This is a genomic window from Victivallis sp. Marseille-Q1083 (assembly GCF_903645315.1).
Taxonomy (GTDB): Bacteria; Verrucomicrobiota; Lentisphaeria; order Victivallales; family Victivallaceae; genus UMGS1518.
In genome coordinates, this window is sequence record NZ_CAHJXL010000002.1 from 115,344 (window position 1) to 230,686 (window position 115,343).

Below are 115,343 nucleotides of genomic sequence, written 5' to 3' on the forward strand. Positions count from 1 at the left end.
CTCGCTGCCGCCAGTTTGAAGTTGTTGGTAATGAAGCGGTATGTTTTTCCGGTCGATTCATCCAGGAACTCAATCAGCCTCAGTTCTCCGGGATATTTTCTTGCTGATTGATATCCGGTAAACCACACGGCTTCATCCCGCAAAACCCCACGTTTTTCATTTGCCTCCCGATGCTGTCCGAGAAACTCAATTTTTGCATTGTCTTTCAGTCTCGTGACAAAATAAGCCTCGCTGTCCGCAATGTGTTGAAACCAGTTCAGATCAGAGTATCCTTTGTCAAAGGTGTAGATGCTGTCCGGAACGATGATAATGTTCTCTCGTGCCGCTCGAATATCTGCTATTTTCCCGTTGCTCAGCATCACAAAGCAGGGCAGATTTCCGGATAGATCAAGCTCGGTATGAAGTTTGATAGCACCCTTGTTTTTACGATAATGCGCCCAATCGTAAAGATTTAGGCACAGATCAATCGTCGTGCTGTCAATCGCGTACAGCGGATTGTGGAATCGGAACTTGTGCGAGGGCGCACATTTCAAAGCCCGGTCAAGAATTTCCTCAAACAACGCCTTGAATATCTCCGGATCACGTCGATTCATCGCTTCGGACAAGGTCGATTTTGGAACAACCTCCATGCCGAGGTGATACAGCCGATCATGGTTTGCAAGAAGACCGTTTTCAATTTCTCGCAAGGAGTCTTTGCCCGTAATTTGCGCGTAAAGGCACGTCAAAAACTGCCGCCATGCGGTAAAATGTTTGCAATAGCGGTCGCCGGATAAGTTTTCTACGGATTTCTCAAAACGATGTCTCGGTATGAAATTGAAAAGCTGCTGAAAGATGCTACTGTAATGCATTGTCGGGACTTTCTTGTTCAATATTATGGGTTTGAGCTCTTCTAATATAGAACAAGTCCCGATTTTAACAATCAAGTCCGGAAACTTTTACCGGACAGTAGTGACAAATTTACGATAATCTTGGCCAATTGATCCAATTTAAAACTTATCGTACTGGTACGAATTGGAATAATTCTATTTGGCCAGAAAACAATGTTTCTATTGATGTCACCCAATGGACTTACGATCCCGCTTCCGGGTTGGTAACAGCCAAAACCGATGCGGCCGGTAAATCGACTACCTATACTTATACTTCGGACGGGAAACTATTAACCCGTACCTGGGCAAGATTGAATGGCGGACAACCATTAAAGACTACCTACAGCTATGACACTTTCGGACAACTTCACAAGATTGATTATTCCGACTCCACACCGGATATCACCTATACCTACAATCGTCTTGGTCAGCCTTTGACCGTTACTGATGCAGCCGGAACTCGGACATTTACCTATAATGCGCAATTCGCCTTGCAAAAGGAGGCAATCAGTGGTATCTATACGAAAGAGCTGAATCGCATTTATACCACCAGCGGCTTAAAGGGGAGTTACAGCGGATTGAATATTGGTGCGACCAATCTGTATACTTACGGTTACGACCAGTACGGCCGCTTGAATCAAGTGACTACCGCGACCGGCGTTTTCAATTATACATTTCTTGCCAATAGCGACCTGATCGCTTCCATGACCCGGCCGAATAATGTATCGACCAACTACACTTACGAAACAGCCAGGGATCTGTTGACCAAAGTTGCCAACGGCGCCATCAGCACATTTCAGTATGCCAACGATGCGCTCGGACGCCGTACCAGCATGAACCGCAGCGGCAGCGCTTTCACCGCTGCAGATGTTTTGAGTTACACTTACAATAGCTATTCCGAACTGACCGGCGCCTCGTCGAACAACAATGCTTCGTATAGTTACAACTATACCTACGATCCAATCGGCAACCGCAAGACGGCCGGCTTGGCCGGCACTAATTGGACCTATACAGCAAACAATCTCAATCAATATTCAGCCTTAAATCAAGCAGGTACAATTCAGAATCCAACTTATGACGCCGACGGCAACATGCTGACTCGCGACGGCTGGACGCAAACCTGGAACGCCGAAAATCGGCTGATCAAAGCCGAAAAAGGTACGGCAAAATTAGAGTTCGCTTACGATTACATGGGCCGACGCATTGAAAAGAAAGTCTATAACGGCAGTACCTTAACAGCCCACATTCGATTTGTCTACGATGGCTATAAGCTGATCGAAGAACTCAATGGACTGAATAACAATGCCGTCCTGCGGCGTTATGTCTGGCAGCCGGTTATGCTTGATACGCCGTTGACGGTTTTTGATGCTGTTGCGAATAAAACATATTTCTACCATGCCGATGCTAATAAAAACGTGACTGATCTGACGGACTCTGCTGACGCGATAGTTGCGCATTATGAATACAGTCCCTTTGGGCAACTGGTGAAATCTTCCGGTGCTTATGCAAATACTAATGTCCTTACTTGGAGCAGCGAATACGCTGACAGGGAGACTAGCTTGGTTTATTATAACTTCCGAGCATATGATCCAATTCTCGGACGATGGGTTTCAAAAGATCCTCTCAAAGAGATAGGAAGTATAAATTTGTATTTTTTTATAAATAATAATCCAATAAATCAAATTGATTATCTGGGATTAAGAGATGTTACTATTCGAATGTTTTACAATGTAAGCTGGTTGAATGAAAATATGAAAATGTATGCTGAATCCATCTTTCAAAATTGTAAAAATAGATGCGACAAATGTAATGAAAATAATATTAACTTTGAATGGATTCAAGTCGATGCAGATGAAACTAATTGGTCTGAAAGAATACCGGGAGGTTTTCGTGGAGGAAATCCTCTCGGATTTAATCCAATTGAATTAAATGTTTTTTTTATGGAAACAACAAAACCCATTGCCGGATATAATCATGGTTGGATTAGTTTTATCAATTATGATAAAATTCGTGATGATATAACTCTACCAAGTTCTGAAGCTGACGCGTCACTTATAAGTTTAATTGACTATATGACTGCTGTTGCGATAATTCATGAAACAATATATCATGGACTAACAGGTTTTGGTCATAATCTTGATGATTTATTATATGTTGATTCAGCACATCCATCGGCAAGTACTGTTGGTTTTGGGTTGCAGCTTTCCGATGAAGCATGTCAATCAATTTGTGATAAGATGGATATTGACAGTAATTAAGTGAAAGGGAACGATTGAAAATGAAAAAGGCAATGCTTGTTGCTATCTTTATTATTACTGCCATTGCTGAATTAATGATTATTGTAGCTATTACATATAACCGAATATCAATTGTTTTTTTGAGTAATGAATTTCTGAATTATCAGATGTGGCGTAATGGAACAATGGTAGTGTTAAGTAAAATGTATTTATTAGTTATATATTTCCTATATATAATCAATATCATTTGTGAATTTCTTTATCTAAAAAAGAAAAATAATATTTTCATAATTCGCGGATTAATAAAATCTATAATGTATTTATTAATATCGTTTTATATTTATTATAGCATCCAAAGTTTAGCAGCTATAGATTTTCATTTTTGAGCGAATAGGACAAAAAAATAAACATAGATAATAAAATGTATAAAACATATAAATCTGTAATGTATAAAGTAATACTTATCCCGGTAATTATATGTACCACTTGTCATTTGTTTGGGAGTCAAACTAATTCAAATATACTATCTGTATCATCATTACCGATAAATGTCATGCTTATCGTCGGGCTGACCGACGATAATTCTTACCTGCCTCGCGTTCAAGCCATACATGCACTGGGTAAAAATCTGCCGCAGGACCAGATTGATGCTTTTTATGATTTTCTCTTTCAAAAGCTTGAAGATCAGGAACTGCCGGATCTGGAGTTCAACGGCTTAAAAAATGAATTGACCTGGGCCCTGATCTGGCAGGAGAGAGTTCCCAAAGAGTTGGCCAAACATCTCGATACCATGTTCCGGGATAAATCCTATGATGTGACCTGGCGGGATTACTGCGTCCAATTTTTCGGCAAGTATTATCGTTATGTCGGAGAAGCCGACCGCAAAATCCTGAAAGCCGGGCTGGAAGAGACCTTGAACGAATGGCAGAACCGAATTGCCGGAACTGCCGGTTATATGCTCTGGCAGATGTCCGACTATCCCGGATTCGACAAACAGGCGATCATTGACAAGATTGTCGAAGTATTGAATCAGCCGGATTATTCCAAAATCCTATAAACTATATTGATTTTTTAGGATTAATAAGTCTTGATTCTGTTTCTGCAACTATGGAACAAGCTATTTTACAGGGAGATATTGATACAATTTTGTGGTTGCTTCAAGAAAAGGGGGGCATACCTAACTAAGGCTGCGGTAGCTGCAGCAACGGCTTATTTGGCAAATGTCGCATATTGCGAAACTCTTTGGAATTATTATAAGAATTTTGAATGTAGACGATGTAAAGGTTGTTGGTTTCGAGAAGAACTTTTCGCTATGGCAATAATCTGTCTGAACGAAGCAAGAGGGCGCCTTGATTATCTTACTCATGGATGCGATTACATACTACCTGGCAGTATTAGGGAAGGTAGCGCAGAAAAAGCAAGGAAGCATAAAATTCAGTTAATTAGTAAAATGGAGGCTGCCGGTCGTTGCTTAGAATTAGCCTCTAGGGCAATAAAATGAAAATGGAATGCATATGAAAAATAAAGAATATAGCTTTCAATATATCCAATATATTTATAATTATATAGAAAATAAAGAATTATCATTAAATGAGCTGTGCAGCCACCTCCGCAAAATATGTGATGATGATATGCATTTGACAGAAGATGAGTTATTAATACTAGTTTCTCATGGTAAATATATTGGAAAGATTTGGAATTTAAATGAAACCATTTCCGCATATTTATTGACACTTGACCTTAAAGGAATTTATCACTATACCGGAATTGAAATTAGTGGATGTATTTTTTCTTTATTTATGTTGAAAAAGATAGTTAATAAACATCATGAAAATTGGGCTGATTTGTTTGAGTCAAGCATAAGGATATTTGCCCGAATTTTACCGTATTTACGTCGCTGGGATGCTGTTGATATTTTTTTAAGTTGTTTTGATTCAGAATCTTTATATGAATTTCTAAAGGAGGAAATAGAATATGCAGATCCAAAAATAGAAGATATTTATTTACGGACAATAAGGCAAATAAAGCAAAAAAAATAAAAAAGATAACTATCTCAATTTGAGCATCAGCACTACCAATCTGTACACCTATGGTTACGACCAGTACAGTCGCTTGAATAAAGTGACTACTGCAGCCGGCGTTTTCAATTATACCTTTCTTGCCAACAGCGATTTGATCGCTTCAATGACCCGACCGAATAATGTACCAACCAACTACACTTACGAAACCGCCAGGGATCTGTTGCCCAAAGTTGCCAACGGCGCCATCAGTGCTTTCCTGTATACCAACGACGCGCTCGGACGCCGTACCAGCATGAACCGCAGCGGCAGCGCCTTCACCGCTGCTGATATTTTGAGTTACACTTACAACAGCTATTCCGAACTGACCGGCGCCTCGTCAAACAACAATGCTTCGTATAGTTACAACTATACCTACGACCCAATCGGCAACCGCAAGACGGCCGGCCTGGCCGGAACCAACTGGACCTATACCGCCAACAATCTCAATCAATATTCAGCATTGAATCAAACAGGTACAGTTCAAAATCCGACCTATGACGCCGACGGCAACATGCTGACTCGCGACGGCTGGACGCAAACCTGGAATGCCGAAAACCGGATGATCAAAGCTGAAAAAGGTACTGCAAAGCTGGAGTTTGCTTACGATTACATGGGCCGACGCATTGAAAAGAAAGTCTATAACGGCAATACTTTGACCAGCCATATCCGCTTTGTTTACGATGGATATAAGCTGATCGAAGAACTCAATGGGGTGAGCAACAATGCCGTCCTGCGACGTTATGTCTGGCAGTCGGTAATGCTTGATACGCCGTTGACGGTTTTCGATGTAGCAGCCAATAAAACCTACTTCTATCATACCGACGCCAATAAAAACGTGACTGATCTGACGGATTCTACAGGCGCGATAGTCGCGCATTATGAATACAGTCCCTTTGGGCAACTGGTGAAATCTTCCGGAACATATGCAAATACAAATGTTTTCACATGGAGTAGTGAATATGCTGATAGGGAAACCGATTTGATTTACTATAATTTCCGGGAATATGATCCAAAATTAGGACGTTGGTTAACTAGAGATACAGAAAATGAAAAAGAGCAATTAAATTTAATGTGTTTTGTTGGAAATGACCCGATAAATAATTGGGATTATTTAGGGTTAAAAAATCAGTCATTTGTCCCATCTGAAGATTTTGGGCAATTACCAGGAGTACCTAGTAAGCGACTTAGAGCCTATCCCTAAATAGAACCTAGTTTTCGAAATATTATAATGCTTGCTGCCAATTGAAGTAATGCCTCATAGGATGCATTCGTCTTTTCATATCGAACCAATAATTTACGAAATCGATTGAGCCAGGAGTGAGCGACTTCAACAATCCATCGTCTGGCTTTATAGCCTTTTTGAATTGCAACTTTCTCTTCCCCGCGAGGTCTGATGTGAGGCGTGTAGCGATATTTTTTCATGACTTCCTCTGATTTTACGCCGGAATAACCGGCGTCAGCGCAAAGGTTCTGCTTGGTACGCCCACGAGGTTTTCGGACTCGATTCTTCAAGACTTCCTCAACTTGCGTGACATCATGTCGATTCGCTCCGGTTACGACGATTGACAACAGGACTCCACGCTCGTCGACCAGAATGTGACGTTTGGTTCCATTTTTTTCCCCGATCAGTAGGATTCGGTCCTACTGTTTCTTGGGCTGTCGGAGCTTTGGTCATGGCTCCGTCGATACTTTGCCATTTCCATGCAATACCTTCCATATCATCATATTCGGCAAGACCTTTCTTCCAAAGTTTGCGAAAGAATCCTGCTTCTTCCCATTTGCGAAAATGGCGATGAACACTACTGGAGCTACCGTACTCCTTGGGCAATGCCTTCCATTGGATGCCGGTGCGGAGGACATACACAATAGCTTCAAAAATCTTGCGAGATTCCATCGGTTTGCGTCCGGCTCCACGTCGACGCTGATACTCTTTTTCCGGATCACGCCTGGATTTGGGAATCAGGGGGGCTACTTTGCTCCAAAACGCATCGGATACTTCCCAAGCTTTTAATGCCATATCCACCTCTCTGTTGCGGTTGAGTAAATATAGCATATTTTTATTGAATTTCAACTGCTATTTAGGGATAAGATCTTATGCATGGCGCTGGCGTTTTTCTAATTGTTGCCGCTGAAGGACAATGTGCTAAAGCGTATTATGATTGCCTGAATAATGCTGATCATATATTAGATATGAATCTTGCACCATGTACATCAAAATTATGTCAAGATACTGATGAATGTATTCAATTATCGATGGAAATATTTTACTTGGATGTAGCAGAATGCGCCACTAAATATTTAATATGTTCATTAGGATCCCTAGTTCCTTTTAGTTTTTTTAATTAATGGATTGGACGCTATAATGTATATTATTATTCTTGGTTTAATCGTTATTGTTTTATATCCAATTTTCATTTTTTTTACAATGAATGGATCCATAATTTTTCGATTATTAACTATAATAGCTGGAGAAAGTATATTTATAATTACATGTAATATATTTAATTTGTCAATAAATAATTATATAAAAGTTATTCCTTTGTTTTCTTTTATTGTTTTAGCCTTGTTTTATAAAATAAAAAAGAAATGCGATATTCAATAAATTATCCAATAACACGAAGGTAATAAATGACAAAAATTGGTTTTACGGAAATCGTGATTATTAACACTGTCGTTTTTGCAACGATAGTGGTGACTATTATTCTTTTAGTTATAACGATATCCATGATGCATGATATCATTGAAATCAAAGAGGAAACATTAAATAATTACAATCAAAGCAAAAATGCAATACAAATAACTCCACAATCTATTTTGTATGAATCGAAGTCAATAGTTCAAGCAAATTTTTATTCATCAATCTTTTATCTTTGTGTATTTATTTTATCAATAATATCGCTTATAATTAATGTAATTACGATTTATAGACAGAGAAAAATAATTCATAGCATCAATAAGAATAATGGATTAGAATGAATAGTGATATAAATAATAATACAATTAAATTATTATTTATATTATGACACCGACGGCAACATGCTGACTCGCGACGGCTGGACGCAAACCTGGAATGCCGAAAACCGGATGATCAAAGCCGAAAAAGGAACGGCAAAATTAGAGTTCGCTTACGATTACATGGGACGACGTATTGAAAATAAAGTCTATAACGGCAATACTTTGACCAGCCATATCCAATTAATTCGATTGATCATAATGGTTTGAGATGCTGTATAGAAGAAGAACTGAAAAAATGTAAAGATGCTGTAACAAAACTTAAGGATAATCTTTCTATTCTGGCCAGACAACTAAGAAAATATGACCCTCATGAAGATATGCTTTCCCATTGGGCAAGAACAAAAAGAGGGTTTACTATTCCCGGTGGTCATTACACTAAAATGTTCAATTTATTTCAGGGATGTGCTAAAAGTATGTTGACGATATTTCATTGTCTGGGATGCGATAATTTCCCTTCATCTCCGCAACCTGACTATAAACCATTGGAAGACTTCCGTGGCTTGCCAGTTCCAAAATATTGGAAACCGCAGCCATATTATGTGCCTATCGTTGTTCCGCCCAAACCACCGTTATTTATTCGGATATTCGATAGAGTTTTTGTATCATTTTTATACTTATTCCGACGCCAATACTTTATACACAACCTGTTTATTACGGCGAACCAGAAGATACAACAATAATGATGTAATATGTGGTGTGACTATGGAAAAATTATTAATTGATTATAGTATTATGTGCGATCTTATGAAAAAAATTTATAAAACATTTGATATTAGTGATCGTATTAATGACGGATATTATGGAAAGACAGTTAATGAAATTAATGAATTATTATGGGATATTTGTTTATGGGTAAAAATTAATAATGAAGTAGGAATTGCTTTGTACAGTCTTTTAAATTACTTTCGAAAAAAAGCCAATTATAAACGAAAGACTAAATATCATAGAGGACAAAGCCCATCTTTTTTAAGAATGGTCATTTTTGAGAAAAAATTTTTTAATCATTTTGATATATTTATTCTCGAACTTAATTCAAGTAATAAAGATTTATTTACACATGCAGAATCTCAATTAATCCTTGAAATATTAAATTATTTTAATACAATTTCATTTCTGCATATATATGTAGATGAAACAGAAATAGTTGAAACATTAGAGTTGTGGAGGGAAATTGCTAATGAAAATAAAATATAGTAAAATTAATTATATAATATTGAAAAAAATAATTGTCTCGATTTAACGCAAGTAAGAGAAAGAAATAATGAACCGTTATTTACCGTTATTACTAGGGATGTATTTAACGCCGTGAGCAAGTTTTTTCATGAGAAAATCCGCCCAAACTGTAGGATTGGATTTTCCTTAGGTTTGCCGCCTGCCGCAAAAGGTGGTTCGAGTTCCAAGCTCTGGAAACAGAAGATGCCAATGATCTCGAAAATAACGGTGAATCGCTTTGTCTTCGTCTATACCTATTGATTCGCCGACGATTTCCATGATGATTACTTCCGTATCTGATAATTTCGGATGTGGGCCACGGCTTCTCAAGGTTTTTTCGCTTTTTTTCAGCATGTCGTCTACCAAACAGTATACTTCTGTGATATAGTTTTCTGTGAGCATGTTTGGGATTCCTTTTAATTTGTTTGTTGTTATCCAAATTTAAACCCAAACATGCTTATGCTCAATTCTCATTCAAAAAAACTTGCACTCGGCGTTAAATATGTAAGACCTCATGCAGATACAAGAGGATGGCTTCCAAGGATTAAACATAAATTGGGAATTGGTTCCTTGATGGGAACAGATTATATTAGTGGATGGTACGATGAATTACCATACTTAGATGGTTCATTAACCTGGGAAAGCCCTTGGGTATATCAGTTTGTGGATGCTCCGAATGTTGTTTACTCATTAGGCACTTTTGTTCATGTGGTTACTATTTCTGCAGATGGAGCAGTTTCTATTAGCAAGGGAGGGCTTTCTGAATCCGCTGTTCTTAATGATCCGACGGATTTATTAATTCCCAATAGACCTTGAAGGAATTTTTAGTTTATTTTTTTGTGAAGTATATAAGAGGGTAAAACGATTTTGAAAATGATGAAATTTTTTATGTTAGTTGGCTTTTTTGGAATAATGATTAGTGCTGTGCTAGGTGATGGCGTGTTAGTTGAAAATGAATTTCAGGAGACTTATCTATCTATAAAGGAGAATCTTGAAATGGTAGATGCGTTTTCCTATAATTCTGTGGATGAATTATGTTTACTTTGGGAGCAGTGGGGAAGCGGTGGCATTAATGGCATTAATTTAGAATATGGCAATTATCTTTATCATGTTGGAGGAATAGATCGTTGTATTTATTTATTGGGAATGAAAATTCTTTTTCTCAAAAAGAGTTGTGAAATTGAAAGAAATACAAAATTTAAAATTGATTTTACAATTTATTTAAATGGACCAAAGCCTACAGAGGAACAATTATATAAAATAAAGTGGAATAATCAGATTTTACCCAAAATGGCTAAAGCCAAATCTGTTTCTGGTTGGGAAATGGCAACGCTGGAAGGAGATAGAGAAAATTGTGAAATTTGGTTGAAACCATTGGTTTTTTTACTCATGGAAAATGATTATCAATTGAAAGATGGTTTTGATTGGATTGAACAATGGAAAAATCAAGAAAGAATTTTAGATATTATAGACTCAAATGCAATAACCGAATTTCAGCATAAATACTTTAATTTGAAGAATCGTTTGAATGCATTAGATCCTTCAGATTCTGGTGTTGCCGCAAGCCTGAATAGCTTGAACCAAGAGTGGGAAGAATTATTTTCCCAATATCAGGCTTCCCTGAAGACTCCGACCAATAATAAGAGGAGTCGGATTTATCAACTGGGTATGCGTTTGTTGTTTCTGAAACGGACATTGGTGCTTGCCGGAGATACTGCCGAGGAAATTGCTCGGCTACGTATGATATTGGATATACTGGAACCGACTAATGAGGCTTGTGAAGAATGGGCAATTCCATTGATTTGTCTTTTAATGGACAATGAGGTACAAATTAATGCTGCAATGCAAGCAATAGGAGGTTGGAAGGCGGATCATGGTTTACAGGAAGAGGAATCAAGTACAAAATCGGCTGTTTCTGCAGGGAAAGAGTAGAAAACAGAGTAGTAATTTATTTTTTCAGTTGTCCAATAGTGATTCGATTTATTCAAAAATTGAAAGAATGTATGGTTTACTATAAATTTTTTTGCATTTTGTTGTTGTTTGCAGCAGTAACTTCTTGCTGTCTTGTCGTTGAGGCAGAGGGGGAGTTATCACAGGAGGAGATGATGGCCCTCTTGCAGAAGTTACATGACAGATTGAGTCCTGAGCAGAAAAAAATGCGTGAATACCAAAATAATAGATTATGGGCAATAAGTGGAGATTCGTCCGAAGAAATTTCAGGTCAATATTGGTTTCAACGAAAATATTTTGATTTGAAATATGAAATTGACAAGCTGAATGTTGTATCGGCGCAGGTGGAGCATTTATTCGATTTACAACGGCAAACCTCGATTTTATTTACGGAAGACGCGGTGTTGCGGGCGTTTGCTGCAAAATTTGGTGCTGAGAAAGCAACCCCTTACCGGATCAGTATCTGGTTGTTTCTTTTGAAGAAAAATGATGAATTGGTGCGGAATTTGGAAATGCGACAGCTTGCCAGGCAGGAAGATTTACCGGAATTCACTTCTCTGCAGCACGAAATTGCTGAAGCATTGGAGCAACGCAAAGAGTTGGCGAAAGCTTTGCGGGAAGCGGTTGGAACGCAGGAAAATGCTGGTAATTATTTGTTGCCGCTATGCAGTCTGATTATGTCGACTCCCGAGCAGCAGACGATGGTATTTGAGGCATTGCAGGATCGCTGGTCTGATCGTCCGGTTTCCTTTTCAGAATCGGAAGCAGCGCAGCTTGCCGATTACCGGCAAGCGTTATTGAAATTGAAAGCTGCATTGGCCGGCTTGGAACCTTCCCCGGAAGCGATTGCGGATTTACTGGTTTTACAGGAGCGTTGGAATGAACTTTTGAAACAGTATGATTCCGTATTGAGCAAACCGGAACTGAAGAATTTTACTCGCACTCATAAAATTTGGATGCTGTTGGCCTTTCAGGAAGTGAATAATGATATCTTTCGGACCACCAAAGAAGGTAAGCGGCCCAGTGTGTTAATTGGCGAACCAATTGATAAATTGCCTCCAGCCAGAAAAAATAGTGTATTATTATTCAGAAAGTTGGAGACGGAAACCCGTAATTTATTTTGCGATTTGAATGATGCGGAAGATCATTTGGTGCCGATATTCTGGATTGCAGAAAATGGAACCACGCAAGTAGCTGTAGATTATGTTTTTATTGATCGGGCCTTTGAAGAAGAATTGCTTAAAAGCCTTGAATAAGCATTGTTCAGCTCCTATGAGTTCTACTGGCGGTCCTCTGGCTGCTGGGAGCCAGCTGCCTGTTTGCCGATTGAGCTCACAAGGAAACTCTGTTGGCGATAGTACTCAGGGCTGTTGATTGTGCGTTATATCGAACAACTGCCGCTTGTCGCCTTTCGGGATGGGAATAGTGGATCGAGCCGTTAGGCGGTCGCCCGTATTCTGTGTTGCGGTATTTGGAAGAAGAAATCGGACAATTGGGCGGTCGCTCTTTCCGAAGTTCCAGCAAGATGACGATGGCAGCTCCGATCGTGATGGTCAACGTCGATTGGAACAAATAATTGTAGGTGTTGCCGAAATGCGGCGCGCCACCGCTGTTCAAATTGATCGCCAACGACAGCATGATCATGAATAACAAATAAAAAAGCACATATTCCCCGGTCCGGTAAAGGCTGTAAAAGGCGGCCCAGCCGATCAGCGGCGCCAGGTAGCTGAAGTGATAATCCTGATAGGCGAAAACCGACAGAACGATGACCGCGAACCACAGGCCGACCGGCGCCCAGAGATAACGCAGCAGCGCGGTATGGCGGACTTTGCGGCCGATGTCGCCGTTGAGGTAGGTCAAGCCGACGGTCAACAAAATCCAGAACGATTCATGCCAGCCGGTCACCTGTACCAGGTAATAGGCGATGGAGAAAGCCATCGCCCGCCGGAAGGCGCTTTCCCAACTGAGCCGTTCCGGACGGTTGAAACCGATGGTATCACGGTCTTTCAAAATTAGGAGATCCAGCAGCCAGTAACTCCAACTGGCCAGCACGGCGACCAGGGCCAGTGTCAGAAAGATATCGGCGGTCACCTGGTAAGGCGTATAATTGATGTCCAGCAAGCCGGCCACCATGATTGCCGAAGCCGACATCGCGCTGCGGTTGAGACGGTGGACGGCCAGGGCGATCAAGAAAATTGCCGGCAGTACCAGGAAGCTCTGTTGCGACAGATTGGCCCGGATGAATTGAATGACGGCCACCGACAGGATGTTGAGCAAAATGGCATTGCGGCGCAGACGCCTGGTCGGTTCGGTGGTGGCGCCGCAGGTGGCCAGCGTCGGACCGATCACCGAAATCAGTCCGGCATCCGGCAGGCGGAATACCACCCAGCCGGCCAGCGCCCACAAGGCGCTGTTCAGCATGCCGAGCGAACGCAGCAGGGCGATGCGGCGGATCAGTTCCGGGGATTCGGCGGCGACTTCCGCCTGGATGATCAGCTTCTTTACCATTGAAAGATCCGCCAGAAAATCTGTTTGATCAACTGGGCGTCGGTATCGATTTCAACATAGGCGCTGCCGGCCGGATGCAGTGGGAATTCCGGGTCGGGATCGGTGATGCGGATCTGGACCGGAAAACGCTGCGGCAGCAGAAACCATTGATTTTCCTTTTCGACGATGGCGACTCCGGTATCGGCGCTCCGGCGCCGTTCGGCCGCCCAGTTGATATTGTCGACAACGCCGTGGAAGGTTTTGCCCGGATACTGCCACAGCCAGATTTTGGCGGTCTGGCCGGGTTGAATGCGCGACAGATCGGTTTCTTCGAAATTGGCCTGTACCCACCAGCTTTCGGTGTCGACGAAGGCGCACAGCGGTTCGCCCGGATGAAAATAACCGCCCGGTGTGACGAACATATTGACGATATAGCCGTCGGAAAGCGCATAGACGACCGTTTGTTCCAGGTAAATTTGCGCCAGGGCCAGTTCGCTTTGCAGTTGGGAAATTTCCGCTCTGGTCATCTCGCACTCCTGGGTGGTGACGTCCAGTTGATATTTCTCCGCCGCCAATTCCGCTTCGCTGCCCTGCATCGCCCGGCGGCGTTCCTCCGCGTAGGCTTGCGAAATGGCCTCCTGCCGGTACATTTCATCCGCCTTTTCAGAGAGATAACGGTCGTTGGCCAGCGCGGCCTCCCTGGCGACGATGCTGGCGTTGATCACCTTCAATTTGGCTTCCAGGCTGGCCAGTTTGGCCTTGGTGGCGTCGATTTTATGCTGGAGAGTTTCGACTTTCAACGCATAAGGCGGTTGAAAGACGGTGAACAGCGGAGCGCCTTTTTTGACGAACTGGTTGTTGACGACGTGCACTTCAGTGATATAGCCTTCGACCAGGACGGAGACCGGCCAGGTGTTGGCGACGACGAAGGCATTTTGGGTGAATGGCTGCCAGTGCCGCCACAGATAATAACCGCCGATTGCCAGCATGACGGCGGTAACCGTTAGCAGCAGAACATTTTCCTTAATGAAATTCCACAGGCGTTTCATCGTTGATTTTCTCCCGGTATTGAAATTGCTCCTCCAATTTGTCCAGAACCTCGTCCAGCGGCAAGCCGGTGTTCAAGCGGCGGTCCACCGGTTCGAAACCCTCCAGTCGGCCATTGACGGCGGCGGTCAACTGGGCCGCCGCTTTCTTCAGCTCCACCTGCACGATGGCCAGGTCGCTTTCGGCGCTGATCAATTCGTATTGCGCTTCGTTCAACCGGGTGATGGTGACGTTGCCGGCCCAGTATTCGACGTTGATCAACTGCCGCTGTTCGAAAACCCAGTTCAGCGTTTCCCGGTAATATTCGGCCAGCTCCGCCTGGGTTTGCAGATTCTCGTGGGCCGCCCGCACTTCGTTGATCGCCAGCAGTGTGGCGTTGTCCAATTGGAAACCGGCCTCGGCGGCCAGGTATTCATACTGCCGGAGTGCGTTGTAGCGGGCGAAACCGGTGAACAGTTGCCAGTCGGCATTGACGCCGTAATCGACCGACGGCGTATTCCAGGCGCGGTGCTCGACGACGTAGCCGCCGTAATTGTGGGCGGTGGTGCCGTAACCGGCTTCGCCGTATAAAGTGATCACTGGAAAGAAAGCGCTGACTTTGCCGGAGCGCCGGTAATCGGCGATCTGCCGTGCTTCCCGCAGCGCTTCCAGATCGGGCCGGGCGTTCAACGCCTGTTCCAGATAGAGGTCGATGCCCAATACCAGCTTGTCCACCTGGTCGTCGATCGGCGGAAACTGAAGCGTGTTCGGCAGGGTTCCCTGCGGATATCCCATCAAGGCCGCCAGCGCGTAAACGGCCAGTTGATAGTGATTGCGGGCGATGACCAGTGAACATTGCGCCCGGTTCAGCAGGATTTTGAAATTGAGCAAATCGCTTTTGGAAATGTGGCCGGACTGATAGCGGGATTGCGCCTGTTTGAGATTGGATTGCTGAAACTCGATATCCGACCGGGCGATGCGTTCCTCTTCGATGGCCAGCAGCACGTCGTAAAAGGCGTAAGCCGTCGCCCGCATCAGCAGCCGGTAAACGTTGTCCCGCAATGCGGCGGTACGCCGATAGTCGCTGCGGGCGGCCAGCGCATTCAATTCCCGGGCCAGCCCGTCGAACAACAGCCAACTGCCGCGCAACGTGGTCTGCGTCGTGAAACGGTTGTCGCGCGGAGCGATCAATTCCGGCGGATTGCGGCGCTGGACATTTTCCGCCAGACCGTCGTTAAGGTTGAAATTGAGGCCGATTTCCGGACTGTAGGCCGCCAGCGATTGATAATAAGCCATGCGGGCGGCGTTGACCGCCTGGAACGCCGCCAGATAATCCGGGTTGTTGTTGGCGGCGATCCGCTGGGCATCCTGCAGCGTCAGCAGTTTTAAATCTTTCAACTGGGAAAAATCGCGATCGCGGCAGGCGGCCTGCCAGACCTCGGCCGGCGTCGCGGGCGGCGGCGGGGTTTGACAGCCGGTAAACAGCAGAAGCAGACCGAGTGCCGGTAAACAATATGAAACCCTGTTCTTCATAAATTCAGGTATGTCGTTGAGCCGGCCGGCAACCGCAAAATACAATCGGGCGCCGGCGGTGATTCATCACAATTTTCTCCATACCTTAACCTAGCACTGGAAAAAGGGGTGTGCAAGCACTTTCCGGAGAAATGAGCGGAAAAAACGCCGTTCCGGCCCGGCGCTGCTTCAATTGCCGATCAACCGGCGGATGACTTCGCGGTCGTCGAAAGGGTGTTTGACATGGTTGATTTCCTGGTAGTTTTCATGGCCTTTGCCGGCGACCAGGATCAAGTCTTCCGGTTCCGCCAGCCGGTAGGCGAGGGCGATCGCCTGCCGCCGGTCCGGTTCGATTTGAACGGCGGCTTCCGAAGGCATGCCGGTCCGGATGTCAGCGATGATCGCCTCCGGCGTTTCACTGCGGGGATTGTCGCTGGTGACGATGCATAAATCGGAGTGTTCCGCCGCCACCTTGCCCATCCGCGGCCGTTTGGTGCGGTCGCGGTCGCCGCCGCAGCCGAAGACGGTGATCACCCGGCGCGGGGCGATGGCTCGCAGAATGTTCAAAACATTGTACAACGCGTCGTCGGTGTGGGCGTAGTCGACGAAGAAACGGATGCCGCGCGGCGCCGCGATCGATTCCAGCCGGCCGGGAACCGGGCACGGCTGTTCGAGCGTTTCGGCGATTTGCGGCAGCGGCAGGCCGTTGGCGTGGGCGGCCAGAATGACGCCGGTCAGGTTGTAAACGTTGTGACGGCCGATCAAGGCGGTTTGAAATGGCCGCGTGCGGCCCTGGCGCGTCAGTGTGAAGCGCGTTCCCGCCGCGCTCAGTCTCTGGATGGCGAATTGTACGTCGGCTTCGGCGGTTTCACCGAAGGTCAGACGCTTGACCGGCTTGGGCAGCAGGCCGGCCAGTTTGGCGCCCCAGGGATCGTCGATGTTGATGATGGCCGTACCGGCCTGATGCAGATGTTCGGCGAACAGTTTCTGCTTGGCGGCGAAGTAATTGTCCATCGTGCGATGGTAGTCCAGATGATCTCCGGTCAGGTTGGTGAAGATGGCGCTGTGAAATTTCAGAAGGCCGAGGCGATGCTGGGCCAGCGCATGGCTGGAGACTTCCATGACGACATCGGTGACGCCGTTGTCCCGCATTTCGGCGAAATAAGCCTGCAACTCGTAAGCCGCCGGCGTCGTGCGTTCCGCCGGCAGCGTCCGGCTGCCGAGCCGGTACTCCACCGTGCTGAGCAAACCGCAATGACGTCCGCCGGTTGTCAGGAGTTGGTACAGCAAATAGGCGCTGGTGGTTTTGCCGTTGGTGCCGGTGATGCCGTGCAGCTTCAATTTCTGGGCCGGATAATCGAACCAGGCCGCCGCCAGACGGCTGTAGGCCTCGTAAGCGTCCGGCACCTGCAGGTAGATGATGTTGGGCTGTCGATCCGGACAGTCGGCGGTGTGGATGATCACTTTGGCGCCGGCGGCGATCGCCTCCGGGATGAAGGCGTTGCCGTCGGCGTCGGCGCCCCGGATGGCGCAGAACAGGTAATTGCTCTTGACGCGCCGGGAGTCATTGGTCAGACCGTTGACGACGAAGTCATATTTTACCGAATGGGTTACCCGGCTCGGCAAGGCCGCCAGCAAAGTTGAAAGCAATTGGGCCATGATAATGCGAACTCCTCACAACGTGGTTGGCATGATATTTTCCAGATGAATTCCACGGGAACCTTTTAGAAAAATAAAATCGCCCTCCCGGCGCAGTTGCCGCAGCAGCACCCGGGCGGCTTCGGCGTCCGCCGCCGTGTGGAGGAACGGTGACGCCGCCGGCAGGGCCGCCCGGAAGCGCGGACCGACCAGAATGGCACGGACCGTCGGCAGCAGCCGGGTCAGCGCGTCCAATACGGCGCGGTGTTCCCGCTCTTCATATGTCCCGAGTTCCAGCATGTCGCCCAGCACCAGGAGCCACTCCTCCGGATGAATGAACTCCGCCAGATGTTCCAGCGCGGCAATCATGCTGCCGGGATTGGCATTGTACGCGTCGTTGACATAAACATTGCCGTCGCGCCGGGAAATTTCCATGCGCATGCCCGGCAGTTCGCAGTGCCGCAAGCCGTCGGCGATTGCCGCCGGCGGGATGCCGAGTCCGGCGGCCAGCGCGGCGGCGGCCGCCGCGTTCATGGCCTGATGGCGGCCGGAAAGATGCCAGTCAACCGGCAAAATGGTACCGTCGGCGAAAGATAATTCGATCCGGCTGCCGGACAGATTGCCGCCGAGATAAGTCGCCTGAACATCGCCGCCGGGACCGAATTTGACCGTCCGGAAAGGAGCGGCGGCGGCGCGCAGAATCGTTTCGCCCGGCGACTGGGCTGGAATGACCGCCAGGCCGTCCGGCCGCAGTGCGGTGAAAATATCGGCTTTTTCGGCGGCAACGCCGTCGAGCGAATGCAGTTTTTCCAGATGACACGGCGCGATGGCGTTGACCAAGGCGGCATTGGGGGAGGCCGTCCGACTCAACGGCGCAATCTCTCCGGGCGCACTGGTCCCCATTTCGATGATTGCACAGCGGATGCCGGCGTGCAGCCGCAGCAGGTTCTGCGGGACGCCGATTTGGTTGTTGGTGTTGCCGAGGGTATAGAGCACCTGTTCCGCACCGTAAACGGCGGCAAAGATACTGCGGAGCATCTCCTTGACGCTGGTTTTGCCGACGCTGCCGGTGACGGCGGCGACGAGCAGACTGGGAAAACGGTTCCGGTGTCCGGCGGCGATCGCCTGGTAAGCCGCAAGCGTGTCGGCGGTCAGCAGCACCGGACAGGGGCAGGGCACCGGCAGTTTTCCGATCGCCGTCCGGTCGATCAGCAAAGCGGCGCAGCCGGCGGCGATTGCCGCCGGCAGGAAATCGTGGGCATCGAATCGTTCTCCGGCCAACGCCGCAAAAAGCCGGCCGCGGCAATCCCGGCGGCTGTCGGTGGCGACCCCGGAAACCGTCAGGTCGCCGGACGGCGGCAGGAAGCGCCATTCCCCGCCGGTGAAGGCGGCCAGTTCGGCAGCGGTAAATCCCGGCCCGGTCATGATTACAGCACTCCGTCGAAATAAGCGATCGTCTTTTTCAATCCTTCCTCCAGCCCGATCTGCGGCTGCCAGTGCAAGGTCTGCTGCGCCCGGCTGATGTCCGGACGCCGTTTGACCGGATCGTCGGCCGGCAGCGGTTTGAAAACTTTACGCGATTTGGAACCGGTCAGGCGAATGATCAAATCCGCCAGTTCCAGCATGGTGAATTCCGCCGGATTGCCGAGGTTGAACGGGCCGTGCACTTCCGGTCCCTGCCGCATCATCCGCAGCAACGCCTCGATCATGTCGTCAATATAGCAGAAGCTGCGGGTCTGTTGGCCGTCGCCGTAAATGGTGATGTCCTCTCCGCGCAGCGCCTGAACGATGAAATTGCTGACCACCCGGCCGTCGTTGGGCAGCATCCGCGGACCGTAGGTATTGAAAATCCGGACGACTTTGATGTCGACGCCGCATTGGCGGTGATAGTCGAAAAACAAGGTTTCGGCACAGCGCTTTCCTTCGTCGTAGCAACTGCGCGGACCGATGCAGTTGACGTTGCCCCAATATTCCTCCCGCTGCGGATGGATGGTCGGATCACCGTAGACCTCCGAGGTCGAGGACTGCAGGATCGGAATGCGCAGCCGCAGCGCCAACCCGAGCATATTGATCGCTCCGACGACACAGGTTTTGGTCGTGTGAATCGGATCGTTCTGATAGTGCACCGGCGAGGCGGGGCAGGCCAGGTTGAAGATGGCATCGACTTCGGCAACCAGCGGGAGAGTGATGTCATGGCGGATCAGTTCGAAGTCCGGATGGCTCAGCAGATGCCGGATGTTGTTTTTGGAACCGGTATAAAAGTTATCGACACAGATGACGTCATAATTCTCTTTCAGCAGCCGTTCGCACAGATGGGAGCCGATAAAACCGCCGCCGCCGGTAACCAGGATCGTCTTTTTTTTCATGTCGCCAGCCGCTCCGGATTTATTTGGAATTGACCAGCGCGGTGACTTTGTCGCCGCGGAAGATGATCCGGACGGTCTGATCCGGGCCCACCCAGTACAGCCAACTGGAATTGGCGAGCGACGGCGTCCGGCTGGCCACCGGATAACCGTAGGCCAGCAACACGTCGCGCCCGGTCATGCCCGGCTCGATCACCCCGCGCCTGATTTTGTCGACCGTCGCGGGGTCGATGCCGGCCAGCAATTTTTCCGGCGGCTGCAACGTGAAGATCTGTCGGATGTACTCTTCGATCGGCAGCATCATCGTGCCGGCGTCGTACCGGATGGTGTAACGGGTGCCGGCCGGATCGGTGAATACGATCCGGTCGGTCGACGCTTCGACGATGTCGACAGCCGTGCCGACCGGCAGGAGGCGGCCCTGTTGAATGTTCAGACAGGAGATGCGGTCCGGATCCTGCACCCACAGATTGCAGGCGGTATAGATTTTTTCATCGAGCTGCTGCTGGAGCACCTCCGGCACCAGAATGGTATGGGAGCAGCCGCAGAGCAGTATGAAATTCAAAACGGCAAACAGCAACAAACCCGCCAGGGCGATTCGATTCATCATGGGTGACATCTCCAAATATTGAAATTGAGCTTACTGGGAAATTTACACCGTTCGACCGCCTTTCACAAATGAAATTTGCGGATTTCACCGACAATATGAGGAGGAAAATAGAAAAAAGCGGCGAAAAGATTCGGTTCCTTCCGCCGCCGGGCCGCTTTGACGTATCTCCGGGTTAGCAAAACACCTTGTCTAAGTCAACGTGGGCTCGCGCTTCCAGTGAGATTAGAGTCTTGGTATGGATGATGCCGGCGATATCGCGCGTCATCTTGCCCGCCACGATTTCCGAAAGCTCGTTGTTGCTCTTGACTCGAATCATCACCACCAGATCGTATTCGCCGGCGACGGCATAGACTTCCGTGACCCCGTCGATCTTCATGAAGCTATCGATGACCTGACGCAACATCGCTCTTTCGACGTTTACCAAAACAATTCCTGTTACCATCATGTTCCCTTTCAGTAATGATTGGTTTATGACTGCGGGAGGCGCTGGGAAGCAACACCTCTTGCCGATACAATAATCATGCCGGGAACGAATGCAAATGCGATGGTACTTTTTTTCCGTTTTCCCGGCGCGGCCTCTGGGCTTTGGGGGATAAGTTTGGACAATTTTGTACGAAATTGCCGGCGGTTTCCGCGATAATATGGCAGAATCGACCATATCATGAACACGGAGGACAAGGAAAAAAGAGAATTTGAAGAGAAAAAATTTGTCTTTTCCGGTTCCGGCTGGTACATTTTCCCATCCCGCCGTCCGGATCGTGTTTTCCGGCAGCGGTCTGTGAAAGGAGATGGTATGATAAATAACTGACGTTCGCGGAATCAGCTTTCTGCGTGTAATTTATGGCGATTAACTTACACGTTTGGAAGCGGACAGGTTGCAGACTGAATGTTTCAATGAGGCGCATCAGAAACGATGACGACCCCGGAAAGGAGATTAGTCAGATCTGTAAACCAGAGCGCCACCGTAGAGAGCGACTGATTAATCGACTACTCTGTATGGGAGGATGGTGAGGCCGTGACAGCAGTTCCGCTTCGATTCGTGAAAAACGAATGGAGGCAGAGAATGATGACAAGTTTTGTTGGAGTGGATTTGCACCGGAACAATTTTACTTATTGCATCCGGGTAAATGGGGAAGAACGGAAAATCGGCAAGTGTGAGATTACCGAACTGAAGGGCTTTGCCGCAATGCTCGGTCCGAACACGGCGATGGCGGTGGAGGCGACCGGAAATACGTTCATGTTTTGCAGCTCGCTGAAAGCTCATGTCGGGCGACTGGTGGTGGTGAATCCATCACAGTTCAAAGTCATCAGCATGTCCACCAAAAAGACGGACAAACATGACGCAAAAGTGTTGGCGGAGTTCCTGGAAAAGGATATGCTTCCGGAGGTAAGAGTGAAAGACGATTTGCAGGCGAAAATTTCAAGTCTGACGCAGACCAGGGAAAAACTGGTTCAGTTGCGTACCGTATTGAAAAACAAAGTCAACAATCTGTTAGCAGCTAACTTCATCGTGCTGAAACGGGAAGAACTGTCCACGGAGAAAGGGCTTTTGAAAGCATTGAGTTATCACTTCGACCCGATCACCGACACGGAAATGCTGGTGGTTGTCGAACAGATTCGCAGTCTGAACAAAAGCATTGAAAAACTGGATAAGGCGATTGAGGATCACGGCAGCAAGATGGACGGCTTCGACAACCTGAAATCCATCAAGGGAATCGGCTCGAAAGGTGCGGCGATCCTGTTGGCAACCATCGGCAATATCGCTGATTTCCGATCGGCAAAGCAGTTGGCCGCTTATATCGGAATCGTCCCCAGAGTGAGCAATTCAAATGACACGGTTTGCCACGGAAGAATCACGAAGAGCGGCAGCAAGATCGCCAGAACCGCTTTGGTGCAATGCGCTTTGATCGCCAAACGCTACAGCCCGTATCTCAATGCCTTTCATGAATCGGTAAAAAGTCGGCGGGGAGGTGCGAAAGCCAATATCGCCTTGGCTCGCAAATTCCTCGATATCGTGTATAGAACATTAAAAAACAATTGGATGTTTGAGAATTTTACTCAATTCAAGCTCGTAAAAAATTGAGTTTTTCTCGACATCGAAGTGGAAATTTATCATGGGAGAATCATGGCGGAACAGTTTGACAACCGGCCGATCGGCGTGTTCGATTCCGGTTTGGGCGGTTTGACGGTGGTCGAGGCGATGGCGCGGCGTTTGCCGGCGGAGGATATCATTTATCTCGGCGATACCGCCCGGGTGCCGTACGGGGACAAGTCGGTGGATTCGATCAAGCGTTTTTCGCATCAGGATGTCGATTTTCTGTTGCAGCGCGGCGTCAAGATGATCGTCGTGGCCTGCAATACGGTCTCTTCGGTTGCCCTGCCGGCATTGAAGCGGCAGTTCCCGGCGGCTCATCTGCTCGGTGTCATCGATGCCGGCGTGCAGGCCGCCGTCGCCTCCGGGGCCCGCCGGATAGTCGTCATCGGCACCCGGGCGACGATCAACAGCGACGCCTACCGGCGCGGCATTCACGCCGTCGATCCGTCTTTGCTGGTGGAAAGCATTCCCTGTCCGCTGCTGGTGCCGCTGGCGGAGGAAGGCCTGGGGGATTCGCCGCTGGCCGAGGCGGTGCTGGAACTTTACCTGGGCGGAGTCAGAGCCAATCCGCCGGACGCGCTGCTGCTGGGCTGCACCCACTATCCGTTGTTCAAAGCGGCGCTGGATCGCTATTTTGCCGGGCGGGTGAACATCGTCGACAGTGCGACCGCCTGCGCGGAATATGTTGCGGAGTATTTGACGGCGAACGCTTTGGCGGCAATGCCAGGCAAAAAATCGCAGTCCAGATTTTTCGTCACCGACATGCACTCGGCATTCCCGGCGCATGCGGCTCGTTTTTTGAAGCGCACCCCGGAACGGGTGGAAAAAGTTTCACTGGAATTCCCGGAATAGCGAAGCCGGTCGCTTCGGGCCGGCCGGAGGCGCGTCCTGCGTTGCCGGCTCTATGTGCCTACAGCGATTCGATCAACAGTTGATTGATGTAAGCCAGGGTCTTTTTCTGTCCTTCGATCGAAAGCATGCGAAAATCGGTGAGCAGCTTTTTTTCCAACTGATTTTTGGCGGTCAGTTCCAGATCGGCGATCTCATAGAAAAAACCGGTCTTGTCCTCGACGAAACTGCTGGCCAGCGCGCGCTGTTCGCTGTTGGGCACGTTGTTGTGGTCCAGATAGCTGAGAATTTTCTCGATCTGGTCGCGGCTCGGCAGGCATTTGCCGCTGAGAATCTTGGAGATGTACTGCGAGGTGACGCCCAGCTCGTTGGCCAGCGAAACATTTTTCAGATTGTACTTGTTGATGACGCTCTTCAGCATCGATGGAAACTTTTTGGCCGGTTGTTCGTCTTTCATTTTTTCAGGATCCTTGGGTAATGATATTTAATTGAAACGTTGCCATAATTGGAAATAATCTTTCCATTGCCGCTCTTCCGGCCGATAATCCGTCAGTTGGCGATGGGTGGTCAAATAGCGATGCAGTTCGATCAGCAACTGACGGCGCGGATGCTGCAAGAGGTTTCCGGTATGGTAGCGGATGTTCAAAAGACAGTTGCGCCACCGGCTGCCTTCGTGCAGACAGGCGGCATTTTTCAATGCGTTCCGCTGCGCTTCCGGCGTCGGCAGTTCCCGGCCGGTGATCGCTTCCAGCGCGTTCCGGCAGGTCGAAAGCCAGAGTTCCAGCGCCTGGCGCCATAAATCCGGCAGGGCTTCCAGCTCCGGTCGGCCGGGCTGGAATTTGAATGCCATCGCTTTTTCGTACCAATCGGCCAGTTCCGCCGGGGCGGCCTGCCGCAGGGATCGGGCGCGCTCCCGGATTCCCGGGCCATACTGCCGCCGGGCGATCAGGAAGGCGTCTCCGCAGCCGAGCAGGGCTTTGAAGATATTGCGGGCGATGAAATCGATATTTTCCCCGCCCGGTTCCGGTTGCCGGAGACGATGGGCGGCCAGGGCCAGGCCGGTTCCGCGGTTGAGCAGCAACCGGTTACCTTCGGCAAATGGCAACTGTTGCCAATCGAAGGCCGGCAGGCTGGCCAGGGCATCGACCGGACCGTACAGGAGGCGATGCCCGGCTTTGAGTTCCCGGTACATCAGGGTATGGCCGACTCTATGCAGGGAGCGGACGGTGCGGCAGGGCGCGAAGTCGACGTCGACGCCGAGTTTGGCGCTCCAGGCGGAACCCAGTTCCCGCAGCACCTGGTCGACGCGCCGCCGTTCCCGGCGTTCTATGCCGTGCACCAGCACGAATAAATCCAGATCGTTGTACAATGCTTCCCGGCCGTCCGGCGCATGAAAAATGCCGCCTTCGCCCCGGCCGTAACTGCCGCCGAGGATGACGGCGAAAATCTGCCGGCAGACCGGCAACGCGGCAACGGCCGCTCCCAGTTGCTCAAGCGACTGGGACAACCATTGCTCGAACCCCGCGCTGCCGTCGACGGTATAGCGAGTCGGCGACGGAGAAGATGGAGTGTCGATGATCACGGTTCCAGCGTATCCGGCAGCGCCTGGCGCAGCGCGATGAGTTGGTTCAATACTTCGGGGGCCTGCGCCAGGTCGTGGTTGCGGCCGGCGCATTCGAGCTGATAGCTGAGCGCCCGGATTTCCTCCATGCCGATATTGGCGGAGCATCCTTTCAGCGCGTGGGCGCTATGCTGAACATCGGCCGCGATTCCGGCGGAAATTGCCCGGGTCAGTTCCGGCAGAGTGCCGTCAAAAGTTTCCAGGTAAGTTTCCCACAGCATGGCGATGGTTTCCGCATCGTCGATGCCGAGGTTTTCATTGATGTACTCCGTCACGGTTCGGATGATGTCGTCTCTTGCGCTCATTGCTCTACCTGCTGGGTTGTTAAGATGGAAAATATGGTGGTGTTTAAACCGCAGTAATGGTTGCGGCTGATGGAATTGGCGATGCTGTGAATGATTGCCATGCCGCGCCCCGACGTCGCCATCATCTGGTTCTGCATTTCCAGGAATGAGGCGCTGTCGCTGTAAGTCGGCGTATAGTTCCAGATTTTGCCGCGGTCCATGACTTTGATGAGCACCTCGTCGGACAGCAGTTCCATCCGGATGACGATGGCGCTCTGGTTGTGTTTGTGGGATTCCAGGCCGTGGATGATGATATTGTTCAGAAACTCGCTGAGCAGCAGTTCGATTTTGACCGACAGGTCGTACAAATCGAAACGCTGCCGGAGAAAATCGGCGAATTCCGCCGCGGTGGTGCTGACCAGCGCGGTATCCGGCGTGATGACCCGGTACATGACGTTGGCGGACGGGACATTTTTCTGCAGCGCCACCAGGCAGATGTCGTCGGTCGGCAAATTGTAGCCGATCTGCGAGAGGGCGTAACGCAGCCGGAACGGCAGGGTGACGACGTCGCATTCGCTGGGCAATGGCCCGACCAGCATACGAAAGTTGCTTTCCCCGGCCAGCTCGTCCGCCGCGTTGCGCAGATCGAGGATACCGTCGGTGTAGAACATGAAAATCGTATCATCGCTGAAATGGTATTCCACATTGTCCGCCGCGTCGTAGATGTAATTGCGCCGCCAGCCGATCGGAATGCCGCCGCGGCCGTTGTCTTCGATCATCCAGGATTCGTCGTGCGCCGCCGTACAGCAGATGATGCCGGGGTGGCCGGCGCTCTGGTAACGCAGCAGATTGTGCTGGAAATCGAAGATGGCGACCAGGCAGGTCATGTAGTTTTCGCCGTTGAGGTCGTTGTTGAAAAAGGAGTTGATCTGGTTGAGAATGTCGTGCGGCTCCAGCAGGTCCGGGCTGGCGGCGGCGGCCAGCAGGACTTTCAAATAGGACTGGATGGCGCTCATATAGAGCGCCGCCTGGATGCCGTGCCCGGAAATGTCGCCGATCAGGCAGAGATAGTGCTGCGGCGACAGGGCAACCATTTCGAAAATATCGCCGCTGACCTTAACGCCCGGCGCGTACAGATAACTGGAGATGATCTGGTCGTTGAGCGTTGCCCAGGTCGGCAGCATGATTTTCTGCACTTCGCCGGCCAGCGTCAGGTCCGCTTCCAGTTTATGGTAATACTGATCGGCGGCCATCTGATCCCGGTAGGCGGTGATGGCCTGGTTGATTTTTTTCAGCAGGCTTTGCTTGTCGAACGATTTATTCAGGTAATAGGTATAGGGGTCATCGGAAATTTTGACCAGCAGCGTACTGTTCAAGTCGTCCACCAGCGAAGTGAGAAAAATGATCGGGACCTGCTTGTTCAGCTCCCGGATCAGCTTGCGTACTTCGAAGCCGTCGATGCCGCGCATCATGATATCCAGCAAGACAAGATCGAAATCGTCCTTTTTGAATTCCTGCAGCGCGTCGATGGCGTCGGTACAACTGGTCAATTGGAAGTTTTCATTTTTCAGGCAGGACTTCAATAACAGCAGATTGAATTTCTCGTCATCGACTGCCAAAATCTTGTATTGTTCTTTCATAAAAATTACCGGTAACTTACTTTGTCGAATTTTTAGAGGCCGTTTGAAATACTATAGAGGGTCTTTTGGGAAAAACAACTAAAAGGTTGAGTTTTTTTTATTGAAGTTTTCAAAATTCAACGATTGCGAATTGTTCGATATGAATATAGATTAAAATTAGAGAATAATTTTTGTAACTATGAATTATCGGGAGGATTTGAAAAAAATGGAGATTACCCAACAGCCGTTGGATGATTGCATGGTGGTGGTGGTAGACGGGCAATTGACGGCGGATGCCGCCGGAGAATTTAAACGAATACTCAGTCAGATTGTCAGCGAGCACAAGCAACTGGTCCTCGACCTGGAGCGGATGAATTATATCGACAGCACCGGTTTGGGCGCGCTGATTTATCTGTTTCAACTGGCTTCCGATTGCGGCGGCAGTTTGAAGTTGGCGGCGTTGCAGGCCAAACCGCGCATCGTCTTTGAAATTACCAGGAGCTATAAGATTCTCGATATCTACGATTCGGTGGACGCGGCGCGCGCCGGACGCAGGTGATGCTGCCGCCGTCCCGATTCTTTCCGCCGGTCGCCGACGCCGATGAAGAGGGGTTCCTGGCCTGGAGCGGAGATTTGAGCGTGGCAGCGTTGGTGGATGCTTATACCCACGGCATTTTTCCCTGGCCGTGCGATCGGGCTCATATTCTCTGGTTTGCCTTGCCGGTTCGCAGCGTCCTGTTCCTGGACCGTTTGCAGTTGCCGCGCAGTTTGCGCCGGGAATTGAAGAAGGCGCCGTGGACTTTCAGCGTCAATGCCGATTTCGATGCGGTCATCCGGCAATGTGCGGCGGTGAAGCGCCGTGGAGAGCAGGGCACCTGGATTACGCCGAAGATGATCCGGGCTTACCGGGAACTGCATCGGGCGGGCGGCGCCTGGAGTTTCGAGGCCTGGGATGCCGCCGGCCGGCTGGTCGGCGGGCTGTACGGCGTGTTGCTCGGCCGTTTTTTCGCCGGTGAAAGCATGTTTCATCTGGTCGACGGCGCTTCCAAGTTTGCGTTGGTCAACGCGTTGGACTTTTTACGGCGTGAACGGCAAGTCGAATGGGTGGATACCCAGGTACCCAGTCCGCTTTTTGAACGGCTGGGCGCCTGTTGCATCGGGCGGGACGAATATCTGCAGCGGTTGGAACGGGCGCTGGGCGACTTGAAAAACGACGGAGAAGAAGATATATTACCCGCTTGATCAGTAAATGGACAATCAACGGATCGGTTCAAGCGGGATATCCCGTGGGGAACGACGGGAGAAGATATGACTTTTGAAGAACTTTCCGAGGCCGGAAAAGCGGCGCGCGCCCGCCTGGAGCATTTGGGCGAATTTTTGAAAATTGCCCGGAAACGGGAGGAGATGGCCGCCATCGAAACGAAGATGGCGGCGGCGGATTTCTGGGACCGCAAGGAAGACGCACAGAATACCGTCGCGGCGTTGAGTTCCTGCCGGAACCTGCTCGAACCGTATGACCGCCTGGCGCGCGAAGTGGAAGATTTCGAAGTGCTGCTGGAATTGCTGGCGGAGGACGAAACGCTGCTGCCGGAAGCGGAAAATGCCTGGCTTGATTTGTCCCGTGAATTGGATGAGATCGAGCTGTTGAGCTTTTTGTCCGGGAAATTCGACCGCAACAATGTCTACCTTACCATTCATGCCGGGGCCGGCGGCACCGAGTCGTGCGATTGGGCCTCGATGCTGTTGAGAATGTACCGGCGCTTCGGCGAACGGCGCGGCTGGAAAGAGTCGATCATCGACATGCAGCCGGGCGAAGAAGCCGGCATCAAGAGCGTGACGCTGGAACTGGACGGCGAGTTCGCCTATGGTTATCTGCGTTCGGAGAAGGGGGTGCACCGGCTGGTGCGCATTTCCCCGTTCGACAGCAATGCCCGGCGGCACACCTCGTTCGTTTCGGTGGATATTTTTCCGGTGCTGGACGACGACATCGACATCGAAATCGATGAAAAAGATTTGCGGATCGACACCTATCGTTCCAGCGGCGCCGGCGGGCAGCACGTCAATACCACCGACAGCGCGGTGCGCATCACCCATATTCCGACCGGGACGGTGGTCTGCTGCCAGAACGAACGCTCCCAGCACAAGAACCGGGCGACGGCGATGAACATGCTGAAAGCCAAGCTCTACCAGTTGGAAGAGGAAAAGCGGCGCAACGAAGCGGATATTCTGCGCGGCGAAAAAACCGAGATGGGCTGGGGCAACCAGATCCGGTCCTATGTGCTGCAGCCGTACCAGATGGTCAAGGATCTGCGGACCGGAGAGGAGACCGGCAACACCGCTGCGGTGCTGGACGGCGAAATCGACCGCTTCATCGAAGCATACCTCAAGGCGGTCAGCAAATAACGCTGGAGAAAATAAAGCAATGCCAAACGTCGCCGCCAGCAAGGTGACTTCCTATGTCGCGGAACTTTCCGCCGGGGAGATTGAACGGCTTGCCGCTCTGCTTCGGGAGCGCGGTTGGGAGTTCAAAGAGCAGCCTTACGCCCATTGGAAAGCGGTCGGCGAAAAGGTCAATGTCGTCGCCTACCGGAGCGGCAAGCTGACCGTGCAGGGCGGCGGAACCGCCGATTTCGTGTTGTTTACGCTGGAGCCGGAAATCCTGCATCGGGCCGGTTTCGGCTATGAGCGGAACGAGGAGGCGGCCGCGGAAGAGATTCTGCCGCACGGCGGCATTGACGAGAGCGGCAAGGGGGATTTTTTCGGGCCGCTGGTCATTGCCGGCGTCTGTGTCGACGCCGACTCCGGCGCCGAATTGTTGAAATTGGGCGTGCGCGATTCGAAAACGGTGAAAAGCGGTAAAAAGATTGCCGAGCTGGCCTCCGGCATCCGGCGGATCGTCGGGGGACGCTGGACGGTGGTGACGATTTTGCCGGAGCGTTATAATCAACTTTATCGGCAAATCGGCAATTTGAACCGTTTTCTGGCCTGGGGCCACGCCAGGGTGATTGAAAATTTACTGGAGCGGGTGCCGGAGTGTCCGCGGATGCTCTCCGATAAATTCGGCGCCGAACATTTGATCCGCAACGCGCTGATGAGCCGCGGCCGCCGGGTGGTGCTGGAGCAGCAGACCAAAGCGGAACGGGATGTCGCGGTGGCGGCGGCTTCGATTCTGGCCCGGGAGGGGTTCCTGAACGGCATGAATCAATTGGCGGCGCTGGCCGGTTGCGAACTGCCGCGCGGCGCTTCGGCGACGGTGGCGGCAACTGCGCTGGAGTTGGCGCGGGCGCGGGGCATCGAAATTTTGGACCGGTTGACCAAGACACATTTTAAAACCTATGCGGAATTAATCGACCGTTTGATGAAAGAAGGTTGCCAATGATTGAAGCGAAAGAATTCATGCGTTTAGCCGATGGGACGACGGTGACGGAATATTTCCTGACCAATGCCAACGGATTTGGCGTCAAAGTCATTGACTGGGGCGCGGCGATGACGGCATTGTATGTGCCGGACGGCCGGGAGGCGCTGCGCGACGTGGTGCTCGGCTACCGGGCGCCGGAGGATTATCTGGCCAACGGCAATTATTTCGGCTGTGTCGTCGGCCGGCTGGCCAACCGGTTGAAAGGAGGGCGGCTGACGCTCGACGGCAAACCGTATTGTTTCGAGACCAATGACCACGGCAATCTGCTGCACAGCGGGGCGAGTTCCTATTCCAGGCGGTTGTGGAGCAGTCGGATTGTCCAGATTCCGGACGGCCAGGCGTTGGAATTGACGCTGGAGAGCCCGGACGGCGATGGCGGTTTCCCGGGAAAGCTGGCGCTGCGTCTGCTCTACTGCGTGACGGCGGAAGATGTGGTGGAGCTGGAATACTCCGCCTGTTGCGAGGCGCCGACTGTGCTGAATTTGACCAACCACTGTTATTTCAACTTGAACGGCGCCGGCAGCGGCAACATCCTGTCGCATGAATTTCTGGTCAACGCCGAGCGGCGTACGGTGGTCGATTCGGAATTGATTCCGACCGGCGAACTGCGCGAGGTGGCCGGTTCCGCCTATGATTTGCGGACTTCCAGACGGTTCGGCGATTGCCTGAAGGCGCTGCCGGCCGGCTTCGATGACAATTTCGTGTTGAACGGCGAGGGGCTGCGGCTGGCGGCGGCGGCTTATGCGCCGGAGTCGGGCATCGAGATGAGTTGTTTCACCACCGAACCCGGCATCCAGTTCTATACCGGTTACTTTCTGGATGGCCTGGCGGTCGGCAAACAAGATGCCCGTTACCGCCGTTTCGACGGTTTCTGCTTTGAAGCGCAGCATTTTCCGGACAGTCCCAACCATCCGGAATTTCCGAGCGTCGTCTTGCGCCCCGGCGAAACCTACCGGCAGAAAACCCAATATCGTTTTGCGATACGTTAATGCGAGGATCAATCACGATGAGAAGTGAATTTTTGCCCTTTACCAGACCGGCGATCAACGAAGAGGATATCGCCGCGGTCGGCGAGGTGATGCGTTCCGGCTGGATTACCAACGGTCCGAAGAATGTTGAATTCGAAGAGGCGGTCTGCCGGTTGACCGGCAACCGGTACGCGGTGGCGCTGACTTCGGCGACCGGCGGCATGCATGTGCTCCTGAAGGCGATGAACATCGGTCCCGGCGATGAAGTGATTACCCCGTCGCTCACCTGGGTGTCGACGATCAATATGATCGTCCAGGTCGGCGCGACGCCGGTTTTCGCCGACATTGAGCGCGATACGCTGATGGTTTCCGCCGAGACGGTCCGGTCGTTGATTACGCCGCGGACGAAACTGATTCTGCCGGTGCATTATGCCGGCGCTCCGGCCGATCTGGATGCCATTCGGGCGGTGGCCGGCGATATTCCGGTCGTCGAGGATGCCGCGCACGCGTTGGGCACTTATTACAAGGGGCGGCATGTCGGGGCGGGCGGGACGGCGATCTATTCGTTTCACGCGATCAAGAATATCACCACCGGTGAAGGCGGCATGGTGGTGACCGATGACGCCGAATTGGCCAGGGCGGTCCGGATGTGGAAATTCCACGGGATCGGCTGCGATGCGTTCGACCGCCAGAATCGCGGCCGGGCGCCGCAGGCCGAAGTACAGTTTCCCGGTTTCAAATACAATTTGACCGACATGATGGCGGCGCTCGGCATCAGCCAGTTGAAACGGTTGACCGCGATCAACGCCAGGCGCCGGGAATTGGCGCAGTATTATCGCCAGCAATTGGCCGGAGTCGACGGTGTGCTGCCGCTTGAGGCGCCGGCTTACGAACATACGCACGCCTGGCATTTGTTCATCGTCCGGGTGGTGTCGCCGCAGTGCAGCCGCGACCAGTTCATGGCGGACTTGAAGGCGGAGAATATCGGCACCGGCCTGCATTTCCGTTGCGCCCATCTGCAGAAGTATTATCGCGAAGCGATGGGATTCCAGCCGGGAATGCTGCCGAATACTGAATGGAACAGCGACCGCATCTGTTCGCTGCCGCTGTTTCCGGATATGACGGAGCGGGATGTCGACGATGTCGTCGCCGCGATCAAGAAGGTTCTGGCATGACCGGTCAGACGGACAATGGGGCGCGCCGCCTGCGGCATCCGGAGCTGCTGCTGTATCTCTTTGCCGCCGTGGCGCTGCTGGTGCTGCTTGGATATGAGGGATTGCGGGGTTCCGAGGACCGTTGGGCGGAAATCGTCCGGGAAATGCAGTTGAACGGCGACTACTGGCATCCGGCGCTGAACGGCCGGGTGTATTTCGACAAGCCGTTGCTCTCCTATTGGCTGATCGCCGCCGCGGCGTTCATTTTCCGGCAGTTGAATGAATTCATCATCCGGCTGCCCAGCGCGCTGCTGGCGCTGGCCGGCCTGGCGGCGACGGTCTATGTCGCCAGAAAGCTGTTCAACCGCCAGGTGGCGTTGACTGCCGGCTGGCTGATGGCCGGCAGTTACGGTTTCCTGTGGTTCGGCCGGCTGGCGGAGGCCGACATGGGCAATATGGCGGTGATCATGCTGGCGCTGGCCTGGTTCGTCCGTTACCGTTACCGGGGCGGATTCTGGGTTTATCTGGTGTTTTTCCTGATCTGCGCGCTGGGGGCGCATCTGAAAGGACTTCCGGCTCTGATTGTGCCTCCGGTGCTGGCGGTGCCATTGCTGTGGGAGAACAAACTTTATCTCAATCATCTGAAAATCTCCCTGCTGGCGGCTGCCGTGATTGCCGGCGGGGTGTTTTACGGCATCTATTATTTGTCCTCGGTGTTTCCGATGCCGGAGTTTTACCAACTGCCGTCGCACGGACTGGATGGTTGGGGATTGTTCATCCGGGAAAATTTTCAGCGGGCGACCGCGGCGTTCGATCATAAGGACGAGCCCTTTTTCAGTTATGCTTACAATTTGCCGCGCTTGCTGCTGCCGTGGTCGGTCTTTACGACGATCGGGCTGGGCTGGATGATTTACCGCTGGAAGTCCCTGGGGTGGAACGGCCGCGGGATGTTGATCGGTTTTGCGCTGGTTTTTGCGTTGTTTTCCGCTTCGGAATCGCGGCGCTGGTATTACATCCTGCCGCTGCTGCCGTACAGCATGATTTTCGGCGGTTATTTTCTGGCGGACGCGGTGAGCGACGCCTACCGCTGGAAACGCTACCTGATCGAGGCGTTCCGCTATCTGGCGATTTTTGCCGGCTCGCTGGCGGTGATCAGCGTGATTGTCATTCCGTTCTGGAGCAAGCTGGTCGGCTTTCATTTGCCGCTGCTGTTTCTGGTGGCCTTGCCGGTGCTCGGGGCATTGACTTTGCTGGTGATGGCGGTGGATGAACGGCGGTCGCGGACCTGGCTGGAAGCGTTGACCGGCATGCCGCGCAACTATGCCGGCATGGTGCTGGGAGTGACGATTCTTGCCGCCGGCGGTTTTTCAGTGCTGAAAGCGTCGTTCGATGATCTCCGGACGCTGCGTCCCTTCGCCAGGGAATTGAAAGCCAACTGGCCGGCGGCGGTGGAACCGGAGGACACGATCTTTTTCAGCGTCGAAGCGAACGCTTCCCTGAATTACTACGTGGCGTTTTCAGCGCCGATTGCAGTGGCCGTCGATGAAAAAGAGCGGGTCTCCGGTATGAAACTGGCGGAGTTTTTCACGGCGCGCGCCGGGCGGCCGACGGTGTTGATCGCTTATTCGAAATATCTGCCGGAGTTGGAAGCGGCGCTGCCGGCTTTACCGATCAAAATCGATGTGAAACGGCCGGATTATCAGGAAAAACGCCTGTCGTTTGAAAATGCGAAGAGCCGCAAAATGCTGGTATGGATATTGAATGCCAGGGGCGTTTCGGCGACTTTGGCCAACGATAACAATTCGACAACAACCCAACGGGGGACGGAACAATGAGGAATCGACGGGATTGTCAAATCCAATATATTTCAGTGGTGATTCCGGTCTACAATGAGATCGGCTGCCTGGCCGAATTGATCGACCGGACCATCAAGAGTTGCGAGCAGACCAGACGGAAATACGAGATTATTTTTATCGACGACGGCAGCCACGACGGCTCCACCGAAGCGTTGATCGAAGCGGCCAACGCCAACCCGGACCGGGTGGTCGCCTGTATTCTGAACCGCAATTACGGCCAGCATTCGGCGATCATGGCCGGCTTTGCCCAGGTGCGCGGCGATTTGGTGATTACTTTGGATGCCGATTTGCAGAATCCGCCGGAAGAAATTCCGAATCTGCTCAAGGCGGCCGAAGAGGGCAACGACGTTGTCGGCACCATCCGGCAGAACCGGCAGGATACCTTGTTCCGCCGCTGGGCGTCCAAGGTGGTCAATCTGGTGGCGCAGAAAGCGACCGGCGTGAACATGCACGATTACGGTTGCATGTTGCGGGCCTATCGGCGCCATATCGTCGACGCGATGCTGCAATGCCCGGAGCGGAGCACTTTCATTCCGGTGCTGGCCAACAGTTTTGCGCGGACCACCTGCGAGATTCCGGTACGGCACTGTGAACGGGCGGTCGGCGAATCGAAGTACTCGCTGATCAAGTTGATCAATCTGCAATTCAATCTGCTGACCTGCATGACGACCTTTCCGTTGCGGCTGCTGAGTTATGTCGGCGTCTTCATGGCGCTGTTCGGCGTGTTGTTCGGCGTTCTGCTGTTCGTCCTGCGGTTCTGGTACGGGGCGGAATGGGCGGCCAACGGCGTGTTTACGCTGTTTGCGCCGATGTTTCTGTTCTTCGGCTGCATGATGGTCGGCATGGGGTTGCAGGGGGAATATCTGGCCCGGGTTTACAACGATGTGCGCTCCAGGCCGCGCTATTTCATCGAAGAAGTCGTCGGACGCCGGGACGAGCAATAATTTTACCGGGAGTGCGCAGTACGGATGGGCAAGCTGTATTTGATCAGCGGGAATGATGAATTCGCGATCAAGGCGCGGGCGCGGGCGCTGGCCGTCAAATTGGCCGGCGAGGAGTTCGAAGACAATCCGGCGCTGGAAATCGTTCGCGGCGACGCCGAGGATTTGAAGGCGGAGGCGATTGTCGGCAATTTCCTTGCCGCGTTGCGGACGCCGCCGTTCCTGAATCCGGAGAAGATCGTCTGGCTGCGCAGTTTCGCATACTTCGAAGCGGCGACGGCCGGCAGCGCCTCGGAAGCGTTGCTGACGGTGATGAAGGGGGTGCAGGAGTTTTTCAAGGAGCCGTTGCCGCCGGAATTGACGGTAATCATGGACGGTCCCGGCGTCGACCAGCGCAAAGCATTTTTCAAGCTGCTCAAGACTGCCGGCGCTGAATGCGACTTCCTCCGCAAGGCTGACCTGGCCTCGCGCGATTTCGCCCAGACCCAGAACGAACGCATTCAGGCGATCGCCGCCGCCGCCGGCAAACGGCTGGAGCCGGCGGCGGTCGATTATCTGATCGCCGCGGTCGGCAGCGATTTCGGCCGGCTGCAGAGCGAGCTGGAAAAAATTTTCTGTTTCCTGGGGGAAGAAGCGGCCGTGGTCCGGGTGGAAGATTGCCGGGCGGTCTGCAGCCAGACACCGGAAGCGTTGAGCTGGGATTTCGCCGATGCGCTGGCGGAACGCAACCCGGCGGCGGCATTGCGCATCGTCAATATTCTGATGCAGCAACTGCGGTCGCAGCGCGGCGGCAATCTGGAGCTGTCGATGCTCAACAATGCGGTGCGGACTTTTCAGGATATTTTAAAAGCGAAACAGGCGGCGGCGGAGCTGCAGTTGCCGCGGCGGATCGGCAGCAACTATTTCAGCACCATTCCGGATGAACGCAAAAAAGCGTTGCCGGGCAATATGCTTCTGCAGTTGCATCCGTTCCGGGCATTCAAGCTGGTCGAGCGGGCCGGCAGCTTCGAGGATGCCGAACTGGCGCGTGATTTCGATCTGCTGCTGGAGGCCAACCGGCGGTTGGTTTCCGGCGGCGGCGAACCGAGAATTGTTCTGGAACAATTGATTTTGAAGATCACCGGCGCCAAACGCTGAAGTGCTTCGGCGCCGCTTTTCCGGCCGAAACTGGACAAACGAGGTTGCGGCGTTATATTACCGGTGAAGCGATCAACGATTGGAGAGGATGATGAGCGCAAAATTCGTGGCTTTGGACATTGGCAACGTCTGTCTGGAAATCCATCCGGAGCGTTGTCTGGAATATTTCAAACTGCCCGAAATTCCGATGGAATTGCTGGCGGTGCTCGGCGAACTGGAGTGCGGCCGGCTGGATACCGGCGGTTTGCTGCATTGTTTCCGCCAATTGCTGCCGGCCGGTTATTCGGATGAACAGTTGATGCACGGCTGGAAGCTGGCCGTCGGCGAGGAAATCGCCGGCATTGAGGCGGTGGTACGCCGGCTGACGGAGCAGGGATGCCGGGTGATTTTCTTTTCCGACACCTCGGAAATCCATCTGGAGAAGGTATTCCGGCAATTGTCCTTCACCGGTCTGATTGCCGGCGGCGTTTACAGTTTTGAGGTCGGGGCGCGCAAACCGCAGCCGCAGATGTACGAGGCGTTTGAACGGCGTTTCGGCAAGCCGGTGTTGTACGTCGATGACCGCGCCTGCAACATAGCCGCCGCCCGCGAACGCGGCTGGAATGCCTGGCAATTTTCTTCGGCGGCAGAACTGGAGCAGCAGTTGTCCGGAGGCGGATTTTGATCAGTCTGCTGCTGCTGGCGGTGCATCTGCTGGCGATTCTGCATATCCTGTGGACCAAGCACCGCGATTCGTCGAGTGCGGCGATGTGGCTGCTGGCGGTGACGCTGCTGCCGGGTATCGGGCTGTTGTTTTATCTATTTTTCGGCATCACCAGCATCGACCGGGTCCATTCGCGCCGTCAGGCGCTGCAGAGCGAGCTGTCGCAGCCGGACAACGGCATTCTGGGCGGCGGTCTGCGCCGGCAGCGCGATGCCTGGGGGCAATTTGTGCCGCCGCTGGAAGTGCTGCGCAATCCGCGGACCAAACTGTTGGATCGGCTGTTTCCGCAGCGCCCGGCGCTGGACGGCAATTCGCTGGAAATCCTCTGTGACGGGACGATGGTCTATCCGCGGATGCTGGCCGATATCGAAGCGGCGAAAATCTGTATCCGGCTGGAATCGTTCATCCTGATGGACGACCAGATCGGCCGGCAGTTGCTGGATACGCTGGAACGCAAGGCGGCCGAAGGGGTGGATGTCAAGGTGCTGTTCGACAGTTTCGGCAGCGCCAAGGCGATTTTATCGCATTATCTGCGGCACTATTTCCGCAAGAGCCCGAATTTCAAAATCCAGGCATTTTCACCGCTGAACTTGCTGACGCCGTGGAAGTTCCAGTTGCGCAACCACCGGAAGCTGTTGATCATCGATGGAATCATCGCCTACAGCGGCGGCTTGAATATTTCACAGGACAACGAACGGCTGGCCAAAGTGCCGCCCAACCGCTATATCCACGATTTGCATTGCCGGATCACCGGTCCGGCGGTTTCCCAGTTCATCCAGGTGTTTCTGCAGGATTGGGCCTATACGACCCGGCGGCATCTGGAGGAGTTCGCCCTGCCGGCTGATTTTCCGGAGTTGAAGCGCACCGGCGACGCGGTGGTCCGGGTCATCGAAAGCGGTCCGGGTGAGAATCGCAACGGTTCGCAGAACCTCTTTTTCGCCGCCGCCGCCATCGCCCAGCGCTCCCTGTACATCATGACGCCCTATCTGGTGCCCGGCAACGATTATATCAATGCTCTGTGCATGGCGGCATCGCGCGGTGTCGATGTCCGGATTATCGTGCCGGCGCACAACAACCACTGGTTTGTCGACTGGGCGGCGCGCAGCAATTATCAGCAACTGCTGGAATACGGCATCCGGATTTTCGAAAAGCAGGGTATTTTTTCCCATGCCAAGGCGCTGCTGGTCGATTCCGCCTGGGGGTTCATGGGGTCGAGCAATTGCGACAGCCGGAGTTTCCGGTTGAATTACGAATTGGACTTTTGTTTTTCCGAAGACCGCTCCGTCGATGAACTTCATCGCCAGTTCAACGACGAATTGGCCGATTCCGCCGAACTGTCGTTGCACGAGGTGGAACGGCGCAGTCCGTTCATGCAGATTCTGGAGAACTGTTGTTCGCTGCTGACGCCGATTCTGTAATCTGCCGCCAGTGCAGCAGCTTCTGCTGGAAGTTCATGCCGGCGTGGGCCGGGCTGGTGGACGGCAGCCGGGTGACCGGCAGCGTCAGGCCGGGCTGGTAGCGCCGCAGAAACTGCATCGCCGCCGTGCCGTTGCAATAAATATGGCGGATTTGCGGATGGGTTTGCAGCAAGCCGGCCAGATCGTTCGGTTCCGGTTCGAGGATGGCGGTGTCCAGGCTGCCGCGCCGCCGGCAGCCGGCCAGCACATCCCAGAGGCCGACACGGTTTTCCAATAGCTTCTGCAGCCGTTGCGGATAGGGCAGGGTAACGGCGAAACCGAACAATTCCGCCATGATCGGCCAGAAGGCGTTGCGTTTATGGGCATAATACTGCTGCGCCGCCAGCGAGGCTTCGCCGGGCATGGAACCGAGGATCAGAATCCGGGCATCCGGCCGGATGCTCGGCGGGAACGATTGTTTCCAGCTGGGCGGATCACTGGTCATCCGATACCTCCACCACGCCGCGGCCGCGGCAGCGCGGGCAGCGCAGAAATCCTTCATGGCAATAAGGACAGTTGAAGCCGACCCACCAGGCCCCCTGGCAGTAGTGACAGACGCTCCAGCCCGGATGAACCGGTTTGATGCCGGTGTTGCCGCACAGATAACAGTAAGTATGGTAGAACCGCAGCCGGCGGTCGGCCGGGCAGGGCAGGCCGGCGGTTGTGCAGCGCGGGCAGGGAATGGTGCGAAGTTCCGAGACTGGCGCCGGCGTTTCGGCCGGAGCCGCATGGGACAGGGAAATATGAAGAATCGCCGCTGCCAGCAGCAGCGCCAGCAGTAAACCGGCGGCCAGCAGCCGGTAAAAGCGCCGCCGGTTCCTCTCCGGCGGGCCGAGGACTGCGAAGGCTCCTTTGAGTACCGCTCTGGAATGGCCTGGCCGGAAATCGGCCGCCGGCAACACCCGGCCGTCGGCGGCGAGGGCCAATCGGCCGACTGCGCGGACCGGAATGACCGGCAGCCCGGCCAGTTCCGGACACTGGCGGGCCAGCAGCGCCGCCGGCCGGCACTCCGGTACCGCTTCGAGCCATTCCGCCTGGGTGATCAGAACCGCGGCGCGAAAATCCTTACGCCGCTGCCGGCATGCCTGCAGCCATTCCGCTGCGGTGTGCAGGCAAGCTTCGGCCGTGCCGTCGAACAGTGCCGAACTGTTGACCACCAGCAGCATACCGTCGGCGGCGGCGAGATGACGGTGAAGCGGTTCGGCCGGTTCCTCCGGCTGAAAAATGGTCCCGGGCAATTCCAACAGCTCGAAATCATATGTCAGCGCGCCGCTCCAGTCGGTGCGGAATCCGTGGAACTGCCAACCGCCTTCCGGCCGTCTCGCCGCCGCCGGCGGCCACTCGCCGGTTTCCAATTGCTGCAGCAACTGCCGCAGTTGACGTCCGGCATCCGGCGGCAGTTGCCAGCGCCAGCCTTGCCGGCGGTGGAAATTGCCGGTCAGTTTGGCGGCCAGAACGGTCAGAAAAACGGTTTTCCCGGCGCCGGACGGACCGATGAGCAGGATCTTTTTCATCCTTTTTCCAACTCCTTCCAGCAATCGCCGGCCGCACTTTCCGGAATTTCCCGCTCGAAAGCCATCCGGCAGTTGGCCAGCAGCAGTCTGGACAGCAGTTGCCGGCGCCGGGCGGGAAGGGCGCGCCGGAAAGCATTGAATTCTTCCAGCACTTCGAGCAGCGCCGTCGGTTCGCTCAGGGCGGCTATCTCCTGCTGAAAGAGGCGCTGCAGTTCCGACAGTCCGCTCGCGTCGTAAGCGGCCCGGTCGCCGGCCCGCAAGGCCAGAATCGCTTCCCTGGCGGAGACTGCCGCTACCCGGTCCGGCGGAAAGCCGTAAGTTCGCACGGCGTGAAGCAGCAGGTCCGCCTCTTCATAACGATCCCTGAAGTTGACGACATTGAAGGAATGCCGCCGGCTGAGTTCCCGCTGGTAGAACACCGCGTCGGAACGGGCGCCGATCTGATCGGCCCGGACGCAGAACACCGGGATGTGCACCTCATCCAGAATCGCCAGGGCGCGAGCGGTTTCCCGTTCCAGCCGGCCGTCTTCCCCGCCGCATTCGAACGCCAGTTCGGCGCCGGGCGTATCGAGCAGCATACCGCCGTCGTGCAGGAGCGCGGCATCGGGAAACGCCGAACTGATTTCGATCCATTCGGCCGAAGTTTCGCCGCGCCGCGTCCCGTACTGCTCGATCAGGGCGGTCACCGCGGCCGGTTCGTCGACGATTTGGAACGTCTGGTAACCGTCGCTGTTGTGGACGATGACTTTGAAACGATCGGTCAACGCCGGATCCCGGCAGGTCCGGATCACGCTGGAAGACAGAAAATCCCGGGCCACCGGCATCAGCTCCAGTTTGAGCAAGGCGTTGATCAAACTGGATTTGCCGCGTTTCGGCGCGCCGAGAACGCCGATCTGCCGCGGAGCGCCCTGATCGCGCACCGCCCGGATTTTGCGCAGTTGCAGCGACAACGCTTCGCCGGTTGCCATTTCACCGGCCCGCAGCGGCTCGGCGGCATCGGCGCCGCGCTGCAGGAAGTTGCGCAGCAGGAGTTGCAAGGCTTCGGCGGCGGTCCAGCGGGCCATCTAGAGAACCTCCGCATTGGCGAATGCCGCATCGAATTGCTGCAGACGGACCAGTTCCCGCTGCCAGGCTTCCACCTGTCCGGCGGTCGCGGTATGCGATAACTGTTCCAGTTCATTTTGAAGCCTGACGAGCAACGCTTCATGATCGAGCCGCGCCTGGTCGAGCAATTCCCGCCGCCAATCGTCCAACGTCGTTTGCAGGCGGTGCAGCGCCTCGCGCAGAGAATGTTCCACCAGCTCCGGAATCCGGTTTTGCTGGATTGCCTTCAAGCCGAAGCAACTGAATTTTTCGGCCAGCCAGACCGCCACCGCGGCGGCGGCGACGGTGCCGAGCGTCGCCACGGCGGAGGAAACCAGCGCCAGTTGCGCTCCGGCGGCGGCATTGGCGGTGCTGGCGGCGGCGACGGCGGTTTCCGAGCCGAACAGAAGTCCTTTGGCCGCGCCGACCAGGCCGAGATTGGCGACGCTGTTGGCGGTGGCGGCTTGGGCGGCGGAACCGGACAAGGCCAGGAAGGTCTGGTAACTGCCGCTCAAAGTCGCCAGGGCGCCGGAAACGCTGTTCCAGGAGAGAATGCCGCTGCCGGCCGTCAGCGCCACGGCGGACAGTGCGGCGGCCTGGCCGACCGGGTCGCCGCCGCCGTGGTGGCGGCCGAGGTAGAGGTCGAGTTGGTCGCGGTATTCGGTGCTCAGCGCATTGACGGCGGCATCCAGCCTTTCGGTCAATTCCAGCGCCAGCGCATCCAGTTCGGCGGTCACTTGCTTCTCGATTTTTTTCTTCAGGCGGAAACTGGTCAATACGGTCGGCAGCAATCCGCCGCGCCGGAAATGGTCGATGCACAGATCGCTGATCCGCTCGGTACGCCGCAGCACATTGCGTTCGAAGTGAACGATTTCCCGTTGCCAGCGCCGTTCGAATTCCTGCAGCGAATGCTCAAAGTCATTCCGGAAAGTTTCCCGATTTTGCCGCAGTTCCAGTTGTTTGGCCTGCAATGCCGTCCGATCGAGTTCATCCTGCCGCAACAGTTGCCGGAGATATTGTTCCCGGCCGGCGCAGTAGTGCCGCATGGAATCGATGAGTTTTTGACGCCGTCGTCCGGCAGTGACGCCACGGGCGGAACAGGAGAGCAGGAATGATTCCAAGGCCTGCTCCAGAGCTGCAACGCCGCTTTGCCGCCGCAGCGGCTCGAGATCGTCGCAGTGAAGCTTCAAAGCGTCGAAAACGGTTTTGGCACTGCATTCGAAGAGCGTTCCCGCCGGCAGCCCGGCCCGGGCAATTTCCTGGCGGATGAAATGCCGGACATCGTCGCGGTCGCGTTCGTTGTCCAGTTCGTCCCACTTGGTGACGACATAGAACAATTTTTCCGGATTGAGTTCGGCCAGTGTCTGCAGGAAGAGGTATTCGCTCTGTTCCACCGGCAAATCGGCGGAAAACAGCAAAATGACGGCATCCGCCAGCGGCAGGAACTCTTCGAGCAGCGTTTCGTGATACAGATTGATCGAACCGCGTCCCGGCGTATCGATCAGGGCCGCCTTGCCGTTCAGCAGCGGAAAATGACCGAAAACTTCCACTTTACGCACCTGTTTGCGGTTGTCCGGGTTGTTCTCCTCGGTGATGTACTCCTTCAACTCGGTCAGTTCCAGTCGTTGCGGTTCCGGGCGGCCGGCGAAGTGGACCAGCGCGAATTCTTCCGGAGCGGGGGTGTTGTCGAGATAGCGGATGAGCGACGAGGTGCATACTTTGGTCCGCACCGGCGAAATGGCGTCATCCTGCCGGCCCAGCAGTGCGTTCAGCAGCGTCGATTTGCCCCGCTTCATATTGCCGACGATGGCGATGTGGTAACATTCGCTATTCCATTCCGCCGCCTGCTGCAGCCATTGGCGCGGCAGCGTCTCTTCGCCGGCTTGCCGCGCCAGCCCGGCCAGTTCGGCAACCTGCTGCTGGAGGAAATTCAGGCGGTCGGCATATTGTTTAAACATGATGAACTTCTCCGGCTGCCGGTTCGAACTGCTGCAGGAGCGCCAGACATTTGCGGTAAGGCGCCGGGGTGTTTCGGGCGGCGGCGGCCCGGACGCTGTCCAGATGGGCGAACGTCCCGGCCAGCGGCTGGGTCAATGCTTCATTTGCGGCGGTTTCGAGCCGCTCGAAATGCTCGCCGGCTCGCGCTTTGCATTGCTGTTCGAACTGTTTCAGATTGTCGGCCAACTGCCGGTTCAACTGCTGCCTGGCTTGGCGCACGTTGCCGGAAGCCAGCAGCGATTGGATGGTCTCGCTCAGCAGTTTGCGACCGAACAGCGCCCCCAGGGCGATCCAGAGAAAATGTGCCAGACCGCAGGAAAACCAGGCGCCAGCCAGGATGGCGGGCAGCAGCAGTTTCGGCCAGACCGGCGGCGCCGGATGTTCCAGTTGGAAGGAGAACTGAAAGGATTTGATGTCACTTTGCAGTTGTTCGGCCGCCAGTTCGAGATCACCGGCCACTTCCCGATGGATGGCGGTGAAGGTTTCTTCCAGAAAAGAGCGGCAGCGGTTCCGACACCATTCGGCCAGCAGACTGGTGGACTGCAGTTCGGCCAGACTCAGGCCGGCGATCTGTTCCGAAAGCTGATTGTTCAACGTGTTGATGAAAGCGGCCAGGTCGCCTTCGAAACGCAGTTGCCGCACGCGCAATTGGCGGTGGAGACGTTCCTGCTGCCCGTCCAGGGAGTCCTGCAGGCTTCGACGGTTGGCGTCAATTTCCGCGAGCAGCCGATTTTTCTGCTGCTCGTCGACGGCGGCGGCCTGAATCGCCGCCCGGCAGGCGGCGATCACTTCGCCGGCGAGCAGATCCAACTGTTCCTGCTGTTGCCGCCATTTTGCCGATTGCGCCTCGCGTTGAAAGCAGTGTTCCAGTTGGCGGCGGAACCGTTGGAACTCCCCGGCCAGCTCGGCCCGGTCGCCGGCCGGCCGGGTGGTGAGCAGAAAAATATGCGGCGCCGGGATGCCGAACGGCAGCAGCAGGGTTTGGACGCGCTGCCGCAAATCCGGCAGTTCGCCGGCCGGCAGCTTATCGCATTTGTTGATGACGATGAATATTCTGCGCTGCCGTTCCTCCCGCAGCAGACCGGCCAGAAAATCGATTTCCCGGCGGCTTTCCAGATAGGTGCCGTCCAATAACAGGACGATCAGATTGGCTTCCGGCAGACTTTCATAAGTCAGCCGCGCCGCATTGCCTTCCGGTTCCTCCAGGCCCGGAGTGTCGGTGAGCTGCAAACCCGGCGGCAGCAGCGGCGTCAGGATGGTCAGCTTTTCCAGTTCCGGCAGTTGGCCGGCCGTTTCCGGCGTCTGGAATTCATATAATAGTTCACCGGCCGGGTTGCTGCCGGCGGCGTAAAAGGTGTCGCCGTGCAGAAGCGTCGTCAGAGCCCGGGTGGTCGGAGTCGGGCCGGACGGCAGCAGGCTGGCTTGCAGCAATGCGTTGATCAGGGAGGATTTGCCGGTGGAATAGCGGCCGGCGAAGACAATTTTGAAGGAGGGGTCCTGCCAGCGGTCCTGCAGGGAACGGCAGCAATCAAGCAGCGCCGGCTGGTTGAGTTCGGCGGCGGCGGCAGTCAGCATTTCCAGGCGTTGTTCCAGGGGGCCCGCTCCGGTTCCGGCCGGATCGGCCTCCGGCCGGTTGGCGGCAAATGCCGCAGTTGCCGGAGACGGCAGAACAATTTCCGCCTCGAGAACCGCTTCCGCTTCCTCCTCCAGCGCATCCATTCGCTTGAAAACATAACGCAACGCCATGCCGGCGATGGCGAAATCATCCAGCCAGCCGATGACCGGCAGATAATCCGGAATCAAATCCAGCGGTGAAATACAGTACAGCAGAACGCCGCCCAGTAAAATTTTTTCCCGCTTCCTGATCTCGTCGGAACAGAAGAATTGCCACAATTGGCGGCACCGCTCCTGCAAACCGGCATGATCGACCCGCCGGGTCCAGCCGGAAAATTCGCGCGCGAGCCGTTGCCGGCTTTCCGGGCTGGCGGCCTCGCGGCACCAGCGGGAATGAAAGAAATCTCTGCCGTTCATCTTGAAACCAATCCTCCGTATCGCTACAATATAGTTTCATTCCGTTCAAAGTTCAATCCGGCGTACCCGCAATGTTGCCGGGTTCGGCGGGAAAACGTTATTTCATTTTTGTATTGTCGCAAGTCGCTGTTACATTAACGGTAGCTGCGAGTCGTTCAATTAAAAAGGGAAGGAGATGATGACGATGCTTTTGCCGATCAGTTTCAGTGAATATGAAGCGCAGGTCAGCCTGCCGTGGGGGGCGCAGACCCGGTTGTGTGTCGGGGATTCGGCCGCCGGAGAGTTGTTGACGGCGGCCCGCCCGGCCGCGGACCGGGGAGAGGGCGGTCTGCGGGAAATTTGCTTTGAAGAAATTCCGCCGCAGTCGATTTCCCGGCAGTTCGGCAGTGATTCCGAGGCGTCGGAGCAATATGCGATTCTGATTGTCCGGGAGCGGATTGCCGTACAGGCGGCCAGCCGGCCGGCGATGCTGTATGCGGCGGAAACGCTGCTGCAACTGCTCGATGACAACGGCTGTTTTCCGGTCGGCCGGTTTTACGATGTGCCGCAATGTCCGGTTCGCGGGCTGAAATTGATGTTGCCGGCGGCCGACAAGATGGCGGATTTCAAGCGGCTGATCGACTTGGCGGCGGCGATGAAATACAATACCGTCATGCTGGAAATCGGCGGAGCGATGGAATACCGCAGGCATCCCGAGATCAACGAAGGCTGGCTCGAGTATTGCGCTTTCATGAACGAATATCCCGGCAAAGGACAGGAAATTCAGGAAAAAACCGCCTGGGAACGGAATTCCATCCACTCCGACAACGGCGGCGGCGGTTGCCTGACTCAGGCGCAGGTGAAGGAGCTGGCCGCCTATTGCCGCGACCGCCATTTTCAGGTTATTCCGGAAGTGCCGTTGTTGTCGCATTGCGATTATCTGCTGACCCGCCATCCGGAATTGGCCGAGCGGGCCGAGGATCCCTGGCCGGATACCTATTGTCCCTCCAATCCGGCTTCGTATGAGCTGGCGTTCGATGTGCTCGACGAAATCATCGAAGTGTTCCGGCCGGAAATCATCAACATCGGCCATGATGAATACTATACGATCGGGCTTTGCGAACGCTGCCGGAACCGTCAGGCGCCGGATATCTATGCCGAAGACATTCGCAAAATTCACGATTATCTGGCGGATCGCCGGGTGAAAACGATGCTGTGGGGCGAAAAATTGCTGCCGGCCCGGCTGAAAGACGGTTACGCAGTCGGCGGTTCGGAATGCGGCTGGCGCAGCAAAATACCGGCCACCTGGACGGCGATCGACCAGGTGCCGAAAGACTTGCTCGTTTCCCACTGGTACTGGGGCATTGACCGCAAGCTCGAACAATATTACATCGACCGCAATCTGGCTTATGTCTTCGGCAACTTCGAGCCGGCCGTTTTTCCGGACTTCAACCGGCGGGTCGCCCAGCCATCCTGCCGCGGCGGCATCATTTCCAACTGGGGGCGGACCGACCTGTTGACGATGCAGCGCAATTTGATCCTGTTCAATATGGCTTACGGTGCGTTCCGGTTCTGGCTTTACAGCTTTGAGATGTGGTCGAACGAGGAGCAACTGCAGGCGGTTTTCGCCTATCTGTATCATCTCAATCCGGCAGCGGCGGCCGGAGAGAACAAGCTGACGCTCGAACATTATACCACCCGGCTGTTCCAATGGGGATTCTTCTATGACGGCAAATACATCAAACCGGAGGAGTATTGCCTTGGCAGTTATCTGGTGACGTTCCGGGATGGCAGCCATTGCGAACTGCCGGTCTGCTACGGTCAGAATATCGGCAGCGGCGATGTTGCCTGGACCCGGCAGGAGGCCGACAATATGGACACCTGGCGGTTCGACGAAAGTCTGCCGGAATTGTCCTATTCGACCTTGCCGGTCAAGGCGGACGGGGTGACTTTTTACCGGACTGATTTCCAGTTGCCGCAACCGGCATCGGAAGTTTCCGCCGTTGAATTCCGGCCGAAGGACGACAGCATCCGGGTCGTTTTCCGGCGCCGCTGAAGAAAACTGGAACCGGCGGTTCCTTTGGGGAGGGAACTGCCGGTCGTGTAACAATAAATAAATCAGGAAAATAGGAGAGTGGGAAAGATGGAAGCCTCTTCTTCTTCGCCGGAATTGCCTTATCTTTCCCAGCTGGCCCGATTGTATGCCAGACGGGTCGCCGTGGCAGTCAATACCGGCGATTTGCCGGAGGCAATCCGGCTGTACCGGCTTGGCGGACGATTGCTCGCCACTCCGGCTGAGGATGTCTCCTCGGCCGCGGCGTTGGCGGTTGACCGGACGGAAGATTACAGTGTCGCCGGTTAGTTCCCTGGCGTTTGGCTGTCATTTCCGGGTCAATAGGCGGAGCCCGAAGTATCGATTTGAGGTGATTACTGAACCATTGCAAAAGGAATAAGCACGGAAGCGCAATATAAATATAATAAAAACAAGTCACAGAAAGGACCAGGGATAATGGCGAATACATTGGAACGACGTCAGAAGACGTATCTGGGGTGGTTGTTTTTCTTTCTGCTGTTTCCGGCGGCATTGTCGTCCGGCTTGCTGTTCTGGTATTATTGCGACCTCGAAGCGGTGATTGCCGTTTTCAGCGGGGGCAACGTGAAGGATTATCTTGTTCTCGCCGGGAGCGTGTTGGCGCTGGGGATGGTGTTCTATGTTGCCGGCAGTATTTGCTGGAGCAAATATCTGCTGGCCGTCTGGGAAGAAATCTTTCCGAAGTCGCCGAACTGGTGGCGCCGGATGGCGTACCTGAAAGTGGTACCGGTGATCGGCCAGATAATCTGGCTGTTGTTCGTATTGACTGCCGCCGGCCAGCGCGGCGCCCGATGCGTCATTGCCGTGTTGACGGTCATTGCCGGCATCGTGTTCTGCTGCATTCTGCCGCTTTGCAGATTTCCTTGGGGGGGAGGGGTTTGCGGCATCGTGATGAGCGTTGTTTTTGTCGCGTTGCTCATTGCCTATAAAACCTTGAGTCCCGGTCCGATGCCGAAGTGGAGCCGGAATCTTTCACTGTTTTTCGGTGTGGTCATGCTGGCCGCCATTGTTGCCGGCGCGGTGCAGGTCTACCGGGTCGACCGGCAGTACGACGTTCTGCGGGCCGAATTGCTGGAGCTGGGGGTGCCGGGCAGTTGGGCGGAGCTGCAGCAATGGTACGATCGCGGGGAACCGGCCAACGCGGACAGTCAAACGTTTCTGGGGCGGGCAACTGCTCCGGTGATGGTTTTGCCGGAAGAATTGCGGGGCAAGTGGTATCAGGAATATTCCGTTCAGGATCAGGAGACGCTGCAGCGACTGCTGGCTCCCCGGCAAAGCTGGTTCGACCGGGTGGATGGCGAATTGGCCGAAGGGGATTTGCTGAAATTCGAGCGTGACTATGAAGCTGACCGTTTCCTGATGCAATGGCCTGAATTGGCCTATTGGAAAGAATTGTCTTACTTTTACGAGCTTCGCACTGTCGCGGCTGTGAATGAGCGTGACGCGGCGAAAGCGTTGAGGCTTTACCGATTGGGCGACAAAATACTGTACTCGCTGACTGACGATGTTTCATTGCCGGCCGGGCTGGTCGCCGATGAAGTCGAAAACAACCGGCTGGAGGTCCTGGCTTACTGGCTGGGCAGCGGCGCTTTCGAGAAGGAAACTTTATCGGATTTGGCGGCGATGCTGGACCGGGAGGAGGAAATGTGCCGCCAAAGTCTGTTTCGCGGCATCACCGCTTCCGCGATGGAGTGGATGGCGCTGATGCAATTGGTGGTGGATGGCACCGGTCCCGACCCGCGCAGAGAGTATGAAAACGCCGACTTGAGCACTTTCAAGTATTTTCCGCAGGCGATGATGTATTATCTCGTCCGGCGGGATACGGTCAGTTTGATGCGGTATTTTGCGGCGCCCCTGCGGTATCGAACTGCATCGAATCCTTATCCGGCAATCAGCCGTATTTTTTTCCGGTCCCGCGGGAATCCGCCGTCCGGCATTTTCAATGCGATGCTGCAGTCGAATTTGGAACGGGTATTCAGTCGGAAGATCGAGATCATTGCCCGTATCCGCCTGGCGAAAGTGGCGTTGCGGATCGAGCGTTTCCGGTTGCAGCATGGCCGGTTGCCGGTGGATTTGGCTGAATTGGAGGAGCCGGATTTGCCGAGGGACCCGTTCCATGACGAAATGTTCCACTATATCGCTGGCCGGCTGCAGTTCTGCCGCGCGGACGGATGGCGCGTCGGTTGTGAAGCGGATGGCTATCGGCTTTACAGTGTTGGGGCAAATTTGGCCGATGACGGCGGCCGGAAAGGGAATTGGTCTGAGTCGGACCTTTGTTTTGAAGTGTTTGCCGATCCGCTCGTTCTTCCGGAAGAAAACCCGTCCGGTTATCCGTTCCGCGGTTTGCCGCCGGAATTGGAAGCGGAGTTGGAAAAGGAGCAACGCCTGCCGGAAGGCGGGAGGTGAGAATTGGAAAGGCGGGAACGGTAATTGCTGTATCGACCGCTTGCCGGCAATGCTGGACGAGTTGGACCCGGCAGACTTGCCGGTCGGTCCCTTTTCCGATCATTTGAGGTGATTACCGGTGAAATCGTACCGTTCGAGCATCAAGAGAATTTCACGGAGGAGTGAAGAATTACGGGAAATGGCGCGGCAAAAGTCGAAAATCAGTCGGAGGAGGGGAAAACCGGTTAAAAAAAGAGCGGAAGAAAACGTCTACTTAATATCGGGAAATGCCAAAGTACGGAAACGATAATGAATCAAGCGATTGAAAAACAACCCGGAGTTATCTCTTGATTCGGCAAAATGTACTGCAGTCGCAATTCATGATAATTGCCCGGGTGCGCATGGCGAAAATTGCGGTAGAAATAGAACTATTCCGTTTGCGTCGCGGAGAGGACGGGATACCGGCTTTACTGCATCGGGCCCAATTCAGTCGGTGATCTGGACCGGGAATGTGAAGCGCGTATCGCGGCATTGCCGTAAGAGGGTGTTCCGGTTACGCTGGCGGAATTGGATCCGTGGCGCATTGGACGACGAGCTGCTTGCGGTGATTACCGAAGTGATTGCTGCTTATCCGAGAACCAAGATCAACTGGGATGACGAATGGCCGGACGAGAATTGAGTACAAACAACAACCGGGGAGGGAATATGGATGCTTCATTGAAACATGTGCAGAAATTTTATTTGAGTTGGTTGTTGCTTATTCTGTTGTTGCCGGTGGTGGTGGTGGCGGTATGGCAAATCGCCTTCTTGCTGAATGCCGATTGGCTGCGGTATTACGCCCCGGTGATGGAAGTGCTGGGAGAGGCTGTAAGCGAAAGAGGAATATTATTTTTCTGGAATCGTTCCTTTCAATGGGATGTCGTACATGTGGTCAGCGGCATCGTCATATTACTGACGGCGATTTGTTATATTGGCGGCAGTCTCTGCTGGAGCCGTTATTTCATCGCCTTGTGGTGGGAGTTGTTTCCGGATACGGCGCAGTGGTGGGCCTGGTTGGCCTGGCTGAAAGTGATTCCGGTGCTTGGTCAACTCCTGATCTGGCCATTATTCGTTTTTCCGGCCGCCTATAAACGGAGCGGTTGGAGCCTGACGGCGGCGATCGTGGCGATGGATGGCGTGCTGATTTTGCTGGTGACATTGGTTTGGCCGGTCGAATGGCTGGTCCGTTATAACAGTTTCATCGGGGTGGCAGCGTTGATTGCTTTCGGGGTGACTTATAAGTTGCTGTCGCCGGGACGGCTGCCGCGTTGGGGCGAGGCGCTGTTGTCGGCATGTGGCGGTATCATCGCGATCAGCATCTTGTTGGGCATCGTTCAGGTTTACCGGGTCGACCGGCAATATGTCGCTTTGCAGCAGGAAATGCGGGCTGTCGGGATTCCTTCGAATCTGGCGGAGTTGGAGGAGGCTTATTGCGGCAGACAATTGCCCGAAGACTTTTCCTGGCGTTTTCTGAAGGCAGTCCGCCCTTTATCCAACATGCGAATGGAACAGTCCGAATCCCTGGGCGATTATTTTGATGAAGAAAAGCAACCGGAACGTCGGGATTTCCTGGCTTTTCAAACCTATGCGAGTGCGCAATTGGACTGGATTGCCGCCGAAAATGGAGTTCTGGAATCTGAGCGGCCTGATGACGATCTTGGCATTCCTACTGGTAGGGACTGGTATGAAAAAGATTATATATGGGTGATGGTCATGGAGTTTTATGCGCAACGCATTGTCGATGCCGCCGATAGAAATGAACCGGCGGAAGCATTGCGGCTGTATCGACTCAGCGGTAATTTATGGCAGTTGGCGGCCGATAACGATTTATTTCGGAATACCGAAAACAATGAAGCGATCCGTTTGGAGGCGTTGGCTTATTTGCTGGGGCGAAAAATTCTGGATATCGAGGCATTGGATGCTTTATTGGTCGAGTTGGAGGCGGATGAAGCTATGTTGAGTCGGATGTTTTTTGACAGGTGGCCGCGAATTGCGGCACAGTGGGTGATTGGATGGCGGGAAACCTTGACGGGACAGCAGCCGATGGACTGTTATGATGATCTATTCTTGAGTCTGCGGGTTTTTAAAAATTTTCCATTGGCGATTGGATATTATTTTTACGCTTTTAGTATCAACCGTTCGGCGACTCATATGGTTCAGGCGCTGGATGGCTGGAAGGAATGGCGTGAACGCAGACAATACAGGACGCTGGTGAATAATTTGCACGTCCTGGTCCACAATGTCCACAATACGTTGCTGGGTTATCCTTTTGGCTCGGAAGAATTCTCGTTGGCCCAAATTGCCAGGATTCGCCTGGCGAAGCTTGCTGTCGTGATTGAAAAATTCCGTTTGCAGCGGGGACGTTTACCCGATTCATTGGAAGAGTTGAAAGATGATATGCCTCCGATCAAGGATCTGGTACCGGACGGCAAATTCTATTATCATCGCACTAACTGGACCATTGTTGTTGCATCGAATCGCGGGGTATATTACGATGTTGCATCGAACCGCGAGGCATATCACGATGTGGAAGGGTATCGTTTGACTTATCAGGAGATGGGCCCGGGAAAATGGGTGAACGAACGGGGGGCTCTTATTGTATCGTTCGATGTCGTCGACACTGTGACTAAAAGCTATTCGCCGCCGGAACCGGAATGGGAAGACGAAGTTCGGCCATTCGGGTTGCCGGATGGTTTTGATGAAAGCGTCAAGGAGGAAGAAATCCAAGAAGCGATTAAGCACCCGCAATCGACAACGGAAGAAAATGAAGAAGGAAATGATTGACCGATGAATGATATGGAAAGGAAACGAAGCCAACGGAAGGTCCGGAAACTCTATTGAAATCCGTCACCGGGACAAATATATTATTTCCTTTAAAAAGAGAGTCTCCAGTCTATTAAGGTAATGTTTATGAAACTTTGTGCGATTCAAATGCCGTTTGCTTATCAATCGGAAGAAAGGGCTGAATACTCCGTTGAATTTGCGATTCAGGAACTGCAGAAATGCGATTCCTCCTGTGATTTGATTCTGACGCCGGAATATGCCAATGCTCCGGCGTCTTTTCCGGCGGGAAGATGCATTCCGTTTGCCGAGGCGCACACAGAGCGGTTATTAACCGCCGCAGAGGAATCCGCCAGACGTTGTCATTCCATTGTCGCAGTGAATCATGTCAGCGAGTTCAAGCCGGGACTGTTCCGGAATACGACGAGCGTATTTGACCGGAACGGCCATATCGTCGGACGTTACTATAAGCAACATTTGCCGCGAAGTGAACGGGAAGTGAATAGGTTGGACGATTCTTACACCCGGTCGTTCCGCTGCCCGGAAATCATTGAAGTGGACGGTCTCCGGCTCGGCTTTTTAATTTGCTACGATACTTATTTCAGTGAATATGTAGCGCATTTGGCCTACCGGCATCCGGATATCGTGCTGGTTTCCTCTTTTCAGCGCGCGGAACGTCCGGAAATTATCCGGATGCAGAATCAGCATCTTGCATTTACTTGTAACTCTTTCGTACTTCGGGCGTCAGTTTCCATGGGAAGCGACGCCCGAACCGGGGGGTGCACCCTGGCCGTATCGCCCGAGGGGAACATCATTGGCGAATTCGGCAATTCAATCGGCACGTTTTCCTGCGAAATCGGCGATCCTCACCACAAATATATGCGCTCCAACAGCTACGGCGGTGCTTTGATTCCGAATGATCAATTTATCGAACAGGGCCGTACTCCCTGGTGTTACCGCCCCTGCGGCAGTATGGTGATCGAATCGGAATCCGTTTATCCCTATCCGCGGGTATGCGCCCATCGAGGATTTTCGACTGTCGCTCCGGAAAATTCCCTGCCGGCCTTCGGCGCCGCAATTTCGCTGGGGGCACCGGAAATCGAGCTCGATATTCAATTCTCCAAAGATGGAATTCCGGTTATTTGTCATGACGATGAGCTTTCCCGGGTTTCGGATGGTGATGGCCTGATAAAAGAAAAGAATATTGCCGAACTGCGGAAAATCGATTTCGGCCAAAAATTCAACTCCCGCTTTACCGGTTTGAAAATCGCCTTGTTCGAAGAATTTCTGGCCAAATTTTCCCGGCATGCAATTATCAATCTGCATTTGAAAACCACTGAAAAAGAAGGCGAGGAATATTCCCCGGTGCAGTTCCGCAAGATTCAGGAGCTTCTGGCCCGCTATGATGCTCTCCGGCATGTTTATTTGATGGGAGATCGGGGAGTCATGGCTTGTGGTTTGCGAATGGCTCCGGAAATTCCCCGGTGCATGGGGGCGTTTCCCGATCCCTGGCATATCGTGGAGCGGGCTGTTGAGTTGAAGTGTTCCAAGGTTCAGTTGTTCGCTCCGTATTATAATCAGAAGATGATCGACAATGCACATGCTCACGGCATTCGTTGCAATTTCTTCTGCTGCGACGATCCGGTTGAAGCCAAAAAATTATTTGCACAGGGAATCGATACGATTTTATCAAACGATTACTGGACTGTCGCCAGAGCACTCCAGGAATTCCAGATTGAGAACGTCGAAAAGTAATGTAGGCTTTTTGGCAATTGAAATTGTCGCTGTAAGCATTCGCTGTCCGGGAGCGGACGAGAATGGCCGGAGAAACAGCCGAATTTGAATCCGGCAGCGGCAATCGGCCTTGGGGGGTGGAGTTACTCTTCCGGTTCCAGCATCGGATCGTTGTGGGAATGAATCAAGGCCGGGTCGCCGGACATCATGCCGCGGCTGGTCGCCTGCACGAATTCGATGAAATGTGTCACTTCCGGCGTCAGCGGTTCCTTGCGGATTTCGGCAAAGGCGTTGCTGGAGTTCAGCCCGCGGAAAAAGTAAATTTTCAAGGCGCGCCGGATTGCCGCCCGCCCGGCGCTGTCGATGCCGGCCCGGCGCAGGCCGACGGTATTGGGCCCGCAGATGTAATTGTTCTCCGCCAGCATGGCGAACGGCGCGATGTCCTGGGTGACGATGGTCCGGCCGCCGAGCATTGCCAGCCGGCCGATGCGGCAGAACTGGTGGATCAGCACGTAGCCGCTCAGCACCGCGCCGTCTTCGATGACGACGTGACCGGAAACGGCGGTCTGGTTAGCGATGGTGACGTAATTGCCGATTCTGGCGTCATGCCCGAGATGAACGAAGGCCATCAGCAGGGTATGATCGCCGACGCTGGTCAGGCCGTTTTCAAACGGCGAACGGTGGATGGTGACGTATTCGCGGATCGTCGTGTCGGCGCCGATGCTGGTGTGCGACACGACGCCGGGCTGAAAACGGTGGTCTTGCGGTTCTTCTCCGACCAGGGCGCCGAAATAAATCCGGCAGCGCGGCCCGACGGTGGTGTAGCGGCTGATCTTGACATGGGCGTCGATATGGCAGTTGTCACCGATTTCGACGTCCGGTTCGATGACCGCATACGGTCCGATTTCGACGTGATCGCCGATTCGGGCGCCGGAGGCGATGACCGCGGTCGGATGAATGGCCATAAGTAAAAACTCCCGTCAGTTGATCAGGGTGCCGGCGCTCAAATCGCCGCGCAGGACTTTCTCCAGACTGTCCGGCTCGAAGAAGTCGAAAACGATCACCGCCAGGTCATTGTCGCGGCACAGTGAAAACGCCGTCGAATCCATGACCGCCAGTTGGCGGGCCAGCGCTTCGTCGAAACTCAGCGTATCGAAGCGGACGGCATCCGGATTTTTGAATGGATCGGAGGAGTAGACTCCGTTGACTTTGGTCGCCTTGAGCACCGCTTCGCAATCGGTTTCCAGCGCGCGCAGCGCCGCCGTGGTGTCGGTGGTGAAAAAAGGGCTGCCGGTGCCGCCGGCGAAGATGACGACCTTGCCGGATTCCAGCGCTTTTACCGCCTCGGCCCGGTTGAAGCGTTTGGCCAGCGGTTCCATCGCGATGGCGCTCTGCACTTCGGCGCTGATGCCGACCGCCGTGAAGAAATCCTTCAGACACATCGCGTTCATCACCGTTGCCAGCATGCCCATGTAATCGGCATTGACCCGGTCCATGCCGCCGGCTTTGCCCATGACGCCGCGCCAGATGTTGCCGGCGCCGACCACCAGCGCCACTTCCACGCCGGCATATACCACCTGCTTGATGCGTTCGACGACGGCGCGGACGGCTTCGGAGTCATAACCGTGCTCCTGGGCGCCTTTCAACGTTTCCCCGCTCAACTTGATCAGCACCCGGCTGTACTTGTAGGTTGTTTCCATGTTGCTGTAGTTTCCCTTTTGTACGGTTGAAATTTCTTTACACCGTAAAATATAACACATTTCACCGCTTTGAACAACCGATTTCCGGATGAATTTTCTCAAAAGGGGTGTATAGTAGGACATCATAACTGTAATTCTAGTGATTGGAAGGGAAAATGCTCCATGGGTGACAATTCCAGAATTAAAGTGGGGGTGATCGGCGTCGGCGCGCTTGGCCGGCATCACGCCCGGTTATATAATTTGAGTGAAAATGCCGATGTAGTGGGCATTTACGACCTTTCGCCGGAAACCGCCAACCGGGTTGGTGAAGAGTTTGGACTGAAGGTATTCGCCGATCCGTTGGAATTGGCGAAGGAGTGCGAAGCGTTGAGTGTCGCGGTCCCGGCGACGAAACACAATGAGAGCACGATTCCATTGCTGGAGATGGGCAAGCATGTCTTGGTTGAGAAACCGTTGGCCGCTTCGGTCGAAGAGGCGGCGGCGATGGTCCGGAAGGCGCGGGAACACCAGGTGGTGTTTGCGGTCGGCCATGTCGAACGCTTCAATCCGGCGATGGATTTTCTGGAGAAATACGCGGCGAACACCCGCTTTATCGAAGCCCATCGGCTGGCCTGTTATCCGCCGCCGCGGCCCGGTAGTTACCGGCGCGGGACGGAGGTCAGCGTCGTGTTGGACCTGATGATTCACGATATTGACCTGGTGCTCCGGATGGTCGACTCCGAAGTTGAGCGTTTCGATGCGGTCGGCATCCCGGTGTTGAGCAAGACCGAGGACATCGTCAGCGTGCGGATCAAATTCAAGAACGGCAGTTGCGCCAATATGACCGCCAGCCGGGTCAGCCAGGAGCCGCAGCGCCGTTTCCGGGTTTTTCAGGAAAATTGCTATATCTCGATGGATTACGGCAAGCATTTCGGCATGGTCTTGAAGCGCAACCGGGTTGGACTGGCGCGCAAGGACATCAATCTGGACGAAAAGAATGCGCTGGCCGCCGAACTGGAAGATTTCATCGATGCGATCAAACGCACCCGCACCACCGGGGTGGTGCAGCAGCCGAAGGTGCCCGGCGAACAGGGCTTGGAGGCGCTGACGCTGGCGGTGGCCATTCAAAGTGAAATTCGTCGTTACAACGATTTTTACGGGTTCAAATTTGCCAGCCCGGGAGTTTCGGAAATCGATGGCTGAAGTGCGGTCCCTGACAGTTCCCTCCAAAATCAACCTGATCCTGAAGATTACCGGCAAACGCCCGGATCATTATCATCAATTGCAGACGCTGTTTCTGCCGCTGGCGGTTCCGGCGGACCGGGTGGAACTGCATTGGAGCGGGCCGGGCATCCGGGTGTGTTCCTCCCGGCCCGGTTTGCCGGAAGACCTCGATAATCTTGGCGGCCGGGCGGCGCAGCTTTATGCCGCCGCCGCCGGTGTGGCGCCGGAATGGATGTTCCGGATTGAAAAGAATATTCCGGTGGCGGCCGGTCTGGGCGGCGGCAGCGCCGATGCTGCCGCCGTGCTGCGGCTGTTGAACGAACACTACCGGATATTGCCGGCGGCGGCGTTGACGGCGTTGGCGTTGCAGTTGGGGGCGGATGTGCCTTTTTTTCTGACGCCGCGGCCGGCTTGGGCCGGCGGAATCGGGGAGGAATTGACCTGGCTGCCGGCAGAGCTGCCGGCGGTGCCGTTGTTGTTGATCAATCCGTGTTTTCCGGTCAGTTCGGCTTGGGCGTACCGGCATTTCGAGCCGGAGCGGATCGGAAAATTGCCGGGATTCCATGCCGATTTGCTGTTGGAGGCCTGGCGGGCGGCCGATTGGGAAGCGTTCGGCAAACTGCTGCACAACGATCTCGGGTTGGCGCTGTATGAGAAATTTCCGCTGCTGGAAATGTTGCGCCGCCGGCTGTTTCAGCTCGGCGCCTGCGGCGTCCAGATCAGCGGGAGCGGACCGACGATGTTCGCTGTTTGCCGCGATGCCGGCAGCCGGGAGGTGCTGGTTGAAGCGTTGCAACAGGAATTTTCCGATCTTCGCTGCTTTACGGCGGAGCCGTACAGACATTTCTAATCGAATCTTAATCTGGCATTGACAGTTTTCTAACAAAATCGCCGTATAGTATGATCAGATCATAACAAATAAGGTATGGCTTCATGGCGAAAGAAAAGATTTTGATCATTGAAGATGAAGAATCCATTCAGGAGCTGATTCGCTACAATCTGGAACGCGGTGGTTTCGGCGAATTGAAATCCTGCGATTGCGGGGAAAGCGGTTATGAGACGGCGCTGGAATTCCTGCCGGATTTGATTCTGCTCGATTTGATGCTGCCGGGCATGGACGGGCTGGCGGTCTGCCGGAAATTGAAAGCCAATCCGAAAACCAGTCAAATTCCGATTATCATGTTGACGGCCAAGAGTGAGGAGAGCGATATTATCGTCGGTCTGGAGCTCGGCGCCGACGATTATGTGACCAAGCCGTTCAGCCCCAAGGTCCTGATTGCCAGGATCAAAGCGGTATTGCGCCGGGCGGCGGAGAAGGAGGCGGAGGAGGCGGAAGATGAAGTGGTGCGCCGCGGGCCGTTGACGATGAACCGGCTGAGGCGGGAGGCGACGCTTCGCGGTACGTCGTTGGTCCTGACCTGCTCGGAATTCGAGATTCTCTATCTTTTGGCCAAACACGCCGGCTGGGTGTTCACCCGCAATCAGATCGTCAATGCGGTGAAAGGCGACGATTATCCGGTGACGGAGCGTTCGATTGATGTTCAAATGGTCGGTATCCGTAAAAAACTCGGTACCTGCGGCGGCATGATCGAAACGGTGCGCGGCGTTGGCTACCGCTTCAATATCGAATTATGAAATTCAATTTACTGCAATATTTTCCGGTGATCATTCTGGCGGCGGCCGCTCTGCTGCTGGCCGTCAGTTACCGGCAGTCGCAGACGCTGGAAGATATTTATCTGGATCAGGTCGAACGGGATTTGCAGATCCGCCTGGAATTGCTCGAACCGGATCTGGCGCGGAATTTGCCGGGATGGTCGCCGGAGGCGCTGCAGGAGTATTGCCGCCGGACTTCGAAGCAGATCAAAGCCCGGTTGACGGTTATCGACGCCCACGGCGTCGTACTGGCGGATTCGGAACGGATGGATTCCTGGGACAATCACGCCGGCCGCCCGGAAGTGCAGTCGGCGCTCGACGGCCGGCCGAGCCGGATCATCCGTTACAGCGATAGCCTGAATACCCGGATGATTTATCTGGCGATTCCAATGCACTGCGAATACGGCAATTACGTGCTGCGGGCCTCGATGTCGATCAACGCGATCGACAGTGTGCTGTGGAAAGCGCGGCTGCAGATGATCGAACTGGGTATTCTGGCGGCGGTTCTGACCGTTATTCTGAGCTATTATCTGGCCCGGCGCTTCAACCGGCCGCTGGAGGATTTGATCCGGCGGGCTTCGGCGATCGCCGCCGGCAATTTGAAGTTGCGTCTGCCGGTACCGAAGCGCGGGGAAGTCCGGGAGCTGGCTCTGGCGATGAGTGACATGGCTGAACAATTGAAAGCCCGGATTGCGGAGATCACCCGGGACAAGAACGAGCGTGACGCGATTTTCGCCGCGATGAGCGAGGGGGTGGTCGTACTGGATGCGGCCGGGAAAATCATGGAATGCAACCGGGCTGCCCGCCGGATGCTCAATCTGCCGCTGCCGTTGTCGGGCGCCGGAATCCAGAATGAAGAGCTGGATTTTTTTGTTGAAAGCTTGTTCCGGCATGGCCGGACGGACGAATTGGAATTGGCCCTGCCGGGCCCCGGCCGGGAGCGGCAGTTGCGGGTCTGGGGAACTTTGTTGAAATTTGCTGAAGACGAGACCGCCTCCGTTTTGCTGGTGATCTCCGATTTTACCCAGATCCGCAAGCTGGAGAATTTCCGCCGTGATTTCATTGCCGATGTTTCCCATGAGATCAAAACGCCTTTGACGGTCATTCTGGGCGCAGTGGAGACGTTGCAGGACGGGGCGCTGCAGGAGCCGGAGAGCGCCGCCCGCTTTATGGAGATCATTACTCAGCACGCCTCCCGGCTCAATGCGTTGGTTCAGGATATTCTGAGCCTGTCCAATCTGGAACAGCAGCATCTCAACCGGCAACAGGATTTTACCGTCGTCGATGCGGCGGTGACGATTGCCAATGCGGTTGAATACTGCCGGCCGCGGGCGGATGAAAAGGGCGTGGTTCTGGAGTTGAACGTTGCGGGAAAGGTCCTGGTCAAAGCCGATCCGCAGTTGTTGGAACAGGCCGTCGTCAATCTGGTGGACAATGCGGTCAAATACAGCGGCAGCGTCCGGCCGATTCAGATTTCATTGCGGCCGGATGACGGCTATTGCCGGATCGGCGTCACCGATTTCGGCATCGGCATCGCGGCCGAACATCTGGATCGGCTGTTCGAACGGTTTTACCGGGTCGACAAAGCGCGAAGCCGGAAACTGGGCGGTACCGGGTTGGGGCTGGCGATCGTCAAACATATCGTTCAATTGCATGGCGGCGAGATCGCGGTGCGCAGCGTCGTCGGCAGCGGCAGTACCTTTGTCATCAAGTTGCCGCTGGCAGCAGTCCCGGCCGGAAAGAATTGAAAGAACCGTCGCACGAAAGCGGCAGTTAGCCTCAATACTGCTTACTTAATTCTTAAAGATTATTGATTTCATGCTATATTATCTTCATAGACAACAGGAGATTCGATATGGCACGAACCCAAGCGCAGTTGGCAGATAATTTTCGCGAGAGTGACTTTTTAACCTTGGCCTCATTGCTTGGGGTTGTTCCTTTTGAAGCCCTTTGCAATGCACTGACCAAGTGCGGACTTGCGACGCAACGTTACCGCAAACTGCCACTGGAATTGATGGCTTATTATGTTATTTGCCTTTCGCTGTATTCAAGCATTTCGTTGCAAGAGGTTTTGCGCTGCATTCTTGAGGGCTTTGACTGGCTGAAGATAAAAATGCCTTGCGGCGAGATCAAAGAGCGAGGAGGAATTTCACGTGCCAGGAACCGTTTGGGGTACAAGGCAATGCAATGTTTATTCGAGGATGTTTGTAAACCCCTGGCCCAGCCGGATACCATTGGCGCCTTTTATCGGGGATGGCGTTTGATGGCAATCGACGGCACAACCTTTGATTTACCGGATGAGCAGAGGAATCATGATTTTTTTGGCCGTCCGCCATGCTCCCGCGGGAAAACCGCATTTCCGCAATTGCGCATGACAACTTTACTTGAAATCGGTACGCGTGCGATTATTGGTGCGGCCCATGGGCCTTATTCTGAAGGGGAAAATACTCAAGGCAAACGACTTTTGCCGCTCCTGCAAAAGGATATGCTGCTACTTGCTGATCGTGGCTTTGGTTGCTATCCGTTCTTTTCCGAATGCATCAAAACTGGCGCATCGTTAGTGTTTCGAATCCGCAGCAATATGAAATTTGCAAAAGAAAAAATTCTGCCGGACGGTTCTTTTTTAAGTACGTTCTATCCTGGCGCGGAACAACGCAAGAAAACCAATGGCATTCCTGTTCGAGTAATTGAATATGCCATCAAAGGCTCCAGCGAAAAATATCGCTTGATAACCAGTATTTTAAAAGAGGAAGACGCTCCGGCTTCGGAACTTGCGGCTCTCTACCACGAGCGCTGGGAGATCGAATTGGCTTATGATGAATTGAAGAATCATCTGAAGCAACCAGGAGCCGCCTTGCGAAGCAAAACCCCGGAATTGATTATACAGGAATTGTTTGGATATCTACTTGCGCACTATACGATTCGCAGCTTAATACATCAAGCCGCACGGAAAAATAAGGTCGATCCAGACCGGCTTTCCTTTATCAATGCGGTACGAATTCTGTGCAGAAAAATCACTGCTGCTCATTTTCCCCCTCAAACCACAGGAAATTGAGTATATTCGCGAAGCAATCATTCTGGAGATTGCGGCAACAACTGCCTGTTCTTCTCGCGGGATTACACGAGAACGGGCAGTAAAACGCAAAATCAAAGGATGGAACATCAAGCAGGTTTTTTCATCCAAGACTGCTCCGCATGAAGGCTTTATTGATTAAAGTAAGCAGTATTGCTGCCAACCTGAATATTGCATAAATTATTCCAGAACAAAGAGGCAAAATCTTGCTGAAAGTGTTCGACAATCCGACAACGTGAAACACTCTTTTCCGGACATGTTTCGGTAAAGAGTGTTTGCGCTGGTTGCGGGCAATGAAGATCTCAATGACCATCATGAATTACGAAACGATCCGTTGATTCAGGCCGTTGTCGGTCGTGACCGGTTACTCGCCACCCCAAGCACTTTGTGTCGATTCGAAAACGGGCTGAGACGTCAGGCCTGTATCGAATTGAGCCGGTTATTTGTCGAATTCTTCCTTGAGAGCTTCCTTGCGCCGCCTCGTGACAGGAAGGTAAGTCTTTAAAAAAGTGAAACGATGTTTGTGAATCGTACCTCGTCACCAATCTTGATGATGATGGACAATATCTTTATGAAAAAGTCTATTGCGCTCGCGGAGAGATGGAAAACCGGATCAAGGAACAGCAACTTGATCTTTTTGCCGATCGGACAAGTTGTCATGATTTTGTAACAAACCAGTTCCGGCTTCTGCTTTCAAGTTTGGCTTATATTCTCATGGAACGATTTCGGGCCTTGTTGTTGACAGGAACTCTATTTGCCGAGGCAACCTGCGGCAAGATTCGCTTATACCTGATGAAAATCGGCGCCATTATTCGGCGGAATACCAGAAAAATTTATGTTGCTCTTTCAAGTGCTTGTCCAAATCAGGAACTCCTGCGCTTGATCGCCGCAAAAATCATTGCCATGGAATAATCGGTAGGAGAGCTGTCCCTGGCTTGTTGATCAACAACAGAGATAAGGGGGAGTAGGGCAGATTTCCGGTTTTACAATTTCCTGAAAATAGAACTCAGATTACTGAAACGTTTTGCGATGGGCAAATTGCTTCCATAACCGGCAATGCTCAGATCGCGAATTATTTTGATTACGGAGTTACAGAAGACGGTCAGATATGGAAGATAACCAATATCGGCTGCTGGCAGTCCCCGTTGGACAAAGGAATATCATGATATGTTAACTCGTAAGATTAAGGTTGAGTTTTCTGGCTTCAACGACACAATCATTACAGAACAATTAGGATGGGATGGTAATAATGATGATACACTTACCATTACTTCATCAAATAGGATCATATTAACAGACATTATATTTTAAAGAAAATAATTGCTGATTTCTAATGAGCATACAGTCTATTTATGGAAATTATAGTGGCAATATTACCACAAAAACTATACAAAATAAAGTAAAAATTATTAGGTTTTTTTAATAAGATAAATACCAGAAATTTATTCGATAGATATTTACAAAAATACTTCAATACAAAATATTATAATTGATCGTGAAACAAAGAAAAAAACAGTCAATAATGTGAAATATGGATATAACCAATCTGAACAATATATACATATAAATGGTCTTTTAGTTTCTCAAAAAAATTTTTCTGATTTGATTACTACTTATAATTATGACAGATTGGAGAGAGATTTCCAAGAAAATTCCAAGAATCGGCATACAAGAAATCACATACTTTGTTAATGGTGCAGGAAAAACAGGGAAAATACATATATAAAAAAATACTGCTGGTCATACTGTAATTTGTGATTATGACACTTCTGGAAATTTGAAATATATCCAAAATTCATTGAATCAAAAAGTCTATTTTTTATATAACAATATGAAACAACTACCAAAGATATGGGGTGATTTGTTATATCCTACCGAATTTATTTATAGTAATTCCGGACAATTAATCCAACGAAAAACCTATAGAACTGGTACAAATTGGAACAACTCATCGGATGGAAAACTATTGACCCGTACATGGGCAAGAGTGAACGCTGGACAACCGTTAACAACCACTTACGGCTATGATATTTTCGGACAGCTTCACAAGATTGATTATTCCGACTCCACGCCGGATATCACCTATACCTACAATCGTCTCGGGCAACCATTGACCGTTGTCGATACCACCGGGACCAGAACATTTACTTATAATGTACAATTCGCCTTGCAAAAGGAGTTAATCAGTGGTATCTATACGAAAGAGTTGAATCGCGTTTATACCACCAGCGGCTTAAAGGGAAGTTACAGTGGATTGAACATCGGTACGGTCAATCTGTATACCTATGGTTACGACCAGTACAGCCGCTTGAATAAAGTGACTACCGCGGCCGGCGTTTTTAATTATACCTTTCTTGCCAACAGTGACTTGATCGCTTCAATGACCCGCCCGAATAATGTGCCGACCAACTACACTTACGAAACAGCCAGGGATCTGTTGACCAAAGTTGCCAACGGCGCCATCAGCACATTCCAATATAACAATGATGCGCTCGGACGTCGTACCAGCATGAACCGCAGCGGCAGCGCTTTCACCGCTGCAGATGTTTTGAGTTACACTTACAACAGCTATTCCGAACTGACCGGCGCCTCGTCGAACAACAATGCTTCCTATAGTTACAGTTATACCTACGACCCAATCGGCAACCGTAAGACTGCCGGCCTGGCCGGCACTAATTGGACCTATACCGCCAACAGTCTCAACCAATATTCAGCGTTGAATCAAGCAGGTACAGTTCAGAATCCGACCTATGACACCGACGGCAATATGCTGACCCGCGACGGCTGGACGCAAACCTGGAACGCCGAGAACCGGCTGGTCAAAGCCGAAAAAGGTACCGCAAAATTAGAGTTCGCTTACGATTACATGGGGCGACGCATTGAAAAGAAAGTCTATAACGGCAATACTTTGACCAGCCATATCCGCTTTATTTACGATGGCTATAAGCTGATCGAAGAACTCAATGGACTGAATAACAATGCCGTCCTGCGGCGTTATGTCTGGCAGCCGGTAATGCTTGATGCTCCGTTGACGGTTTTCGATGCAGCAGCCAATAAAACCTATTTCTATCATACCGATGCTAATAAGAACGTGACCGATCTGACGGACTCTGCAGGCACGATAGTCGCGCATTATGAATACAGTCCCTTTGGACAACTGGTGAAATCTTCCGGAGCTTATGCAAATACTAATGTCCTTACCTGGAGCAGCGAGTATACCGACAGGGAAACTGGTTTGGTCTATTACAATTTCAGAGAATATGACCCCGTATTAGGACGTTGGATATCAAAAGATCCAATTAATGAATATGGAGGATTAAATCTATATGCGATGTTAAAAAATAGCATTACATCTAATATTGATCTGTTAGGGTTAATCCAATGTTGTGGAGAAACTTTTATTGACCCGGTGGTGTCATGTTGTGAAAATAATCAACCCGTTGATAAAGTAATTGATGATGCTGGTCGCCAATGTTGTCCGAATGAAATAGGAACAGTAACAATTCATATTATGCCATTGGGGATTTCATTATCTGCGTGGACAGGACATGCTTGGATACAAACGCCCACTCAATTTGCTGGATTCCATCCATCCAAAGGGGGATTAGGGCAAATTCATTCTGTAGGTAAAGTTAAGGATGACAGTATTAGAACAAATAGGGATGGAAGTCTCCGATTTATTTCCTATCCAGCGAATTCATATGAATATAGAGCTTGTCCGGCAACCTATGAATTAGTCGATGAAGCAATAAATAATACAAGAACAAATCCAACTGATTTTTCCTATGATAACTCTTTTTTAGGGGGGAGAAATTGTACAGGACAAGCTTGTTATTGGATTGATTATAGTGGATTGACTGCACCATTTGATCCGGATACACGGGGGCTTTGGCCGGGAGCTCCCGGAGTTAGAGAATATGGTCCAGGAAGAGAACCTAAACCTATTTTATATTTTCGTAACCATAAATAATTATCGTTGATAAAACATAGAAAGATTTGATTATGATTTATTATGTTAAGAATAAAGAATTTATTACATTTATATCATTTATTTTTTTATTTTTTACCCTTTTAATGGTCACTGGGATAATTCATTTATGGTGTGAAACACCTCATAATCTGAATTTATCTAATGTTATTTCATTTAGCGCATTATTATCTTTTATACTACTTCCAACAATAATTGCATTTTTTGTAGTATTGTTTTTACTATGTATACAATCAAAGCACAAAGATGCTATCGCTCCATGCTTAATTTTACTGTTGAGTCCTTTAATTATGTTAGTAGAAGAATTTGTTAGGTTTTATTTCTTTAGTTCAATGAATGAAACATTTTTTTTGCAATATCAACGGCACTTCCTTGTCTAATTGCGAGCATTGTTCTTAAGAAAGTTGAATCTTTGGCCATATTTTTTGTTAATTTTTTTTATGGGAATAATTCAATTTGCAATTATTATAATGTTACCTTCACCCTAAATAAAAATTATAATCATCCTGGAAAAACATTAATTATTATGGATGCAGTTATTACTTAAAAGTCTTAATACTTGTAACTGTATATCCTCAATGTAAAATTAAAAATACAGCTTATTTTATTTCTGATCAATAGAACTATAATCTTTACTTATATACACAATTCACCTAGCAAAAAAGGGGATTTATGGATGCCGCAGGATATTGGAGTAGTAAGTTATTTATCTGATACAAATTATGCTCCATATATAATATCATCAATTTATTTTTTTGATCATTATGAATTTTGGTTATGGGGTAGGAGCTGTTATACGAGGAGATGAGGTTGGTGTTTTTGACACAAAGGACATTCTTCGTAACTTCTATGTCATGTAAAAATGATGAGGTGATAATTTCCACATCTATATCTCATAATGAAGATGATTGGTATAATAAAGCAGAAACATCATTTACAATTGAAGATGGAGAAATCATCTTTAATGGAGGTGAAGTAAATACAATATATTCATATCCTATTGGCCCATACGGGGAATTCCTGCATATTATTGGCACGATAAAAGTCAATCCAACTGGAGTTAATCGAACCAACTGGAAAAATTACTATAGAAAGAAAATAATATTATTAAAATAAAAGAAGAAAAATGAATAAATATATATTAATAAATCTGTTTTTCATTAACTGTACCATATCAATGTTATTGTTGACATCGTGTGTATCGCGCGTATGGATTGATGATTTGGAAAATAGTGATAATCCTATAAATCAATTATATGCAGCTTCATATTATTTAAAAGGAACCGTTCCTGAGGATATAAATTATGAAAAAGGCCTTATTCTGCTTGAAAAATCAGCTGCGCAAGGAGAGCCATATGCTCAAACTTGGCTTGGGATGATATATTATAGATTCGGCAATTAACATACGTGCAATATTTGCTTGATGGTGTATATTATCATCATGGAAACTCAAGATGCCCGAAAACTCGATAAGGTCGCTCTTGAAGAGCGGCGCAAGCAGGCCGTGAGATTGTATCAAAGCGGCAAATGTAATAATTGTACAGAAATCGGAAAAATCGTCGGAGCGCACCGCAACACGGTGGGCAAGTGGATAAGCAAGTGGAAAAAAAGCGGCTTGTCTGCTTTGAAAGTAAAGAAATGCGGTCGTCCAGTCGGCTTTGGACGCCGTCTGCTTCCGCATGAAGAGAGTAAGATACGGAAAGATTTGGTCGATCATTGTCCGGATCAGTTAAAATTGCCATTTGCGCTCTGGACTCGTCAGGCGGTACGGTTGCACATCAAGATTTCGTTTGGAATCGAAATACCAGTCCGAACCATGGGGGAGTACTTGAAACGCTGGGGATTTACGCCGCAAAAACCAGTTAAGAAAGCTTATCAGCGCAATGAGGCGCACGTTCAAAAATGGCTGATTGAGGAGTATCCCCGAATCAAAAAGCTGGCAAAATCAGAAGATGCGGATATCTTTTGGGGGGATGAAACAGGAATTCGCAATGACGAGGCCAAGGGCCGCAGTTATGCGCCGAAAGGCAACCCCCCGGTGCAAGCAGTCAATCCGGTACGCGAAAAAGTTAATATGATCAGCGCGATTACCAACCAGGGGAAAACTCATTTCATGTTTTACAGCGAAACGATGACAGCTCAACTCCTGATCCAATTCATGGAACGTCTGATTCGTCAAAATGAGCGGAAAGTGTATTTGATTCTGGATAACCTGCGGGTTCACCACAGCAAAACGTTGACTGGTTTTCTGCAGGAAAACGCGGCTTTCATCAGGCTATTTTACTTGCCGAGCTACAGTCCCGACCTGAACCCGGATGAATATCTCAACCGCGACTTGAAATCAAATCTGAGCAACAAGCCCTTGGGGCGCGCCAAAGGAAAAATAACCGAACATGCCAAGCAACATATGGAAATGATAGCTGAACAGCCGGAACGAATCAAGAAATTATTCCATTCCAAGACTGTTTTATATGCAAGTTAGTTAGTTGCCGGCACAATATTGTCCATCATCATCAAGATTGGTGACGAGGTACGATTCACAAACATCGTTTCACTTTTTTAAAGACTTACCTTCCTGTCACGAGGCGGCGCAAGAAAGCTCTCAAGGAAAAATTCGACAAATAATCGGCTCAATTCGATGCAGGCCTGACGTTCCACTCCGTTTTCGAATCGACACAAAGTGCTCGGAGTGGCAAGCCGGTCACGACTGACAACGGCCTGAATCAACGGATCGTTTCGTAATTCATGATGGTCATTGAGATCTTCATTGCCCGCAACCAGCGCAAACACTCTTTACCGAAACATGTCCGGAAAAGAGTGTTTCACGTTGTCGGATTGTCGAACACTTTCAGCAAAATTTTGCTTCTTTGTTCTGGAATAATTTATGCAATATTCAGGTTGGCAGCAATACTGCTTACTTTAATCAATAAAGCATTCATGCGGAGCAGTCTTGGATGAAAACTCCTGCTTGATGTTCCATCCTTTGATTTTGCGTTTTACTGCCCGTTCTCGTGTAATCCCGCGAGAAGAACAGGCAGTTGTTGCCGCAATTTCCTGAATGATTGCTTCGCGAATATACTCAATTTCCTGTGGTTTGAGGGGAAAATGAGCAGCAGTGATTTTTCTGCACAGAATTCGTACCGCATTGATAAAGGAAAGCCGGTCTGGATCGACCTTATTTTTCCGTGCGGCTTGATGTATTAAGCTGCGAATCGTATAGTGCGCAAGTAGATATCCAAACAATTCCTGTATAATCAATTCCGGGGTTTTGCTTCGCAAGGCGGCTCCTGGTTGCTTCAGATGATTCTTCAATTCATCATAAGCCAATTCGATCTCCCAGCGCTCGTGGTAGAGAGCCGCAAGTTCCGAAGCCGGAGCGTCTTCCTCTTTTAAAATACTGGTTATCAAGCGATATTTTTCGCTGGAGCCTTTGATGGCATATTCAATTACTCGAACAGGAATGCCATTGGTTTTCTTGCGTTGTTCCGCGCCAGGATAGAACGTACTTAGATCTTATCCCTAAATAGCAGTTGAAATTCAATAAAAATATGCTATATTTACTCAACCGCAACAGAGAGGTGGATATGGCATTAAAAGCTTGGGAAGTATCCGATGCGTTTTGGAGCAAAGTAGCCCCCCTGATTCCCAAATCCAGGCGTGATCCGGAAAAAGAGTATCAGCGTCGACGTGGAGCCGGACGCAAACCGATGGAATCTCGCAAGATTTTTGAAGCTATTGTGTATGTCCTCCGCACCGGCATCCAATGGAAGGCATTGCCCAAGGAGTACGGTAGCTCCAGTAGTGTTCATCGCCATTTTCGCAAATGGGAAGAAGCAGGATTCTTTCGCAAACTTTGGAAGAAAGGTCTTGCCGAATATGATGATATGGAAGGTATTGCATGGAAATGGCAAAGTATCGACGGAGCCATGACAAAAGCTCCGACAGCCCAAGAAACAGTAGGACCGAATCCTACTGATCGGGAAAAAAAATGGAACCAAACGTCACATTCTGGTCGACGAGCGTGGAGTCCTGTTGTCAATCGTCGTAACCGGAGCGAATCGACATGATGTCACGCAAGTTGAGGAAGTCTTGAAGAATCGAGTCCGAAAACCTCGTGGGCGTACCAAGCAGAACCTTTGCGCTGACGCCGGTTATTCCGGCGTAAAATCAGAGGAAGTCATGAAAAAATATCGCTACACGCCTCACATCAGACCTCGCGGGGAAGAGAAAGTTGCAATTCAAAAAGGCTATAAAGCCAGACGATGGATTGTTGAAGTCGCTCACTCCTGGCTCAATCGATTTCGTAAATTATTGGTTCGATATGAAAAGACGAATGCATCCTATGAGGCATTACTTCAATTGGCAGCAAGCATTATAATATTTCGAAAACTAGGTTCTATTTAGGGATAGGCTCTTAAAAAAGAACCGTCCGGCAGAATTTTTTCTTTTGCAAATTTCATATTGCTGCGGATTCGAAACACTAACGATGCGCCAGTTTTGATGCATTCGGAAAAGAACGGATAGCAACCAAAGCCACGATCAGCAAGTAGCAGCATATCCTTTTGCAGGAGCGGCAAAAGTCGTTTGCCTTGAGTATTTTCCCCTTCAGAATAAGGCCCATGGGCCGCACCAATAATCGCACGCGTACCGATTTCAAGTAAAGTTGTCATGCGCAATTGCGGAAATGCGGTTTTCCCGCGGGAGCATGGCGGACGGCCAAAAAAATCATGATTCCTCTGCTCATCCGGTAAATCAAAGGTTGTGCCGTCGATTGCCATCAAACGCCATCCCCGATAAAAGGCGCCAATGGTATCCGGCTGGGCCAGGGGTTTACAAACATCCTCGAATAAACATTGCATTGCCTTGTACCCCAAACGGTTCCTGGCACGTGAAATTCCTCCTCGCCCTTTGATCTCGCCGCAAGGCATTTTTATCTTCAGCCAGTCAAAGCCCTCAAGAATGCAGCGCAAAACCTCTTGCAACGAAATGCTTGAATACAGCGAAAGACAAATAACATAATAAGCCATCAATTCCAGTGGCAGTTTGCGGTAACGTTGCGTCGCAAGTCCGCACTTGGTCAGTGCATTGCAAAGGGCTTCAAAAGGAACAACCCCAAGCAATGAGGCCAAGGTTAAAAAGTCACTCTCGCGAAAATTATCTGCCAACTGCGCTTGGGTTCGTGCCATATCGAATCTCCTGTTGTCTATGAAGATAATATAGCATGAAATCAATAATCTTCAAGAATTAAGTAAGCAGTATTGAGGTTAGAGGGCCAATTTTTTCACGTAAGAAAAGCCTCTTGCCCAAGCCGGCCGGGCACTGCTTTGCCGCCGGAAGCCCGGTGAACGGGACTTCCGGACGGTGTTTTGGTTTATCCCCAATTATTTTCCCCGGTCGTCGCATGCCGCCGGAGCAGGTCACGCCGGATTTTACCGGAAAATGTTTTCGGCAGAATCTTGACGAATTCGATTTCGCGTGGATATTTGTAAGGAGCGGTCAACTGCTTGGAATGCTTTTGCAGCTCTTTGACCATCGAGTCGGTCGGTTCGAAACCCGGGTTCAACACGATGTAAGCCTTGACTTTGGCGCCGCGCAGCGGGTCGGGGACACCGATGACGCCGACCTCATTGACTGCCGGGTGCTGCATCAATACCTCTTCGACCTCCTGCGGTCCGATCCGGTAACCGGAACTTTTGATGATGTCGTCGCTGCGGCCGATGAACCAGTAGTAGCCGTCCTCGTCGATCCGGGCTTTGTCGCCGGTGTAATAGTAACCGGCGACGAAAGATTTTTCATTTTCCTCCGGATTCAGGTATTTGGTCAGCAAGCCGTAAGGCGGCTGCGGCGTCATTTTGACGGCGATCCGGCCCTCTTCGCCGGTCGCGACCGGTTTGCCGTCGTCGTCGTGCAATTCGATTTCCCAGCCGGGCGCCGCCTTGCCGATCGAACCGGGCCGGTCCGGAATGTCGACGAAATTGGCGATCATGCAGACCGTTTCGCTCTGTCCGTAACCTTCGCGCAATTCCAGACCGGTTCCTTCACGCCAGAGCCGGATGGTTTCGGTCTGCAGCGATTCGCCGGCGGCGGTGCATTGCCGGAGTTCTTTGAAATCGAAGGTGGTCAGGTCGGCCAGCACCAGCATGCGGTAGACGGTCGGCGGCGCGCAGAACGAGGTGATTTCATATTTTTCGAGCAGCGGCAGAATTTCATCCGGATGGAATTTGCCGCGGATGTCGTAGATGAACACACAGCAGCCGATCAGCCACTGGCCGAAAAAATTGCCCCATAAATTCTTGCCCCAGCCGGTATCGGTCAGGGAGAAATGCAGATCGTCCGAAGTCAGGCCGTGCCAGAGCTGCGCCGTAATCCGGTGGGCGAGGGAATAGCCGATGCTGTGCAGGACCATTTTCGGCGTCTTGCTGGTGCCGGAGGTGAAGAGAATCAACAGCGGATCTTCCCGGCGGGTTGTAATCCGGAACGGCGTTTTGACTTCATGCCGGGAAAGCCGCGACGGATTGTCGAGCATTGCCGGATAACTGATCCAGTCGGCGCGTTGACCGTCGACGACCAGACGACTCTGCAGCGAAGGACATTCTTCAAAAATTTCATCGAATTTCGGCGCATTTTCCAGGTCGGTAATCACCATTTTGAATTTACCGACCTGGATGCGTTGTTGAAGATCGGCCGGCGTCAGCAGCACGGGGGTGGGGCACAGGACGGCGCCGAGCTTGATCAGCGCCAGGGAGAAAATCCACCACTCCGGAATGCGCGGCAGCATCAGGAAGACCCGGTCGCCTTTGGTAATGCCGACTTTGAGCAGCAAATTGGCGGCCTGATTGGACAGCTTGCTGAAGTCGTTGAAGGTGTATTTGCGTTCGGCGCCCTGCTGATTGACCCAGATCATCGCCAGCTTGTTGCGATCGTGCTGCGCCCAGCGGTCGATGACATCATAGCCGAAATTGAAAATATCCGGAACTTCCACCGGAAACTGGCTGCGTAAGGTGCTGCCGGAAGCGTTCGCCTCGGCTGACTCTTCTGTTTTCATGATAAATATCCTATAAATATCCTTAAAACGCGATTTCGATCGTGCCGTGGTTCTTGGCTCGCGGCTCCCAAAGTTATTTACCCGGTTATAAAATACACTTTCCGGATTTTTTTGCAATGCCGAAAACGGAAAATCCCCGGCCGCAATGTCTTGCGCCGGGGAACGGGACGGCAATCCTCAGCCGAGCAGAATCCGTTTCAGATTTTTCTTGCCGGCCTTCAGGATCAGCGCGCCGTCCCGGAAGTCGGCCGCCTTGACCATCAGTTGAAGATCGCCGATGCGTTGATCGTTCAGATAAGCGCCGCCGCCTTGAATCAGCCGCCTGGCGTCGCTGTTGGTTTTGGCCAGTCCGCTTTCCATCAGCAGTTTGACTACCCAGAAACCGTCGCCGTCGAATGAAGCGGCCGGCAGGGTGACGGTCGGCAGTTCCGCCGTTGCGGCCGCCTGTTCATTGATTTCGGCCAGCCGGCTGGAAGTGGCGATGCGGTGTTCGGGATCGGCAAAGCCGAATTTGCCGCCGGCGGCCAGATAGGCCCGGCGCGCTTCCGCTTCGCCGTGCGCCAGGCAGGTGGCTTCATAGGCCAGGATCTCCTTGGCCCGGTTGATGGCCGGGGCTTCCAGGGCGGACAGCCGTTTGATTTCATCCACCGGCAGCGTGGTGAAATAACCGAGCAGCTTGGCGAGCTGGGAATCTTCGCAGTTGCGCCAGAACTGATAGTAGTCGAAAACGCTGGTGCGGTCGACATCCAGCCAGACGTTGGCGCCGCCGGCGGTTTTGCCGAATTTGTTGCCGTTGCCGTCCAGCAGCAGCGGGAACGTCATCGCGAAAACCTCCTGCTGGGTCATCTTGCGCACCAGCTCGACGCCGGCGACCATGTTGCCCCATTGATCCTGGCCGCCGAACTCCATCTGGCAGTTCAAATCGCGGTTGAGGATGTAGAAGTCGTAGGCCTGCATGATCGAATAGTTGAATTCCAGAAACGACAGGCCGTTTTCCAGCCGCTGTTTGACCGACTCCTGGGCCAGCATCCGGTTGACGCTGAAACGATAACCGATTTCCCGCAGAAAATCGATGTATTGAATGCTCTGGAACCAGTCCAGGTTGTTGACGAAGTGCGCCGAACCGGCATCGACGGCGATAAAGCGCGACAATTGCTTTTTCAGGCATTCGGCATTGCATGCCACTTCCTCCTTGGTCAGGACCGGCCGGGCGCTGATCCGTCCGGACGGATCGCCGATCTGGGCGGTGGCGCCGCCGACCAGGACGATCGGCGTGTGGCCGGCTTTCTGCAGCAGACGCATGGCCATGATCGGCAGCAGATGGCCGACATGCAGACTGCTGCCGGTCGGGTCGAAGCCGACATAGAAACTGATTTTTTCGGTGGCCAGTTTGCGGGCGATGGTCTCCGGCGCGGTCTCCTGGTAGATGAAACCGCGATCGCGCAATTCATCGTAAATGCTCATTTTTGAATGATCTTTCCCTTTTTCATGATTTGGTTGTCAATCATTTTTCATTTTTCTTTGAGGTGTTTGCGGCATCGTTTTTGGGGTCGGTAAAAATAAAAAAGGCGGTCCGCCGTTTTGCCGCGTCCGCCCGATTGCCGCTTGTCAAAAAGAATTATGCCGCCAGACTTCGACGCTCTCCGCAACGGAGGTAAGCGTAAGGATAAGCGTCATAATATCGTTCCAAAAGCATAACAAGATTTCCTGCATTTCTCATATAAAACTGTTTTATTATACTCACCGGTTGGATTTTTGTCAACCCTTCCTTGGAAAAAATAATCGATTTCAACCATTTGCCATTGCATTTTCGACCGGGGCCGGTTATTTTTTCTGCTGTCAACTCTGAATGGAACAATTCGAAAAGGGAATGGAACCGAGATGGAAACGGTGAAACATCAGGTCGAATTTTGTGTGGTCGGCGGCGGTCTGGCCGGAATGTGCGCGGCGATTGCCGCGGCCCGGCGCGGGGTGAAGACATTGTTGATGCACGAGCGGCCGGTCCTGGGCGGCAATGCTTCCAGTGAAATCCGCATGTGGGTGTGCGGGGCGGCCGGTTGTCCGGAGAGCGGTTTGGTCGAGGAAATTCTGCTGGAAAATCTCTACCGGAACAGCTACCCGAGCTATGCGGTCTGGGACAGCGTTCTTTATGAAAAAGTACGTTTTCAGCCGAACCTCACTCTGTTGTTGAATTGTTCCTGCCTGGCGGCGGAGATGGCCGGTTCGCGCATTCGTTCGATCAAGGGCTGGCAATGCACCACCCAGCAGTTCCATCAGGTGGAGGCGCAACTGTTCGCCGACTGTTCGGGCGACAGCATTCTGGCGCCGTTGACCGGGGCGGAGTGCCGTTTCGGCCGGGAGAGCAGGGCGGAATTCGGGGAAGATATCGAGCCGAAGGAAGCCGATCACCGGACGATGGGGATGAGCTGCCTGTTGCAGGCCCGCGAAACCGACCGTCCGCAGCCGTTCGTGGCGCCGGAATGGGCCTATGTCTATGAGACGGACGAGGCGATCGGCCGCGATCATGCCTTGGGATTTTATCAGAATTTCTGGTATCTGGAGCTCGGCGGCGACGGCGATTCGATTGCCGACACCGAGATGGTGCGGGATGAGTTGTTGAAAATCGCTTACGGCATCTGGGACCATATCAAAAATCGCGGCGACCATGAGGCGGACAATTGGGTGCTGGAGTGGGTGGGATTCCTGCCCGGCAAGCGGGAGAGCCGCCGTTACGTCGGCGATTATATCTTGACGCAGCGAGATCTGGAGCGCGGCGACGGGTTCGACGACGTGGTCGCGTTCGGCGGCTGGCCGATGGACAATCATCCGCCGGCCGGTTTTTACCATCGCGGCGAACCCAATGTCAATCATCCGGTGCATTCGCCCTACCAGATTCCGTTCCGCTCCCTGTATTCCAGAAATATCGACAATCTGCTGTTCGCCGGCCGCAACATCAGCGTCAGCCATGCCGCCTTGACCTCTACCCGGGTGATGGCCACCTGTGCCTTGCTGGGGCAGGCGGTCGGAACGGCGGCGGCGATCGCGGTTCCCGGCGGCCTGCTGCCCCGCGAAGTATATCAACGGGAGATCGGTCGCCTTCAGCAGATGCTGCTGCTTGACGACTGTTATCTGCCGGGCAGGAAACGGGAGGCGGACAAGATGACGCAACAGGCGGTGTTGACCGCATCCGCCGGCGCGCCGGAAAAATTGCGCGACGGCGAAGAGCGGGATCGCGGGCACGCCTGGTTTGCCGGGGCCGGCGACTGGGCGGAGTACACGTTTGCCGGGCCCCGGTCCGGTCGGGTTCGGGTGGTGTTCGACAGTGATCTGGCCCGCCAGCCGCGGTTGAATATGGTGGCGTCTTTTCCGCTGGATGTGCCGCATTATGCGGTGCCGGAAACGCTGGTCAAATCGTTCACGTTGTACGGTTGCCGGCCGGACGGCGTCTGGTTCGTGTTGTTCCAGGCGGCGGACAACCGCCGGCGGCTGGTGAAAATCGACCTGCCGGAACCGGTGGTCGGGGTACGTCTGGTGATCGGCGAGACGCGGCGGGAGTTGCCGGTCGGGATTTTTTCTTTCGAGGTCATTGAGGAACCGTGATTGCGATGGCGAAGTGCTGGGCCGGATGGCTGGCGGCCGGCATGATGGCGGCTTCGGGCGGATTGTCCGGCGCCGTCGTGGAATTGCCGGACAACGCCGAAGCGTTGATCAATCCGGATATGGGCTGGACGATGCATTTTTATTCCAATCAGACTTGGAATTACGGCAGCCGACTGGCGCCTGCCGATACGCTGGACTGGTTTGAAGGCTGTTCGGTGGTTTATTTGCGGATTCCGTGGGCCTTCATTGAACCGGAAGAGGGACACTTTGAGTGGTCGATTCTGGATACGCCGGCGCAGCGTTGGATTGCCGGGGGCAAACAGGTGGCGTTCCGGTTCACCACGGCGGAAAGCTGGCTGGAGTATCCGACGCCGAAGTGGGTTTTCGACGCCGGGGCGAAGTATGTCCGTTTCACGCCCGGGGAGGGGCCCCAGGCGACCGGCGAATATGTCGACCCGGTGTTCGACGATCCGATTTTTCTGGAAAAACTGGGAAATTTTCTTGCCGCCGCCGGCGCGCGCTATGACGACAATCCCAATGTGGCGTTCATCGATGTCGGCACCTTCGGGACTTGGGGGGAAGGCCACACCGGTTTCAGCCAGCGGCTTGATGACGCGGAAAATGTCCGCCTGGCCGGAATCCATCTCGATTTGCATAAAAAGTATTTTCCCCGTACCCAGTTGGTGATTTCCGATGACGTGATCGGCGCCGAACGCCCCGGCGATGATTTTCCGTTGATGCGGTATGCCCGTTCGCAAAACGTCTCATTGCGGGACGATTCGATTCTGGTGCAGGGCGGGGACCGGGCCTGGTTTCATGCCGGGCTGGCGCAGCAATTCTGGCCGACGCTGCCGGTGGTCTTGGAGCACGAGCATTTTGCCGGTTCGGTCGAACGCGGCTGCTGGGACAGTGAGCTGCTGAAAAAAGCGGTCGAGGAATATCATGCCAGTTATCTGTCGATCCACGGTTGGCCGGATGAGCTGTGGGAGAAGGAGAAGGAGGCCGTTCGGGCGATCAACCGCCGGCTGGGGTATCGTTTCAATCTGCCGAAAATCGCATACCCGGATACGGTCAGGCCGGGAGAACCGGCGGTCTGGCGTTATGATTTTGCCAACGTCGGAGTGGCGCCCTGTTATCGGGACGCATTCGTGTCATTCACGTTGAAAGATGGCGAAGGCGGCATCGCCGCCGTGCTGGTCGATGAATTCAACGGCAGGAACTTGGAGCCGGCGGAGCCCGGTAAAGCCGTCCCGGTCGAGCGTGCCGTCCGCTTCACGATCAACCAATTGGCGCCGCGCCTGGCCCCCGGCGAATATGAGGTGTTCGTTTCGGTCGGCCGGCTCGACGGAACGCCGGTTTATGCTTTGCCGTATCCGGGAAACGACGGACAACGGCGTTATCGAATCGGATGCCTGACTGTGCCCGCCGAATGATGTCGGCCGGCCGCCGGTTTTTTGATGCAAGAAGATTGCCGGGCGGTCCCGGTAACGTACCCTGCAATTAGCAGATGGCGTTCATTGTTGTAAATAAGACGCTTCCCATTTTAAGTTGATTTCCCGTCGAATGGTCGTATTGAGAAGCTGTTTTTGCTTTTTATGAATTTACATAATTGTATGTGATCTTCACAATTATTTTTATTTTATTGTTAAAAATAGTTTGACACTAAACAATATTGTGATATGATATCTCTGTGAAGAGAAAAATAAAGTATAGGTTCCGAATAAGCAAGGGATTTATTTTTGTCCGCCGGGATGAAGGCAAGCCGGTTGAAATTGAAAAGTGGCTTCTTCTTTTTTGAATGGACGAATTTTAGACATTGCCCAGAAACGGAAATCGAAAATGAAGCGACGCCGCAGGTATGGTACTGCGGCGTGGAATAAACTCGAAGGAGGAGTATTATGTCCAGAATCACAGTTGAAAATGCCGCCGTTTTGCTGATCGACCATCAGGTCGGATTGCTTTCGCTGGTGCGTGATTTCACGCCGGCGGAGTTCAAGAACAATGTTTTGGCCCTGGCCGACATCGCCAAGCATTACAAGTTGCCGACCGTGCTGACCACCAGCTTCGAAAGCGGCCCGAACGGCGTCCTGATGCCGGAAGTCAAAAATATGTTCCCGAATGCGCCGTTTATTCCGCGTCCCGGCCAGATCAACGCCTGGGACAATGAGGACTTCGTTAAAGCGGTCAAGGATACCAAACGCAAGCAGTTGATCGTCGCCGGCATCGTCACCGAAGTGTGCGTATCGTTTCCGGTGCTCAGCGCCTTGAAGGAAGGTTACGAGGTGTTCGTAGTGGTCGATGCCTCCGGCACGTTCAATGAGGTGACCCGGCATGCCGCCTGGATGCGCATGCAGCAGGCCGGCGCGCAACTGACCAGTTGGTTCGCGTTGGCATCCGAATTGCAGCGCGATTGGCGTAATGACGGTCCCGGCCTGGCCAAGATTTATTGCGACCATGTCCAGGAATACAACGCCATTACGATTGCGCATAACGCCAAGAAGTGATACATTATCTCAACGGCATTATTTTCTCCGTCGCCCGGCTGGACGGCGGAGAAAATCGGCTGAAACAAGGAGGTGTCCGATGAAAGCGGCAGTATTGACTTTGGCGGCCGTAATCGCGACGCTGGCTCTGGCCGGTTGTTGCGGCGGCGGGTGCTGAAGAAACCGCCGGCTCCCTGACGCGGAGTCGCAGATTGACCGTCCCGGTGAATTTCGGGGCGGTCAATTGTTTTTTCCGGCCGGCAAGGAACCGGCGGGTCAATCGTTGACCGGGTAAAAAGTGCCGGCCGGGGCCTCATACCAGTCGAAATTGTAACGGTCGCTCCTGGCGGCATGGCCGTCGGCCCAGAGTACGTTGGAACGGTTGTTGTGGCGGCGCCCGAGCGTGTAGTTGGCGTCGGGAAGCAGATTCCAGTAACCGAGGCATTTGTTGTCGAGCTGGTTGTCGGCCCAGTACATCCGGCTGGACGGCCGGGTGATCGCGTCGAGCTTCAGCGGCGGAAAGGCGAAGCTGGCATCGTTGACGCCGCCGCCGATGTAACCGTTGATGATATAGGCGGTGCCGTCGCGGCCTTCAAAGCCGGGGCAATCGAAAATCGTATTGCGGAAATGACCGCCGCCTGGACCGACGGCGGCCTCTGGAATGCCGAGATAAATGCCGACCGGCATGCAGGCGTATTTCCATTGATCTTCGCCGCCGAAGGTGGCGACCGGGCCGTAACCGTCGGAATCTCCGGCATACATCATGCAGCCCAGGCCGACCTGTTTGAGATTGTTGATGCATTTGATCGCCTGGGCCGCCGCCTTGGCCTTGCTCAGCGCCGGCAACAGCATGCTGGCGAGAATGGCTATGATTGCTATTGCTACAAGCAATTCTATTAGTGTGAATTTTGCATTCCTCATGTTTTCTTCCTTTCCGGTTCTGGTTTTGTTGGTTGCAGGAGAAAAGAAATCGATGGTTTGAACGTGGGACCCTCCCTGGCTGGAAACTATTGCATGGAAGCATGTTTATCGGTTCCGGCGGCATGCTGCGCCTGCTCGATCGCCGCAGCCAGCTCCCGGCGGATTGCTTCCAGTTCCGCCGGATTGCGGCTGAAGTCGGTCAGTGAGCGGATCAGCCGTTCCGCATACGGCAGCGCCGCTTGCCGTCCTCTCAAGTTCTCCAGAATGGCGAGATACTCGAAATCTTCACTGCCGTCCCGCAGATTGACCATCCGGATGCCGGGAATCGGCCCGTCGGCGCCCGGATAGATCAAATTGCCGTCGCCGCCGTTGGGTTGGAACCATGGAGAAAAAGGCTGCCATTCCTCGATTGTGGCGTTTTGCGGCCATTCGAGGTTGACATGCCAATAGAGCAGCCCGTCGCTTTCCATCAGGTAAGTCATCCAGGGCAGCAGCCGCGTTTCGATGGCCGGCAGGTCGGCGAACGCCAGGTTGGCATAGGGATAGCGCGGCCAGCAGCAGACATACCACCAGACCTCTTTGCCCTGGCTGCGCAATTGCCGCGACAATTCCGGATCGTAGGCGTGCAGCAGCGGGCAGTACCAATCGACGTAGTCTTCATAATCGGCCGGCAATTCCCGCCGCCGGTTGAACGACCGCCAGAAACAGTATTGCTGACCAAAACAGTTCCACAAAGATTTTCCTTTCTTGATTTTTCGGGGCTGGTTTTTCTTAGCGGGGCCGGCAACTGTTGCCTTCCACCAGTACGCTCGGGAAACGCAATTCCGTCGGCGGCAGCGTTTCGCCCTTGAGACGTCGCAACAACAATTTGGCCGCTTCGACGACGACGGTTCGGGTCGGCTGACGAAAATAAGTGAAATCGGCGGAAAATTGTTCCATCGATTCGTCGGTGCTGACGCAGATGAAACTGATGTCGCCGGGAACCCGTTTGCCGGCAAAAGCGGCTTTCCGGAGAAAACGGGAAAGATAGACGTTGTTGACGGCAAAAAAAGCGGTCGGACATTGCGGCGAACTCAACAGTTCGACGACATTGCTGCTGAGATCCGGATCGAAATAGTAATAGGTGATGACGTTTTTGGGGTTGAGCGACAGGCCGGCATCCTGCAACGCGGCCAGGAATCCTTTCAGCCGTTCGGACGGATTGTCCAGCAGATCGGTGTTGGCCAGAATCAGGCCGATGTCGCGGTGGCCGTGAGAAATCAGGTGGTTGGCGGCGTCGTAACAGGTTTGAAATTCCTCGTATCCGACGAATGGGGTAACGCCTTCCGCCCAGACCCGGTCGAACTGGACGACCGGTTTGCTGGCCGCCAACTCGATCAGCAAATCCCGCAGCCGGAGGGACCCGAACGTCGGCAGGTAGAGAATGCCGTCGATCCGGTTATAATCCCGCAGCCGGCGCAACTCTTCCGCCTCGGAATTTTCATTGAAATCATAGAGGGTCACCACGGTTTCCAGGCCGAAGGTCGTCAAATAACGGTGCAGTGTGTCGATGATGACGGTGAAAAAAGGTTCCTGAACTCCCGGCATCAGCAGCGAAATCCGGCCGCTGCGCTGCTGCGGTTCCTGCGGCGTCAGAAAAACCCCGCGTCTGGCTTCCCGGCGGATCAAACCGTCCTCTTCCAGCAAATCCAGCGCCGAATTCATCGTCACCAGGCTGACCTGGTAGGTGTCGCAAAGTTGTTTCAGGGACGGCAGCTTGCGGGACGTGTTGGTTTCCGTGGCAATCTTGCGTAACTTTTCGTAGACGTCCTGATATTTTACGTTGTCTCTCATCGTTGCTGATTTTATCCTGTTATTATATCTATTATTGTATCTGTTATTATTTCTGAATTTATATATGCGCTATTTTAATCATTGTGGATTAAAGTATTTCCTCTTTATAAAGTATACTGAATCTATTCAAATAAGTCAATAGCGGATGGTACGCTGGTCGTCGAAGCCGGCGGTACGGTTCGGCAGACGAATATTCTGGCGGCTGGCCAGCTCCGGGTGGAAGCCGGCGGAACCTCCACCGGATTTGTTGCGGAGCGGGCTGCGGACGTCAGTTATGATTTCGGCACGAATGTGCAGGGAACCGGTGAATACGGTTACATCATCAAGTCCGACCCGGATTCTTCCATGAATTACCGGGTTGATTCCCGACAGGAAGTCGGAGCTTGGCAGATTGCGTTCGGCGGTTTCATTTCTGCCGGTGCGGTACAGAATATCGGTGCGTATGGCGAAGCGAGTTATATGACTATTGACGCCGGCGGCGTGTAGCATGCGGAGTGCGGTTCGCGTGTCAATGTCAGTATGGTTTCCGGAGTCCTGACGCTTGCCGGCGGAGCCGTCTCGAATTATGCGGAAGTCGAAGCCGGCGGCATGGTCGAAGCGGCGGCCGGGGCAGTCCTGAACAATACCACGGTTCAGCAGGGCGGCACGCTTTCGCTGGCGGCGGGAAGCGAGTTGAATGGAATGATCTCGGTGGCCGGTTCGCTCCTGGCCGGCGGCGTAGTCGATGCTTCGGGTTGTGTGATCGATTTCGATCTGACCGGCGGCGAAGTTGCGGCGAACGCGCTGACCGGAGTGCTGGTGAACGATATCACGCGGCTCGAAGGCGCTTCCCTGGCGATCACCATCTCGTCCCGGGGACTGGAGGACGGGGAATACCGGCTGGCCGGAAATGCGGCGGGTTTTGCCGGGAGCATTTCCTGTCACTCGGAGATGTCGTTTGCTTGTTCGTATGCGGAGCTTGACCTGTATTCGGATTGCTCATTTGCCCTGAACGGCAAACTGTACACGCTGGCGGTGAATGCCGCCGAAGAGCTGGTGTTGCAGGTCCGGCCGGTCGAGCCGGGCGATGATACCGCTCCCCGGCAGATCACCGACGCCGCAGCGAATGTATACGCCGGAATGGCGGTGACGCTGTATTGGAGCGATCCGGCGGCGAATTCGGCCGTTTCGTATCTTGTCCGCTATGGGGCGGCCGGCTCCGGGTTGGAAAATGCCGAGACGGTGACGGTGAATAGCAACTGGGCTTTTCTCAGTGACCTGGAGGCCGGCGGTTATGAGTATCAGGTGCGGGCGGTGGATGCCGACGGACAGTTGGGAGAGTGGAGTGAGGTCGGTTCGTTCCGGATTTCGGAAATTGCGACGGCGGATACGAATGTTGTGCTTTCCACCGAACTGTGGGGTCATGATTACCTGCCGGAGCTCTACGGAAAACCGGCGATTCCGCAGCATAACGACGTTACCGGTTACTATTTCGCGGACGCCGAAAAGCTCAACAATGTCCAGGATGCGCTCTATTGCTGGGGTGCTGCCAGCGCGAATGTGCTGACCTGGACCGGCTGGGCGGCGAATTCTCCCTATGCCTTCGCGAATGAAGATGAGGTATTCGAGTATTTCATCAATTACTGGAAGAATGAAGGCGGCATGGAGAGCGATGCGCAGGGCTGGTTTCTGACCGGAGAAGGGCTTTCCGGCACGATGGTCGTCCCGGCCGAAGGCGGCAATCTGTTTCCGGGTCTTGAGCTGGCCGATTGTTTCGCGAGCATCGAAGTTTCGACTGAAACCTCGACCTTGCTGAATTTGCTGGCCGATTACTTTGACGCCGGCTACGGCATCTCCTATGCGATCTACTCCGACGCCGGTCTGGCGCACGCCATTACCGGCTGGGGCTACGAGGTCGATGACGCCGGTAACATTTATCTGTATTACAGCGACTCCGACAGCGATTACTGGTCCGGCAGCGATGACCGCCGAGAGGCGATCAACCGCCTTTCGCGGACGCGGGTTACCGTTCACGACGACGGCCGGCTCTTTTTCGAAGACTATTTTGTGCCGGGCGCCTACCTCGGAAGTTTTTCGGCGCTCAAACAGTTTGATAAGAACCTGATTGGCCAGTCGGAGGATTTTGCGGACGCCCGGCTGCTGGAGTGGAAGGACGGTGGCGTGCTCCGGGCCGGGAATCTCGATGGCGAAGGGGATGAAGATTACTATATGTTCACTGCCGAGGCTGACGGCGAGGTAACCGTCACGGTTTCGATGGCCTCTTCTGATTCGTTGTTATCCGGTTTGGTCATTTCGGTCTACGATTCTTTTAAAAATTTGATCGGAACAAGTGCCGCCGCCGCGCTGGAACAGGTTTTTCACTTCGGTGCGATTGCAAACAGCCTTTACTATCTGGTCGTTTCCGGCGATGAATTGAAAACCGGAGGCGCCGTGGCCCCGGCGCTGAATACCTATTACGTTGAAATCGAAGCGACTCCGACTCCGGTCCCGCACGACTGGCGTTCTTTCGGCGTTGGGGATTTCAACCGCAGCGGAATTGCGGATGTGTTCCGGCAGGACAAAAACTCCGATGCTCTGGCGGTGATTTATGATTCCGACGGTCAATTCACGGCCAGCGATACGCTGTGGAAAACCGGTGACTGGAAAGCGGCGGGCTGCGGCGATATCAACGGCGACGGTGCGGCGGATGTGCTGATAAAGCATTTCAACGCCGGCAACGACACCACCGACATTGCGGCGTTGGTGACCGATCCGGAAACGCTCGAGTGGGTTCATGCCGATGTCCGCGGCTTTGACAATTCCACCTGGGAATATCTCGGCTGTGCCGATGTCAACGGCGACGGCATCGACGATATCCTGACCATCGAAACCGAATCCGTCGCAGCCGGCCGGGACCGGAACGTCAACGCCTGGATCATGGGAGCCGACGGCCGATATGAAGCCGATCTGCGGATTTGCGGCAAAAATACCGATTGGCAGATTGCCGGCTTCGGCGACGTGACCGGTGACGGCCGGGAGAATGCGATCCTGCGCAACGCCGACGGGATGGTCGGCTATTGGGAGCACAACGGCACGGACGACGCCGTCCTGCATGAAATTTCCGGGCTGGATTCGAAGGAATGGAGCTTGTTGGGGATTGGCGATTTTGACGGTGACGGCATCAGTGACATCCTCTGGCAATGCAATGTGGACGACAGCGTCGGGATGTGGACGAAATTGACGGAGAACAACCTGGCGTATACCCGGTTGGGCCAGTTGTCCGAACTCGGCGATTATACCTTTTCCATGATCGGCGATTTTCAACGGCGACGGTAAAGACGATATTCTGTGGGCGGGTAGTGACGATTCTCTGGCCTGGAGCAGTGCGGACCCCGACAAGTTCAAGAACCTGGTCGCCATTGCGTGACGGAGGGAATTGAACGGGTTGACGCTTTCCGGCCGATGAAGAATCAACAAAGTCCTCCGGCTGTTTTCTGGCCTGGGGACTTGGAGTTTTTATGGGGCATTTGAATTCCTATTCCTACCGGATCAAACGAAAATTGGCGGAACATCTCGAACGCGATCCCAGCGGATTGTCTTTTTTAAAATATGCGTTGAAATATTGCTGGTCGAAATTCCGGCGCCGGCCGCTGCGGATGCCGAAAGCCGGCCTCGGCATGTTGTCGGCCGACCATGTCAATGTGGCGGTGAAAATTACCGGCGGGCTGGGGGATGCCGTCATTCTGGCGCGGGTGCTCCGGCAGGTTGCGGCGTTTTGTCCGAACTGTCGTTTTTATGTATTTTTCCCGTCGCTTCAACAGGCCCGCTGGGTATTCGGCAAATGCGATTATGTCGAGGATATCCAGTATCTGGAGCTGTTTGAATATTATGAGCGGGAGCTGTGCGACTGCGCATTGTATTTGAACAGTTTTGCATTTTTCAATGAGGCGGAGATTGACGTGGCAAAGATTCGGCGTCTGTCGCCGCCGCTCCTGTCTTTGCTGGCGGCGGCCAGAAAGAGCCGCCGCCAGTGGGAGCTGTTCATCGACAACCATCCGTTGCTCGACGGCGCCTTCGCCCGGCAGGCGGTGGCGATCGGCTGGAATCGCCATTCCGCCGTCTACCGGCAATTGGGCCTGGAGCCGGGCGGATTGGCGCTGGATTTGCCGGAGGATGACGGGGCGTTCGAGAGGATCCGGACGAAATTTGCTGCCTACATCACCTTCAACACCGGGTTCGATCATATGTTCATCTTGAGTACTGTGACTGCCACCAAATGTTATCCGCAGGAACATTGGACCGCGTTGATCCGGCTGTTGAAAGAACGTTTTCCGAAACTTGGCATCATTCAAGTCGGCGGCAAAAACAGCTTTCCGGTTGCCGGTGCCGACGCTAATTTCGCCGGGAAAACCACGCTGGCGGAATGCGCCGGGCTCCTGAGGCACTCGCGACTGCATATCGATATCGAAGGCGGGCTGGTGCATGTCTGCGCCAGTCTGGGGACATCGTGCGCGGTGCTGTTCGGGCCGACTTCAAAGCGTTATTTCGCCTATCCGCAGAATCTCAATTTGCGGGATGACGCCTGCGGCGATTGCTGGTGGGCGACGGAGCGCTGGATGGAGTTTTGCCCGAAGAAGCTGGCTTGCAATGAATGTATGCACCGTTTGATTCCGGAGCGGGTGCTGGCATCTGTCGCGCCGCTTCTGGAGGCGATTGGAAAGGAGCCGTAGATGGTGGGGACTGCCTATGACTCCGGCGCCTTGTTTGCGGTGCTGCTCGCCAAAGAGCTGAAGGCGAAATATAAAAACACCGTACTCGGCTATGTCTGGAGTTTGTTGATGCCGCTGTTTCAAAGTCTGGTGTTCTTCGTCGTCTTCAGCCTGTTTCTGCGTTTTCCCATTGAAGACTATTTTCTCTTTTTGTCCATCGGCTTTGTCGTCTGGCAGTTCTTTTCCAATTCGTTGACCCAGGGGGCCAATGTCCTGCTCGCCAATGCCAATCTGATCCGGAAAACCTGTGCGCCGCGGCTGATTTTTGTCGCGGCTTCGGTCGGGGCGGAAGCGGTGCACTTGTTGATTTCGTTGCCGGTGCTGCTGATATTGATGCTCTGGTGCGGAAGGGTGCCGGGGTGGCTGGCTCTGGGGCTCCTGCCGGCCGGAATCGTCTCGGTGCTGCTGATGGCATTCGGCCTGGCTTTGATCGTGGCGGTAATCAACACCTATTTTCGCGACCTGGAGCGGATTATGCAAATTCTGCTCCAGGTGTGGTTCTATGTGACGCCGATCTTTTACAGCACGGAGCAGATTCCGGCGGAATACCGGCCGCTGCTGCTGCTCAATCCGGTTTTTTTCCCGGTGGAATTGCTGCGCTGCTGTTTTTACGCTCCGCAGCCGGCATGGCTTTATTGCCTGGCGGCGCTCGCGCTTGGCGGGATGATCGCTGCGGTCGGCATGGTGATTTTCCGCCGTTTTCAAGACGACCTCGCGGAGGTGCTGTAATGGAACAGCCGGTGCTTCGGGCGACGCATTTGGGGAAAAGTTTCACCCGGATCAAATCCGATTACGGCTTGAAGGATGTTCTGCTGCACAGCCTGGTCCATTTTCGCCGCCGCCGTCACCGACGAAGGTTTATCGCGCTTGAGGATGTTTCCTTTGAGTTGTATCCGGGCGAGAGTCTGGCCATCCTGGGACCGAACGGAGCGGGCAAGAGTACGCTGTTGTCGCTTCTGGCCGGAATCATCCGGCCGACCGCGGGCGAAGTCTGCGTCAGCGGCAGAATCGGATTGATGTTGGAACTCGGTTCCGGGTTCTGCCATGACCTGAGCGGTCGCGAGAATATTTTGCTGAATGGGCTGCTGCTGGGGGCGGGGCGGGCGGAATTGGAGGCCGGGCTCGAGGAGATCATCGCGTTTTCCGGGGTGGGGGATTTTATCGATGAACCTTTGCGGACTTATTCCACTGGCATGCAGACCCGGCTGGGGTTTGCCATCGCGGTCCATCTGCGTCCGGAACTCATGTTGATCGATGAGGTGCTGGCAGTGGGAGACAGTGAATTCCGGCGCAAATGTCTGGCCAAACTCGAAGAACTGAAAGCCCGAAACGTTGCCGTGGTTCTGGTGACGCATTCCCTGGAGGACGCGCGGCAGTTCTGCGGCCGGGCCCTTTATCTGGAACAGGGCCGCTGCCGCTTTGCCGGGCCGACGGCGGCGGTGATCGAGGAAATTCAAGCGCATCGTTGCGAATATTGACGCCGGGCGGCAACCGCTTTTCGAACAATACGCCTGCCGGATGTCAACGCTTCTGCCATTCACGGATGCGCATTTTCATCTCGTCAAGACCGAGGATGCCGTAGGCGAAGCCTTTTTTGACCAGTTCCACCGGCAGGAATTCATCGTATTTTTCAAACAACGGCACTTCGCCCGGATAGATCAGTTCCATCGGGTCGAGCGGCTGTCGTTCCTGCTCGCCCAGCACTTTGAAGAAGGTTTCTTTTGACGCCTTCATCTTGAATTGGAGGAAGTACGGCCTGGAGGAATCCAGGGCGGACAAACCGAGCTGCGGCGCGCATTTGATTTTGATAAACCGCTCCAGCGCGAGAAAGGCATACGTGCCCAGCCACGGGAACAGGCACCACATTTCGCCGCCGAGACAGATCAGCGATTCGTCGGTCAGGCCGGAGTGAAGGGCCGTGTGCCTGGCTTCGGCGAGCCTCGCGACGGCGTTTTTCATAAGATACGGATAGACGACATTTTCCCGCAGCACCGCTTTCATTCGCTCCAAAACCTTGGTGTTGATGTCGCCGGGACACTGGCCGAAATAAGCCGGCACTTTGCCCTTGACCTGTTCGCAGTAAACCAGATGGCGTTTGTGGTCGATTTCTTCGACGATCCACACATGACCTGCCAGCGCGATTTTTTCGCCGATCGGCGGCGGCAGCACGATCGTTCCCAGTTCCTGGGACTGGCAGCGGACGGTATACTCCTCATTCTCTTTGAATACCGCATAGAACTTGAAGGAATTGGTTTGCCGTTCCCCGGCCAGTCCGACGATCAGGCCGCCTTCTTCGGTTTTCTGGATATGTTCCGTCGAGATGAGATGCCGCAGCAGCAATTGGTAATCTTCCCGGCCGATCCGGTGGAAATAGCTCAACGAAAGCACCCGGGACGCCAGTCCGGCCGGCGACAGTTCGCCGCCGGAAGCCAACGTGCACATCGTCTGGTGATACAGCAAGCTGAACGGCAGCCGGTCCAGTTTCGGCGGTTCCACCCAGCGTTCCTGCAGATAGAGTTGAACCAGCGCGATGCCCTGCAGCAGCGTCCAGGGAATCGTCACCGGCAGCATTGCCCTGGCTTCCGGCTGCTCCTCCCGCATGACGAACCACATTTCCGGCGGCAGGTCCCGCCGGCCGGTACGTCCCATCCGCTGCAGAAAAGAGGACACCGTGAACGGCGCGTCGATTTGGAAGGCGCGTTCCAGCCGGCCGATATCGATGCCCAACTCCAGCGTGGCGGTGGTAACGGTCGTCTGGAATTGTTCCTCGTCTTTCATCACCGCTTCCGCCGTTTCCCGATAGGAAGTGGACAGATTACCGTGGTGGATCAGGAAACGGTCCGGCTCGTGCTTCGCTTCGCAGTACTGGCGCAAAGTGGTGGTGACCGCTTCGCACTCTTCCCGGGAATTGACGAAGATCAGACACTTTTTGCCCCGGGTGTGTTCAAAGATATACCCCATTCCCGGATCGGCGCTGGCCGGCGCGGTATCGGTGGCCTGCGCCAGGACCGGAGCGGCCTCCGGAAGCTCTTTCTCCTCGGCGGCCTGGGCGCCTTGCAGATAGAAGTGCTCCATCGAAAGCCGCCATTTGACTCCCTTTGTTTCGATGCGGGGGATGACGGTATTCCGGCCGGTGCCGGACGCGAGAAACCGGCCGGTGCTTTCCAGATCGCCGATGGTGGCCGACAGACCGATCCGCCGTGGATTTACGCCGGCCAGCCTGGAGAGCCTTTCGATCAGACACAGGGTTTGGCCGCCGCGGTCGCCGCGCATCAGCGAATGCACTTCGTCGATGACGATGAAACGCAAATCCCCGAACAGACGGGCGATATAGGCGTGTTTATGCAACAGCAGCGCCTCCAGCGATTCCGGGGTGATCTGAAGGATGCCGGAAGGATTTTTCAGCAGTCTGTTTTTATGGGATTGCGCCACATCGCCGTGCCAGTGCCAGACCGGAATATTCGCTTCCCGGCACAGATCGTTGAGGCGCAGGAACTGGTCGTTGATCAACGCTTTCAGCGGACCGATATAGATGGCGCCGACCGATTGGGGCATGTTCTCGGAGAACAACGTCAGGATCGGGAAAAAGGCCGCTTCCGTCTTGCCGGACGCGGTGGAGGCGGAGAGCAGCACGTGGTCATCCGTATGGAACACCGCATCGCCGGCGGCAACCTGGATGGCGCGCAGGGCTTCCCAGTTGTTCCGGTAGATGAAGTCCTGAATAAACGGTGCGTAACGGTTGAAAATATTCATCCCGCCGCCTCAGATCTCGAACTCTTCAAACTCTTTTTCGAGAGTTTCGTCATTGACGGCCGTCTTGGCGTATTCGAAAGTTTCCGAACCCAATAGCTCGGTAACTTTGAGGCCGGGATTTTGATAGACGATATTCAGCAGTTCGATGAAGTCGCGAATGACTTCGCGCGGCGTGATATTGGTATCCGCGCCGATCCGGCCGAACTCGATTTTGATGAAGGCGATCAGGTCTTCCTGGCTCAGCGTCTGCTCGTATTCGAAAAGGCCGGCGTGGAGGTCGGCCAATTTTTCGATCAGCACCAGCATTTCTTCGTAGGTGAGCGGCGAGAGTTTGATCACCGGCGCCAGCACATCCTTGAGGTCGTCGCGGCCGAAGCGGCCGGCTTCCAGCCGGGATTTCAAGGCTTCATAGCTGAAAACCCCGCGCCTGGTATCCTCGATGCACTGCGGCGTTCCGCCCATGATGATGCCCAGGTATCCGGCTTTGCCCTGCAAGGTATCGTTGTACATGGTCAGAATTTTTTCATAATTGTACTGCCGGGTAATGCTGTTGGGTATCTTGTAAATATTGACCAGTTCATCGATCAGGAGCAGCAAACCGCCATAGCCCGCTTTTTTGAGAAACACCGCCAGCAGCTTGATATATTCGTACCAGTCGTCGTCGGAGATGACGATATTGACTCCGAGTTCCGCCCTGGCTTCCGTCTTGTTGGCGTATTCGCCGCGAAACCATTTGACCACCTTGGCCTTGTTCTCGTCATTCCCGTCGAGATAAGAACGGTAATAAACGGTCAGCAGACGGGCGAAATCGAAGCCGTGGACCATTTCGTTCAGGGAGTTTATCGTCTCATGGATTTTCTTTTCCACCAGTTTGCAGAAACTGCCGTCGCCCGGCGCCAGCTCGCTTTCAACGGCTACCTCGCTCTGGATATTGCTGATCCAGCGGTCCAGAATCAGCGTGAGGGCGCCGCCTTCCGGCCTGGTTTTGGTGGACAGGTTGCGAATGAGTTCTTTATAGGTGGCAAGCCCCTGGCCTTTGGTGCCCTGCAGACGCCGTTCGGGGGAAAGGTCGGCATCCGCGACCACGAAATTTTTATCCATGACGTAATTGCGGATGGTCTGCAGTAGAAAACTTTTGCCGCTGCCGTATTTCCCGACGATGAAGCGGAACGACGCGCCGCCGTCGGCAATGATTTCGACATCGTGCAAAAGGGCGTCGATTTCGATTTGCCGGCCGACCGTGATATAGGGAAGGCCGATCCGCGGCACGACTCCGCCCTTCAAAGAATTGATTATTACCGTGGCGATTCTTCTGGGTATTTTCATCCCTGGATGATTCCTTTCAATTCGGCGACGTAGTCTTCGATCAATTCCGGCTTTTCCCCGTCATAAGCGATGACGGTATCGCCGAATTCGTCGAAGAGTTTTTCATTGATTGCATCAATTGTCACCGACAGCAACTGCCCCGCCGCCGTGGCGCCATCGGTTTTGCCGTATAACAGGCCGCTCAGCAGCCGGTATTCCGCATCGCTCAGGTTGAACCTGTTTGCCGGTACGCCCGGCTCCCCGGAGGTGTCCGGCTCGCCGGCGTCCTCCAGCGCTTCGACCAGCAATTTGCTTTGCGTTTCCAGGGCGGCCTGCCGGATGGTTTGCAGCCTGGAAACGTCGATTTCAATGCGGGGCAGGGCGCGGCGTTTTTGGTCGGCCTGGTATTTCTCGATTTCCTGATTGATGATATCCTGGTACAGCTTGGTTATTTTTTCCGCTTTCAAGCCGGACTTGAAATGGTATTTTTGACGCATCAGGAAATCGATGATTTTCAGCAGGGCGCCGGTCTGCTGAATTTTGCCCTTGTAACACAGGAAACGTTCACAGCTCCAGCGGCCGTTCCGGCAGTGGTATTTATGAATGTCATTGATTTCATAAACGAAATCCTGACGTTTCAGTTTATCGTAAAACACTGCGGACCGGAACATGTAGTAGGAGCTCGCGTAAATTTTGCCGAAGAACTTTTCACAGAGGCTGTTCTTGCGATTTTTCCCGTAGTAGTCCGACAGTCTGGCGAAAACGTGGTAAACCACTGCTTTGACGTCATCGGGATACTGCCGGAAAAATCTGGAATTTTCCAGATTGTACGAGGACAGGGAATGCAGCGCCCGGAATACCTCGTCGGCGCTGTGCGACTGGTAATTCAGCAAAGTCAACGCCGCCTTGTCGAAATCCGTTTCCAAAACATCTTCCAGCAGCGCCCGGTCGAGGTTGTGGTACACGGCGTAATCTTTCAGCCACAGCTTGACATAGTGGTCGATTTTCGCATCGATTTCCCGGTAAGCCAGCCAGAAATTCTTCAGCGTGTGAAAACCTTCCTCCGGCGACCCCGTCCCGATTTGATTGAGCAGTTCATAGAGATAGACGAAGACGAAGGAAAGCGAGGTCGGCTCGACGATGCCGCGCCGGACTCTGGTGCGCCAGGAAAAATAACCACGGAGCTGCCGGTCGTTCATGGCCTGATAGGTCGGAAAATAACGGATGAACTCCCCGGTGAAATCGAACTCATCTTCAAAATCTTCCATCAACCTGGCCTGCTGATAGAAGATCATCGTGTCGGATTGGCGGCAGAGGTCGTAGCCGCTGGCCAGATTCCGCATTTTCCGGTATCGGGGCGGCATGGCGCCGGCCGCCGATATTGCCGTTTTCGGAATCGGTTCGTCCTGATATATCTTGAATGTCATCGCGTCAATGGCTGTTCCGTCTTCATGGATTTTCGCTGTCTTCAAACGAGTGGCGAACGCCTCTCGGTCACCGGCCTAAAATTAAACCGGAATCGCCGTTCTTTCAAGTCCGGATCGCGCTATTTTGACGAGATCCCCGCCATTGACGCTTCGCAGCAAAAAGATTCCGGACGGCTACTGGAAGGAACCGTCCTTGCGCCGCGGCCGCCAGCAGTTTTCGGCGCTGCCGTCCGGGTCCCAGGTATTGAGCAGCATTTGGGCGCCGGTGATGTCGTGTACGCTGCCGTCGAGCCGGCAGCCGTTGAAACGGATGGACTCGACACGGTTGCCCGGACTGTGACGCATCGGGACCCGGCACGGCAGGATTTTGGTATGCCAATTGTCGTGATTGTTGTAGAGTACATACAAATCCTGTTCAAACAGCACGTCGGCATGGTTCGGCGAATCGCCGATGATCGTGGTGCCGGCCGGGTTGCTCACCCTGGACAGCTTGGTTTTGCTGCCGTGAACCGGGTCGGTGCTCCAGCCGCTGTCGGTCAGGCCGAAATCGTAAGCCACCCAGCCGTAACAGACCGCGTTGGTGATATCGCCGAACTGCAGGCTGCCTTCCATCGGGCAGATCAGCAGCGGCGGCGTGTTTGCGACATTCCAGACATCGATCCAGCCGGTGCCTTTTTCATCGTCCATGACTTTGCCGCCCAGGTAGCGGCAGATTTCAGTGAACCAGAAGTGCAGCGAACCGTCCGGCATTTCCCAGTGCGCGTACGGCGGCAGGTTGTCGTTGTAATCATCGGTATAGAGGGCCAAGCCGAGGCCGAGCTGCCTTAGATTGCTTTTGCATTTCGTTTTCATCGCCGAGCCTCTGGCGCGGCCGATGACCGGCAGCAGCAGCCCGGCAAGAATGGAAATGATTGAAATCGTCACCAGAAGTTCCAGCAGGGTAAATCTTTTCTTCCGCATTGCTTGCCTCGCTTTCGGGTCGAAACGAAAATTTTTATCGGCACCCTATTCGGGAATCTAATGGAAGAACGCAAAAAAATCAAGGGGTTGAAGTAAACGGATGACATAATTTTCAGAAAAAACGAAATAAAATAAGTGAACGGCCGGTTTGATGGCCTGCCGGGCCGATTCCTTCAATATCCAAAACGTCTCCCGGGTATGCTTCAGGCTCCCGGGAGACGGATCAAATGACAACGCATGACGACAGGCCGGAGAGAGGCTTGCCCCGCCGGGCAACCGGCTCCGGAAAACTTGCCCGCGACGGATTGGGTTGATGCTTTACAAGTTTTCGACCAATGAAAAACCGTTGGTAATCCCGCGGCGCTGATACCAGGCTTGCGGCGGCGACTGCAGCAGGAGATCGTATTGCAACTGGATGCCGTCGCGAACCAGCGTCAGCGTCGATTGATCGCCGGGACGGGCCGAATAGATCAAGCTCTGCAGCTCCTGCGGCGTCGTGACCGGCTGGTCGTTGAACCGGGTGATCAGGTCGCCGGGCCGCAATTTTTCAGCCGCCGGAGAGTCGCGGAAGATCTGCTGGACCCGAACCCCGTTGTTGTCGGAGCTGTCCTGCATGACGATGCCGAGCCATGGACGGTTGACCTGGCCGTGGGTGATCAGGTCCTCGGTGACCTGCCGGGCCAGATCGGCAGAAATGGCGAAGCTCAGGCCGATGTTGCCGCCGGACGGCGACAGGATGAAGTCGTTGACGCCGATCACTTCGCCGTCGGCATTCAGCAGCGGGCCGCCGGAATTGCCCGGGTTGATCGACGCGTCGGTTTGAATGTAGCTTTCATGCAGGTTGATGCCGACGCCGCTGCGGTGTTTGTTGGAAACCACGCCGACGGTGACCGTACTGTTCAAGCTGAACGGCGCTCCGATGGCGATCGCCCAATGGCCGATGTCGAGATTGGAAATGTCGGCGAATTTCAAGACCGGAAACGGCTTGCCGTCGGCAATTTTCAAAATGGCCAGATCGGACGGCGGGTCGATGCCGACCACTTCGGCGTCATATTCCCGGCCGTCGTATGTGGAGACGCGAAACGAATCCTGGTTGCGGACGATGTGGTAATTGGTCAGGATGTGGCCGTCCTCCCGGACGAAAAAACCGGAACCCTGGCCGGAGGGAATATCCTGGTAGTCGATCTCCACCGGCTGCCGCCGGTTGTAGTTGAACAAATTGGCATACGGGGTACGGCGCACCGGCCGCCGCTGGCTGGCGGTGATGATGACCACCGACGGCATCGCCTGGTTGATCGTCGCGGAAAAGTGATGCTGTAAATCTTCCGGCGTGGCGAGCGCGGACCGCTCGCCCGGTTCTGGCGCCGGCCGTTGCGGCTGGAAAAAGAGAAAGCCGCCGATCGCCAATGCTCCGCCCAACAGGGCGGAACCGAACGGTACGAGAATTGTATTTCGATAATTTTTCATAGTAATTCATCCTTTTGCAGGATAGACCGTTGCAAGCGGAAAAAGTTCGCTGCTCCGCCACACTTGCCCGGTAAAATTTTCCGATGGCAGCCGGGCCGGGACGAAATACAGGAGGAACGCCGTCCGCCCGGTGAAAAAAGACCGTTCGTCCGGCGTTCCGGATATAATAGAAGCCGCCGTCTGTCCGGCGGCTTGAGCGGCCGGTTGCCGACTCCGCGGAGAGGACAACCGGCACTGGTCGGAATATAATCCATTCCGGCGGAGAATCAAATCCGGTTGCGGCGATTGGGCCGGTTTCAGGCCCGTCCGGCCGGGAGGCGTCCGAAAATTTGTCAAACGGCCGATGGCGTGTATATTGATGGAAAGCAATCTTCCGGAGAGGAACGAAGAGAAAGTTGGATAACGTATGGCGACGAAAATCTGGCACCGTTTGTTGTTCGATCAGGCGGATTATAAATTATTGACCGAGTTGGACAAGCTCATCGACCGGCCGCGTTCCGGCAAGTCGGTGCGGAAATTGTTCGAGGCTTGTTTTCATCCGCGCGGCATCAAGGAGCTGGCGGCGCCGAAGGAGTTGCGGATTGTCGCGGCGATGTACAATCTGCTCGATACCTTCGAGCAGGGCGGCGAGGCGATGGAGCAGCGGCTCGCCGCGCTTCAGGCGCTGCACGATGAAGTGATCACCGGGATCGGCGGCCGGTTTCGGCACAATACCGCCCGGGTGCTGCTGCAATTGATGAAGGAACTGATCCGCGAACGGACCGATCAGGTCCGCCGTCTGAAGCTGGCACATGAATTGCGGCGGGCGCTGCTCGGCCAGCCGCGCTTCATCCGCCGGTTGCTGAAGCGCTATTATCTGCTTGAAATGCCGGAAAGCTGGACCCAGTTGGCGTTTGACTCCCATGTCCACGATGCCAACACCAAGGGGCGGAAGTCGCCGACCCATCTGATCATGGACGCCTGGATCAAAGGCATCCGGCAACTGCAGGTGGTCTACTATAATTACGTACCCCGCCACGCTGCCGACGAGCTGCTGCAGGCGGCGGCGATCATGGCGGTGGATGTCCGCATCGGCGTGGAGTTCAGCACGGTCTACCGGAATCGTTTCGTCGAGATGATCTGGACGCCGTACGGATTTTCCGATGCGACGGATTTCCTTCGTTTCCTGGACCGGCCGCGGGTGGTCGCGTTCACGAACCGTTGCCTGGCGGCGGCGGCCTACCGCAAGAAACTGGTCTTGAAGACGCTGGATGATTTCAACCGGCAGAATTTGAAAAAACTCAATGATCATTTTCACATTCGGCTGCATGCGGTCGGCGACGCCGAGCTGCTCGCTTCGATCCGTTACGGCCAGCCGGCGCTGGAACACATTGCCGAATTGCTGGCCGCCCGGGTGCGGCAGGCGCTCGACGAACGTTTTTCCCGCCTGGAAGGCATTGCCGACGGGGAAATGGAACGCGAACGGCGGGAAATCACCGATCTGCGGCGGGAGGTGACCGCCGAATATATCCGGGAACATTTCATCGATGGCCGCCGCCTGAGCCGCCCGCCGGAAAATCTGCGCGAATTGCCGGAAATCAACCGCTATTCACAGTTGGAGTTGATCGAGGAACTGCGCCGGATTTCTCCCGGCTGCCGGATCACCCTGAATCTTTCCAACCTGAAATTGGAGGATGTCGTCGAAATTTTGTTCGATTGCCGCGGCCAGATTACTCATCTGGAAATTTTCAACCTCAAGGATATGGTGCTGGGCGGCCGGACGGACGATGCGGCGATCAACGAATTCCGGCAGGCGCTGAACCGCGGCGACGCCATCCGGATCAAGCAGATCATCGTCGAAGTGCTGCGCCGTTTGAAAGAGTCGAAATATCCGGACAAATTGGAACGCATCGGCCGGCTGCGGGAAATTCTGCACCGATTGGTTGAATATGTCGAATTGTACAGTCATGCGGCGTTGGGGGCTAGGCTCGGCAGCGACTCGGCCAGCCGGTCGAGCCGGGTACACGGCATGGGATTGGTGGTGCTGGACTCGCTGCCGAAAAAAGTGAGGACATCGTTGTGCGCCGCCCGTGAAGGACGGGAATCGCTGCAGCCGGTCCGTTCGCTGGTATACCGGCAATGCGATTATTTGCCGGACCTCGGCCGCCTGCCGGTGCTGCAGCGGCCGCTGTTCCGGTTTTTGCAGCAGCATTGCGGCTGTTTTTTTCAGCGGCAGGAGCGCTGGATCTTTCAGGACAATGTTCTGGAGCTGGGGGACGCTTCGGCCGGCAACCTGGTGGCGCTCGGCGGTTTTTATCAATCGGAGTTGTCGGAGCACCATGCGCTGCAGGAGTTGACGATCGGCAATGTTCAGGAGCTGGTCTGGTACTTGAACAGCAATCTGAAAATGCTCTGCAAGGTGTTAATCGGCTTTCTGCCGGCTTTCCTGACGTTCTATTGGACCGGGGATTGGTGGCTGCTGGTTTATTTCGGCGCGGTTATCTGGCTGGGTATCACCGGCATCCGCAATATTCTGCAGGCGGTGCTGGGCGGCGGCGGCCTGCGCCGCGGTTCGCAGCTTTTGACCTGGAAGGATTTCATCTCCTGGGACCGGGTGGCGGATTCATTGATGTATACCGGCATTTCGGTGCCGCTCTTGGATTATGTCGTGAAAACGGTTTTGCTGCAGCGCTGCTTCGGCTGGACGGCGGAGGAGCAGCCGGTGGCCGTTTTTACCGGCATTGCGTTGGCCAACGGGGTTTATATTGTCTGGCACAATCTGTTTCGCGGCTTTTCCCGCGGGGTGGCGGTCGGTAATTTTTTCCGATCCGTCTTTTCGGTGCCGGTCGCCATCGGGTTCAATGCGGCGATCTACGGAATTCTGTCGTTGTGCGGCGTCGGCGGGATTGCCGTCATTCTGCAGCAATGGGCGGCGATCATCTCCAAGCTGGCGTCCGACTGTATCGCCGGCGTCATCGAAGGATACGGCGACCGGGTGAATAATATCACGGTGCGGCTGCGCGATTACCAGCAGAAGCTGAAACTGATATTCCATATCTACGCCCGTTTGGAGGTGTTGTTTCCGGAAATGGAGGCGCTGGCGCTGCTGGAGAATCCGCGGCGATTGCAGAAACACCTCGGGCCGGAGCGGCATAAACTGCAGCGGACGATCATCGTCGACGCGCTGGATCTGCTCTATTTCTGGTTGTATCAACCGCAGGCGCGCAACGCTTTGAAACGGGTCATGTCCGGATTGACCGAAGAGGAGTGCAAGGTATTGTTTGGTTCGGTCGTCGTTTTGACCCGGGAACGTGAAATCAGCCGTCTTTTCATCGACGGCCTGATTGGCCGTCACTTTTCCCGGGCGTTGGCGTTTTACCTGCATCATTACCGCAATTATCTGAAACAGATGGCGGAACTGTCCGGCCGGCCGCTGCCGGAAATTGCCGGCCGGAAGCGTGTTCATTGATGCTTCCGGGGCGTCCGGAGGCGGGCAAAAGACAGCCGCTGAAAATCCGGCCATTGGCGGAGTGGAAGGTTTTTCAACGATCCTGATTTGTATTTTTGCCCGGTTGCGGTTATATTGAGGGTGGAGAAAATGAAGTTGCGTCAACCGCCGTCGGCGGTTCGTTCGGTTTGTTCACCATCAAAAAAGAGGAGAGTGATTATGTTGAGCAAGACTGTAATTGCGTTGTTGGGCTGTGCCGTCATGTTAACCGGAGTTGTCGTATATACAGCGACCCGGGCGGAGGCGGCCGAAGCGGTTTCCTCCCAGAATTACACCCCGGCGCGTTATGCCGTGATCAGCGGGCCGCTGGATGTCGTCTCGGAATTCAACAACCAGCCCTATACGATGAATGCGATGTTGCTGCTCAATACCGAAACCGGGCAGGTCTGGATGCTGCAGGCCAATGTCCGGCAGCAGAATGAACCGGAACTCAATTCGGCGTTCTGGTATCCGGTGCTGGTCAGCCGCGAACAGGTCAATCCGTCGATTCCGGAAAATATTATCCCGGAAAATATCCAGTAAATTTCCGGCAAAATCAGCCTGGTAAAAGGAAGATGGTCCGCCTGTGCATTGGTGTCGGCGGGACGGTATTTCACTTTTTACCGGGCGTTTTTGCCCGGTGCGCACCGATCTCTATATCATACGCGGCTTAAGTTTGATTCGCGCCGTGTCGATCAGTTGCCATCGTGTCCTCCGGAAAACACCTTACAGAGAGAATATTATGGAAAACAAGCCGAAAACAGCATTGTTGGTGATCGACCCGCAACTCGATTATTTTCCAGGCTATAAATTTCCGTTGTGGAATACAGCCGCCGTTCTTGAAAATATTGTCGCGGCGATCCGAAAATGCCGCCAATATGACATGCCGGTTATTCTGGTCCGGCATTTGGCCGACCGTGCAAACGGATTGGCGCCATTTTTTGTCAAGGGAACCCTGGGTGCGGAAATTCATCCACAGATTCGCGAGGCCGCGCCGGAGGCGCCGGTGGTGGAGAAAGCCTTTGCCGATGGTTTTGTCAAAACCGGGTTGGAAGCGACATTGCGGCAGCTCGGGGTTGAAAAACTGTTGCTCTGCGGCATGATGACGCAGAATTGCGTCACACATACCGCCATTTCTCCGATGGCTGAGAAATATCGGCCGGTCATTCTGGGCGATTGCTGTACGACGGTCAGCGAGATGCTGCATCTGATCGCCTTGAATGCCGTTTCCACCCGTGTTGCGTTGCAAACGGCGGCGGAAGCGATAAACTGACTCTGTTTTTTATATGAATCAATAGAACGCAAAATGGAAGAGTTCCGCTGGATTTCGGATTAAGGGATGATTGCGCGATAAAATGTCCGGTGCTTTCGGGCGATTGTTGTCATTGAGAAATTGTCAATGATTGCTTGCCTTGCCAATCGGCCCAACTGGCAGGACTGGTTATGGGAAAATACCTCAAGAATCCGGAGTCCCAGTTGTTGTACGTCGAAATCGGGAATCAGGAGTCCGCTGCCTGGAATAATTAAGTCGGCGATTCCGCCGGTATCGAACGCCGCCACAGAAGTTCCGCAAGCCATTGCTTCCATAATCATATTGGGCAGGTTGTCATATTTGGAAGTTGATAAGAACAAATCACCGGCACGGTAAAAATCGATTAGAGTTGTTTCGTCATCAACCGTTCCCAAATGCCATGCCGGAAGTTTGGTGCGGATTTTGCCTGTTCCAACCGTCAATAGTTTGATATGTTTCGGGTCTCGGCGATACAGAAAGTCCAAAAGTTGCTGTAATTCAACGCCACCTTTGTTGGGATGGGAAAGATTGCTTGCCCCAATACCGAGAAAAAACCCATCCGGCGGAATTCCCAGGCGGCCCCTGCTTGCCAGGCGGAGATCAGGGGTGAATGTTCGGGTGTCGATGGTATTGCCGATGACAACGGAATGACAGCCGCGCCACAATTTACTTTTTTGCAATTCGGCATTGATCCAGCGGCTGGGGGCGATAAAAGCAATATCCAGTCCGTGCCAATGCTTCCATTTGTGTTGCCAGAGCCGGCGATCGAAATCGATGCCGACGCTTTCCCGGTTCGTTGCGGTATAGCCGTCGATAAAACGCCGGGAATTTCGCAATGGATATTGTTCGCTGCCGCAAAAAGGCCAGCAATCGTGCAACGTCCATACCACTTTTACTCTGCGGGCCAGTTCGGCAATTTCGCGGATGGACAACATTTCTCCGACGATGCCATGCAGATGTACTGCATCGGGATTGTTAAACAGGATCTGGTCGATTAATCCATGAGAGAACACGTTGAAAATATGAGCGTTATAATTGGTGCTTCCCTGCAATTGATAGAGTTTCCACAACAGGGACTGTTTAAATTTCAACCGGCTTTTTAAAAATTTGGTTCCAAGCCTGAGGCTGAAGTCGGTTGGTTCGATGGTAAGATAGTTGACCTCCAGGTCAGCGGCATGGTATTTTAGCGCCTGAAAAAGCCGCTTGGCGGCAATTCCGCTGCCGGTGGTTGCCCCGCAATATCCAACCAGATTGATTTTCATCGAATTGTTTTTCTATATGGCATGATAAATTTGTCGGGTCATCCCGGCGGTCAATTCCCAGTTGAACCTTCGGGAACGCTTGAGCGCCAGTTCTCGCAGAGGGGCCAGCGATGCGTCATCGTCAAAAAATATTTTCATGATTTCCACGACTGCATTGACATCACAGGCAGTTACTGCGATGCCGGCATTTCCACAGATTTCATCCATTGCCGAACCGGAAGCATAACAGCATGGTACGCCGCAATTCATCGCTTCGAGCAGGGGAATTCCGAATCCTTCGTAAACCGATAAATTGAAGAATCCGCTGGCGTGTTGATAAAGAGACAATAAACAATCAGTTGCCATCTCCTTATAATATAGAAGTCCTGGCGTGTGTCGCATATCGCCCAGAAGTCTGTCGCATTTCCAGCCGCAACGCCCGACAATCACCAAAAGACAATCCCGGTTGTGTGGATAAAATAATTGCCATGCCTTCAGTAATGTTTCATAATTTTTGCGCGGCGACAGGGTGCTGACCGCCAAGAAATATTTTTTATTTTGCAGCGCCGGCGGAAGCGGCTGTTTCGTTTGAAATTGCTCTGGAGAAAATTGCGATGCGATGGGAACGACAGTCACTTTGCACGGATTGACGGGCAGTAAGTCACATAATTCCTGTTCGGTGAATTCACTGACTGTAATTACCCGGTCCGCCAGAGTGACGGCGCGTTTCATCTCTGTCTGATACCACGTGTTGGAGGCATCCGTTTGGTTGTTTTGTTGATCTCGGAATGGAACCATATCGTGAATGGTGACGATGAGTGCTCCTCTTTTCCGATACCAGGTGGGTAGAATGCCAGAAACCGCATGAAAGAGATCGGTATTCTTCAGAAAGTAGTGTTGTGCGATTTTTGATAGAAAAGGAATGGCGAATAAGCGGCCGGGAAGAGGAAGCAGGCATTTTTCCGTATCCACGAAATCAATGGTTGCAGCAGCAGCTTCCCGGATTTTTAGGGTAGCGTATACCAAACGGCAGGCGGTTCGCTGTGCCAGTAATTGTTGTAAAAGATGATAAAAGTAGACGGATATCCCGTTGCACGGATAATAAATCAATTGATCCAGTTCAAATGCTATTTTCATTGTCATGTTCTCATCGCTGCCGACTGGTTGCGTAACGTATCGTCAAAAATAAGTACGGCCTGACCTGCGTCGGTTCCGTTCATTTGGTGTATGATAAGCGCTGGGGAACTTCCAGGCAATCCATTCCATCGATATCCGATTGGAGACCATCTGGACAGGTCAAGTCGAGTCGGTGGTTTCATCGATTGCCTTCCGGGTTAAGTCGACAATAATATCACATTGGTTGAGCGTACTCAAACGATGGGCGATGATAATCATCGTCAATTTGCCATGCAGATTGTTTAGTGCCTGTACAAAAGCCTCTTCAGTTGCGGCATCGAGGGCGCTGGTTGCCTCGTCAAGCAGTAACAATTGCGGGTCGAAATATAAAGCACGGGCGATGCCGATGCGTTGTCGTTGGCCTCCGGAGAGATTGGCGCCGGCATCGCAAATTCGAGAGTGAATTCCTAGGGGCAGTTCCCGGACGAAATCCTGCAATTGTGCCGTTTGTAATACCGCTTGAATTTTCATATTGTCAATTTCGTCGGCCGGGACTCCCAGCGCGATGTTTTCGCGCAGCGTTCCTTCGCAAATAAATACGTCCTGGGGCACATAACCGATCAATTGGCGCCAGCTGGCGAGATTTTCAAAAATATCGGTTCCGTCAGCCGAAATTTTTCCGGCGTCCGGTCTCAACAGACCGACCAGTAAATCCATCAATGTTGTTTTGCCGCTGCCGGTTTTTCCGACGATTCCCAGATTTTGTTTGGCCGGAAGTTCAAAATTCAGGTTTTCAAATATTTTCCTGCCATTTCCATAAGAAAACTCAAGCGATTGTACCGCCAGTGTATGTCGTAGACTCATCGCCGTGGCGCTGTCGCCGAGTTTTTCCCGAGGTATGTCCGTCATATCGGAGAACAGTGTATCAAAAAGATATTGGTGCTGACGCATTTGAGTTAAATTGTAATTGCAGCGGCTCAGTGCCGGCAGTACTCTTGACATGACTGCCGCAATCATGGAAAAGGTCAAAATAATTTTATCTGTCGGATTTCCCATCTGCTGCATGAGGAGAAAGATGACCGATACCAGAAGCAGAATGATGCTTTCGAACATCAGCCTCGGTATCTGCCCCAGGGTATAGAGCTTGGTTCCGCTTTGGGCGACCTGCTGAATATAGAAATGGTATTTCCGTATGAAAAAATCTTCTTTGTGCTGGATCTTGATCGTTTTATTGCCGGACAAGCCGGCATGCATCATTTTTGAGGCATTTTCCTGTTCTTCCTGGCCGGTTCTGCCGATTTGCAGATTTTTGGCATGTGGTATTTTCACAATCAACCAGGTGGCTAGGAGCATGATGGTAAGGCTGCCCAGGGTAATCCACGGCATAAAATAAGTCATCAACAATCCCAGCAGAACAATAGCCAGGGTATCCGCCCAGAATTGCATCAGGGGCAACAGAACGCCGGTGCAGATTTCCCTCATTCGGTAAATATTATTATAACGTTCCGGCAGCGGATGGGCCATGCTATAACGGTAATCCGCTTTCATATAGTTCGTGAAGAGACGTAACGAAAGGGCGCTTTGCTTTTGGTAAACGAACCTGCTTTGCAGGTGAATTACCCATAGCGCAAAAAAATTCTTTGATACCAACAGTAAAACGATCAGTGAAAAAGCGAGAATGAGAAAATTGTCTTGACTCAAGTTGCTCCAGTACAGACAATCGGATAAATATCGATTGGTTTCGAATACGCCGGGATTCAGAAACAGTGCGATCGCCCCGACCAGAAGGCCAATTCCGGCCGTCTCTCCCCAGGCGGCCAGTGCCATCAGAAAAGCAATGCCCAAAAGGCGTCTTTTGTCTTTGGGAGTTAAAAGAATACGCAGTTTATTGATGTTGCCGATGAAAGTCATGCCGAGTCACCGCAAAAATAAATCCTGAAAGACGCTTTTCCAGCCGCGGGCATAATAAAAATAGCGTTTGGTTTGTAATTCATGCAGGACCATTGGAAGACGGCGGGCAAAATTCGTGTTCATCGCCGCCCGTCGCTGCGAATGGTCCAGCCGGTCCCGGACCAGTTCGATAACTTCGGGAGCGAGCCGGGAGCTGAGTCGGGCCAACAGTTCCCGATATAATGCGGTATGCCAGGCAAAAGAGTCGTCGGTGATTGATTTTCTGGCCTCGTGCCACTGTTGCAGCAGAGACTTGTTTCTGCCCGATTGCGATGCATTGCCGTCATGCTGCCTGAACATGGTAAGTTCTTCGCCGGTAAAATTCCAGACATTTATCAAGGCCAGGACCAGCCCGATCCAGGTGTCGTGGCATTCGGGCAGGTTCGGAAAAGGCAATAAGAGCGGTTTCAGTGAAGAATGGAATGCCATATCATGGCCTGCGGCCGGAACGCGTTTTAAGAAAATGGATAATTTGTCAAGGTGATCACCATAAAGAAAATCGAGAAGGGCCGGGGAAAAACCGCGTATCTGCCAGTGATTTTCTCCGGTCGGTTTCAAATTTTCATCGGTAATCGTACTGTTGGCAAACGCACCTGCCGGTTGTTTCGCATTCAGAATAAGCGTACTTAATATTTGGATTTTTTCCGGCTTCCAGACATCGTCCTGATCGGCGAGGCAAATGACTGTGCCGGTTGACAAGCGGATGGCCAGTTCGAAATTTTTTGAAGCGCCCAGACGGTTTTCATTCCGGATGAGGTTGATGATATCCGGATATTTTCGTTGGAAGGCATTGGCTATTTCAACGGTGGAATCCTGTGAGGCGTCATCGCAAATGACTATTTCATCCGGCACCAGGGACTGGTGCAGGATTGATTGTAGTTGCTGCGCCAGATAACGTTTCCCGTTGCAAACCGCCATGGCGACAGAAACCGTGTTACCGGTTTTCATCATTCACCCCCGGTGTGGTTGATTGGCTCCAACGGCTGCCGGAGGCGGAGATGAGAAGACAACAGTCTTTTTCAGCTTCCGCCATTCCGGCGCCGGTCGGGAAATCGCGCCGCGTTTGGAAAGAAACCAATTTTGAGAGAATAGGAATTAAAGAAATGGCACAATTACTGCTTGCTTGCTTGCTTGCTTGCTTGCTTGCTTGCTTGCTTGCTTGCTTGCTTGCTTGCTTGCTTGCAAGAATGAGAGCTTGATGATGTAATCATCATCAAGCTTCATCGTGCGATGCACACTGCTTAACAGGACAACAGAAGACGGCGAAAGTATAGTGACGCCATTGGAAAGATTTTGTTTCATCATCCTGCCATTCTCTTTGGAGTTGCAACTATCGAATTCAATAAAATATATCGCGGTTCGCCGGAATGTCAAGATCAGGATTGCGAGACTTGCCGTTTGAAAAGTTTTTCTATATCTTTAAATCAAAAATATTACTTAATTATTTTTACTATTTTTTATTAAATAGTATAGTTGGTCTATCATTGAATTTTTTTTTATTTTTATTGCTTTTTTACGATTGCATCGGCGGAAGAAAGAAGTAATTTTCAGTTGGGAATTCCATTGAATATTTGACGGAATAGATTTATGGGTATATCTTCCCGGTAATAGCGTCCTGATGACTGGGGCGGGTGGCGGATCGAAGGTTAGAGTGGTTTCCGGTTCTTTCAAAAAACAAAGTGCGTAAAAATGTGGACAGTGCAGAGTTGGCTTTCGCTTTCGTGGGCGGTGCTGGTGCTGGCCGGCGCGGCAGGGAAACGTTCTCTGGTTGCCGGCTGGGCGGTTGCCGGATTCCTGACCTCGTGCGTTGGAGACAGCTTTCTGGCCGGATATTTCGGCAGAGGAGATGAATGCTTTGCCGCCGGTATTGTCGCGTTCGGCATCGCCCATGTCTGTTTTTTCGCTTATGCCTGGAATCATGGCCGTCGGCTGAATTGGCGGATTCCGGGAGCGGCCGCTTTGGGGTATGGCGTTTATTTGGTGTGGTTGGTTCCCGCCATCGGCAATCCGCTGATTGCCGGCCTGGCGGTCGGCTATACGGTATTGTCGCTGTTGACGCTGGCGGCCGGATGCGGCATGCGGACGGCATTGCCGGTCCGACTGATTTTTTCCGTCGGCATCGGTTTGCTGATTTTCTCCGATACGCTGATTTCGCTGCGGAATTTTTTGCATTGTGACGGCTGGCGTTTTTTGATCATACCAACTTATGAACTGTCTCACGTGGCCGTTGCCGCGGCAGTGTTGCTGGACATCGGCAAGGAAAACAGCAGAAAAATAGCGGCTGCCGGGCCGGCCGACGGACGGAATACGCCGGGAGCGGCCGTGAACGATTAGAAGTACAGCTCCCGTTCACCGGACCGGATTTGTTGCAGCCGTTCCTTGACGGCGTCAACCCGTTTGGTATTGCGCAGGCGGGCCAGTTCGCGGTCAATTTGCCGGTATCCGAGTTCTTTGGTCGAAGCGGAGGCGTTTTCTTCCAGATATTCGGCTAAAGTCAAAATGGCGTTAGGAGTGCAGAAACTTTCGGTAAAGCCCGGAATGGCGTATTCCATCCGGTGAACTCCGTTGCGGCCGTGCCGATAGCAGGACGTGCAGAAACTCGGCAGGAAATCACGTTCCAGCAGCCAGTGCATCACTTCGTCCATCGTCGGCTCCCGGGTGCCGGCAGCGAATTCCAGGTGCGGACCGGCGTTGAGCTGGCTGATGCCGACGGGAAGAATTTCTTCGCTGATCGCCGCGGTATCGCGCGTGCTGATGATCAGCCCGCAATAGGGAATCGCCAGCCGCAGAATGGCCACCATCCGTTTGAAATCCCGGTCGCTGACCGGATAATTCAAAGTGAAACCGCAACTGTCCGTCAGGCGCGGCAGGCTGATTGAGTGCGGGCCGAGGCCGTATTTCTGTTGCAGATGAACGGCATGGCTGACCAGCGCCAGCGTTTCGAATCGCCAGTCGCAGAGGCCGAGCAATACGCCGAATCCAACGTCGTCGCAGCCGCCTTCCAATGCCCGGTCCAGGCCATCCAGCCGCCACAGATAATTTCCTTTGCGGGTGCGGCGCGGATGATACAGGGCGTAGAGTTCGGGGTGATAGGTTTCCTGGAATAATTGATAGGTGCCGATCTGCGCCGCTTTGAGCGTCGCGAAACCGCTGACCGACTGAGGCGCCGCATTGATGTTGATCCGCCGGATGGCCTTGCCGGCCTGATAGCAGAACCGGACGGTGTCGGCGATGAATTCCGGCGTGTACTGCGGATGTTCACCATAGACCAGCGTCAGGCGCTTGTGGCCGAGCGTCTCAAGCTGCCGCACCTTCCCGGTCAACTCCTGGTTGGACAGGGTGTGCCGGACGGTGGAAGCCAGACTGTGGCGGAAGCTGCAGTACCGGCAGTCGTTGACGCAGAAATTACCGATGTACAACGGTGCGAAAAGAACGAGGCGGTTGCCGTAGACTTCCTGCTTCAACCGGCGGGCGGCGGCGAAAATTTCCTGCAGCAGCTCCGGATCGGTCACTGCCAGCAGCGTTGCCGTTTCGGCCACTTCCAACGGTTGTTTCCGGCCGCTTTTGGCGATGATTTCGCGTACCCGGCTGTGAGCCGGCCGGGCGTTATGAAGCTGGTCGGTCAGCTTGCCGGCTTCTATAAAACAGCATCCGCCTTTGGACAACGCGTCCGTCATTCCGCCGCGCTCCGGTTCTTACTTTTGAAATTTGCCGGCGATCAATCCGGCCACTTTGCGGCCGGACATCAGCATGCCGCCGAAAATCGGCCCCATCCGGTAACCGCCGTTGACGTTGTTGGCGCTCATGCCGCAGGCGAACAGGCCGGGATAATATTCCCGGGTGTTTTCGACGGTGGAGGCTTCGCCGGAATCGACCCACATCGGTTTTTCTCCGAGAATTTTGCCGGTCGGCGTCGACAGCTTGATGCCGGCCTTGTCGCAGGCCAGGTGCATGAGTTCGCTCGGATGGCCGGTGCCATCGAGCACCGCTTCGGCGATGACGGTCAACGGGTCGACGTGCATGCCGAGCCGTTCCACCGGCGTCCAGTTGATGACCAGGCCGTTGATCTTGCCGTTTTTGAAAACCAGGTCCTCGACGCTGACGGCGTTGAAGATTTTGGCGCCGCTTCGGACGGCGCCGAAGATCAAGCCGGAGGCCATTTCCACCGAATCCAGCGTGTAATAGCCGGGAGAATCCTCAATCGGCCGATAACCGATGCCGAAATCGTCGAGAATCGCCAGCGCGTCCTGCTGAACGACGACTTCGTTGAACAACATGCCGCCGCCCCAGGTGCCGCCGCCGGGCGCCAGTTTGCGTTCGAAAATCGCCACCTGCAGACCGGCCTTGCTCAAATCGCGGGCTGCCACCAGCGCCGACGGACCGCCGCCGACGATGGCGACATCCAGCCGCAGAGCGTTTTCCAGTTTATCGGCAAAATTCCGGACGATGGCGCGGGAAATCACATTTTCAATAGACATTCTGAATCCTGTAATATACCATTGTTTGTCAGCGAAGGAGGTCGGAGAAAATAAAAAACCGGCTGATCCTTACGCAACTGTTACTTTAGAATAAGGATAATATGCCGCCAGCGGCGGAAAAGTCAAGTCATCAATTGCCGGAAGAGCCGAATCCGGTCCGGGAAGAAAGAGAAAAATAGGACGCCCCGCCGAATGGCCGGCGGGGTGTCGTGACTGGACTGGGCGGCGTTTTCAACGGTTGAATTGCATTTCGGCCAGCAGCCGATGCAGCACTTGCCGCATGGCGTCGTAATGACCGGAGACCGCCCAGCGGCAGGCCTGTTCATAATCATCCCGCCAGGTCCGGCGCCGTTCCGGGTCGAGCTGCAGACCGTATTCCACCGTCGACAGCAGCGCCAGATCTTCGGTCAGATAATCCAGAATTTGCCGCCGCGGCGCTGCCACCGGCCCCTGCGGACCGGGAAACACCATGTACCAGGCATTTTCTTCCATATCCTTCATCCAGTGGGCGTACATGAAGTAGTTTATGCTGTCGGCGCCGGCGGCGTAAGCCGCCATCGTCTGGCGGCGGATGTCGAACCACAAGTCGAGCGTGTCATACCAGGTGGGACCGCAACTGCGCAGCGTAATCCACAACGGTTTGCGTTTCGGCGTGTTGATTTCGGCGACGGTATTGCTGACGTCGCGTTCCAGCCCGGCGACTGCAGCGTAATAGGGATCGTAGTTGAACACATCGCTTTTCAGGTGATCGCGCCAGCTGGCCCGTGACGTGAACCAGGTGGTGATCAGGTTGATTTTGAGATCTTCCGGCACATACCGTTCGGCAGTATCGTAAAGCAGGTTGGCCAGCCGATAGCCGAGCGGCAGTTCTCCGCTGGCCGGATCGGGTTCGCCCTGCGGCACTTCGTCGGTCAGGTACCAGCCCGTCAGCAGCGGATGGCGACGGTATTGTTCCAGCACCGGTTTGAGCAATTGTTCGGCCAGCTCCGGCTGCTGCGGCGCGGCGATGTCCCGCAACGAACGGCCCTGCTGGGCTTCCACCAGCCGACCGACCTGATATTCGGAAAGGCTGGCCACCCAGCGGCTGCCGTAACGGGCCATCCGGTTGAGAGCCGCTTCGCGCCAGGCGTCCATTTCCGGACTGCCCCAGACGCCGTAGATCAGGTAATCGAGTCCCGACATACCGAGATCGCGCCACAATTTCGGCCATTGGTCGGCCGGCGTCAACGCCGGCTGCTGCCGCCAGGATTCACTGTACAGGAAGATGCCGGTCGGTATGCTGACGTATCCGTGGATTTCAAGCGGGATGCGTACCAGCTCCCGGCCGGAAGCATCGCGGCCGGAGAGCACGCCGCGGCTGACGCCCAACGGCAAATCGTCTGTTGCGCCGATCAGGAAACGGCGCCAGACCTGCTCGTCCTCATTGTCCGGATCGAGTTGACGGGTTGAGGCGGCTACCGCCGCATCGCTCAATTGCGCAGCCCCCGGCGCCCCCGGCGCGGTGAACAACGCGAAACCGTCGGCGTCGAGTTGCCAGGTGGCGATGTCCGCCACCGCCGCCGCTTGTTCCAGTTCCAGCGGCTGCGGCAGCAGCGGAAAGAATTGATCGGTGCCCCGCTCTTTCCATAATTTTTTGATCGTCAGGCGGCGTGTCGCAGAAGATGTCGGAATTACCCGGAGCGTATCGCCGGCAAACGTGATTTCCCGCATGACGCCCGGGCTCATGCCGGTGATACCGAGCCGCGGCCGGATGACGAAACGGCCTTCGACCCGGTAGCTGCCGTCTTTGACCAGCGCCGTCACGTTCGGCAGTTCCGGCAGGTCGAAGGCGACCGTTTCCGCCACCCGTCTGCCGTCGGCTGTTTCATAGGCGTCGAAGGTCCAGGTGGCCAACCGGCCGTCCCGGGCAAAACCGGTCAATTCGAGCGTGCCGTCCGAATGGACGACCAGCCGGCCGGTTGGGCCGACGGCTAGTTCCACCGTATCGGCAAAATACTGGGCCGGCGCCGCGGCAAAATCCGACTGCGGATAACCTTTTTCATGATCGATTTTGAACGGCAGCGCCGCCATCGGCCATAGCCGCGGGCTCAGCCGCAGGACCGGCGCGCTCCAGGTGGCCTGTTCCAAACCGGCCCAGGTGTGGTGCCAAGCCGGGTCGAAAATTTCCAGAAAGCTCAGCGACGGAACGCCGTCTTCGACGCCGGCGATCAATCGCAGGACCGGCGTGGTCACCTCGACGGCGCTGCCGTCGGCCGGAATCCGGATCTGGAGCGGGCCGTCGGCAACGGCGGACCCGGGCGGGGAAAGCAAATGTACCGCCTGGACCTGGAAGTCCGGTTTGACGACTGCGGCATGCGGTCGGTAACGGCTGGTCCGGCCGGGAGTGAGGTCGACGGCGCCTTCACCGGCCAGCCAGTGAATGGCATTCAGCAGCAATTGCTTTTCCGCTCCGGTGGCCGGTGCCGGTTTATCGTCATCGCCTAGGCCGGGCAGGGCGCCGTAAAGGACGACCCGCCCGGTTCCGAACCCGCCGGCCGCCAGCACGCAGTTGCCGCCGTAGAATTTGGCCCAGCGCGATTGCGTTCCCAGAAAGGCATGCGCTTTGAACTCGTGATAATCGGTGACGTCGTCGACCAATGCCGCATCGTCGCTGACCGGGTAGAGGACGGCGTGATCGGTGTATTGCTGCAGAAATTCCGCCGGCAATCCCCGGGTGACCGGATGGTCTTTTACGATGCCGAGTTTGCGTGAGCTGACTGTACTGCTTACCGAACCGGGCGCCGGCGAGGCGATTTCCGGGAAACTGCCCTGGGCGGAAGCCGCATAAATCACCCGTCCCGAACCGGCGGCGTCGTGGGTCAACAGTACCCCGAGCCCGTCGGCAACCGCTTCTCGCAGCATCGTTTTCTGCTCGAACGGGTAGTCATGGGAAATCAGCAGTACCTGGTGCTGTCGCAGAATCTCGGGCGACAGTGCGCCGATTTTGTCGACTTTCAAACCGGGTTGATCCTGCAGGGTCTGATAGAGTCCTTCGCTGCCGGTGGTGCAGCCTGGAATATCCAGGATGCCGACCGAAATGTCCGCCTTCGCCTGCCATAGGCCGGCCAGCAGCAGGGCGGCTGTCAATATCATTTTCCAACTCATGCGTGAATCCTCAAAATATCGTCGTCAGTTGCCGCGCGGGGGCGCTTCAGAATTCGCTGTAATCGAACCAGCGGTAGCCGTCGGTGTCCGGAAAACCCGGATCGTAACCGTTCTCCGGATTGGGCGCCGGGGTGACCCGGTCCTTCAGCATGGAACGCATCGCGGAGACATGCCCGTCGGAAAAGGTGTAGTTGGCATTTTGACCGTGCGGTGCGAGCCAGGAACCCCAGCAGTAATTATACCACGTGGATTCGGCCAGGAGAACCTGCTTGCTGGGACGTTTGAACTGGGAAAATTTGGAGACGCGGGGTTGCCAGGTGTCGTCGCTTTCGTCCAGGAAACGGAGCGGCGCAATCCAGGGTGCATTACCGTTGTCGCCGACCGACCGGGCCGGACAGCCGTGGGTGGCGAAGAAGCTGGCATGATCGACGCCGTCGCTATTGTTCCACCATTTGGCTGCCAGATAATTGGCCATGCGATCCGGCCAGAAGGTTTCGTTGGCATCCCAGCCCGGTCCGAGGGCGACGTCATCGTAATCATTGCCGTACATGAACCAGGCGAGACCCAGTTGTTTGGAGTTGTTGATGCATTTGATGTTTGTCGCCGCCGCTTTGGCCTTGGACAATGCCGGGAGCAGCATGCTGGCAAGAATGGCGATGATGGCGATGACGACCAGAAGTTCTATTAATGTGAAAATTTTCCGCCGTTTCATGTGAGTTCCTCCGTAGTTTTGTGTTTTTCTATATTGAATTCCGAACCATCAACTTGGTCTTCACATTGACCTGCCGGGCGATATAGTCCCTTTCGGCATCTTTAATTGAATCCAGCAGCATGCGGACTGCCTGCCGCGCCACAATTTCGCTGCTCTCGTCGATCGACGACAGGGTCGGCGCCAGGCATTCGCAGATGTCGTCGTTGTCGTTGCCCACCAGCGACAGTTGCCGGGGCACCTCCAGTCCGGCCAGGTGCAATTCGCTCAACAAGGCGATCGCGTAGGAATCGTTGTGGGCGATCAGGCCGTCCAACCGGGCCGGGAGCACAAAATCGTCGACCAGCTTGACGGCCTGGCGGCGGATCTGCACGGCGTCGGCACTGCTGGGAATCCGATAAATCAGTTCTTCCAGCTCGTATTCCGCCGCCGTCTCCCGGTAGGCGTTCAGGCGCTGCCTTACGCTGGAAAAGCCGGCGGAATCGGTCACCAGGCCGATCCGCCGCCGGCCGCGTTCCCATAACGTTCTGACCGCCTCGCGGATTCCGGCTTCTCGGTCGAGCAGGACATAACTGGCGTCCTTGAGCTTGGGGCGGCCGATGAAAATCGTCCGGGCATCCGGTCTGAAATAGGCGGAGAGATCGGCGTTGGCGTCGCCGTACTCGTGGGCCATGATGATGACGCCGTCGACACCGTGCTGGCAGAACATCTGGTAACTGTCGCGCAGATTTTCCAGGTTGTTGTGCCCTTCGCCGATCATCAGCCGGTAACCGCGTTCATTGGCTTCGCGTTCAATCCAGCGCAATGCCCGGAAAACAGTGACGGGCGCTTCGCTGTCGATCAAAACGCCAAGGATCCGGGTAGACTGGCCGGCCAAGGCCCGGGCGTTGATATTCGGCTGGTAATTCAACCGTTCGGCGATTGCGCGGATGGCGGCGGCTCGTTCCTGGCTGACCCGGATGTTCCGTCCGGAGCCGGACAGAACACGGGCGACGGTGGTAATCGAAACCCCGGCCTCTTTGGCAACATCGCTTAAGCGGGTTCGCGGTGACATCATTGCTTTGATTGATCCTTTGATAAAGCGTTAAACCTTGTTTTCAGTTGTAATTATAGCAAAAAAAATCTTTCTTGTCAAGAGGTAACGACAGAAAAAGCGAAATTTTTTTGAAAAAATAGTTTAATTTTAGGTTTAACGCTTTATCAAGAGGCGCGAAGCTATTCCGGAAGTGGCGGAGAAGGGTGCCCGGCGAAAACAAAAACGGCCTCCGGTGATTGCCGACACCGGAGGCCGTCGCAAAATTGAAACCGGGAAAACGGCCGGTTCAACGATAAGAACGCTGCAGGATGCCGATGACCTCATCGCGGTTCAAGGCAACCGGATCGAGTTCGAAAAGACCGCCCATCGTCTCTCTGGCATTGTCGGCGATGGTCGGAAGTTCCACCGCGCTGACGCCGTATTCGGAAAGCTTCACCGGATAAATGCCGCACTCCTTCTGCATCTGGACGAGCGCCTCGACGAATTTGGCCGGCGTGGCATTGGCAATCCGCATTGCTTCCGCCATTTTGACGAAACGCTCCGGCGCTTTGTCGGCGAAGAATTTGAAATATTCCTCGCTGACCGCCGCCAGGGCGGCGCCGTGCGGCAGGTTCTGGTGATAGGCGCCGAGGGCGTGCGCGATGGAGTGCTCGGAAATGCAGCAGGAGGTCGACTCCACCATGCCGGAGAGCGTATTGGCCAGCGCCACGTCGGTTCTGGCCGCCAGATCGGCGCCGTTTTTGACGGCGGCCGGCAGCGAACGGGCGAGCAGGGCGATGCTTTGCAGCGCAAAAGCGTCGCTGACCGGCGTGGCGATGTTGGCCAGATAACCTTCCGCGGCATGGAAGAAAGCGTCGAAGCCCTGGAAGGCGGTCAAACGGGGCGGAACGGTAGTCATCAATTCAGGATCGACGATGGAGAGAACCGGGTAGGTGAGATCGCAGCCGAAACCGATCTTTTCGTTGGTTTCCTCCTTGGTGATCACGGTCCACGGGTCGGCTTCGGTGCCGGTGCCGGCGGTCGTCGTGATGGCGACGATCGG

General features: G+C 53.6%; 95 protein-coding genes and 2 pseudogenes (2 of these 97 cut by a window edge). 50 read left to right on the forward strand and 47 right to left on the reverse strand.

The features are described 5' to 3' along the window. Positions 1–848: the 5' portion of an IS4 family transposase gene (locus HWX74_RS16515; RefSeq protein ID WP_176014691.1), read on the reverse strand. The gene continues 334 nt to the left of window position 1, outside the view; only the first 848 of its 1,182 coding nucleotides appear in the window; it begins with the start codon at positions 846–848; the stop codon falls past the left edge of the window. Positions 849–976: 128 nt separating this feature from the next. On the opposite strand from HWX74_RS16515, the gene HWX74_RS16520 reads away from it, so the two are divergent. The 4 genes from HWX74_RS16520 (at position 977) to HWX74_RS16535 (ending at position 6,364) form a co-directional block, all read left to right on the forward strand. Then, on the forward strand, positions 977–3,124 hold the full coding sequence (locus HWX74_RS16520; protein ID WP_176014692.1) for an RHS repeat domain-containing protein: 2,148 nt from the start codon (positions 977–979) through the stop codon (positions 3,122–3,124). Between the two features lie 532 nt (positions 3,125–3,656). After that, positions 3,657–4,160 (forward strand): hypothetical protein, encoded by a 504-nt coding sequence (locus tag HWX74_RS16525; RefSeq protein WP_176014693.1) that lies wholly within the window; start codon positions 3,657–3,659, stop codon positions 4,158–4,160. A gap of 457 nt (positions 4,161–4,617) precedes the next feature. Then, positions 4,618–5,142: a hypothetical protein gene (locus HWX74_RS16530; protein WP_176014694.1), complete on the forward strand. Its 525-nt coding sequence runs from the start codon at positions 4,618–4,620 to the stop codon at positions 5,140–5,142. 19 nt (positions 5,143–5,161) lie between these two features. Beyond that, a complete protein-coding gene (locus tag HWX74_RS16535) occupies positions 5,162–6,364 on the forward strand; it encodes an RHS repeat-associated core domain-containing protein (protein WP_176014695.1) in 1,203 nt (400 codons plus the stop codon). Here the strand turns inward: HWX74_RS16535 and HWX74_RS16540 are convergent. After that, positions 6,361–7,180, reverse strand: a protein-coding gene (locus HWX74_RS16540; RefSeq protein WP_368506809.1) for an IS5 family transposase whose coding sequence is annotated in 2 segments (ribosomal slippage) — positions 6,361–6,780 and positions 6,782–7,180 — 819 coding nt in all. Because the reading frame shifts where the segments join, the coding sequence is not laid out codon by codon here. The genes HWX74_RS16535 and HWX74_RS16540 overlap by 4 nt on opposite strands. A gap of 1,019 nt (positions 7,181–8,199) precedes the next feature. On the opposite strand from HWX74_RS16540, the gene HWX74_RS16545 reads away from it, so the two are divergent. Both HWX74_RS16545 and HWX74_RS16550 read left to right on the forward strand, forming a co-directional pair. After that, positions 8,200–8,385 carry a hypothetical protein gene (locus HWX74_RS16545; protein WP_176014696.1) on the forward strand — a complete coding sequence of 62 codons (186 nt, stop codon included), beginning with the start codon at positions 8,200–8,202 and terminating at the stop codon, positions 8,383–8,385. Between the two features lie 495 nt (positions 8,386–8,880). Further along, positions 8,881–9,372: a hypothetical protein gene (locus HWX74_RS16550; RefSeq protein ID WP_176014697.1), complete on the forward strand. Its 492-nt coding sequence runs from the start codon at positions 8,881–8,883 to the stop codon at positions 9,370–9,372. A 165-nt stretch (positions 9,373–9,537) separates the two neighbouring features. Here HWX74_RS16550 and HWX74_RS16555 read toward each other — a convergent pair whose 3' ends face one another. After that, positions 9,538–9,792 carry a hypothetical protein gene (locus HWX74_RS16555; protein ID WP_176014698.1) on the reverse strand — a complete coding sequence of 85 codons (255 nt, stop codon included), beginning with the start codon at positions 9,790–9,792 and terminating at the stop codon, positions 9,538–9,540. A gap of 171 nt (positions 9,793–9,963) precedes the next feature. On the opposite strand from HWX74_RS16555, the gene HWX74_RS16560 reads away from it, so the two are divergent. The 3 genes from HWX74_RS16560 to HWX74_RS16570 all read left to right on the forward strand — a co-directional run bounded on the left by HWX74_RS16560 (position 9,964) and on the right by HWX74_RS16570 (position 12,596). Then, positions 9,964–10,206 (forward strand): hypothetical protein, encoded by a 243-nt coding sequence (locus HWX74_RS16560; RefSeq protein ID WP_176014699.1) that lies wholly within the window; start codon positions 9,964–9,966, stop codon positions 10,204–10,206. A gap of 57 nt (positions 10,207–10,263) precedes the next feature. After that, on the forward strand, positions 10,264–11,322 hold the full coding sequence (locus tag HWX74_RS16565) for a hypothetical protein (RefSeq protein ID WP_176014700.1): 1,059 nt from the start codon (positions 10,264–10,266) through the stop codon (positions 11,320–11,322). Positions 11,323–11,393: 71 nt separating this feature from the next. Next, positions 11,394–12,596, forward strand: a complete 1,203-nt coding sequence (locus HWX74_RS16570) for a hypothetical protein (protein WP_176014701.1) — start codon at positions 11,394–11,396, stop codon at positions 12,594–12,596. Between the two features lie 76 nt (positions 12,597–12,672). On the opposite strand, the gene HWX74_RS16575 is transcribed toward HWX74_RS16570, so the two are convergent. From HWX74_RS16575 to HWX74_RS16610, 8 genes are all read right to left on the reverse strand, one after another. Further along, entirely contained in the window at positions 12,673–13,848 is a 1,176-nt protein-coding gene (locus HWX74_RS16575) for a hypothetical protein (protein WP_176014702.1), read from the reverse strand. After that, on the reverse strand, positions 13,842–14,876 hold the full coding sequence (locus tag HWX74_RS16580; protein WP_176014703.1) for an HlyD family secretion protein: 1,035 nt from the start codon (positions 14,874–14,876) through the stop codon (positions 13,842–13,844). The genes HWX74_RS16575 and HWX74_RS16580 overlap by 7 nt, the downstream gene beginning before the upstream one ends. After that, complete coding sequence (locus tag HWX74_RS16585) at positions 14,851–16,386, reverse strand: TolC family protein (RefSeq protein ID WP_176014704.1); 1,536 nt, start codon at positions 16,384–16,386, stop codon at positions 14,851–14,853. Before HWX74_RS16585 ends, HWX74_RS16580 begins: the two co-directional genes overlap by 26 nt. A 168-nt stretch (positions 16,387–16,554) precedes the next feature. Beyond that, positions 16,555–18,024, reverse strand: a complete 1,470-nt coding sequence (locus HWX74_RS16590; protein WP_176014705.1) for a UDP-N-acetylmuramoyl-L-alanyl-D-glutamate--2,6-diaminopimelate ligase — start codon at positions 18,022–18,024, stop codon at positions 16,555–16,557. Between the two features lie 15 nt (positions 18,025–18,039). After that, complete coding sequence (murF, locus tag HWX74_RS16595) at positions 18,040–19,428, reverse strand: UDP-N-acetylmuramoyl-tripeptide--D-alanyl-D-alanine ligase (protein WP_176014706.1); 1,389 nt, start codon at positions 19,426–19,428, stop codon at positions 18,040–18,042. 2 nt (positions 19,429–19,430) lie between these two features. Further along, a complete protein-coding gene (locus HWX74_RS16600) occupies positions 19,431–20,369 on the reverse strand; it encodes a UDP-glucuronic acid decarboxylase family protein (protein ID WP_176014707.1) in 939 nt (312 codons plus the stop codon). 19 nt (positions 20,370–20,388) lie between these two features. Then, positions 20,389–20,973: a hypothetical protein gene (locus HWX74_RS16605; protein WP_176014708.1), complete on the reverse strand. Its 585-nt coding sequence runs from the start codon at positions 20,971–20,973 to the stop codon at positions 20,389–20,391. A gap of 172 nt (positions 20,974–21,145) precedes the next feature. Further along, positions 21,146–21,418, reverse strand: a complete 273-nt coding sequence (locus HWX74_RS16610; protein ID WP_176014709.1) for an Lrp/AsnC family transcriptional regulator — start codon at positions 21,416–21,418, stop codon at positions 21,146–21,148. A gap of 621 nt (positions 21,419–22,039) precedes the next feature. Here HWX74_RS16610 and HWX74_RS16615 point away from each other — a divergent pair. Beyond that, positions 22,040–23,056: an IS110 family transposase gene (locus HWX74_RS16615; protein ID WP_176014518.1), complete on the forward strand. Its 1,017-nt coding sequence runs from the start codon at positions 22,040–22,042 to the stop codon at positions 23,054–23,056. A gap of 42 nt (positions 23,057–23,098) precedes the next feature. After that, positions 23,099–23,920 (forward strand): glutamate racemase, encoded by an 822-nt coding sequence (gene murI, locus HWX74_RS16620; protein ID WP_176014710.1) that lies wholly within the window; start codon positions 23,099–23,101, stop codon positions 23,918–23,920. Between the two features lie 58 nt (positions 23,921–23,978). On the opposite strand, the gene HWX74_RS16625 is transcribed toward murI, so the two are convergent. The 4 genes from HWX74_RS16625 to HWX74_RS16640 are packed head-to-tail and all read right to left on the reverse strand — an operon-like array spanning position 23,979 to position 27,462. Next, positions 23,979–24,374, reverse strand: a complete 396-nt coding sequence (locus HWX74_RS16625) for a helix-turn-helix transcriptional regulator (RefSeq protein ID WP_176014711.1) — start codon at positions 24,372–24,374, stop codon at positions 23,979–23,981. Positions 24,375–24,401: 27 nt separating this feature from the next. Next, positions 24,402–25,499, reverse strand: coding sequence for a hypothetical protein (locus tag HWX74_RS16630; protein ID WP_176014712.1), 1,098 nt, complete (start codon positions 25,497–25,499; stop codon positions 24,402–24,404). Continuing rightward, entirely contained in the window at positions 25,496–25,843 is a 348-nt protein-coding gene (locus tag HWX74_RS16635; RefSeq protein WP_176014713.1) for an Hpt domain-containing protein, read from the reverse strand. The genes HWX74_RS16630 and HWX74_RS16635 overlap by 4 nt, the downstream gene beginning before the upstream one ends. Further along, a complete protein-coding gene (locus tag HWX74_RS16640; RefSeq protein ID WP_176014714.1) occupies positions 25,840–27,462 on the reverse strand; it encodes a SpoIIE family protein phosphatase in 1,623 nt (540 codons plus the stop codon). Before HWX74_RS16640 ends, HWX74_RS16635 begins: the two co-directional genes overlap by 4 nt. Positions 27,463–27,667: 205 nt before the next feature. Between HWX74_RS16640 and HWX74_RS16645 the strand changes: the two genes are divergently transcribed. The 11 genes from HWX74_RS16645 to cls all read left to right on the forward strand — a co-directional run bounded on the left by HWX74_RS16645 (position 27,668) and on the right by cls (position 39,036). Beyond that, on the forward strand, positions 27,668–28,000 hold the full coding sequence (locus HWX74_RS16645) for an STAS domain-containing protein (RefSeq protein ID WP_176014715.1): 333 nt from the start codon (positions 27,668–27,670) through the stop codon (positions 27,998–28,000). Then, positions 28,000–28,683, forward strand: a complete 684-nt coding sequence (gene aat, locus HWX74_RS16650; protein ID WP_176014716.1) for a leucyl/phenylalanyl-tRNA--protein transferase — start codon at positions 28,000–28,002, stop codon at positions 28,681–28,683. Before HWX74_RS16645 ends, aat begins: the two co-directional genes overlap by 1 nt. Before the next feature lie 66 nt (positions 28,684–28,749). Next, positions 28,750–29,844 carry a peptide chain release factor 2 gene (gene prfB / locus HWX74_RS16655; RefSeq protein WP_176014717.1) on the forward strand — a complete coding sequence of 365 codons (1,095 nt, stop codon included), beginning with the start codon at positions 28,750–28,752 and terminating at the stop codon, positions 29,842–29,844. Between the two features lie 19 nt (positions 29,845–29,863). Beyond that, complete coding sequence (gene rnhC, locus HWX74_RS16660; RefSeq protein WP_176014718.1) at positions 29,864–30,820, forward strand: ribonuclease HIII; 957 nt, start codon at positions 29,864–29,866, stop codon at positions 30,818–30,820. Then, positions 30,817–31,848, forward strand: a complete 1,032-nt coding sequence (locus HWX74_RS16665; protein WP_176014719.1) for an aldose epimerase family protein — start codon at positions 30,817–30,819, stop codon at positions 31,846–31,848. The genes rnhC and HWX74_RS16665 overlap by 4 nt, the downstream gene beginning before the upstream one ends. Positions 31,849–31,865: 17 nt before the next feature. Beyond that, entirely contained in the window at positions 31,866–33,002 is a 1,137-nt protein-coding gene (locus tag HWX74_RS16670) for an aminotransferase class I/II-fold pyridoxal phosphate-dependent enzyme (RefSeq protein WP_176014720.1), read from the forward strand. Continuing rightward, positions 32,999–34,816, forward strand: a complete 1,818-nt coding sequence (locus HWX74_RS16675) for a glycosyltransferase family 39 protein (RefSeq protein WP_176014721.1) — start codon at positions 32,999–33,001, stop codon at positions 34,814–34,816. Before HWX74_RS16670 ends, HWX74_RS16675 begins: the two co-directional genes overlap by 4 nt. Further along, positions 34,813–35,781 (forward strand): glycosyltransferase, encoded by a 969-nt coding sequence (locus HWX74_RS16680; protein WP_176014722.1) that lies wholly within the window; start codon positions 34,813–34,815, stop codon positions 35,779–35,781. The genes HWX74_RS16675 and HWX74_RS16680 overlap by 4 nt, the downstream gene beginning before the upstream one ends. Before the next feature lie 24 nt (positions 35,782–35,805). After that, positions 35,806–36,915: a DNA polymerase III subunit delta gene (gene holA / locus HWX74_RS16685; RefSeq protein WP_176014723.1), complete on the forward strand. Its 1,110-nt coding sequence runs from the start codon at positions 35,806–35,808 to the stop codon at positions 36,913–36,915. 91 nt (positions 36,916–37,006) lie between these two features. Beyond that, positions 37,007–37,579: an HAD family hydrolase gene (locus HWX74_RS16690; protein WP_176014724.1), complete on the forward strand. Its 573-nt coding sequence runs from the start codon at positions 37,007–37,009 to the stop codon at positions 37,577–37,579. Beyond that, positions 37,576–39,036: a cardiolipin synthase gene (gene cls, locus HWX74_RS16695; protein WP_176014725.1), complete on the forward strand. Its 1,461-nt coding sequence runs from the start codon at positions 37,576–37,578 to the stop codon at positions 39,034–39,036. Before HWX74_RS16690 ends, cls begins: the two co-directional genes overlap by 4 nt. Here cls and HWX74_RS16700 read toward each other — a convergent pair. From HWX74_RS16700 to HWX74_RS16720, 5 genes are read right to left on the reverse strand one after another with little or no spacing between them, the layout of a single operon-like run. After that, the gene (locus HWX74_RS16700) at positions 38,987–39,520 is read right to left on the reverse strand and encodes a DNA-deoxyinosine glycosylase (RefSeq protein ID WP_176014726.1); all 534 of its coding nucleotides are present in this window, start codon (positions 39,518–39,520) and stop codon (positions 38,987–38,989) included. The genes cls and HWX74_RS16700 overlap by 50 nt on opposite strands. Then, the gene (locus HWX74_RS16705; protein WP_176014727.1) at positions 39,510–40,589 is read right to left on the reverse strand and encodes a Rab family GTPase; all 1,080 of its coding nucleotides are present in this window, start codon (positions 40,587–40,589) and stop codon (positions 39,510–39,512) included. Before HWX74_RS16705 ends, HWX74_RS16700 begins: the two co-directional genes overlap by 11 nt. Beyond that, the gene (locus HWX74_RS16710; protein WP_176014728.1) at positions 40,586–41,653 is read right to left on the reverse strand and encodes a dynamin family protein; all 1,068 of its coding nucleotides are present in this window, start codon (positions 41,651–41,653) and stop codon (positions 40,586–40,588) included. The genes HWX74_RS16705 and HWX74_RS16710 overlap by 4 nt, the downstream gene beginning before the upstream one ends. Next, positions 41,654–43,630, reverse strand: coding sequence for a dynamin family protein (locus HWX74_RS16715; protein WP_176014729.1), 1,977 nt, complete (start codon positions 43,628–43,630; stop codon positions 41,654–41,656). Continuing rightward, a complete protein-coding gene (locus tag HWX74_RS16720) occupies positions 43,623–45,701 on the reverse strand; it encodes a dynamin family protein (RefSeq protein WP_176014730.1) in 2,079 nt (692 codons plus the stop codon). The genes HWX74_RS16715 and HWX74_RS16720 overlap by 8 nt, the downstream gene beginning before the upstream one ends. A 175-nt stretch (positions 45,702–45,876) precedes the next feature. Between HWX74_RS16720 and HWX74_RS16725 the strand changes: the two genes are divergently transcribed. From HWX74_RS16725 to HWX74_RS16745, 5 genes are all read left to right on the forward strand, one after another. Continuing rightward, positions 45,877–47,736: a family 20 glycosylhydrolase gene (locus HWX74_RS16725; protein ID WP_176014731.1), complete on the forward strand. Its 1,860-nt coding sequence runs from the start codon at positions 45,877–45,879 to the stop codon at positions 47,734–47,736. Between the two features lie 78 nt (positions 47,737–47,814). After that, positions 47,815–48,042, forward strand: coding sequence for a hypothetical protein (locus HWX74_RS16730; RefSeq protein WP_176014732.1), 228 nt, complete (start codon positions 47,815–47,817; stop codon positions 48,040–48,042). Between the two features lie 147 nt (positions 48,043–48,189). Next, a complete protein-coding gene (locus HWX74_RS16735) occupies positions 48,190–50,178 on the forward strand; it encodes a hypothetical protein (protein WP_176014733.1) in 1,989 nt (662 codons plus the stop codon). 744 nt (positions 50,179–50,922) lie between these two features. Beyond that, positions 50,923–52,980, forward strand: a complete 2,058-nt coding sequence (locus tag HWX74_RS16740; RefSeq protein ID WP_176014734.1) for a hypothetical protein — start codon at positions 50,923–50,925, stop codon at positions 52,978–52,980. Positions 52,981–53,106: 126 nt separating this feature from the next. After that, positions 53,107–54,732 (forward strand): glycerophosphodiester phosphodiesterase family protein, encoded by a 1,626-nt coding sequence (locus HWX74_RS16745; RefSeq protein WP_176014735.1) that lies wholly within the window; start codon positions 53,107–53,109, stop codon positions 54,730–54,732. A 122-nt stretch (positions 54,733–54,854) separates the two neighbouring features. On the opposite strand, the gene lpxA is transcribed toward HWX74_RS16745, so the two are convergent. After that, positions 54,855–55,676 (reverse strand): acyl-ACP--UDP-N-acetylglucosamine O-acyltransferase, encoded by an 822-nt coding sequence (gene lpxA / locus HWX74_RS16750; protein ID WP_176014736.1) that lies wholly within the window; start codon positions 55,674–55,676, stop codon positions 54,855–54,857. A gap of 15 nt (positions 55,677–55,691) precedes the next feature. Beyond that, positions 55,692–56,411, reverse strand: a complete 720-nt coding sequence (gene pyrH / locus HWX74_RS16755) for a UMP kinase (RefSeq protein ID WP_176014737.1) — start codon at positions 56,409–56,411, stop codon at positions 55,692–55,694. A 69-nt stretch (positions 56,412–56,480) separates the two neighbouring features. Between pyrH and HWX74_RS16760 the strand changes: the two genes are divergently transcribed. From HWX74_RS16760 to HWX74_RS16810, 11 genes and pseudogenes are all read left to right on the forward strand, one after another. Then, on the forward strand, positions 56,481–57,593 hold the full coding sequence (locus HWX74_RS16760; protein ID WP_303048125.1) for a Gfo/Idh/MocA family protein: 1,113 nt from the start codon (positions 56,481–56,483) through the stop codon (positions 57,591–57,593). Further along, positions 57,586–58,464, forward strand: coding sequence for a 4-(cytidine 5'-diphospho)-2-C-methyl-D-erythritol kinase (gene ispE, locus HWX74_RS16765; protein WP_176014739.1), 879 nt, complete (start codon positions 57,586–57,588; stop codon positions 58,462–58,464). The genes HWX74_RS16760 and ispE overlap by 8 nt, the downstream gene beginning before the upstream one ends. 83 nt (positions 58,465–58,547) lie before the next feature. Beyond that, a complete protein-coding gene (locus HWX74_RS16770) occupies positions 58,548–59,249 on the forward strand; it encodes a response regulator transcription factor (RefSeq protein WP_176014740.1) in 702 nt (233 codons plus the stop codon). Further along, the gene (locus HWX74_RS16775; protein WP_176014741.1) at positions 59,246–61,015 is read left to right on the forward strand and encodes a cell wall metabolism sensor histidine kinase WalK; all 1,770 of its coding nucleotides are present in this window, start codon (positions 59,246–59,248) and stop codon (positions 61,013–61,015) included. The genes HWX74_RS16770 and HWX74_RS16775 overlap by 4 nt, the downstream gene beginning before the upstream one ends. A gap of 107 nt (positions 61,016–61,122) precedes the next feature. Further along, positions 61,123–62,322 carry an IS4 family transposase gene (locus HWX74_RS16780; protein ID WP_176014742.1) on the forward strand — a complete coding sequence of 400 codons (1,200 nt, stop codon included), beginning with the start codon at positions 61,123–61,125 and terminating at the stop codon, positions 62,320–62,322. A 289-nt stretch (positions 62,323–62,611) separates the two neighbouring features. Further along, positions 62,612–62,845: a transposase gene (locus HWX74_RS20750; protein WP_176014743.1), complete on the forward strand. Its 234-nt coding sequence runs from the start codon at positions 62,612–62,614 to the stop codon at positions 62,843–62,845. Between the two features lie 35 nt (positions 62,846–62,880). Next, a pseudogene (locus HWX74_RS16790) lies at positions 62,881–63,252 on the forward strand (transposase); the annotation flags it as partial. An 865-nt stretch (positions 63,253–64,117) separates the two neighbouring features. Beyond that, on the forward strand, positions 64,118–66,310 hold the full coding sequence (locus tag HWX74_RS16795) for an RHS repeat domain-containing protein (protein ID WP_176014744.1): 2,193 nt from the start codon (positions 64,118–64,120) through the stop codon (positions 66,308–66,310). An 831-nt stretch (positions 66,311–67,141) separates the two neighbouring features. Further along, positions 67,142–67,444 (forward strand): hypothetical protein, encoded by a 303-nt coding sequence (locus HWX74_RS16800; protein ID WP_176014745.1) that lies wholly within the window; start codon positions 67,142–67,144, stop codon positions 67,442–67,444. A 106-nt stretch (positions 67,445–67,550) separates the two neighbouring features. Then, complete coding sequence (locus tag HWX74_RS16805; protein WP_176014746.1) at positions 67,551–67,730, forward strand: hypothetical protein; 180 nt, start codon at positions 67,551–67,553, stop codon at positions 67,728–67,730. 39 nt (positions 67,731–67,769) lie between these two features. Continuing rightward, positions 67,770–68,810 carry an IS630 family transposase gene (locus tag HWX74_RS16810; protein WP_176014747.1) on the forward strand — a complete coding sequence of 347 codons (1,041 nt, stop codon included), beginning with the start codon at positions 67,770–67,772 and terminating at the stop codon, positions 68,808–68,810. 77 nt (positions 68,811–68,887) lie between these two features. Here the strand turns inward: HWX74_RS16810 and HWX74_RS20755 are convergent, their stop codons facing one another. Beyond that, a complete protein-coding gene (locus tag HWX74_RS20755; RefSeq protein ID WP_176014748.1) occupies positions 68,888–69,118 on the reverse strand; it encodes a transposase in 231 nt (76 codons plus the stop codon). A 327-nt stretch (positions 69,119–69,445) separates the two neighbouring features. Continuing rightward, positions 69,446–69,784: pseudogene (locus tag HWX74_RS20335) on the reverse strand (transposase); the annotation flags it as partial. 128 nt (positions 69,785–69,912) lie between these two features. On the opposite strand from HWX74_RS20335, the gene HWX74_RS16825 reads away from it, so the two are divergent. Further along, positions 69,913–70,732 (forward strand): IS5 family transposase gene (locus tag HWX74_RS16825; RefSeq protein ID WP_217704961.1). Its coding sequence is split into 2 segments (ribosomal slippage): positions 69,913–70,307 and positions 70,306–70,732, totalling 822 coding nucleotides; the frame shifts between segments, so codons are not numbered across the junction. Here HWX74_RS16825 and HWX74_RS16830 read toward each other — a convergent pair. From HWX74_RS16830 to tyrS, 3 genes are all read right to left on the reverse strand, one after another. After that, the gene (locus HWX74_RS16830) at positions 70,729–71,514 is read right to left on the reverse strand and encodes an IS4 family transposase (protein WP_176014750.1); all 786 of its coding nucleotides are present in this window, start codon (positions 71,512–71,514) and stop codon (positions 70,729–70,731) included. The two genes, HWX74_RS16825 and HWX74_RS16830, sit on opposite strands and share 4 nt — an antisense overlap. A 185-nt stretch (positions 71,515–71,699) precedes the next feature. Further along, a complete protein-coding gene (locus tag HWX74_RS16835; RefSeq protein WP_176014751.1) occupies positions 71,700–73,373 on the reverse strand; it encodes an acyl-CoA synthetase in 1,674 nt (557 codons plus the stop codon). 177 nt (positions 73,374–73,550) lie between these two features. Continuing rightward, on the reverse strand, positions 73,551–74,837 hold the full coding sequence (gene tyrS, locus HWX74_RS16840) for a tyrosine--tRNA ligase (RefSeq protein ID WP_176014752.1): 1,287 nt from the start codon (positions 74,835–74,837) through the stop codon (positions 73,551–73,553). A 417-nt stretch (positions 74,838–75,254) separates the two neighbouring features. Here tyrS and HWX74_RS16845 point away from each other — a divergent pair, with 417 nt between their 5' ends. The 3 genes from HWX74_RS16845 to ycaC all read left to right on the forward strand — a co-directional run bounded on the left by HWX74_RS16845 (position 75,255) and on the right by ycaC (position 79,477). Next, the gene (locus HWX74_RS16845; RefSeq protein WP_176014753.1) at positions 75,255–76,973 is read left to right on the forward strand and encodes an FAD-dependent oxidoreductase; all 1,719 of its coding nucleotides are present in this window, start codon (positions 75,255–75,257) and stop codon (positions 76,971–76,973) included. Between the two features lie 5 nt (positions 76,974–76,978). Beyond that, entirely contained in the window at positions 76,979–78,406 is a 1,428-nt protein-coding gene (locus HWX74_RS16850; protein WP_176014754.1) for a DUF4832 domain-containing protein, read from the forward strand. A 465-nt stretch (positions 78,407–78,871) separates the two neighbouring features. Further along, the gene (gene ycaC / locus HWX74_RS16855; RefSeq protein ID WP_176014755.1) at positions 78,872–79,477 is read left to right on the forward strand and encodes an isochorismate family cysteine hydrolase YcaC; all 606 of its coding nucleotides are present in this window, start codon (positions 78,872–78,874) and stop codon (positions 79,475–79,477) included. A gap of 255 nt (positions 79,478–79,732) precedes the next feature. Here the strand turns inward: ycaC and HWX74_RS16860 are convergent, their stop codons facing one another. From HWX74_RS16860 to HWX74_RS16875, 4 genes are all read right to left on the reverse strand, one after another. Continuing rightward, positions 79,733–80,377, reverse strand: coding sequence for a prepilin-type N-terminal cleavage/methylation domain-containing protein (locus tag HWX74_RS16860; RefSeq protein ID WP_176014756.1), 645 nt, complete (start codon positions 80,375–80,377; stop codon positions 79,733–79,735). Between the two features lie 86 nt (positions 80,378–80,463). Next, positions 80,464–81,111: a DUF4091 domain-containing protein gene (locus HWX74_RS16865; RefSeq protein WP_176014757.1), complete on the reverse strand. Its 648-nt coding sequence runs from the start codon at positions 81,109–81,111 to the stop codon at positions 80,464–80,466. Positions 81,112–81,148: 37 nt separating this feature from the next. Beyond that, on the reverse strand, positions 81,149–82,210 hold the full coding sequence (locus tag HWX74_RS16870) for a substrate-binding domain-containing protein (RefSeq protein WP_176014758.1): 1,062 nt from the start codon (positions 82,208–82,210) through the stop codon (positions 81,149–81,151). A gap of 135 nt (positions 82,211–82,345) precedes the next feature. Next, positions 82,346–82,699: a hypothetical protein gene (locus tag HWX74_RS16875; RefSeq protein WP_176014759.1), complete on the reverse strand. Its 354-nt coding sequence runs from the start codon at positions 82,697–82,699 to the stop codon at positions 82,346–82,348. Positions 82,700–82,729: 30 nt separating this feature from the next. Between HWX74_RS16875 and HWX74_RS16880 the strand changes: the two genes are divergently transcribed. The 4 genes from HWX74_RS16880 to HWX74_RS16895 all read left to right on the forward strand — a co-directional run bounded on the left by HWX74_RS16880 (position 82,730) and on the right by HWX74_RS16895 (position 88,436). Continuing rightward, on the forward strand, positions 82,730–85,525 hold the full coding sequence (locus HWX74_RS16880; RefSeq protein ID WP_176014760.1) for a hypothetical protein: 2,796 nt from the start codon (positions 82,730–82,732) through the stop codon (positions 85,523–85,525). Positions 85,526–85,707: 182 nt separating this feature from the next. Next, entirely contained in the window at positions 85,708–86,919 is a 1,212-nt protein-coding gene (locus HWX74_RS16885) for a glycosyltransferase family 9 protein (protein WP_176014761.1), read from the forward strand. Beyond that, complete coding sequence (locus HWX74_RS16890) at positions 86,920–87,687, forward strand: ABC transporter permease (RefSeq protein ID WP_176014762.1); 768 nt, start codon at positions 86,920–86,922, stop codon at positions 87,685–87,687. Then, entirely contained in the window at positions 87,687–88,436 is a 750-nt protein-coding gene (locus tag HWX74_RS16895) for an ABC transporter ATP-binding protein (protein ID WP_176014763.1), read from the forward strand. Before HWX74_RS16890 ends, HWX74_RS16895 begins: the two co-directional genes overlap by 1 nt. A 43-nt stretch (positions 88,437–88,479) precedes the next feature. Here the strand turns inward: HWX74_RS16895 and HWX74_RS16900 are convergent, their stop codons facing one another. From HWX74_RS16900 to HWX74_RS16920, 5 genes are all read right to left on the reverse strand, one after another. Continuing rightward, on the reverse strand, positions 88,480–90,711 hold the full coding sequence (locus HWX74_RS16900) for a DEAD/DEAH box helicase (protein WP_176014764.1): 2,232 nt from the start codon (positions 90,709–90,711) through the stop codon (positions 88,480–88,482). 9 nt (positions 90,712–90,720) lie between these two features. Then, complete coding sequence (locus tag HWX74_RS16905) at positions 90,721–92,037, reverse strand: ATP-binding protein (protein ID WP_176014765.1); 1,317 nt, start codon at positions 92,035–92,037, stop codon at positions 90,721–90,723. Continuing rightward, positions 92,034–93,443 (reverse strand): TerB N-terminal domain-containing protein, encoded by a 1,410-nt coding sequence (locus tag HWX74_RS16910; protein WP_176014766.1) that lies wholly within the window; start codon positions 93,441–93,443, stop codon positions 92,034–92,036. Before HWX74_RS16910 ends, HWX74_RS16905 begins: the two co-directional genes overlap by 4 nt. Positions 93,444–93,617: 174 nt before the next feature. After that, a complete protein-coding gene (locus HWX74_RS16915) occupies positions 93,618–94,403 on the reverse strand; it encodes a type II secretion system protein (protein WP_176014767.1) in 786 nt (261 codons plus the stop codon). A 318-nt stretch (positions 94,404–94,721) separates the two neighbouring features. Then, positions 94,722–95,870 carry a S1C family serine protease gene (locus tag HWX74_RS16920; protein ID WP_176014768.1) on the reverse strand — a complete coding sequence of 383 codons (1,149 nt, stop codon included), beginning with the start codon at positions 95,868–95,870 and terminating at the stop codon, positions 94,722–94,724. 406 nt (positions 95,871–96,276) lie between these two features. Here HWX74_RS16920 and HWX74_RS16925 point away from each other — a divergent pair, with 406 nt between their 5' ends. The 3 genes from HWX74_RS16925 to HWX74_RS16935 all read left to right on the forward strand — a co-directional run bounded on the left by HWX74_RS16925 (position 96,277) and on the right by HWX74_RS16935 (position 100,609). Beyond that, positions 96,277–99,318 carry a hypothetical protein gene (locus HWX74_RS16925; protein WP_176014769.1) on the forward strand — a complete coding sequence of 1,014 codons (3,042 nt, stop codon included), beginning with the start codon at positions 96,277–96,279 and terminating at the stop codon, positions 99,316–99,318. A 198-nt stretch (positions 99,319–99,516) separates the two neighbouring features. Further along, the gene (locus tag HWX74_RS16930) at positions 99,517–99,879 is read left to right on the forward strand and encodes a hypothetical protein (protein WP_176014770.1); all 363 of its coding nucleotides are present in this window, start codon (positions 99,517–99,519) and stop codon (positions 99,877–99,879) included. Positions 99,880–100,078: 199 nt separating this feature from the next. Continuing rightward, positions 100,079–100,609, forward strand: coding sequence for a cysteine hydrolase family protein (locus tag HWX74_RS16935; protein WP_176014771.1), 531 nt, complete (start codon positions 100,079–100,081; stop codon positions 100,607–100,609). Between the two features lie 59 nt (positions 100,610–100,668). Here the strand turns inward: HWX74_RS16935 and HWX74_RS16940 are convergent, their stop codons facing one another. The 5 genes from HWX74_RS16940 to HWX74_RS16960 all read right to left on the reverse strand — a co-directional run bounded on the left by HWX74_RS16940 (position 100,669) and on the right by HWX74_RS16960 (position 106,239). Then, entirely contained in the window at positions 100,669–101,889 is a 1,221-nt protein-coding gene (locus tag HWX74_RS16940) for a glycosyltransferase (protein WP_176014772.1), read from the reverse strand. Between the two features lie 12 nt (positions 101,890–101,901). Continuing rightward, positions 101,902–103,005 carry a glycosyltransferase family 1 protein gene (locus HWX74_RS16945; RefSeq protein WP_176014773.1) on the reverse strand — a complete coding sequence of 368 codons (1,104 nt, stop codon included), beginning with the start codon at positions 103,003–103,005 and terminating at the stop codon, positions 101,902–101,904. A gap of 159 nt (positions 103,006–103,164) precedes the next feature. After that, positions 103,165–104,895, reverse strand: a complete 1,731-nt coding sequence (locus HWX74_RS16950) for an ABC transporter ATP-binding protein (RefSeq protein WP_176014774.1) — start codon at positions 104,893–104,895, stop codon at positions 103,165–103,167. A 6-nt stretch (positions 104,896–104,901) separates the two neighbouring features. After that, on the reverse strand, positions 104,902–105,882 hold the full coding sequence (locus HWX74_RS16955; RefSeq protein ID WP_217704999.1) for a glycosyltransferase: 981 nt from the start codon (positions 105,880–105,882) through the stop codon (positions 104,902–104,904). A 147-nt stretch (positions 105,883–106,029) separates the two neighbouring features. Then, on the reverse strand, positions 106,030–106,239 hold the full coding sequence (locus tag HWX74_RS16960; RefSeq protein ID WP_176014620.1) for a hypothetical protein: 210 nt from the start codon (positions 106,237–106,239) through the stop codon (positions 106,030–106,032). A 384-nt stretch (positions 106,240–106,623) separates the two neighbouring features. Between HWX74_RS16960 and HWX74_RS16965 the strand changes: the two genes are divergently transcribed. Continuing rightward, on the forward strand, positions 106,624–107,268 hold the full coding sequence (locus tag HWX74_RS16965; RefSeq protein WP_176014776.1) for a lysoplasmalogenase family protein: 645 nt from the start codon (positions 106,624–106,626) through the stop codon (positions 107,266–107,268). Here the strand turns inward: HWX74_RS16965 and hydG are convergent. From hydG to HWX74_RS16995, 6 genes are all read right to left on the reverse strand, one after another. Beyond that, on the reverse strand, positions 107,265–108,611 hold the full coding sequence (gene hydG / locus HWX74_RS16970; protein ID WP_176014777.1) for a [FeFe] hydrogenase H-cluster radical SAM maturase HydG: 1,347 nt from the start codon (positions 108,609–108,611) through the stop codon (positions 107,265–107,267). The two genes, HWX74_RS16965 and hydG, sit on opposite strands and share 4 nt — an antisense overlap. 18 nt (positions 108,612–108,629) lie before the next feature. After that, on the reverse strand, positions 108,630–109,412 hold the full coding sequence (locus HWX74_RS16975; protein WP_176014778.1) for a sulfide-dependent adenosine diphosphate thiazole synthase: 783 nt from the start codon (positions 109,410–109,412) through the stop codon (positions 108,630–108,632). Between the two features lie 231 nt (positions 109,413–109,643). After that, positions 109,644–112,556, reverse strand: a complete 2,913-nt coding sequence (locus HWX74_RS16980) for a hypothetical protein (RefSeq protein ID WP_176014779.1) — start codon at positions 112,554–112,556, stop codon at positions 109,644–109,646. Positions 112,557–112,602: 46 nt separating this feature from the next. After that, positions 112,603–113,268, reverse strand: coding sequence for a type II secretion system protein (locus tag HWX74_RS16985; RefSeq protein ID WP_176014780.1), 666 nt, complete (start codon positions 113,266–113,268; stop codon positions 112,603–112,605). 28 nt (positions 113,269–113,296) lie between these two features. Continuing rightward, positions 113,297–114,322, reverse strand: coding sequence for a LacI family DNA-binding transcriptional regulator (locus tag HWX74_RS16990; RefSeq protein WP_176014781.1), 1,026 nt, complete (start codon positions 114,320–114,322; stop codon positions 113,297–113,299). A gap of 265 nt (positions 114,323–114,587) precedes the next feature. Beyond that, a protein-coding gene (locus HWX74_RS16995) for an iron-containing alcohol dehydrogenase (protein WP_176014782.1) crosses the window boundary here: on the reverse strand, positions 114,588–115,343 show its 3' portion. The gene runs 408 nt beyond the window's last position; only the last 756 of its 1,164 coding nucleotides appear in the window; its start codon lies off the right edge, out of view; the stop codon is at positions 114,588–114,590.

Excerpts from the sequence above, each read along its gene's own strand:
- HWX74_RS16525 (WP_176014693.1), top strand. The coding sequence starts at position 3,657 with ATGCTTATCGTCGGGCTGACCGACGATAATTCTTACCTGCCTCGCGTT.
- HWX74_RS16530 (WP_176014694.1), top strand. The coding sequence starts at position 4,618 with ATGAAAAATAAAGAATATAGCTTTCAATATATCCAATATATTTATAAT.
- HWX74_RS16545 (WP_176014696.1), top strand. The coding sequence starts at position 8,200 with ATGCTGACTCGCGACGGCTGGACGCAAACCTGGAATGCCGAAAACCGG.
- HWX74_RS16550 (WP_176014697.1), top strand. The coding sequence starts at position 8,881 with ATGGAAAAATTATTAATTGATTATAGTATTATGTGCGATCTTATGAAA.
- HWX74_RS16555 (WP_176014698.1), bottom strand. The coding sequence starts at position 9,792 with ATGCTCACAGAAAACTATATCACAGAAGTATACTGTTTGGTAGACGAC.
- HWX74_RS16560 (WP_176014699.1), top strand. The coding sequence starts at position 9,964 with ATGGGAACAGATTATATTAGTGGATGGTACGATGAATTACCATACTTA.
- HWX74_RS16565 (WP_176014700.1), top strand. The coding sequence starts at position 10,264 with ATGATGAAATTTTTTATGTTAGTTGGCTTTTTTGGAATAATGATTAGT.
- HWX74_RS16570 (WP_176014701.1), top strand. The coding sequence starts at position 11,394 with ATGGTTTACTATAAATTTTTTTGCATTTTGTTGTTGTTTGCAGCAGTA.
- HWX74_RS16575 (WP_176014702.1), bottom strand. The coding sequence starts at position 13,848 with ATGGTAAAGAAGCTGATCATCCAGGCGGAAGTCGCCGCCGAATCCCCG.
- HWX74_RS16580 (WP_176014703.1), bottom strand. The coding sequence starts at position 14,876 with ATGAAACGCCTGTGGAATTTCATTAAGGAAAATGTTCTGCTGCTAACG.
- HWX74_RS16585 (WP_176014704.1), bottom strand. The coding sequence starts at position 16,386 with ATGAAGAACAGGGTTTCATATTGTTTACCGGCACTCGGTCTGCTTCTG.
- HWX74_RS16590 (WP_176014705.1), bottom strand. The coding sequence starts at position 18,024 with ATGGCCCAATTGCTTTCAACTTTGCTGGCGGCCTTGCCGAGCCGGGTA.
- murF (WP_176014706.1), bottom strand. The coding sequence starts at position 19,428 with ATGACCGGGCCGGGATTTACCGCTGCCGAACTGGCCGCCTTCACCGGC.
- HWX74_RS16600 (WP_176014707.1), bottom strand. The coding sequence starts at position 20,369 with ATGAAAAAAAAGACGATCCTGGTTACCGGCGGCGGCGGTTTTATCGGC.
- HWX74_RS16605 (WP_176014708.1), bottom strand. The coding sequence starts at position 20,973 with ATGATGAATCGAATCGCCCTGGCGGGTTTGTTGCTGTTTGCCGTTTTG.
- HWX74_RS16610 (WP_176014709.1), bottom strand. The coding sequence starts at position 21,418 with ATGATGGTAACAGGAATTGTTTTGGTAAACGTCGAAAGAGCGATGTTG.
- HWX74_RS16615 (WP_176014518.1), top strand. The coding sequence starts at position 22,040 with ATGACAAGTTTTGTTGGAGTGGATTTGCACCGGAACAATTTTACTTAT.
- murI (WP_176014710.1), top strand. The coding sequence starts at position 23,099 with ATGGCGGAACAGTTTGACAACCGGCCGATCGGCGTGTTCGATTCCGGT.
- HWX74_RS16625 (WP_176014711.1), bottom strand. The coding sequence starts at position 24,374 with ATGAAAGACGAACAACCGGCCAAAAAGTTTCCATCGATGCTGAAGAGC.
- HWX74_RS16635 (WP_176014713.1), bottom strand. The coding sequence starts at position 25,843 with ATGAGCGCAAGAGACGACATCATCCGAACCGTGACGGAGTACATCAAT.
- HWX74_RS16640 (WP_176014714.1), bottom strand. The coding sequence starts at position 27,462 with ATGAAAGAACAATACAAGATTTTGGCAGTCGATGACGAGAAATTCAAT.
- HWX74_RS16645 (WP_176014715.1), top strand. The coding sequence starts at position 27,668 with ATGGAGATTACCCAACAGCCGTTGGATGATTGCATGGTGGTGGTGGTA.
- aat (WP_176014716.1), top strand. The coding sequence starts at position 28,000 with ATGCTGCCGCCGTCCCGATTCTTTCCGCCGGTCGCCGACGCCGATGAA.
- prfB (WP_176014717.1), top strand. The coding sequence starts at position 28,750 with ATGACTTTTGAAGAACTTTCCGAGGCCGGAAAAGCGGCGCGCGCCCGC.
- rnhC (WP_176014718.1), top strand. The coding sequence starts at position 29,864 with ATGCCAAACGTCGCCGCCAGCAAGGTGACTTCCTATGTCGCGGAACTT.
- HWX74_RS16665 (WP_176014719.1), top strand. The coding sequence starts at position 30,817 with ATGATTGAAGCGAAAGAATTCATGCGTTTAGCCGATGGGACGACGGTG.
- HWX74_RS16670 (WP_176014720.1), top strand. The coding sequence starts at position 31,866 with ATGAGAAGTGAATTTTTGCCCTTTACCAGACCGGCGATCAACGAAGAG.
- HWX74_RS16675 (WP_176014721.1), top strand. The coding sequence starts at position 32,999 with ATGACCGGTCAGACGGACAATGGGGCGCGCCGCCTGCGGCATCCGGAG.
- HWX74_RS16680 (WP_176014722.1), top strand. The coding sequence starts at position 34,813 with ATGAGGAATCGACGGGATTGTCAAATCCAATATATTTCAGTGGTGATT.
- holA (WP_176014723.1), top strand. The coding sequence starts at position 35,806 with ATGGGCAAGCTGTATTTGATCAGCGGGAATGATGAATTCGCGATCAAG.
- HWX74_RS16690 (WP_176014724.1), top strand. The coding sequence starts at position 37,007 with ATGAGCGCAAAATTCGTGGCTTTGGACATTGGCAACGTCTGTCTGGAA.
- HWX74_RS16700 (WP_176014726.1), bottom strand. The coding sequence starts at position 39,520 with ATGACCAGTGATCCGCCCAGCTGGAAACAATCGTTCCCGCCGAGCATC.
- HWX74_RS16705 (WP_176014727.1), bottom strand. The coding sequence starts at position 40,589 with ATGAAAAAGATCCTGCTCATCGGTCCGTCCGGCGCCGGGAAAACCGTT.
- HWX74_RS16710 (WP_176014728.1), bottom strand. The coding sequence starts at position 41,653 with ATGGCCCGCTGGACCGCCGCCGAAGCCTTGCAACTCCTGCTGCGCAAC.
- HWX74_RS16715 (WP_176014729.1), bottom strand. The coding sequence starts at position 43,630 with ATGTTTAAACAATATGCCGACCGCCTGAATTTCCTCCAGCAGCAGGTT.
- HWX74_RS16720 (WP_176014730.1), bottom strand. The coding sequence starts at position 45,701 with ATGAACGGCAGAGATTTCTTTCATTCCCGCTGGTGCCGCGAGGCCGCC.
- HWX74_RS16725 (WP_176014731.1), top strand. The coding sequence starts at position 45,877 with ATGATGACGATGCTTTTGCCGATCAGTTTCAGTGAATATGAAGCGCAG.
- HWX74_RS16735 (WP_176014733.1), top strand. The coding sequence starts at position 48,190 with ATGGCGAATACATTGGAACGACGTCAGAAGACGTATCTGGGGTGGTTG.
- HWX74_RS16745 (WP_176014735.1), top strand. The coding sequence starts at position 53,107 with ATGAAACTTTGTGCGATTCAAATGCCGTTTGCTTATCAATCGGAAGAA.
- lpxA (WP_176014736.1), bottom strand. The coding sequence starts at position 55,676 with ATGGCCATTCATCCGACCGCGGTCATCGCCTCCGGCGCCCGAATCGGC.
- pyrH (WP_176014737.1), bottom strand. The coding sequence starts at position 56,411 with ATGGAAACAACCTACAAGTACAGCCGGGTGCTGATCAAGTTGAGCGGG.
- ispE (WP_176014739.1), top strand. The coding sequence starts at position 57,586 with ATGGCTGAAGTGCGGTCCCTGACAGTTCCCTCCAAAATCAACCTGATC.
- HWX74_RS16770 (WP_176014740.1), top strand. The coding sequence starts at position 58,548 with ATGGCGAAAGAAAAGATTTTGATCATTGAAGATGAAGAATCCATTCAG.
- HWX74_RS16775 (WP_176014741.1), top strand. The coding sequence starts at position 59,246 with ATGAAATTCAATTTACTGCAATATTTTCCGGTGATCATTCTGGCGGCG.
- HWX74_RS16780 (WP_176014742.1), top strand. The coding sequence starts at position 61,123 with ATGGCACGAACCCAAGCGCAGTTGGCAGATAATTTTCGCGAGAGTGAC.
- HWX74_RS16810 (WP_176014747.1), top strand. The coding sequence starts at position 67,770 with ATGGAAACTCAAGATGCCCGAAAACTCGATAAGGTCGCTCTTGAAGAG.
- HWX74_RS16830 (WP_176014750.1), bottom strand. The coding sequence starts at position 71,514 with ATGGCACGAACCCAAGCGCAGTTGGCAGATAATTTTCGCGAGAGTGAC.
- HWX74_RS16835 (WP_176014751.1), bottom strand. The coding sequence starts at position 73,373 with ATGAAAACAGAAGAGTCAGCCGAGGCGAACGCTTCCGGCAGCACCTTA.
- tyrS (WP_176014752.1), bottom strand. The coding sequence starts at position 74,837 with ATGAGCATTTACGATGAATTGCGCGATCGCGGTTTCATCTACCAGGAG.
- HWX74_RS16845 (WP_176014753.1), top strand. The coding sequence starts at position 75,255 with ATGGAAACGGTGAAACATCAGGTCGAATTTTGTGTGGTCGGCGGCGGT.
- HWX74_RS16850 (WP_176014754.1), top strand. The coding sequence starts at position 76,979 with ATGGCGAAGTGCTGGGCCGGATGGCTGGCGGCCGGCATGATGGCGGCT.
- ycaC (WP_176014755.1), top strand. The coding sequence starts at position 78,872 with ATGTCCAGAATCACAGTTGAAAATGCCGCCGTTTTGCTGATCGACCAT.
- HWX74_RS16860 (WP_176014756.1), bottom strand. The coding sequence starts at position 80,377 with ATGAGGAATGCAAAATTCACACTAATAGAATTGCTTGTAGCAATAGCA.
- HWX74_RS16870 (WP_176014758.1), bottom strand. The coding sequence starts at position 82,210 with ATGAGAGACAACGTAAAATATCAGGACGTCTACGAAAAGTTACGCAAG.
- HWX74_RS16875 (WP_176014759.1), bottom strand. The coding sequence starts at position 82,699 with ATGCTACACGCCGCCGGCGTCAATAGTCATATAACTCGCTTCGCCATA.
- HWX74_RS16880 (WP_176014760.1), top strand. The coding sequence starts at position 82,730 with ATGGTTTCCGGAGTCCTGACGCTTGCCGGCGGAGCCGTCTCGAATTAT.
- HWX74_RS16885 (WP_176014761.1), top strand. The coding sequence starts at position 85,708 with ATGGGGCATTTGAATTCCTATTCCTACCGGATCAAACGAAAATTGGCG.
- HWX74_RS16890 (WP_176014762.1), top strand. The coding sequence starts at position 86,920 with ATGGTGGGGACTGCCTATGACTCCGGCGCCTTGTTTGCGGTGCTGCTC.
- HWX74_RS16895 (WP_176014763.1), top strand. The coding sequence starts at position 87,687 with ATGGAACAGCCGGTGCTTCGGGCGACGCATTTGGGGAAAAGTTTCACC.
- HWX74_RS16900 (WP_176014764.1), bottom strand. The coding sequence starts at position 90,711 with ATGAATATTTTCAACCGTTACGCACCGTTTATTCAGGACTTCATCTAC.
- HWX74_RS16905 (WP_176014765.1), bottom strand. The coding sequence starts at position 92,037 with ATGAAAATACCCAGAAGAATCGCCACGGTAATAATCAATTCTTTGAAG.
- HWX74_RS16910 (WP_176014766.1), bottom strand. The coding sequence starts at position 93,443 with ATGACATTCAAGATATATCAGGACGAACCGATTCCGAAAACGGCAATA.
- HWX74_RS16915 (WP_176014767.1), bottom strand. The coding sequence starts at position 94,403 with ATGCGGAAGAAAAGATTTACCCTGCTGGAACTTCTGGTGACGATTTCA.
- HWX74_RS16920 (WP_176014768.1), bottom strand. The coding sequence starts at position 95,870 with ATGAAAAATTATCGAAATACAATTCTCGTACCGTTCGGTTCCGCCCTG.
- HWX74_RS16925 (WP_176014769.1), top strand. The coding sequence starts at position 96,277 with ATGGCGACGAAAATCTGGCACCGTTTGTTGTTCGATCAGGCGGATTAT.
- HWX74_RS16930 (WP_176014770.1), top strand. The coding sequence starts at position 99,517 with ATGTTGAGCAAGACTGTAATTGCGTTGTTGGGCTGTGCCGTCATGTTA.
- HWX74_RS16935 (WP_176014771.1), top strand. The coding sequence starts at position 100,079 with ATGGAAAACAAGCCGAAAACAGCATTGTTGGTGATCGACCCGCAACTC.
- HWX74_RS16940 (WP_176014772.1), bottom strand. The coding sequence starts at position 101,889 with ATGAAAATCAATCTGGTTGGATATTGCGGGGCAACCACCGGCAGCGGA.
- HWX74_RS16945 (WP_176014773.1), bottom strand. The coding sequence starts at position 103,005 with ATGAAAATAGCATTTGAACTGGATCAATTGATTTATTATCCGTGCAAC.
- HWX74_RS16950 (WP_176014774.1), bottom strand. The coding sequence starts at position 104,895 with ATGACTTTCATCGGCAACATCAATAAACTGCGTATTCTTTTAACTCCC.
- HWX74_RS16955 (WP_217704999.1), bottom strand. The coding sequence starts at position 105,882 with ATGAAAACCGGTAACACGGTTTCTGTCGCCATGGCGGTTTGCAACGGG.
- HWX74_RS16960 (WP_176014620.1), bottom strand. The coding sequence starts at position 106,239 with ATGATGAAACAAAATCTTTCCAATGGCGTCACTATACTTTCGCCGTCT.
- HWX74_RS16965 (WP_176014776.1), top strand. The coding sequence starts at position 106,624 with ATGTGGACAGTGCAGAGTTGGCTTTCGCTTTCGTGGGCGGTGCTGGTG.
- hydG (WP_176014777.1), bottom strand. The coding sequence starts at position 108,611 with ATGACGGACGCGTTGTCCAAAGGCGGATGCTGTTTTATAGAAGCCGGC.
- HWX74_RS16975 (WP_176014778.1), bottom strand. The coding sequence starts at position 109,412 with ATGTCTATTGAAAATGTGATTTCCCGCGCCATCGTCCGGAATTTTGCC.
- HWX74_RS16980 (WP_176014779.1), bottom strand. The coding sequence starts at position 112,556 with ATGAGTTGGAAAATGATATTGACAGCCGCCCTGCTGCTGGCCGGCCTA.
- HWX74_RS16985 (WP_176014780.1), bottom strand. The coding sequence starts at position 113,268 with ATGAAACGGCGGAAAATTTTCACATTAATAGAACTTCTGGTCGTCATC.
- HWX74_RS16990 (WP_176014781.1), bottom strand. The coding sequence starts at position 114,322 with ATGATGTCACCGCGAACCCGCTTAAGCGATGTTGCCAAAGAGGCCGGG.